Origin of the sequence: Gordonia sp. McavH-238-E (assembly GCF_022348225.1) — a bacterium.
Taxonomy (GTDB): Bacteria; Actinomycetota; Actinomycetes; order Mycobacteriales; family Mycobacteriaceae; genus Gordonia; species Gordonia terrae.
In genome coordinates this window covers 1-115,343 of record NZ_JAKRFE010000003.1, presented here as the reverse complement: position 1 = coordinate 115,343, position 115,343 = coordinate 1, and the positions used below count along the sequence as shown (strand labels likewise).

Sequence of the window (115,343 nt, the reverse complement as noted above, 5' to 3'; positions counted from 1 at the left end):
GTCGCCGATCAGCATCCAGTTGCGGCCGGCGACGCCGGAGACGGCACCGCCCATCGGCAGCAGGGCCGAGGTGATGCGGACGGGCGGCCCGTCGAGGGCCCACTCGTCGGTCACCATCGCGGCGTAATGTTCGAGGATCGGTCGAAGTGCCATGTGCGCCGGGCGTTTCGACGTCGCGAGGGCGCCGACGCCGACGTTGACCTGCCCGCCGCCGGCCGTGCCGAGGGGGAACACCCAGCCGTACCCGGGCAGCAGTCCGCCGTCGGGTCCGCGGAGTTCGAGGTGGGAGCCCATCCAATGTGAATCGGCCCGCGCGGACGGCGCGTACGCGCGGGCGGCCACACCGTAGGCGGTGTCCCGATGCCATTGCCGTCCCAGTGATTTCCCGATCCCGGACCGGACGCCGTCGGCGACGACGAGGTCGGTCACCCGCATGGTGTGGGTGCCCGAGGGGGTCGCGAAGGTGACCGAACCCACCCGGTCACCGTCCATCTCGACGCCAACGGCCTTGACGCCCTGCACCATTCGCGCGCCCGTCGACACCGCGTGTTCGCGGATGGCGTCGTCGAACTCCGTTCGCGCCACCGCGCTCCCGTAGGCCGGGAACCGGCCCGAGGGCCACCGGACCTGTTGGCGTGCACCCCATCCGTTGAGCAGCAGCCCGTCGATGCGCGGACGATCGGCGAGAAGTGTGCCGAGCCCGAGTGCGTCGAGTTCGGCGACGGCGCGTGGGGTGAGTCCGTCGCCACACGTCTTGTCGCGCGGGAACACCGCGGCGTCGGCGAGGACCACGTCCCGGCCGGCGGCGACGGCATGGGCGGCCGCCGCCGATCCGCCCGGTCCGGCGCCGACGACGAGGACGTCGGCGGAATCGGGGAAAGTGGGGGTCGTGTCCGTGCTCACCCGACCAGTATGTCCGGACCCCCGACGGGATAGGCTCGCAGCAGGTGGGGTCTACGCGGCAAGCGCGTGTCCGCCGTCGAGTACTTGCCGGATCAGACGAGATGGGGCCGCGTTTCCGTGAAGTCCACATTCGCCGGGGTTGACCTGGTGTCGGATGAGTTCGCCGACACGGTGCGCTCCTCGCTGCAGCGGGTCGAGGATCTGCTGCTCGCCGAACTCTCGTCGGGTGACGAGGTCATGACCGAGGCGGCGACCCACCTCGCGAAAGCCGGGGGAAAGCGTTTCCGGCCCATGTTCGCGATCCTGGCCGCCCAATTCGGTCCGCGCCCGGAGTCCGACGACGTCATCACCTCGGCGACGGTGGTGGAGATGATCCACCTCGCCACGCTCTACCACGACGACGTGATGGACGAGGCCGCCATGCGGCGCGGTGCGGCGAGTGCCAACGCCCGCTGGACCAACAGCGTGGCCATCCTCTCCGGCGACTTCCTGTTCGCCCGCGCCTCGCGCCTCGTCTCGACGCTGGGTCCCGAAGCGGTGCGCATCATCGCCGAGACCTTTGCCGAACTCGTCACCGGGCAGATGCGCGAGACGGTCGGGGTCAAACCCGGCGCCGATCCCATCGATCACTACCTGCAGGTCGTCTGGGAGAAAACCGGCTCGCTGATCGCCGCCGCCGCCCGTTTCGGCGCGATGGCCTCGGGAGCCACGTCCGACGACATCGAACGGCTCTCGCGCATCGGCGACATCGTCGGCGTCGCCTTCCAGGTGTCCGACGACATCATCGACATCAGCTCGGTGTCGGTGGAGTCGGGCAAGACCCCCGGCACCGATCTGCGCGAAGGCGTGCACACGCTTCCGGTTCTCTACGCCGTCGCCGGAGACGACGCGACGTCGGCCCGGTTGCGCGAACTACTCGTCGCCGCCGATGGCACCGCCCGGCCGCTCACCGAGGACGCCGAGGTCGCCGAGGCGATCGAACTGCTCGGCTCGTCGGCGGGTATGACCGCGGCCCGGGCCAAGCTCCAGGAGTTCGCCGACGACGCGCACGCGATGCTCGCGGAGCTGCCGGAGTCGCCGGCCCACCGCGCGCTGGCGTCGCTGGTGGACTACACGATCGAACGGGTCGGCTGAGAGGGTTTCGACTTCGCTCAACCGGCAGGGAAGTCGCTCAACCGGCGGAGCGACCGTCGCGGGCCATCTCCTGCAGCCTGCGGATGCGTTCCGCGGTCGGCGGGTGGGTGGCGAACATCTTGGCCATCCGGTCGGTGGCACGGAACGGGCTCTCGATCATCATGTGCGACTGCGCGGCGATGTCGGGCTGCGGCGGCAACGGGGCGGCCTGCACGCCCCCCGAGATCTTCGCGAGCGCCGACGCCAGGGCGAGAGGGTCCCCGGTGAGTTCGGCGCCGGACTGATCGGCCTGGAACTCGCGTGATCGGGAGACGGCCAGCTTCACCAGGGTGGCCGCGATCGGTCCCAGGAGTGCGATCAGCAGCATGGCCAGCGGGTTGGGTGCGTTGTCTCGACCGCCGAACGCGCCCATGAACATCGCGAAATTGGCGAGGCCGCTGATGACCGCCGCCATCGCGCCGGCGATGGAGCTGATGAGGATGTCGCGGTTGTACACGTGCGACAGCTCGTGACCCAGCACGGCGCGCAACTCGCGCTCGTCGAGCAGGTGCAGGATGCCGGTGGTGCAGCACACCGCGGCGTTCTTGGGGTTGCGACCCGTCGCGAACGCATTCGGTGACTCGGTGGGGGAGATGTAGAGCGCGGGCATCGGCTGATGTGCCGTCGTCGCCAGCTCACGCACGATGCGGTACATGACCGGCGCCTGCAGTTCGGTGACCGGCTGCGCGTGCATCGCCTTCAGCGACATCTTAGCGCTGTTGAAGTAGACGTAGGCATTCATGCCGACGGCGACGACCACCGAGCCCCAGAGGATCAGAGGGCTCTGGAACAGCGCGCCGATGCCGACGATGATCGCCGACATCAGGCCCAGCAGAGCCGCCGTCTTCAAGCCGTTGAAATGCATCGGGTCCTCGTCTGTCCGGCGCCGCGGGTCTCGGGCTCCTCGGGCCGGTGCGAGACAACCCGCTGCCGGCCGAGGAGTGCTGGCGCCCTCATCCAGTCAAACGACGCAGCACCCGTCTGGGTTTCCGCGGACGGATTCCGTTTCGGGCGCAGGCGCGGATCAGCGGTAGTTGACGAACTGCAGGGCGATGCCGAAGTCCTCGCCCTTGAGCAGCGCGATGACCGCCTGCAGGTCGTCGCGCTTCTTGCTCGACACACGAAGTTCGTCGCCCTGGATCTGCGCCTTGACGCCCTTGGGGCCCTCGTCGCGGATCTTCTTGGAGATCTTCTTGGCGTGGTCGGAGTCGATGCCCTGCACGAGCGAGCCCGTGATCTTGAAGGTCTTGCCCGAGCCGACGACCTCGCCGGCGTCGAACGCCTTGAGGGAGATGTCGCGGCGGATCAGTTTCTCCTTGAACACCTCGAGGCCCGCCTGCGCGCGCTCCTCGGCGTCGGAGGTGATCACGATGTTCTCCTCGCCGGACCACTCGATGCCGGTGTTGGTGCCGCGGAAGTCATACCGCTGGGACAACTCCTTGGCAGCCTGGTTGAGGGCGTTGTCGACCTCCTGGCGGTCGATCTTGCTCACCACGTCGAACGATGAATCAGCCATGTCCGACAGGGTATGTCATGGCCATGGGAGTCCGGTTGACCAGCCGGTTTGCGCGTGGACGTGGTGTTCGTTGTATTCTTCACGGCGTTGTTCGAACGGCTGTCGCGACGGCCTGGGAGAGCGGCACGGCAGGTTGCCCGAGCGGCCAAAGGGAGCGGATTGTAAATCCGTCGCGCAAGCTACATAGGTTCGAATCCTATACCTGCCACAGCGTGGTCCATCTTCGCGAAACTGCACTTCAGACGGTCTCCGACCAGCGATTTGTCTAGCGCAGACGCGAGTGTGTAACCTCGTTAAGGCTCTCGGGCTCAACCGCCCGGGGCACGCCCCCTTAGCTCAGTCGGCAGAGCGTTTCCATGGTAAGGAAAAGGTCGACGGTTCGATTCCGTCAGGGGGCTCGCTGGACGAGAAGTCCGCGGGGCGGTGTAGCTCAGCTGGTTAGAGCGCACGACTCATAATCGTGAGGTCGAGGGATCGAGTCCCTCCACCGCTACACATCGGGTCCGACCGGAACCGAGCGCAAGGGTCGCAAGCCCTGAGGGAACTTCCGAACCCGACCACGTACCACCCGAAAGAAGGCAATCAAGTGGCCTCCTCAACAGATGTTCGCCCCAAGATCACCTTGGCCTGCGAGGTGTGCAAGCACCGTAACTACATCACGAAGAAGAACCGCCGCAACGATCCCGATCGCCTCGAGATCAAGAAGTTCTGCCCGAACTGCGGCAAGCATCAGGCGCACAAGGAATCGCGCTGACGCTGTCGTCGGCCTTTCCGAATTACATCCAGCAGCGGGCTGCCTCTCCACGAGGCGGCCCGTCTTGCTGTGGTGGGCCCGAAGGGAGTAGTGCTCAATGTCACAGGTAAGCGGAGCCGAGATCCGGGATCGTGCGGACGAGGCGTCGAACGGTGGTGCGAAGCCGACTCCCGAGGAGATCGCCGCCCACACCCAGAGCCTCGTCGGGTTCCACTACACCGTCGACGACTACTACGAGATCGGCCGCGAGGAGATCCGTAAGCACGCCATGGCCGTGCAGGATGCGCATCCCACGCACTGGAGCGAGGAAGGCGCCCGGGCCTTTGGCCACGATCGCCTGATCGCCGCACCCACTTACGTGTCCGTGCTCGGCATCATCGCCCAGCGCAAGCTGTTCGAGGACGTGATCACCGGCTACGACATGTGGCAGATCATGCAGACCGATCAGCGCCTGGTCTACCACCAGCCGATGAAGGTCGGGGATCGTCTGATCTGCGACGTCTCTCTCGAATCGTTCCGGCACGTCAGCAGCCCCGAGATGATCGACCTGATGGTCACCAAGAACGTCATCTGGAACCAGTACGACGAGCCGGTCATGACCACCTGGACGTCGTTGGCCGCGCGCCCCGGCATGGATGTCGATCCAGAACTCGAGGCCTCCCTCGACCACGTGATGATCAAGGTCGACGCCATCGGCGAATCCGGCCACACCGTCGAGCCGAAGGCCGGTCGTTATGACCTCGACGACCCGACGCAGTCGCCCGGTGCCTTCGGTGCCGTCGACTTCGACACCCTCACCGTGGGGCAGGAACTGACGCCCAAGCGCTATCTGCTGACGCGCGGCAACCTCGCGAACTATGCGGGCGTCGCCGGCGATCCCAACCCGATCCACTTCTCCGACCACGTCGTGAGCGCGGCCGGGATGGACGACGTGGTCGCCCACGGCATGCAGACGATGGGTCTCGGCGCGAGCTTCGTCTCCGAGTTCATCGGTGACCCGGCTGCCTTCTGCGAATACAACGTCCGCTTCACCAGCCCGGTGTACGTCCCCGCGGACGACAGCGCGGCCGTCGACTTCACCGGCAAGGTGAAGTCCCTCGATCCCGCGACCCGCCGCGGAACCATCGCGATCACCGCCAAGCAAGGCGATCGCCGCATCTTCGGGCGCGCTCAGGCGGTCATTCAATTCAATTGATCGGGCGTGATCGTCGCTGTTAGGGTCGCTACCCATGTACTCCGGCATCGCCTCGTTGAAGCTCTGGACTCGTCGCTGACGGCGACGAGTGCCTTGTGAGTCCCTCCCTGTAGTTCTCGTACGCCGTCCCGGTATCCGACGCCGGGCGGCACTGTCGTGTTGTCCGGCTCCCGACTCGATGAGAGCCCTGTTTCTCATCGGATGCAGACGAGCTGAGAACACATCCATGACTTCTGAACGCAGTTCCCACATGTCCGACCGGCAGCTGCCGACCGGTTCGGCCGCCCATGTCCGAGCCGAGGGCGTCAGCATCGTGCGCGGCGACCGCCGAGTCCTCCACGAGGTCGACGTGACCGTGTCCGTGGGGTCTCGGCTGGCCGTGGTCGGCGACAACGGTCGCGGCAAGACCACGCTGCTCCATGTCCTCGCCGGGACGATCAGTCCGGACGAGGGCACCGTCACCCGCGCCGGCAGCGTCGGGTTGGTCGAACAGGACCTGGCGACCGGCGACCGTCGAACCGTCGGAGACCTGATCTCCGATGCCGTCGGCGAGTCCCGCACGGCTCTGGCCAGATTCGAGGCGGCGACCGACGCGCTGGCCCGCGAGGAACCGGAGGCCGACGAGGCCTACGCTGCTTCGCTCGACCTGGTGACACGCCTCGACGCTTGGGATGCCGAGCGCCGTATCGACATCGCGCTCGCCGGGATGGCGGCCTGTACAGACCGCGAGCGACTCCTGTCGACCCTGTCGGTGGGCCAGCGGTACCGCGTGCGGCTCGCGGTGGTGTTGGGTGCGGCCACCGACCTGCTGCTGCTGGACGAGCCGACCAACCACCTCGACGCGGACTCGTTGACCTTCCTGACCCGCCGCCTGCGCGAACATCCAGGCGGTGTCGCGGTCATCAGTCATGACCGGGCGTTCCTGCGGGACGTCGCGACCGAGTTCCTCGATCTGGACCCCACGCGGGACGGGCGCCCGCGGTTCCATCGTGATGGTTACGACGGGTGGGTCGCGGGTCGAGCCCGGGAACGGGAGCGCTGGGTGCGCGACCATGCCGCGCAGCAGGCTGCCCACCAGGAACTCGTCCGGGCGGCCGGTGTCGCCCGCGGTCGTCTGCAGACCCACTGGACGCCTGGCAAGGGGACCGGCAAGCACCAGCGAGCGTCCCGGGCGGGCGGGGCCGTACAGCTGTTCAACCGCCGCGTCGAAGAACTGGAGCGGCATCGGATCACCGTCCCGGTTCCCCCCACGCCGTTTCGCTGGCCGGCGTCGGGAACGCGTGCCGGGCTTCGGCTCCTGGACGGATGGGATCTCACCGTCGACGGACGTCTCGACACGCCGGTGTCGGTCTCGCTCGTCGGAGGTTCACGCCTGCTTCTCGCCGGGGCGAATGGAACCGGCAAATCGACCCTTCTCGCGGTGCTGGCCGGACTGGTCCCGCCCGGTGGCGGCCGACTCGACGTACCACGAAGTACCCGGGTGGAGATCATGACGCAAGAGATCCCGCAGTGGGCGCCGGGGAGGACAGCCCTCGACATCATCGACGAGCAGCGACGTCGCCTCGACATGCGGGGCGACGATGCTCCGGCGTTGCGGAGCCTCGGGCTGCTCGACGCCGACGCCGTCCGCACGCCGGTGTCGAGGCTGTCACAGGGTCAGCAGCGACGACTTCACCTGGCGTCGTGTCTGATCGCCAGGCCGGACGTCCTGCTCCTCGACGAGCCGACGAATCATCTCTCGGCAGGCCTCGTCGACGAGCTGACCAACGGCCTCGACCAGGCAGACTGCGCGGTCGTGGTGGCCACGCATGACCGGCAGATGCGGCGGGATCTCGACAGCTGGCCGGTCATCGAACTCGTCGGTGGGCCTGTGACCTGAACGACGGTCTGACGGCGCGGGTGTACGGTCGTCGGGGGAGCGGAGGCGAGCTCGTTTTGGGTCCGCCGCCCCGGTGATCTACACTGAAGTGTCTGATTGATTCAGACTTGCGCGCTACCCATAGGGTGGCGCGTTGGTTTTGTCGGCGACGAAACGCCGGCGGGTCGCGAGACCGGATCGAGAAAGACGGCAACGCCGACCACCCCGGTGGGGGCGTCGCAAAGGGGCGTAGCTCAATTGGCAGAGCAGCGGTCTCCAAAACCGCAGGTTGCAGGTTCAAGTCCTGTCGCCCCTGCCCTGGTGAAGGGCACACGCTGACGAGAGGACCGCGAAGTTGAGCAAGCGAGACCGGGCCGCCCGCGCCAAAGACGCCGCAGAGGGTTCTGCGGCCGATTCGGCTGCGGCTGAGCTCGACGGTCGCGACGAGGCCACCGACGCGGGAACGGTCGACGAGACGTCGACCGAGACCGCCAAGGAGCTGCGTCCGTCCGGTAAACGCTCTGCTCGCGGGCGTCGCTCGTCGGCGGGTGCAACCGATGGTGACACCGACTCCGGATCGGGGTCCGTCGCCGTCAAGGAACGCAAGACCAAGAAGAAGGCGTCTGCCGGGGAGAGCCGGAATCCGATCGTCAAGATCTGGCTCTTCCTGACGCAGGTCGTCGCCGAGCTGAAGAAGGTCATCTGGCCTACGCGGCGCGAGATGATCACCTACACGATCGTCGTGCTCGTGTTCGTCATCGTGATGACCGCGTTCATCTCCGGCCTCGACCTCGCCTTCGCCAAGGGCGTCCTCTGGTTGTTCGGCTGACCCACGCGGTGGGCTCGGCCGGCGACGAGGAGTACGACCGCCAGATGAACCATAAGGAGCGTGGGCTGCAGTGAGCACCCCGGAGAACGAACTCGCCTCGACCGATTCCGTCGACGTGGCCGATGCCGACGTCGACGCAGCCGATGTCGACGCGGCCGTGACCGACGCGGTGGACACCGAGGGTGACGCGGTTGCCGACGACGCTGTCGTCGAGGGTGACGAGGCCGCGGCCGAGGACACGGTCTCCGAGGATGCCGCCGACGCCACTGATGCGGACGCCGACGCAGCTCCGGCCGAGGAAGCCCCGGGTGAAGAAGCCGAGGTCGATCCGGTCGAGGAACTGCGCAAGCAACTCCGGCGCGCCCCCGGTGACTGGTACGTGATCCACAGCTACGCCGGCTACGAGAACAAGGTGAAGGCCAACCTCGAGACCCGCGTGCAGAACCTCGACGTCGGCGACTACATCTTCCAGGTCGAGGTGCCGACCGAAGAGGTCACCGAGATCAAGAACGGCCAGCCCAAGAAGGTCAACCGCAAGGTGCTGCCGGGTTACATCCTCGTCCGCATGGAACTCAACGACGAGTCGTGGGGCGCCGTGCGCAACACGCCGGGCGTGACCGGTTTCGTCGGGATGACCAGCAAGCCGTCGCCGCTGTCCCTCAACGAGGTGCTGCAGTTCCTGATGCCGCGCACCGAGGCCAAGAAGCCCGCCGCATCGCGCGGGTCCGCGGCCGACGGTGTCGAGGCCGCAGCGGCAGCCGCGTCGAACGTCATCGAGGTCGACTTCGAGGTCGGCGAGTCGGTCACCGTCATGGACGGCCCGTTCGCCACGCTTCCCGCGTCGATCAGCGAGGTCAACGCCGAGCAGCGCAAGGTCAAGGTTCTCGTGTCGATCTTCGGTCGCGAGACGCCGGTCGAGCTCGGGTTCAACCAGGTCGAGAAGATATGACCGACGCGAAGCGGCGCTCGTATCTTCCCCGACCTCCGAGAGTCACGGTCGAGAAGATCTAGCCCTTCGAGGCTCGCTTCGCTCGCACCTCAGGGAGCGGGAGGGGCACGGCTTCGCTCGCACCTCAGGGAGCGGAGGGGACCCGGACCGGGTCCGGATTGAAAAACACAGACTTTCACGTCTCCAGCGGGCGTGAATTCGCAAGGAAACAAGCAAGGAACAGAAGATGCCTCCCAAGAAGAAGAAGCTCGCCGGGATCATCAAGCTCCAGATCTCGGCAGGCCAGGCCAACCCGGCCCCGCCCGTGGGTCCGGCGCTCGGTCAGCACGGCGTGAACATCATGGAGTTCTGCAAGGCGTACAACGCGGCGACCGAGTCGCAGCGCGGCAACGTCATCCCGGTCGAGATCTTCGTGTACGAAGATCGCTCCTTCGACTTCAAGTTGAAGACCCCGCCGGCTGCGAAGCTCCTCCTGAAGGCCGCCGGCCTGCAGAAGGGCTCGGGCGAGCCCCACACCAACAAGGTCGGCAAGGTGAGCATGGACCAGGTCCGTGAGATCGCCAAGACCAAGGCCGAAGACCTCAATGCCAACGACATCGACCAGGCCGCGAAGATCATCGCCGGCACTGCTCGGTCCATGGGCATCACGGTCGAGGGCTGATCTCCACTCACGTACACCCCGTGGGAGGGCCGGCTCGGCCCGCACCACACACCCCGCCGACTGACGGCGGAGAAGGAACAGAGCAATGAGCAAGAAGAGCAAGGCCTACGCGGCCGCGGCCGAAAAGGTCGACAAGACCAAGCTGTACAGCCCGCTGGAGGCTGTGGAGCTGGCCAAGGACACGTCGTCGAAGAACACCGACGCGACCGTCGAGGTCGCGATCCGGCTGGGCGTCGACCCCCGTAAGGCAGACCAGATGGTTCGAGGCACCGTCAATCTGCCGCACGGTACGGGTAAGACCGCCCGCGTGATCGTGTTCGCCGCAGGCGACAAGGCCGCCGAGGCCACCGCCGCCGGTGCCGACGAGGTCGGCGCCGAGGATCTGATCGAGCGCATCCAGGGCGGTTGGCTGGACTTCGACGCCGCGATCGCCACCCCGGATCAGATGGCCAAGGTCGGCCGCATCGCGCGTGTCCTCGGACCCCGCGGCCTGATGCCGAACCCGAAGACGGGCACCGTGACCACTGACGTCACCAAGGCCGTCAACGACATCAAGGGCGGCAAGATCAACTTCCGCGTCGACAAGGCTGCGAACCTGCACTTCGTCATCGGCAAGGCGTCGTTCGACCCGGCCAAGCTGGCCGAGAACTACGGCGCTGCGTTCGACGAGATCATGCGCGCCAAGCCGTCGGCTGCCAAGGGCCGCTACATCAAGAAGGTCACCGTCTCCACCACGACGGGCCCGGGCATCCCGGTCGACCCGGCGGTCACCCGCAACTTCGCGGAGGCACCGCAGGCCTGATCTGATCAGGCGCACTGAACACCCACGAGGGGCCCGGCATTTCGATGCCGGGCCCCTCGTGTTGTTTCTGCGTGGTTCGCTCGCCGTATCGCGTGCACTCACGCGTGGTCGGCGAGGATGCGTGCGAGGGCTGCTTCGACCGGTGTCAGTGGTGGGGTGGTGGGATGCTTCGGCAGTGTTCGCGGGTGGACGAGTTCGCGGTAGGCGAGTTCGAGACGCCGACCGCTGTCGCCATGACCGACGGCGTCGGGGCGCGACAGGTCGCCGGGCCGGGTGGTCGGTCCGTGGATCTCGTTGCGCACTGCGTTCAGGTGTGTGGTGAACCGCCGGGGTATGTCGGGTCGGCGGTTGATGCGTTCGGGGTTGGGTGGTGCGCCGGGTTCGGCGTTCAACCGCCAGACGCAGCGGCCTTCGTCGGGTCCGGACCGTTCGATGCGGGTGGTGTACTGGCCGGGCTGGTCGCCGACCATGCGGTTGTGGCGGGGGCAGGCGGGTGCGAGGTCGTCGATGTCGGTGAGACCGCCCTTGGCCCAGTCCTTGTGGGCGTGATGGAGTTCGACCTGAGTGGCGGGCTGATCGCAGCCGGGAGCCGAGCACACCTCGCCGTCGGGGCGCGCGAAGGAGACGAGGCGTTGCTCGCGGGTCGCCAGACGTCTGCCTCGCCCGAAGTACAGCGGGACGGCGGTGGCGTCCTTGAATACTGCCAACCACGGCTGAACCTCGCCGGCCATCCCGACCAGGTCAGCGATGGGCAGCAGGGTGCCGGTGGCGGTGGTGGCGAGCCCGGATTCGCGGATCAGGTCGCCCAGATCGGCTTTGATGATCAGATGGGCGGGCAGGCCGCGGTGCGACGTTCCGAGAATCCCGTCGGCGAAGCCAGCGGTGAGTGCGGCGTCGAGGGCGTCGTGATTTGTCTGGGCGGGGGTGCGTTGGTCGCGGTCGGCGGCGGTGGCCAGCGCGTCGGGGTCGGCGGTGCCGGCCGGTCCGGACGGTGAGTTGGGGTCGTCGGGGTTGTTGAGTCCGGGTTTGCCCCAGACGGCGAACATCATCGTGAGCCGGGCGGCGAGTTCGGGGGTGAGGGTGCCGGAGATGGTGGCGGTGCCGTCGGCGCGTTGGCGTCCGATCCACAGGTTGCGGCGCCGTTTCTGGTCGGTGTCGTCGGTGAGGGTGCCGTCGGGGTCGAGGTGAGCGAGGAGCCGCGCGCCGAGTTGGGTGATGTCGGCGGGGGTGTGGTCGGCGGCGATCTCGGCCATCTGACGCTCGGCAGCGACTTTCACATCATGCTCGACGGCGTGGGGGATCTGGTCGAGGACATCGAGGGCGGCCTGCACGTGTGCAGAGCCAACCGCTCCCGCAGCGAACGCCTCAGCGAGGCAGGGGTGTTCGGGCGGTAGGACCTCGCCGCCGAGGCTGGTGCGGGTGGCGGTGGCGTCCATCTGCTTACGACGCCGCACAGGGTTGGAGACCCGCAGCCGGTGGGTCATGAACTGCATGAGCGTGCGGCAGCCGGTCTTGCGGGGGAGGTCGCGAGCCTCGACCTGATCGATCTGCCGGTCACCGGCGACGGTCAGGCGTGCGATGGCACGTTCGGTATCGGCTGCCACGTCAGTCAACTCGGCGTCGGTACATGGCGACAGGTCCACGGACTGCAGTTCGTCGAGGATCGCATGCAACTCGGTGACGAGTTCGACGGCTCGCGGTTTCGGCGTGGCTGATTCGTCAGACATGGCCACCCCCCGAGAACCGTTGCTGCGAATGTATGTATGTTCGAGTGTACACCGACACGGCTACATCGCAACCGCTAAAGCTCTGTTGTGCAACGATATTCGTCGGCCAAGAGTTGTCGGTGCCTCATGGTAGGGGTACGAATCCAGTCAGGTGTTGCGAACTTCGACGGTGGGCGCACTGGATCCCCCAGGGGCGGCGGTGCGACAATCGCCGCCGCCCGCGTGCTCTACGGGCGTTCGGCGACTCACTCCAGCCAGTTGTTGCCCCCGAGGTCCAGCTGCGCGACGTCGAGGCTCGGGGTGATTCCGGATTCCGGTGCGAGGCCGTGGTTCTCGAGGGCATTGCGCATGATCTCGGCGGCGTCGATGTTCAGCGGGCTCGACACCCACATCGCGTACGGCAGGTTCACGAATCGGTTCTCGCGTACCGCCTTGAGATTGCGGCTGGCCGGGTTGGACCGCAGCGCGGCGATCTTCTCCTCGACCGTCTGACCGGGGTAGTCCACGAACACGATGACGTCGGGGTCCGCGGTGGTGAGCCGTTCCCAGCTGACGGCGGTCCAGGTGTCCTCGATGTCCTCGGTTGCGTTGCGGGCGCCCGCGGCGTCGATGATGCCCTGCGGGCCGCCGTAGGACCCGGAGGAGAAGATGGTGTCGGAGACGCTGTCGAAGACGAAGACCGTGGGCTTGTCGGCGGGTTGCGGTGCGGCGCGGAGCTTCTCGAGGCGGTCGGCGACCTCGTCGGCCGCGGCGGCGCCCTGGTCCGGGTTGCCGGTGATGGTGCCGATGTTGCGCAGGTCGGTGTCGAGCGCGACCCACGGGTCCATGGTGCCGCGCTGCGCCTCACCCTCGACCTGCCGGCACGCCTCGGACAGCTGATAGACGTCGATGCCGTGGGACGCGAGGATCTCCGGCGTGATCCCGCGGGACTCGCTCATGCCGTAGTTGTATCCGGCATAGAGCACCTGGGGCTTCGCGGCGACGATGTTCTCGAGCGTGGGACGCTCGGCCGCGACCTCGTTCAGGGTGTCCACCTGAGGTCCGTACTCGAGCCGGAGAACATCTTTGTCGCGGGCGAGCGCACTGACCGCCACCATGTTGTCGCGGGCGCCCGCCGCCAGGGCGATCGCGATCATGCCACCGTCGTTGACGAACAGCCGGTCGAGCGGCTGGGGGAAATCGACGTCGGCTCCACAATTGGCCACCGTCACAGTGTCTTCGGTGGCCGCGGTGCTGTCGGTCGAGCATGCGGCAACCGCGCCCAGGATCAGTGCGGCGACCAGGACGGCGGCGGTCGGGTGGACTCGGGAGGTGCGGGTACTCAAGGGATGTCCTCTCACAGGGTGTCTGTCGTCAGCGCTCGGGGAGCAGAAGTGGGGGAGTTGAGCAGGAGGTGTGGCAGGCCCGTCACCGGGTGGGTGACAACGGTCCCGGACACCTCGAAGACGGCCGCCAGCAGATCCGGTGTCAGCACGTCGACGGGTCGGCCCTGGGCGACCACGCCGCCGTCGGACACCACTGCGACACAATCGAAGTGCCGCAGGACGAGGTCGAGGTCGTGCATCGCTGCCAGCACGGTGGCGTCGAGTTCGTCGAGGATCTCCATCAGCCGCAGGCGCCAGGCCGCGTCCAGATGATTGGTGGGTTCGTCGAGCACCAGGACCGGCGTCTGCTGTGCGAGTGCACGGGCGAGGACGACGCGATGCCGCTCGCCACCGGACAGGTGGGTGCACGAACGGGCGCCCCAGCCGTCGAGGCCGACCTGCGCGAGCACCGCGCCGACCACCGTCGAGTCGTCGGGGCTCCCGGCCGACCAGGCCGAGCGGTAGGGGGTCCGGCCAAGGCCGACCGCCTCGGCGACGGTCAGTTCGGCCGAGGGCTGTTCCTCCTGGCCCACCACCGCTATCGAGCGGGCCCGCTGCCGCGACGGGAGTCGATGCAGGTCCTCGCCACCCACGTCGATGGTGCCGGCGACGGGACGTTCGAGCCCACACAGCGTGCGCAACAGGGTGGTCTTGCCGGAACCGTTGGGGCCGACGATGGCCAGTCGGGTGCCCGCCGGGACGTCGAGATCGACATCGCGCAGGACGACGCGGCCGCCCCGTCGACACGCGAGTGCGTTCGCGCGCAACGCCATCGAGCGGATCGGTGGTGGATTGGTCATGAGCCGCCGCCGAACACATACTGGTGTCGACCCATGAGGAACAGGAAGATCGGCGCGCCGATCAACCCGGTGACGATGCCCAGAGGCATCTCCCGAGGCGCGGCCGCGACCCGCGAGATGACGTCGACCCACACCAGGAACAGTGCGCCGCCGCATACCGCCACCGGCAGCATCGCGCGGTGGGTGGCGCCGACGAGCAGCCGGGCGGCGTGCGGGACGATCAGACCGACGAAGCCGATCCCACCCGCCACCGCGACGAGCACGCCCACCAGGACGCCCTGGATCCCGAAGAGCGCGTTGCGCATCGCGCGTACCGGTACACCCAGCGACGTCGCGGTGTCGGTGCCGGCAGCGTAGGCGTCGAGCCAGGAGTGGATCGCGAGCATCGCCACGATGGTGACCAGCACGACCACCCCGGCGATCTGCACCTTCGCCCAGGTGGCGCCGGCGACGCTGCCGAGCATCCAGAACATCACGTTGTCGGCGGCGTGGGGATCCGCGGCGGTGAACACGAGCAGCGACGACAACGCCATGAACGCCGAGGACAACACGACGCCGGACAGGATGAGTCGCAGCGCGGTCAACCCGCCCTGGGCGCGGGCGACGAGGTACACCGTGACGGTCGCCGCGAGCGCGCCGAGGAGCGCGCCGCCGGAGAGTGCCCACACCCCGAGGCCGGCCAGCACGCCGAGGGTCATGACGGCGGTGGCCCCGACCGCCGCGCCGGCGGACACGCCGAGCAGGTACGGCTCGGCGAGGGGGTTGCGGACCAGGGCCTGCATGAGAGCGCCGGCAGTGCGAGCCCGGCGCCGACGAGCGCGGCCAGGACGGACCGCGGCAGCCGGAGATCCCAGATGATCACCGCGTGCGCGGAATCGGTCTCGGCGCCGGTCAGGCGTCCGGCGACGGTGTGCCAGACGTCGCCGACGGGGATGGTCTCGGCGCCGAACGCGGTGGCCAGGGCGATGCTGAGGAGCGTGAGGACGAGCAGAACTGCGGCTAGCGGCGTCGACGGGAGTCGCCGTACCGGCGGGGCGGTGGCGATCTCGGTCGTGCCGTCGATACGACGGGACACGGACTGTACTGCCTTACGGTCTGGGTATCTGTGCGCGAGATACACGGTGGACTCGAGCGAGAGCGGCCGGTATTCGGACTCGGGTTCGTCCGGAGCCGGCGCCTTCCCGGGTCGCCCCAGTGGCTGTGTGCCGGTTCCGTCCCCCATACCGCTGCGCGCCAGTCCCGGATTCGCACCGGGTTCCCTGACACCCACGTGTGCGGGTGTGACCGTTCTCGCCGCTCACGCTATCAACACCGTCCAGCGGATCGGTGGGCGGTCGGCGTGCGTCCCCGGACAGCGGCCGTGCGAGGACCTACGCTGGATGCCGACGATCGATGAACCCGACGCGGAAACGGTGAACCGATGGACGTACGAGACACGAAGCTGGCCATCATCGGGGCGGGTGCGGTGGGCACCGCGATCGCCTACTCCTCGCTCATCCGGGGTGTTGCACGGACCATCGCGCTCCTCGACATCAACGCCGCGAAGGTGACCGCCGAGGTGCTCGACATGTCCCACGGCCTCGAGTTCGTCCCTCGTGCCGACATCATCGGCTCCGACGACGTGTCGGTGTGCGCGGACGCCGACGTCGTCGTCTTCACCGCCGGTGCGAAGCAGAAGCCGGGTCAGTCCCGTCTCGAATTGGCCGAGGCCACAATCGGTCTGACGCGCGCCATCCTCCCGGGGGTGCTCGAGGTGGCCCCGAATGCGATCTACGTGATGGTCACCAATCCGGTCGACGTCGTCACCTACGCCGCCCAGCAGATCAGCGGATTGTCGCCCAGCCGGATCTTCGGCTCGGGCACCGTGCTCGACTCGTCCCGGCTGCGTTTCCTCATCGCGCAGCATTGCGGTGTCGCGGTGCAGAGCGTGCACTCCTACATCGCCGGCGAGCACGGCGACACCGAGATCCCGCTGTGGAGCTCGGCGACGATCGGTGGGGTGCCGCTGACGTCGTGGACCCCGCTGCCCGGTCGTCCGGCGCTGGATGTGGTTGCACGCGAACGCATCCACCACGAGGTCGTGCATGCCGCCTACACCATCATCGAGGGCAAGGGGGCCACGAACTATGCGATCGGTTTGGCGTCGACGCGCATCGTCGAGGCGATCCTGAACAACGAGCACCGGGTGCTGCCGGTGTCGACGCGGACCGACGGGATCGAAGGGCTCGACGGAGTGTGTCTCTCGCTGCCGACCGTCGTCGACCGCGGCGGCGCCCAGACCCGGCTCGACGTCCCGCTCTCGGATGCGGAGCGAGCCGGTCTGCTCGCGTCGGCGGAGACGCTGCGGGGGATGCAGGCCCGGTTCGGGCTGTAGTCGGGGTCAGGTCGGCACGGTGGTGCGCAGGAACTGCAGCTGGTCGGCGACGACCTTCTCGAAGTCCTCGCCGATGTAGATGTCGAAGTGCCCGACCGGGTATCGGATGACCCGGGCTCCGGGTGCGCGCCGCGCGTAGGCGATCGTCGAGCGTGCCGGTGCCACCGTGTCCCCGTCGCACACGCACAGCAGGGTCGGGCAGTCGAGATCTTTCAATGCCCGGCCGGGTGAATGCAACGGAATGGTCAGTCCGACCCGCGCGGCCACCTCGTTGGGCAGTTCGAGACCGTCGGGAATCAGTGGCAGGTATCCCGACACCGCGTCCGGTGCGGTCATCAGCGCCGCTGATCCCGGTTCGCCGGCCAGGCCGACCATGACCGGCGGCCTGCGCAGTGCGGATCCGGCCAGATCCGCGAGTGCCCGAACGGTCACCTTCGCCCCGGACACCACGCCAAGGGCTGCGGTCGACGCAGGTCCGCTGGTGAATGGGCACTGGGAGATCACCGCTGCCACCCGGCCGTCGCGTTTGCCGGCGACGAGCACGTGTCCGCCGCCGAAGGAGGTGCCCCACAGCACTATTCGTGAGGTGTCGACGCCGGCGAGAGTTCGTGCGAAGGCGATCGCCGCGGCCCAGTCGTCGAGCTGACGGCGAATGGACAGGAGCTGGCGCGGTTCGCCGTCGCTGTCCCCGAAGTGGCGGTAATCGAAGACCAGACAGGAGTATCCGGCTTCGGTGAACCGTTCGGCGAAGGCATCGAGCCGCATCTGCCGGACCCCGCCGAGGCCGTGTGCCATCACGATGACCGGGGCCGGTGTGGCTCCCTCGGGCCGGTACCACCATGCTCGGCACGTCGTGCCGTCCGAATCGAACTCGACGTCGTTCCTGATCATCGTTCCCCCGCTGGTCGATGTGTGGTCTGGGCGGACTTTATCAACACACGTTGTCATGCAACAGAGGCGGCGGCCCCCGCGACCGTGAACCTTGTTCGCTCGGCGTGTCCGTCGGCCGGACCAATCTTCGCGTCGAGCGCGTCTTTCATCGACCGGACCCCGTAATGTCACCTCGTCACGATGAGGTGTCGGGGGACACACAGAAGAAGGTCAAGCACGATGCGTTGCTCGCGAAAGATGGTTCTCGGATTCCTGGCCGCGGCGTCCATGACGGTCGCTCCGCTGATGGTGGCGGCGCCCGCCTCGGCGGCAACCGATTACGCCAACTGCTCAGAACTCAACGCCGACTATCCGCACGGTGTCGGCCAGACGGGCGCCGTCGACTCCACGTCGGGTACGCCGGTCACGAACTTCACCGTCGACGACGACCTGTACGACGCGAACACCGAGAGCGACCGCGACAAGGACGGTATCGCCTGCGAGAAGCGCTGAGCGCGACCAGAGCCTGACGACGTCGCGGTCGGCGTGCGCCTGCCGCCGGACATGCAGGCGTTAGATTCGTGCTCATGGCGGCCCGACTCGACAGGTTTCTGAGCAGCGCACACCCGGACATCGCGATCGCGGCCGCGCTGCTGTTCGTGGCCGGCTTGATCGACGCCATCGCGTTCTTCGTGCTCAAGGGCAGCTTCGTCGCCTTCATGTCGGGCAACTCCACCATCATGGGTGCCTCGGCGGCGGCGGGCCGGTGGTCGACCATCGCTCTCGTCGCCGGACTCGTGGTCGCGTTCTTCAGTGGTGCTGCCGGGGGTGCGGCGATCAGCCGCTGGGGCGGGAGACACGCTCCGGTCTGGATTCTCGGGGCGGTGACCGGCGCGCTTCTCGCCGGCACCGTCGTCGCACTCACCGCGTCGCCGACCGCCGGGATGATCGTCGTCGCGGTGGCCACCGGTGCGATCAACTCGGCGCTGTCGCACACGTCGACCGTGCAGGGCGGACTGACCTATGTCACCGGCACGCTGGTGAAGTCCGCGCAACAACTGGTCGCGTCGCTGGGCACCGACCGGCCGTGGGCGTGGCTCGAGGTGTTCTGGATGTGGCCGGTGTTCGTGCTCGGCGCGGTGTGCGGTGGATTCGCCGAACGACACTGGGGTGTCGCCGGGCTGTGGGTCGGGGTCCTGATCGCCGCCTGCGCCCTGCTCTTGCGCGTCGTCGAGACGTCGTCTCGAGGCAATTCGCGCTCAGAGGGAACCGAACGGGCCGCTGGATAGTCTGAAACACATGCGCGACGACAAGCTGCTCACCCGGATCTCGGCCCTTCTGCGTCAGGCGGAGAACACCGACAACGAGCACGAGGCCGAGACCTTCATGCAGGCCGCCCAGCGGCTCGCGACCGCATCGTCGATCGACCTGGCCGTGGCCCGCGCCCATGATCCCGCGGCGCGCAAGAAGGTCACCCCCATCAGTAGGCAGATCGCCATCGGCGAACCGGGCAAGCGTGGACTGCGCACCTACGTGCAACTCTTCGTGGCCATCACCGCTGCCAACGACGTGACCGTCGATGTGGCGAGCAACTCGACCTTCGTCCTCGCCTACGGCTACGAAGCCGACATCGACGCCTGCGAAGCCCTCTACACGTCGTTGATCGTGCAGATGGTCGCTGCCAGTGATGCCTACCTGCGATCGGGGGCCTACAAGGGCGAGACATTCGCGCGGGTCGTCACCCGGGGGAGCGGGTGGCGTGCCCGGCGGGTGATCGAGGAGAAACCGTTGTCACCGATCACCGCGCGGCTGAACTTCCAGTCGGCGTTCGCCGAACGCATCGGCAAGCGTCTCACCGAGGCCCGCGATGCAGCCCGTGCCGAGGCCATCGCCGCCGAACGCGACTCCGGCGAGTCGACTCGTTCGACGGCGGTCGCCCTGCGCAACAAGGAGATCGAGGTGACCGACTTCTATCGGACGGAATCGAGCGCGCGCGGCACCTGGCGTCCGTCGAGCGCGTCCGCGGGATACTCGGAGGCCGCGCGCCGGGCCGGCGACCACGCGGGACGACGGGCGAAGATCGGTGCCGACCGGGAATTCGGCGGCGCCCGCGGCGCGCTCGAGGGTTAGGGCTCGACGCCGGCGGCGGAGTCCTCCGCGGGCCTCGCGCCGGGCCGGTCGTACCACGCCACCGACGGTTGCGGGACGAACGGTGTCGGGGTGCCCGCCCACCGCCGCACCCATCGGCCGACGCGCCCCTCGTCGGTCGCCGCGGCGTGCACGACGATGGCGGTGACCACCAGGATCAGTGCGAACACGAACAGCCAGCTGATCGCGACGAAGACGATGCCGAGGGTGCCGTAACTGCGGATCGTGCCCGCGGCCAATGTCGGCAGCGCGACGCGGCTACCGGCGAGCAGCACGGTGATGAGGAGGCCGGTGCCGAGTCCGTTGAGGACGAGCAGCTTCATCGGCACCTGCGACGACACCAGGAGCCGGGGGATGAACGTGAACGTGGCCGACCAGATCAACAGGGTCACGGCGGCGACCAGCACGATCCCCAGGACGCCGCGGTCGCCGACATGCACGCCGAAGATCGAGGTGGCCTGCAGTCCGGTGGACAGGCCCTGCACGGTCACCGCCGCGGGGATGAGGAAGACGACGACGACCCACCGCCAGAAACTGCGCCACGGCAGTTTGGCGACGTCCCAGATCGACACATACATTCGGCCGAGGGCACGGGACAGGGAGGTGGCGCCGGCGATGGTCATCAGCGCACCGATGATGCCGAAGGTCGTGGCCGATGTCGGGTCGTCGATCGTGGGTGTGTCGAGGCTGCTGATCGGGATGCCGAGTTCGCTCAACGCGTCGTCGACGACGTCGGTGCCCGGCAGGGTGAGTACGAGGATCACGATCGGAAGGATCGAGGTGAAGGCCTGCGCCGCCAGGGTCATCGACCGGTCGGTGAGGTTTCCCCGCGCGATGTCGATGACGATCCGCAGAGCGAGGGAAGCGCCGGGCAGCCGCATCACGCGCTCGCGAACTGCATCGAGATCGGGACGGCGCATGAACTCTCCCATCGGCTCCGGGGTGAGCTTCGGCCCGCTCGCTTCGCTCCCGGCGCCGGGTCTCTCATCATCGGCGATGCCGTGACTGAACGTGACACCGGGCGCGCCCGATTCTATGAGGCCGAGCACCTCGTGCACCGTCTGTTCGACAACGTGTCGTCGTCGCGGACGGTGCAGCTCGCCGGCACCGAGGTGACTCTCCCCGCCGAGGTTCGGTTCGCCTCGATCGACGCCGTCGACGACTACGTGCGCAGGGTGCTCGAGCTACCCGGGGTGCGGTCGAGTTTCGAGCGTGCAGCTCAACCGGTCTCGGTTCGCGAGCGGCGCGGCCAGCGGTCCGCGCACTACGCCGCCCGGGTTCGCCGATCCGACGGCGTGCCGGTCGGCGCCGAGATCGCCATCCCGTCCGCGACCGAGGGGCGCTGGGCGCTGCGCGAACTGGTGGTGCTCCACGAGCTCGCCCACCACCTGGACGGCACGACCGGTCCGGCGCACGGACGCGGATTCGTGCTGACGCTCATCGAACTCGTCGGGCTCGTACTGGGGCCCGAAGCCGCGTTCGTGTATCGCGTCGTGCTGTCGGACTCCGGAGTCGGCTGACCGGCAGATCCACCGCCGATCGACAGGTCCACCCCCGGGTACGGCGGTGGACCTGTCGACCAGTGATGGATGTGCGCGAGTCCTAACGCGTCGTCGCCTCCCGGTCGGCGGCTCGCTGGAACTCGAGATCGTCGGATGCGCAGGCCAGACAGATCGGCGCGTGACCCGCGGACGGGTCGCGGTCCATCTCGTAGGCGATGTAGCTGTCCTCGCAGCGATGGCACCGGATGCGTGCCTCCCACATGTCGTCGACCTCGTCGCGGGGATCGTGCGGACGCACCATGGTGAACCAGCCCTCGCGGCGGAACGCCAGTGCCACCGCATAGATGAGACCGGCCACGACGAACGCGATGGGTGACGCCCAGACGGCGCCGAAGGTGCCGCCGAACAGGACGAGTGCGATGCCGATCACGGACGCGACCGCCCACGCGCCCACGCCTGCTGGGTTCACCGTCGGGACTCGACCCGGACGGAACTCCAGCGAATCGGCAGGGATCCTGCGCAGACGCATCCAGCCGATGTGCGTCAGCGCGATGGCGACCCACCCCACGATGAGGACACCCTGGTACTGCAGGGAAGTGGTGATCCAGGACAGCACGTTGGTGAGCATCATCAGGTAGACGATCACCGCGACGACACCTACCCAGAAGGTCCTGGGCATCGAGAACTTGACGGTCCGGGCGAAGAAGTTCTGGAAATTGGTGGACGCCAGGTAGAAATTGCCGCTGTTGACCCGAGTCTGGCTGACGACGACCCACAGCAGACCCCAGATCCCCATCATGCCGACGATCCCGAGGATCGCCGACTCCTCCGAGAGAGGTCCGGCGATGGTGATGGTCTGGGCGAGGAACATCCCGACAGCCGCGTTGACCAGGAGCGTGACGACATAGAACGGGGTGCCGAAGGACACCCGGGCATTGAAGCCGGCATCCTGCGGGCGGCCGAATCGGGCGTAGTCCCAGGCCATCATGGTGACGACCCAGACGCCCATGTAGATGACGAAGGCATACCACCAGCCGGGCACCCCGAGATCGGCTGCGGCTTCCGGCTCATAGGTGAGCCAGTCGTTGCTGTAACCGTATTCGGCGATCGCCCAGACCACGGAGCCGACCAGTCCGGTGACGTAGAGCGGCAGCAGGACCCCGTTGAGCCGGTCGAGCCAGGTGGCGACGCCGCGCCACGCCAGGGGCGCCTGGTATGCGACGACCACGAATGCCCAGAACGCGATCGGGAGACCACCGAAGTAGGCGTGCAGGGCCGATGCGACGATCGCACCCTCGGCCACCACGTAGTAAGCGATGGTGATCCCGAACAGGGCTGCGGCGAAAGCGGATCCGGCGCGACCGAACACGACGCGGGAGAACAGCGAGACGCTGGTCCCGGTCTGGTTGGCGAACTTGGCGGCGACGGAGTTGATGGCACCGTAGGCCACCACCGAGAGTCCGATGCCGATGAGGGCGTCGGTGGCGCCCACGGAGAGGGAGACGGTGGCGCCGACGACCACGAAGAACATCGCGCTCATCAGGCCGAACCAGGCCATCGACACCGACGAACGCGACGTTCGCCACGAGTTGGGCACGATGTGCATGGAGTAGTCCTCGGCGGCGGCACGAGCCAGGACCTGGGGATCGTCGGTGTAGGTGACGTCCAGGGGCGGAACCCCGCCCGCCCTGGAGGATGAAATATCGAGAGTCATTGCTTTCCTAGGTGTTCGAGTGGTGGTCAGATGCGAAGCCAGCGGCGGGTGGATGGCGTCGATGCCACCACCCGCCGCTGGGTGTCGTACGAATCGGTCCCCGGAGCGGGGGATGTCAGACGGTTGCCGGCTCCGACACCGTCAGCGTGCCCGGGACGAAATCGACGGCGGGGTCATCGGTCCAGTGGATGACGGTGCGCCGCTGCAACATCTGCCGGAACTGGGACGTCGTGTTGGTGAGCACCGCACCGCTGCCCCAGTCGAGGATCACGCCGTACTGGCGGACGCAGTCCATCTCGTTGATCAGACCGGAGCGATATTCTCCGGAGACCGCCTCCGGGTCACGCTCGATCCATGCATGCCGATTGCTGCGGATGTACTCGCGCGCACCGATGGTGGCTTCGAGATCGACTTCGTAGGCGAAGATCTCGGGATCGACCTCCTTGATGACCACGCCGTAGTCCTTCTCCGCGCGGGCGATCGAGACGTAACCGTCGATGACGTCCTCCAGCACCGCGTCGACGTCACGCTGGAGCGGGTCGCCGAGGCCGCCGCCACCGGCCGATGGGCGGGTGAACTCGTCTCCGGACTTGATGGGGACCGCGGCGAAGATCGAGCCGAGGTATTGCTCGTCGTCGGTGCCCTTGTTGAGCCAGACGCCATGGGGGATCGACGGCAGGCCGCCCCACAGTCCCCAGGTGACCGACCGTTCGCGATCGCAGCAGTAGGACATGACGGTGTTGTCGCTGGCCCACAGCTTTCCGCCCTTCTCGGCGCCGAGTCCGCCCCGGAACTTACCGGGGCCGCCGGAGTCGGGCACCAGGTCGTGGCACGACGTCAGAACCGGGGCCAGCCGTTCCTGTCCCTCGAAAGGCTGTGTGCCGTACTGGACTCCGAAGACGGCTGCGGACGCGTTGTAACCGTCGGCGCCGTTGCGGGCGCCCCAGCCGCCCATCATCCAGTCGTACCACATGAAATTCGGATTGCCTTCTCCGCGTTGATCGCGACCGCCCACCAGGAGGTACTCCAGGTTGAACGTGCAGGCCATCGCGCGCTCGGGCTGGATGTCCGACCAGATCTCGAAGACCGAACTCATGATCTTCTCGAACGGGCCCGAGCAGAAGCCGGCACACGGTGACGGCCAGTCGGCATTGACCACCGACCCGAGCGGCCCGAGGTCCGCCGTCACGACGCGGTAGAACCCGGAATTCAGTGGGATGTCCGGGAATTGCATCTTGGTACCGGCGACGATGCCGGCGAACGACCCGCCGAATCCGGCGTTGAGCATCGACGAGATCGACGCGTGCGACTCGCTGAGGTCGTAGTGGACGGTGTCCCCGGAGATCGTCATCCGTGTCTTGATCGGGATGAGGCCTTCGCCGCGCGCCGGGTCCTGGTCGATGTAGTCCTCGGTGTACCAGACCCCGTCCGGGAGCTCGGCGATCTTGGCGCGGGTGAGATCCTCGACGTAGTCCTGCACCTCGGCCATCGCGGTCTTGATGGTCTCGACGCCGTACTTGTCGCACAGACGCTGGATCTCGCGCTCGGCCACGCGGGTCGCCTCGGCCTGTGCCTGCATGTCGCCGATGATGTCGCGCGGGTTGCGGGTGTTCTTCGCGATGAGATAGGCCACGTCCTCGAGGAACAGGTCCTTGCTCCACAGCCTCGTCGGCGGGATCCGCAGTCCCTCACCCATGTGATCGAGTGCTTTGACGTTGAACGATCCGGGAGTGGCACCGCCGACGTCGGCCCAGTGACCGTTGGCCTGGGCGTAACCGAGGAGTTCACCTTGGTAATAGATGGGCCGGATGATTCGGGTGTCGTTGAAATGGCTTCCGCCCTCGTAGACGTCGTTGATCACGAAGACATCGCCGGGATGGATGTCGCCCTCGAACTGCCGGATGACCGCCTTGGCGGTGTAGTGCAGGGTTCCGACGTGGGCGGCGATGTCGCCGGTGCCCTGCATGACCGTGTTGCCCTCGGTGTCGCAGAGGGCCGAGGAGAAGTCCCGCGAGTAGATGACGAACGAGTAGCAGGTGCGCAGGATCTGTTCGGCCATCTGGTCGACGGTGTTGATGAAGGCGTTCTTCAGCACCTCGAAGGTGACCGGGTCGAGTGTTGTTGCCATGGTGTGGTTTTCCTGTTCTGTCAGAGTCGATGGGAGATCACTCGGCGGCGGTGAGCAGGAGGTTGCCCCACTCGTCGACCCGCGCGGAGGTCCGCGGCGGGACGACGGTCGTCGAATCGAGCTGGTCGACGATGCACGGTCCGGTGAGTACGGCTCCGGGCGGCAGGCCGGCGCGGTCGTACACCGGCGTGGTCAGTCGGGCGAACTCGTCGGGGAACAGCACGTCACGCACCTCGAGGGGCTCCGGTGCGAAGGTCGCCGGATCGATCAGGTCGGCGGGCGTCACATCCATCCGGGGCGTGAGTCCGATGGCGCGCAACGAGATCCGGTAGATCTCGACGCCGGTGTCCTCCGCCGCGAAGTTGTGCTCCTTGAGATGCGTCGAGTGGAAGGTCGCGACGACTTGCTCCAGACTCGTCAGCGGCATCGACACCGGCACCGCGATCGCTCGCCACTGTCCCTCATAGCGCATGTCGAGGTGGTACTCGAAGAGCATGTCGTCGGGATCGACGTGCTCGGCCGTCAGACGCTCCCGTCCCTCCTCCTGCAGTTCGGCGAAGGTGGCGGTGAGGTGGTCGAGGTCGGCGCCCGCGGCGTCGGCGAGATACATCCGGGTGATGTCGTGCTGGATGTCGACCAGCATGCAACCCATCGCCGAGGTGACTCCCGGGTGCGGCGGGATGATGACGGTCGGGATGCCCAGGTCCTTGGCGAGATAGGCGGCGTGCAGGGGTCCGGCTCCGCCGAAACCGACCAGCGCGAAGTCCCGCGGGTCGTGGCCCTTGCGGATGGAGATCAGGCGGATCGCGTCGGCCATGTTGGCGTTGGCGACCTTGATGATCGACTGGGCCGCCGTCTCGACGTCGAGACCCAGTGGTGCCGAGATCTTCTCCAGGGCGGCCCGCGCCATCGACTCGTCGAGCTCCTTCACGCCGCCGGCCAGCTTCTTGCCGACGGTGCCCAGGATCAGGTTGGCATCGGTGTTGGTGGCGAGATCCCCGGACGCGCCGTAGCAGGCCGGCCCGGGGTCGGACCCCGCGGATTGTGGACCGTTGCGCAGCGAACCGGCGTCGTCGAGCCAGGCGATCGAACCGCCTCCCGCGCCGATGGTCAGCACTTCGATGCTGGGGAAGCAGATCGGGTGGCCGAACGCGACGCTCCACATGTTGGTCGTTGCCAGCACGCCGTTGTCGGTGAGCGACACGTCGGTGGAGGTCCCGCCCATGTCGAACCCGATCGAGTTCTCGAACCCGCACGTGCGGGCGATGTGTCGACTCGCGATGGCTCCCGCCGCGATGCCGGAGGCGGCCAGGCGGGCGCCGTATTTCTCGGCCATGGTCGGGGTCATGACCCCGCCGCCCGAATGGAGCAGCAGGACGTCGTTGTCGTATCCGGCTTCGGCGAGCCGGCCCTCGAGCGTCCGGGCGTAGGGGCCGATGATCGGGACCAGGGCGGCGTTGGCGACCGTCGTCGCGAACCGCTCGTACTCGAAGATCTCCGGCAGCACATCGCTCGAGGTGGTGATCGACACACCCGGCAGTTCCTCGGCGAGGATCTCGGCCATCCGGTTCTCGTGGGCGGGGTTGGTGAAGGAGTTGACGAAACAGACTGCCACGGTCTCGATCTCGCGTCGGCGCAGGATGCGGGCGACCTCGCGCGCGGAGCCCTCGTCGAGCGGCTCGAGGACGGTGCCGTCGTAACCGATCCGTTCGGGAACGGTCAGGCGGTGACGACGCGGGACCACCGGCGGGGCGACCTCCTGGTACGGGTCCCAGGACTCACGGTCGCCGCGCCGGATCTCGATCACGTCCCGGAACCCCTCGGTCGTCACCAGCGCGACCTTCGGGAACTTCCTCGTGATGAGCGCGTTGGTCGCGATCGTCGTTCCGTGCGAGAAGAATTCGACATCCTCCCACGCGACGCCGGCCTGCTCCATACCGGCCAGCACGCCCTCGATGGGATTGCTCTGGGTCGGATACTTGGCCGTGACGATCGTGCCGTCGGACTGCTGGATGAAGACGTCGGTGAACGTCCCACCGATGTCGACGGCGGTGCGGACCTTGTCGGTCCGGCTGATGGCTTTCGTCATGGGTACTTCCTCGTGGCTCAGCGGTCTCGGGACGCTCATCACGAAACCCGGCGCGTCGCCGTCGAACAATTGGCTCACCAGCCAGTGGTGCGGCGCGCAGGGCTGGACGGACGCACGCGGCCGACCGGCCGCGAGCACGCGACCTGCACAAACCGTCGTTCTCGGCGCGTAACGCGGATGTGTCCGACATGGACCGGAAACGTGATGTCACACAACGGAAACAACGACGATGGTGCCCGGTCGGGTGGTGAGAACGACTGCGAGCGCCGATAATCGACGAACACCGATGGCGGCGAGGAGGCGATGGGATGGCGACCGTGGGCGACGTCGTCATCGGCGTGGGTCTGCTGTCGGTCACGCCGGGGGCCGCCGGGCGGACGCGACACGTCGAGGTGTCCGGCACCTGCGAGGCCGGTCGGATCGAGCCCGCGGACGTCGGCGCGGGCGACATCGTGCACATGGGGTCGACGGGATGGCCCGCTGCGGGCGCGCCGGAGGTGTTCGCGGCGACCCTGCGGCAGCGCGCAGCGGCCGCCGTGGTGGTGGACACCGACGACGACAACCTTTCCGCCGAGTTCGTGTCGGCCTGCGTGAGTCACGGTGTGCCGATCTACATGCTCCCCAGGACCAAGACGTTCCGCGACGTCGAGGTGGTCGTCACGCCGCATGCCGTCGTCGACGACACCGTCGGCGAATCCGGTCCGGTGGCCTCGATTCTGGCGTCCCTCGGAGCGTTTCACCGCGCGTCGGGCATCAGCGGGGCGGTGCTCCTCGACGGCGCGGTCCTCACCGCATCGTCGGCGACCGTCGATACCGATCTGCTGAGGAAGACCACCGCGTTGACCCCCGCCGTCCTGCATGCGATCGGTGGAACCGCGGCGGCCCTGCACATCACCCTGCCGAGGTCTGGTGCGGCGCTGGTCCTCTCGAACCCGCGCCGCCGACCATTCGAATCGACCCGGGTCCGCAAACTCGCGAACGACATCGACGCCGATGCGCACCTGCTGCGGGTGAACCGGGCGATGCGCAGACCGTTGGAGGGGGGCCTCGTCCGCGAGCTGATCGAGGCGCGGATCCCATCGTCGGCGATGGATTCGTGGGTGGGGTCCTTCGGTTACGGGCCGGGCGATCGCGTCCACTCGGTGGCGGTGGTCATCGGTCCGCACAGCGACACCTCGTCGGCGCGGGTCGTCGACGCCCTGCACGACCTGGGTGCCTGCGCCGGGTTGGCAACCGTTGCAGCAGCACATGACTCGGTGGCCTACGCGCTGATCAAGACCGGCACGGAGAAAGACCCGGTGCCACCGGCGGGACGCGACTTCGACGCACATCTGCAGGTGTTCACCGACGTCTTCGTCGCCCGGCACGCCGAGCTCGCCGTCGGCGGCAGCTCCTACGTCATCCGGAGCAGCGACGACCTGACCAGGGGGCTCATCAACGCGCGACAGATGGCCGAGCGGAACTCCCGCGCCGACGACGAGTCGCCGGCCACGATCGCGCTTCCGGTGCCGCTCGCCGCGACATTGCTGGCCGGTGACCCGGAACGGTCGGCGGAGCTGCGCCGTTCGCTGCTCGATCCCGTCCTCGCCTACGACAGAGAGAAGGACACGAGCTACGTGTCGACCCTCAGCACGTTCTTCGCGCTCGACTGCCACTCCGGCGCGACGGCCAACGAACTGGGCATCCACATCAACACCCTGCGATATCGGCTGTCGCGCATCGAGAAGCTGACCGGACGTGGCTTGCAGTCGATGGTCGATCGCACCGACTACTACCTGGCCCTATGCGTCGGCGAGACGTCCCGCGGACGGGGGGACCGGAGCCGGCGGCCGACTCCCTGACCACCACGGATCGGGCTGGCGTGCGGCGAAGTCGGCGATGACCTCGTACCTGCCACCCGCGGCACGACCGACATAGGACGGATGCGAGCTGTAGTGGTTGGCGCGGAAGAAGAACGGCGCGCCTTCGGGATTCTCCTCGAACCGGATGCCGATCAGGGCGCGGGACAGGGCGTCGACGTCGAGCGACCGGGCCTGCTCGGCGGCCAGCGCGAGCGCGTGCACCGCGTTGAAGGCCCCGACCTGGGCGGCGTGACTCCAGCGCTGGCCCCGCACGTCGGCCAGCTCACGCCGGAACGTGTCGTTCACCGGCGACGACAGCTCGGCGAAGTAGGTCGCGACCATGTAGTGACCGTCGCTGACCGCGGTCGGCATGTGGGCCAGGTCCAGCTCGGTGGTGACGGTCGCCGCGATCGGCATCGTGTCCGCGGTCAATCCGCCGAGGTGGTACTGGGTGTAGAAGGCCGTCGTCGAGTCGGCGCCGACGAGATTGCAGACCACCACGTCGGGTCGCACGCGTCCGATGTCGTCGATGATCGATTCGAACCTGGTCTCTCCGAGGGGTGCATAGCGGTCGCCCACGATCTCGATCCCGAGGCTCCCGGCGAGTCGGCGGATGGCTTCGGCCAGAACCCGCGGATAGATGTAGTCCGAGCCGGCGATGTATACGCGCCGGCCGAGAGTGCCGGCGATCCACGCGAGATAGTCGGCGACGTACTGGTTGGGTGCGGCACCGCAGTAGAAGATGCGCGAGTCGGTCTCTTCGCCCTCGAAGTAGGTGGGATACATCAACAACGAGGCGTTCGCATGGATGGCCGGGGTCAGCGCCAGGCGGGCCGCCGAGGTGTACCCACCGACGATGGCGTCGACGTTCTCGGTGGTGCACAGATGATCCACCCCGCGGGCGGTCGACGACACCTCGGAGTGGTCGTCATAGATCGCGACCTGGACGTCCGAGCCCAGAACGCCACCGCGCGAGTTGATCTGGTGGACCGCGAGCATCGCCCCGTCCAGGATCGACTGCTCCATCTCCGCCTGGGCGCCTGACAGCGAATACAGCATGCCGAGTCTCACGTCGGTCCCCGATCGGCGCGATCCGTGTGCATGGCAGCCACTATGCCAGTTGGGCCGCCCCTCGGCTTGTCCGGCGAATGCCCTCAGCGCAGCCCGTCGCCGGCCAGCAGCGTCAGGTGGCTCGGGTGGTCGGGGTCGAGGACCAGACGCTGATGGCGACGCCCGCGTGCCTTGATGAGATCGGGTACCAGGGTCAGGTAACGCGGCAGGCTCGCGGCGTACACATCGACCCGGAGACGATGGCCCGGCTGGAGGACCGCATCGGTGGGGACGAGGTCGACGTCGATGCGGATCGCTTCGTCGGCGGGTACGGGCAGCTTGCGCTTGCGGGACAGGTAGTGGTGCGCCGAGAGCAGGCTGCCGTCGTCGGCGTACGTCGACTTCGACTGGTCCAGAGCGCGATTCGACGCCGACAACGCACCGTTGGTCAATACGACCGACGTGCCGTCGGGAGCGACATCGTTGACGGTCACCGCCCAGATGGCCTCGTGTGCGGTCGTCGCGACGTTGAGCCGGAGGTTCATGGCGCCGCTGATCGGGGTGGCCTCGCCGACCGGCTCCGTGGTGAACGACAATGCGCCACGCTCCTGGTATCGCGCGTCCCGGGCGAAGTCGGCGCCGAGGGCGAGCGTCGCGCCCGCGGTCACCTGGGTCATGTCGCGGGAGCGGAGACCCCGGCTGTCCGGGCGCACGTGCAGCGACGACACAGACTGTGCGGGAGCGGTGCTCAGTGAACCGTCGTGGACGCAGTGATCCGCGGTCGACGACGGTTCGCCGGTCAGGTAGAGCCGGGTCGGGGCCACCCCGGGACGGGGGAAGCTTTGCCCCGCGGTCCACGCGCCACCCTGCTGCAGCATCGTGACCGGCCCGTAGTGCTCGATCCCGTTGCGGTGTCCCTTGAGCCAGCGGTCGAACCATGCGCGTTCGAGGACGTCGAGGCGTGGCGGCGCGAACTGCCCGCCGTAGCCCGACCCGACGTCGAGGTGATAACCGTCGCCGACGATCATCTGCTTGCGGCCCGGCTCCATCTGCAGGCGTTCGTACACCCCGGTTGCGCTGCGGCCGAACAGATCATGCCAGGCTCCGACGGTGAAGGTCGGCGCCTCGATGCGGTCGACGATCGGGTCGCGGTCGTCGAAGTACGGGTCGTCGAAGATGCGGGGATCGCGTGCGGTGAGGAATCCCCACAGCAGCGAGGGGATCTCGGTGGCCGGGGACTTCACCCGATCGATCGCCCAGCGCACCGCGTCACCGCGCACGAGGTCGCGGATCACGTTGGCGGGGTTGGGAACCCACTTGAGCATGTTGACCGCGGACAGCCACACCGGGATGAAGGCCGACGGCATGCCGCCGGTGATGTAGATGTCGCGCACCAGGTCGTCGCACCCCTCGACGGCGAACACGGCCTTGAGTCCGGCGGGCCGCTTGTCGGCGGCCTGCAGCGAATTGATGGCGGAGTACGACCAGCCCGCCATCCCGACGGTCCCGTCGCACCACTCCTGCCCGGTCACCCAGTCGATGACCTCCACCGAGTCCTGTTGCTCGCGAGGACCGAGGATCTGCCATTTGCCGAGGCTCGCACCGGTACCGCGGACGTCGACGACAACCTGCACATACCCGCTGCGCACCAGGTTGCGGTTGATGCCGAAGACGTCGAAGACGCCGCCCGACAGCGTCTGCGTCAGCGTCGTGAGGCCCTCGAGGGCCGTTCCGGTCCCGTCGATGGAGCGGGAGGCGGTGTGCAACGCCTTCCCGAGCACCGGCGCGTGGAGGGTCTGGTCGATGAAGTCGATGGCCGCGCGGTTGTACGGGTTGATGTTGATGACCGCGGGGTACGGCGTGAGGACCGTCTGACCGAACCGGTTGGCGGGCCGGATGACCGTGGCGCGCAGGACCACCCCGTCACTCATGGTGATGGAGACGTCGCGGTCGATGACGACCCGAGGGTAGAGCTGCTTGCCGTCGACCTGCTCGCGCCAGCGGATGCCGTCGGCGCCTCCGGTGGGATCGCCGAGGGGGAGGGTGCCGAAATGCGGCGCACCGGTGGTGCGGGTGCGCGTCGACGGAACGACACGTGCGCGCGACCGTGTGGGATCCAGCTGGTACGTCATGGTGCATCACCCTGCCTGGGATGAGGTGACGCACCCGCGGGTTGTTGCACGGATCGAGACGGCCGGGTGGACACCGACACCCCGTCGTGTCGGTCGCTTGCTTCCCGGCCCGTCCGCTGGCTGCGGATTACAGTGTGGTCCAGGTCACTTCACGCATTTGCTGAAGGATAACTCAGCGTCGATATCGGATGGCTAACGAGGTGGCGTCTTTTGGTCATGGGCGAGTGTGTTCCTGGTCACATTTGGGTAAACCGAGGTCGATGGCGGCGGCCGCCTCGAGCACCATCCACGCCGACAGCTGGACCGACAGGTCTCGCTCCGGGATCTCCGACGGATTGACCGCACCCTCGACGAACTGGGCTTTTGCCCCGTTGTCGGTCGGGATCACGGCTTGCCGGCGCCAGTCGCTGGAGAACACCGCGTGGCCGGCGACCTCGCGGCGGTTGGCCCATGCGGCGTCGGCGCTGCGGGTGACGATCAGGGCGGCGCGCTCTCGCAGGTCATCCGAACCGTCGACGTCGGGCAGGTCGGTGGCGACGAGTGCCAGGTAGCGGGCCAGCACGCCGTGGAAGAGCCCGCCGTCCCCGCCGCCGCCTCCGTTGATCACCCCGTCGGTGCAGGAGTGGCCTTCGACGGCGCCGAGGAGCCGGGTCAGACGGTCGAGGTGCCGACGATCTCCGGTCGCACGCAACGCCTCCAACTCGGCGCCCATGACGACGCCCTGACAGTAGGTGTAGGTGCCGGTCTCGGGCTTCAGCGAACCGTCGGGAAGCTTCTTGAGTCCGTCGATGACCAGATGGGTGTCGGGATCGATGAGGTAGGCGTCCATCCAGTCGCACATCGCCACCGCGCGCTCGACGTGACCCGTGCGCGCCAGCAGGATCGCGGCCGGACCGTTGGCCGGCGCGTTGAAGAACTGATCGGCCTTGCGCCACGGGATTCCGCCGCCGTCGTCGGGCACCCACGCGTCGAGCATCTGGCCGGCGAGGGTGCGGAGTCCGCCCGCGTGGTCGAGGTGAAGGTGACGGTCGGCGCGTTCGATGGCGAGGCCGAGCCAGGCCATGTCGTCGTAATAGTTGTTGGTCCAGCGGCCGCCGTTGCGGATTCGGATGCCGCGCAGCAGCCGGTTGACGTCGTCGGCGACGTCGGGGTCGAAGGAACGGTCCGCTCCCACTCGGTGGATCGCGGCGTCGACGAGGAGGTCCACGAGGTGCGCGTGCCACCAGTAGTGCCAGGATCCGAACTGCGCCTGCATTCGTCCGATCGGCCATGCCACGGCCGCGGCGCGTGTCCCCGGCAGCCAGAACGCGCGTTGCAGATGCCGGTCGTAGACGGCGCTCGCGGCGGCCGCTGCGCGGCCGTTCGGGTCGTGCCGGTCCGGCGATTTGGATTGTTCGTCCACGTCCGCGTAGCCTAGTCGTCGATGTGATGCACACCCGTGTGTCGTATCGGTTCAACCAGAGACCGTTGGTCGTCGGGATTTCCCGGACGAAGGCGCGACGAGGTCGCCGGCCCACGCAGGATGAACGAGGAATGTCGCCCCACACGAACAGTGTGTGCGTTCACGCCCCGTGCCTGTGTGCCGGGGCGTTTGTCATCTCCGCCCTCGATCGCCTCCCGTTGCCCGTCGCTCTCTTGTTGGACTCGACCAACTCATAGTGACGAGGAGAGGAGGCGAAGTATGGCCAAGTCCGAAAAGGTCGCCGCAGTTGCGGAGATCGCGGAGCAGTTCAAGAGCTCCACGGCGACGGTTGTCACGGAATACCGTGGCCTGTCCGTCACCCAGATCAGCACGCTGCGACGTTCCCTCGGTGAGGGTGCAACCTACTCCGTCGCCAAGAACACCCTGGTGAAGCGTGCCGCTGCTGAGGCGGGCGTGGAAGGGCTCGACGAGCTGTTCACCGGTCCGACCGCCATCGCCTTCATCGAGGGTGAGCCGGTCGTGGCCGCGAAGGCGATCAAGACTTTCGCCAAGGACAACAAGGCGCTGGTCATCAAGGGCGGGTACATGGACGGCCGCGCGCTGTCCATTGCCGAGATCGAGCAGATCGCCGACCTTGAGACCCGTGAGGTCTTGCTGGCCAAGCTCGCCGGTGCCATGAAGGGCAACTTGGCAAAGGCTGCCGGTCTGTTCAATCAGCCGGCTTCGCAGGTGGCGCGCCTGGCCGCGGCCCTGCAGGAGAAGAAGAACGAAGCCGGCGAGACCGAATAGGTCGCCCGCCGCACCACCGCAATCCCCGAACCGTACGGGGATGAACACCAAGCCCCGTACGGGGACATACAGGAAGGACGCCGATCATGGCGAAGCTCACCGCTGACGAGCTCATCGATCAGTTCAAGGAACTGACCCTGCTGGAGCTCAGCGATTTCGTGAAGAAGTTCGAAGAGGTCTTCGAGGTCACCGCGGCTGCTCCCGTCGCCGTCGCCGCTGCCGGTGCGCCGGCTGCCGGTGGCGCCGAGGCTGCTGCCGAGCAGGACGAGTTCGACGTCATCCTCGAGGGTGCCGGCGACAAGAAGATCCAGGTCATCAAGGTCGTCCGCGAGGTCGTTTCGGGCCTGGGCCTGAAGGAAGCCAAGGACCTCGTCGAGAGCGCTCCGAAGGCTCTGCTGGAGAAGGTCGACAAGGAGGCCGCCGAGGCTGCCAAGGCCAAGCTCGAAGAGGCCGGCGCCAAGGTTTCGGTCAAGTAAGACCGACTCACGCGCAAGCGTTCACGAGCCCGGGACAGCATCGCTGTCCCGGGCTCGTTGTTGTCCGAGGGGTCGTAACGCCGAGTTCGGTTCGTTCGAATCAGTAACAGACATCACGTCGACACCCCGCCCGCCGAGCATCGTCCGGCGGGCGTCGGGTCGTCGATCCGATGTTCCGCAGGTGGAGCCCAGGTCTGCGGTGGCCGTCACATCGGGGGCCGTGACCCGACTTCCCTCACCGCGAGCCATCGGATATTGTCATCGTCGCGGCGAGAGTTACCGGGCGGTAGGTTTCCCCGCAGCCAATGCTGAGAACCATGCGGTGGCGTTGTGGGGTGGGTCAAGTCGGTTAGAGTGACCGCAACCACAAATGCCACCGGTTGGTGCGCGGTCACACCGTGGCCGCCTCGGGGGCAGCGATCGTCTGGAGGAATTGTGGGTGTTGAGGTCAGCGTCGAAGGACTCACCAAGTCGTTCGGTTCGCAGAACATTTGGCGTGATGTCTCTCTGACCCTGCCGGAGGGGGAGGTCTCCGCGCTTCTGGGTCCGTCGGGTACCGGTAAGTCGGTGTTCCTGAAGACCTTGATCGGTCTGCTGCATCCCGAGCAGGGGTCGGTGATCATCGATGGCACCGACATCACGCAGTGTTCGGCCAAGGAGCTCTACGAGATCCGCAAGCTGTTCGGTGTGCTGTTCCAGGACGGTGCGTTGTTCGGGTCGATGAGTTTGTTCGACAACATCGCGTTCCCGCTTCGTGAGCACACGAAGAAGAAGGAGAACGAGGTCCGCGACATCGTGATGGAGAAGATCGACCTCGTCGGTCTGACCGGTGCCGAGGACAAACTCCCGGGTGAGATCTCCGGTGGTATGCGCAAGCGTGCCGGTCTGGCGCGTGCGCTGGTGCTGGATCCGCAGATCATTCTGTGTGACGAGCCGGACTCGGGTCTGGATCCGGTGCGTACGGCCTACATCAGCCAGTTGCTGATCGACATCAACGCCCAGATCGATGCGACGATCCTGATCGTGACGCACAACATCAACATCGCGCGGACGATTCCGGACAACATCGGCATGTTGTTCCGCAAGGAGTTGGTGATGTTCGGTCCGCGTGAGCAGTTGCTGACCTCGGAGCAGCCGGTGGTCAAGCAGTTCCTCTCCGGTGACCGGTTCGGTCCGATCGGTATGTCGGAGGAGAAGGACGAGGCGGTGCAGAAGCAGGAAGAGGCGATGCAGGCCGCGGGTATCTCCGGTGGTGGTACCAAGGAGGACTTCACCGAGATCATCCCGCAGGTGCAGCCCAATCCCGGTATGCCCGAGCGCAAGGCGATCGCCCGTCACCGCGAGCGCGTCCATCAGATGCTTCCCGACCTGCCGCAGAACGCCCAGGAGGCGATCCGACGCAGCCAGGAGCAGGAAGACCAGATCCGCGAGGAGAGCCGCGCCCACGCCGACAACATGGCGAACGGCAACGACCCGGGCGCGAACAACCAGGGCGGCAACGAGTGGACCCCCGCGCAGGGAAATGTGGCGGTCGCGGATTCCAAGACCGACGTCATCGACTACGGCGGCAGTGATGCCCCGACCGAGCAGTGGCACACACCCGGTGATGCACTGACCAAGCCCAGCCATCGTGCTGATGGGAACGAAGGGCGGAATCCCTAAGGATGAGCAGTGCCACCACGCGTGGCGTCGATCGAATCGCGCAAGCCGGGACAGGTGCCCTGTCGCAGACCGGCAATATTGTTCAGCTCTTCGTCGATGTTGCACGCCAGACCTTTGTGCGCCCGTTTCAGTGGCGGGAGTTCATCCAGCAGGCGTGGTTCATCGCCAGCGTGACGATCCTGCCGACGGCACTGATCGCGATTCCGTTCGGTGCGATCGTCTCGCTGCAGACGGGTTCGCTCATCAAGCAGCTCGGTGCGGAGTCCTACACCGGTGCGGCGAGCGTTCTCGTCGTCATCCAGCAGGGTTCGCCCCTGGTGACGTCGTTGCTGATCGCCGGTGCGGCCGGGTCGGCCGTCGCCGCCGACCTCGGGTCGCGGACCATCCGCGAGGAGATCGACGCGATGGAGGTGCTCGGCATCAACCCGATCCAGCGCCTCGTCGTACCGCGTGTGCTGGCCATGGTCCTGGTCGCGATGCTGCTCAACGGACTGGTCGCCGTCATCGGCATCGGTGGTGGCTACTTCTTCAACGTCGTCGTCCAGGGCGGAACGCCGGGCGCCTACCTCGCGTCGTTCGGCGCGTTGGCGCAGCTGCCCGACCTCTGGGTGTCGACCCTCAAGGCCGCGATCTTCGGTGTCCTCGCCGGAGTCGTGGCGTCCTACAAGGGCCTCAACCCCAAGGGCGGTCCGAAGGGCGTGGGTGACGCGGTCAACCAGAGCGTCGTCATCACGTTCCTGCTGCTGTTCCTGGCGAACCTGATCATCACTGCGGTCTACCTGCAGGTCGTCCCACCGAAGGGGAGCTAGAAGTGACCGATGGTGGGGGCGGTGTGACAATCGCCAAGAGCCGGCCCGAGTACTACATGTACGAGGCCCGCAAACAACTGGGCAAGCCGCTGAAGGTGCTCGACGGCGCAGGCGAGCAGATGTCGTTCTACGGCCGGACGCTCGCCTGGATGCCGAAGACGATCGTGCATTACACGCGCGAGGTCCTCCGCCTTCTCGCCGAAGTCGCGTTCGGTTCGGGCGGGCTCGCGGTCATCGGCGGCACGATCGGCGTGATGGTGCTGATGTCCGGGTTCACCGGCGTCGTGGTCGGCCTGCAGGGTTATGCAGCACTCGATCAGATCGGCTCGCAGGCCCTGACCGGCTTCCTCTCCGCCTACGTCAACACCCGTGAGGTGGCGCCGCTGGTGGCGGGACTTGCGCTGTCGGCGACCGTCGGCTGTGGCTTCACCGCCCAGCTCGGTGCCATGCGCATCTCGGAGGAGATCGACGCGCTGGAGACGATGGCCGTGCCGTCGATCCCGTTCCTCGTGTCGACCCGCGTGATCGCCGGGTTCATCGCGGTCATCCCGCTCTACGTGCTCGGCCTGCTGTCGGCGTATCTGGCGTCCCGGGTGGTGACGACGGTCTTCAACGGCCAGTCCGGCGGCTCCTACGACCACTACTTCAACCTGTTCCTGCCACCGGCCGACGTCTTGTGGTCGTTCGGCAAGGTGCTGGTCTTCGCGTTCGTGATCATCCTCGTGCACTGCTACTACGGCTACTACGCCTCGGGCGGTCCCGCGGGTGTGGGCGTGGCCGTCGGTCACGCGGTACGAGCGGCTCTGGTGCTCATCGCCGTCCTTGACTTCTTCCTGGGCCTGGCGATCTGGGGCACCACGACAACCGTGCGAGTGGGGGGTTAGCGTGACGCTGCTGCGTAAACGGTTGCTCGGGCTGGTCTTCTTCCTCGTGGTCGCGCTGTTCCTCACCTTGACGATCACGAAGTTCAACAAGACGTTCACCGAGTTCACCGACGTCACGCTGGTGACCGATTCGACCGGCAACGCCCTGCCGGCGAATGCCGACGTCAAGGCCCGCGGCATGACGGTCGGTGAGGTGCGCGAGGTCAAGCCCGGACCCGACGGTCGCGTCGAAGTCGTGTTGGGACTCAATCCCGACCAGGCCTCGACGCTGTCGGACGAGACCACCGCGCGCATCCTGCCGAAGACCCTGTTCGGCGAGCGTTACGTGGCTCTGCAGGTGCCGGAGGACAACTCGGGGCCGACACTGACCAACGGTGCGACGATCCAGACCGATCGCAGCGGCAACGCGCTGGAGATCCAGCAGTTGTTCGACAAGCTGCTCCCGGTCCTCGAGGCGATCCCGCCGCAGGATCTGAACGCCACCCTCACCTCCCTGTCGTCGGCGCTGTCCGGACGCGGCGAGCAACTGGGTACGACGCTGGAAGAGCTCGATCAGATCTTCGGCGAGATCAACGAGAACCTGCCCGAACTGGAGGGCACCCTCGAAGGACTGGCCAGCTTCTCGCAGACGTATTCGCAGGCGCTGCCCGACGTGGTCGACGCGCTCGACTCGCTGCGCACGACGACGAACACCATCGTCGAACGCCAGGACGACCTGCGCACGCTCATCGCCACCCTGGGCGTCGCGTCCGACGACCTGACCGGCTGGCTCCGGGCGAACCGCACGGACCTCATCGACCTCGCCGTCGACTCCGAGGAACTCCTCGTCGGACTGGCCAAGCAGTCGCCGACCTTCGTGTGCACGTTCCGCAACTTCGCGGGCCTGATCCCGGAGTCGCGCAAGATCGTCGGCCAGGGCACCAAGAACCCGGGCGTGCGCGTGAACCTGCAGTTCACCAATCCTCGTGGCCGTTACCTACCGAACCAGGACGAACCCCGCTTCATGGACCTCGATCCGCCCGCCGTGTGTTACGACCCCAAGATGGGCGGCAACCGCCCGTTCCCGCAGTACCCGGGTGGTTCGCTCGCCGACGGCAGCTACCAGCCGCCGTCGCGTAATGCCGGCCCCCGCACCATGCGTGAGCTGCCGCAGCCGCAGTTCAGCGGCGTGCCCGCCGGCTCGGTCTCGGCCGCACCGGCAGGCGCGAAGCCCGTTGCGGTGGAGTCGAACCCGTTCGACGACCCGGACTTCCGCAAGCAGCTGCAGGTCATCTACGGCGCGACGTCGGGCAAGACGCCGGAAGAGGTGCCCACCTGGGTGACCATGATCGGCGGCGGTGCCCTGCAGGGTGCGAAGGTCGACATCAAATGAAGTCGATCGTCGGACCGCTGATCAAGCTGGTCGTCTTCGGCGTGGTCACCGTGGTGACCACGAGTCTGCTCGCCGTGACCATCGCCAACGCGGGCGGTGACGGTGACGCGAAGTTCAACGCCGTCTTCACCGACGCCACCCTGCTCAACCCGGGCGATGACGTCCGTATCGCGGGTGTGCGTGTGGGACAGGTGGAGAGCGTCGAGGTCTATGACCGCAACAAGGCCAAGGTCGCGTTCAACGTCGACCGCGACCGTCTGCCCGACGGCACGCAGCTCTTCATCCGCTACCGCAATCTGACCGGACTGCGGTACCTCGCGCTCGAGCGCGGCGCAGGCGACCCGTCGCAGACGGTCGCGCAGGGCCACACGTTCGGTCTGACACCGGGCGTCAAGGACACCCACCCGCCGGTGAACCTGACCGAACTGTTCAACGGATTCCGGCCGCTGTTCCAGCAGTTGTCCGCCTCCGACGTCAACAAGCTGACCGAGCAGATCATCGCGATCTTCGACGGGCAGGGTGGTTCGATCACCCGTCTGGTCAGCGACACGGCCGACCTCACCAACGCGATCGCCGACAAGGACAAGGTCATCGGTGAGCTGATCACCAACCTCACCAAGGTCCTCGACACGGTCAATCGCAACGACGAGCAGTTCACCAGCCTCCTCGACAACACCGAGAAGCTCGTGACAGGGCTTGCGGCGCAGCGTGGTTCGGTGGGCTCGGCGATCACCTCGGTGTCCAACCTGACCTCGGTCACGGCCAACATCCTCGGTGCGACACGCCCGTCCATCCAGGGCGACATCGCGGGACTGAAGTCGCTCGCCGACCAGATCAACAAGCGCGACGCGGACATCGAGGAGACGTTGACCAACCTGCCGATCAAGCTCCAGAAGATCGGTCGCGCAGCGACATTCGGGTCCTGGTTCCAGTTCTATCTGTGCGGCATCGACGTGGTGGCGGGCAACGGCAAGTCGCCGGTGCTGACGCAACCGCTGGTCCCGCTACCCGACATCAATCATGTGCTCTACACCAGCGCGGCCACGCGCTGCTGGGCCGACGACCGGCCAGGGGGGTGACCACGATGGCAGACAACAACGATCCGAACCCACGCGGCGGTGACCACGACGACACCGAACGCGATGAGGCGCAGGCCCCGGTGCAGCATCCGCACCGGCGTTTCGGTGGCCGGCGCAGCCCGGTCAGCATCGGTGCCATCGGCATCCTGATCCTGCTGATGCTCGGACTCAGCTCGTTCTATCTCGCCGAACTGCCGCTGCTGGGCGCGGGCGCCCGCTACACGGCGAAGTTCACCGAGGCCGCCGGCCTGAAACCGGGCAACGAGGTGCGCGTCGCAGGCGTCAAGGTGGGCGAGGTCGACGACGTGACCCTCGACGGCGATCGCGTCAACGTGACCTTCCGGGTGGAGAACACGTGGATCGGCGACCAGACGCAGGCGACCATCCAGATCAAGACGATCCTCGGTCAGAAGTTCCTGTCGCTGAACCCGCGCGGCAGTGAGCCCGCCGATCCCGACGTCCCGCTGACCGACACGGTGGCCCCCTACGACGTCATCGAGGCGTTTTCCGGGGCGGCCGAGCAGATCGGCGAACTCGACAACGACCAGCTGGCGGAGTCCATGCGCGTCCTGTCGGACACGTTCTCGGGTACGGCGGGGACGACCGGTCCGGCGCTCGAGGGCATCGCGCGTCTGTCGGAGACGATCTCCAGCCGTGATCAGGAGGTCCAGCGGTTGCTCGCCGCGACGAAGGACACCTCGAAGATCCTCGCCGATCGCAATGAGGAGTTCGTGCGCCTCATCGGTGGTGCAGGCCAGCTGCTCGACGAGCTGAACAACCGGCAGCGCAACATCTCGGCGCTGCTGGCCAGCACGACGAGCCTGGGCGACTCGCTCACCGGCATCGTGCGGGACAACGAAGAACAGATCGGACCCGCGCTCGATGCGCTGAAGGGCGTCAATGAGCTGCTACAGCGTCAGAACCAGAATATTCGCGACTCCATCAAGTACATGGCGCCGTTCTACCGGTTGTACGCCAACGTGCTCGGCAACGGTCGCTGGTTCGAGTCGTCCGTGGTGAATCTGCTGCCGCCCGCGCTGCCGCAGCAGAACACGACGCGGCCGCCGAACAAGCAGGTCATGGAGAACAACGCCGGAACGGGGGTCGGCTGATGACCACACCGGATCTGACCCGACACGCGGGTCCAGGCCGCTGGTTCACGCCGCGGCACATCGTGGTGCTCGTGATCGGACTGATCATCGCGCTCATCCTGGCGGGAGCGCTGTGGTGGGTGTTCACCTCGATCGGGACCACCAAGATCACCGCGACGTTCAAGCGTTCGGTCGGCATCTACGAGGGCTCCGACGTCCGCGTTCTCGGCGTGGCGGTCGGCAAGGTCGACTCGGTGACGCCGCAGGGCGAGACCGTGAAGGTGACCATGACGGTCGATCGGGGAGTGGAGCTGCCCGCGGATGTCCGTGCGGTGCAGATCATCCCGTCGGTCGTGGCGGACCGCTACGTGCAGCTGACCCCCGCCTACACGGGCGGGGAGAAGGCGCCGCGCGATCTCACCCTCTCGGTGGACCAGACGATGATCCCGGTGGAGGTCGACCAGATCTACGCGAGCGTCAAGGAGCTGTCCGACGCCCTCGGACCCGACGGCGCCAACAAGACCGACGGCACCGGCCGACAGGGCGCCGTGAGCGAACTGGTCACGACCGGTGCGGAGAATCTCGAGGGCAACGGCGAGAAGCTGGGCCAGGCGATCGAGGGACTGTCCAAGGCGTCGACGACGCTGAGTGATTCGCGCGGCAACCTGTTCGACACCGTCAAGAACCTGAACACCTTCGTCGGCGCACTGCGCGAGAACGACGCCCAGGTGCGGCAGTTCAACACGCAGATGGCCTCGTTCAACCAGTTCCTCGCCGGCGAGCGCGAGCAGCTCGCCGCCGCGCTGAACAAGCTGTCGATCGCGCTCGGCGATGTGGCGACCTTCCTCGCCGACAACCGTGAGCAGATCGGGGAGACGGTGAAGGACCTCCAGCCGACGACCCAGGCCCTGCTCGACCAGAAGAACAACCTCAAAGAAGTCTTGACCGTGCTGCCGATCACGGTGAACAACCTGATCAACGCGTACGACGCCGAGTCGGGCACGTTGTCGATGCGTCTGACGATCCCGGATCTGCAGGATCTGATCGGGGCCCAGTGCCGCCTGCTCGACCTCGGTGCGCTGCTCCCGGGCAACCCGGCTGCCGATCAGTTCAGCAACACGCTCCGGCCGCTGATAAGCCAGTGCGAGGAGATCGGTGACCAGATCCAGCGCGGTGTCCTGGAGCCGCTGTTGCCGGTGCTGCCGTTCGGCATCATGAGCAACAACAAGCTGCAGCGCGCACCGGTGCCGGGCACCGTCCCGGGCAACCCCGATCCCGAGATCGGCAACCCGTCGCCCTCGAGGTCTCCGGCGGCTCCGTCGTCCACCCCGCGCCCCCGGGGAGGTAACTGATGAACCGCAGGACGATGCGTACGGCGGTGGCCGGCGCCGCTCTGTCGCTCACCCTCCTGCTGTCGGGCTGTATGTCCAACGGCATCCAGTCGATCCCACTGCCCGGCGGCGTGAACACCGGCGACAACGCGCGCACCTACAAGATCCAGTTCGACGACGTGCTCGATCTCGTGCCGCAGTCGATGGTCAAGCGCGACGGAATCCCGGTCGGCCGAGTGACCAAGGTCGAGGTGCCCAACGACCAGTGGTTCGCCCAGGTCACCGTCGAGGTACAGAACAACGTCGACCTCTCCGACGAAGCCGAGGCGAGCGTCCAGCAGACCTCGCTGCTCGGTGAGAAGTTCGTGTCGCTGACCGAACCCGACGGCAGTGCCGAAGCGCCGCGCCAGAATCCCGACCAGCCGATCCCGGTGTCGCGGACACGTACCGCAACCGACATCGAGCAGGTCCTCGGGGCTTTGGCCCTGCTGCTCAACGGCGGTGGCCTCAATCAGCTGCAGCCGATCGTCACCGAACTGAACAAGGCGCTCGACGGCCGGACCGACAAGGTCCGTGACCTCATCGGCGAGACCGAGGACCTGATCGCAGGCCTCAACCGTCAGCGCGACGACATCGTCACCGCGATCGACGGACTGGCCGAACTGTCCACCCGGACCGCGGCGCAGACCGCGCAGATCGATCGCATCCTCAAGCAGTTGCCCGCGGGCGTCGAGGTGCTGGAGGAGCAACGGCCGCAGTTCGTCGAACTGCTGACCAAGCTCGATCAGCTCGGTCAGGTCGGCACCGACGTGCTGGGCAAGTCGCGCAAGGCATTGATCAACGACCTGAAGGCGTTGCGGCCGGTGCTGACCCAGCTCGCCGCGGCGGCCCCGGATCTGATCACCGCGGCACCGCTGATGCTGACCCACCCGTTCCCGGACTGGTTGCTGCCGGGTGTGCGTGGTGACTCGACCAACCTGTTCATGACGCTCGACCTCCGCGTCCTCAACCAGCTCGAGGCGCTCGGCGTCGGCCAGGGGACCCCGAAGTACTCGCCGCCCGCACGGGTGAGCGTGCCGGTCGATCGCCGCAACCCGTACTACCGCGGCAACGGCCCGCGCTACGGCTGGCCGACCATCACCCTGCTGCCGCCGGGTCCGAACTGGCGTCCGGGACCGAACACGCCGCCGTCGGGCGGGCGCTACCCGGCGTCCTTCGCCCGGCCCGCGGAGGCTGCCGGCCCGATGCCGACCCCGGCGACACCGGGGCAGGGCATCCTCGACGGCCCGCTGGCCGCGATGGGACTCGCGCCGGCCGCGCCCACCCAGAACCCGTCAGGAGCAGGACGATGATCGGCAAGCTCGTCAAGATCCAGCTGATCGTGTTCGTCGTAGTCGGCCTCGTCGCCCTGGTGTACGTGGGTGCGAAGTACGCGCGCCTGGACAAGCTCGCCGGTGTCGGCATGTACACGGTCACCGCCCAGCTGCCCGACTCCGGCGGCATCTTCACGAACGCGGAGGTCACCTACCAGGGTGTGCCGGTGGGTCGGGTCGGCAAGCTGACGCTGACGCCCGACGGGGTCGACGTCGCACTCGACATCGACTCCGGTGGGCCGGAGATCCCGGCGTCGGCGACCGCGGTCGTCGCGAACCGGTCCGCGATCGGTGAGCAGTTCGTCGACCTGCAGCCGACGTCGTCGGAGGGGCCGTACCTGAAAGACGGCGACACGATCACCAAGTACGCGCTCCCCGAACCGCTCGAGGACGTGGTCGCCTCGGCGATCGACTTCACGGATTCGATCCCGGTCGATGACCTGAACACGGTCATCACCGAACTCGGCCGCGCGTTCAACGGCCAGGGGGAGAACCTCACCCGTCTGGTCGACTCGCTCGGCAAGCTGTCCCGGGCCGGCGTCGACAACCTGAGCGAGACGGTCGCTCTCATCCAGAACTCCGATGTCGTGCTCGACACTCAGGCCGATCAGTCCGACGCGATCCTCACGTGGTCGCGCAACCTGAACCTGGTGACCGCGACCCTGGCCTCCGCCGATCCGGACCTGCGTCGACTGCTGACGACGGGCACGTTGTCGGCGACGCAGATCTCGGAGCTGATCCAGAAGAACGGCAACGACCTCTCCAAGGTCGTGAAGGACCTCGCCGAGGTGGCCCGGACCATCGAGCCGGCGACGTACACGACGTCGACGACGTTCGCGATGCTGTCGGCGCTGTCGGCGGGCAGCCATGCCCCGGCTCCGGGCGATGGTCAGATCCACTTCGGTGTGGTGCTCGAGACCAACAATCCCGCCGCGTGTACGCGCGGATACGAGGGCACCGACGCGGTGCTCGCCGAAGCCCGTCGGAAGAACCCGAACTTCGACGTCCACTACGACGACTTCGCATTCAACACCGACGCGAAGTGCACCGTGCCGTTCGGTAATCCGACCGGCGTCCGAAGCGCCGAGCGTGCCCAGTACGCCAACCCGGCGTACCCGCAGCCGTGGGACAACACCCCCAAGAAGGATCCCGACAAGCTCAACCTGAACCCGCTCGCCCAGCAGCTCGCAGCGTTGCTCGGCGTCCGGCCGCGGTAGACCCCACCACCCGACGCGCGTCGCCGCCGGCGACCGGACCGCACGGTCCGGTTCCCGGCCTTGGCTTGCGCTCAGGAGCGATATATACAGTGTGTTCCCGATGACTGGCACCCCAGAACCGACAGAGAAGAAGCCCAGCGGCATCCGTCCCGCCGTGCGGCGGGCGGCGGGGTTCGCGCCCCGCGCCCTGGCCTCCGCGGCGATCGTGGTCGGCGTGGTGCTCGTCGCCGTGTTCGGTGTGCGTGCCTACAACGTCTACTTCGACGAGTACCCCGCACAGGAGACGCGCGACGCGGCGACGCAGGCGGCCGAACAGGCCGTCCTGAACATCACGACGATCGACCCCGCCGACGTCGACGGCTTCCGCAAGCGCGCCGAGGCCTCGCTGACCGGCAAGGCGAAGGAAGAGGTGCTGGGCGGCAAGGACGGCAGCGTCCTCGACATGCTCGGCACGGCCGGGCCCAACACCGCCAAGCTGAGCGCGCGCCTGCTGCGCAGCGCGCCCAGCGAGGTCGACGCCGACGAGGACAAGGCCAAGGTGCTCGTCTACGTGGTGACGACCCTGCAGCGTCCCGGCCAGGCCGGTATCGACGAGACGCGCGGCTTCGACGTCAGCATGACCAAGGACGGCGACGCCTGGAAGGCCGAGAACGTCCTCGGCCTCGAGGGCATCGCCTACGCCGATGGTGGCGGCGGTGCGCCCGCTCCGGCGGCCCCGGCTCCGGAGGGAGGCAACTGATGGCCAACGATCGCGGTAAGAAGAAGCCCACCCCGAAGCGTCGCCCGACCCCGAAGGTCGCCGGCCGTGCCGTTCCGTCGAAGAACCCCGAGCCCGACGCCCCGGCCGCCCTGCCCCCTGAGGTGCGAGGCGCCGAGCAACCCTCGACCTCTGAGGTGCGGGACGCCCCGGCCCCCTTGCCCCCTGAGGTGCGAGGAGCGCGAGCCGCCGGGCTGAGCGAGCGCAGCGAGTCGAAGTCGACGAGCCACGAAGGGCCTGGTGACGACACAGCCAAGGCCGACACCACGACAACCGACACCGTCGATCTGGAGAAGTCCACCCCGGCTGAGTCGGCCGAGCCCGAGTCGACCGCCAACCGCGAGACCCCCACCAAGCCTGAACTCACCAAGCCCAAGACCAAGCCGGTCGCGCGGGTCTCGACCTTGCGTCGGGGCGACGCGTCGGCAGCGGGTTCCGACACCTCGGGCACGCCGAATCGGCCGATGGGCCGGCGTCCCGGCCGGCGGGACCGGCGGGGGAGCGGTGCCTCGCGCGGTCCGCTCGGCATCCGCACCGGGGTTCTCGCGGCCATCGCGGCCGGCTTGTTCGTCGTCGCCGCGATCCTCGCGTTCCATCCCGGTGCCGAGATCGGGCCCAACAAGGCGTTCGTCGACCAGGAGTCGACGGCGCAGCTGACCTCGCAGGCCCAGGAGCGGATCTGCGCGGTGTTCGGGTACGACCACACCGAGCTCGACAAGTGGCAGCAGCGTGCGCAGGACGCCCTGACCGGGCAGGCCCGCACCGAGTTCGACGAGACGCTCAAGGCGCAGCGGGACCTCATCACGCAGACGAAGACGGGCGCCGAATGCCGCGTCGACGCGATCGGCGTGCGGGACCTCTCCGGGGGCGGCGACGGCGCCACGGCGACCGTCATCGCCAATCTGATCGTGAGCGAGACGCAGAACAGCATGGCCACCAACAGCGGTGCACCACGTGCCCAGTTCGCCATGGTGCGTGAGGGTGATCAGTGGCGGATCCGTGCGGTCGAGCCCTTCTGATCGTCCTGCGCCGCACCCTGATCACCAGGTCGGGAGCCGAGTTCGGCACCGACTTCACGAAATTCGCGCGTAGCGCTTGACGTGGCGGCGATGTCGGGCCAGTCTGTGACCAGCGATCGACGTGCAGGCAGCCACCCGCGCGAACTCGCTTTCCAGACGGCTTGACAAAGTGCGTCTATTTTCTGCTACAGTTGGACGTTGCGCTGGCTGCCTCCTGTCCATCTATCGATCCTTCTTCGGCCACTCCTAGACGTGTGTGCTGCGGTGATCGCCGATCCCAGGGTGTCACCAGCGAACGGCCCATCAAGCCACGTACTGCACATCTAGGTTGTGAATAACGTCGTGTTGGAAGGACGCATCTTGGCAGTCAACCGCCAGTCCACCTCAACAATCCCCGGCGCGCCGCATCGCGCGTCGTTTGCAAAGATCAGCGAGCCGCTGGAGGTTCCGGGCCTCCTCGACCTCCAACTCGATTCGTTCGAATGGCTCGTCGGTTCGCCGGAGTGGCGCGCGAAGGCGATCGCCCGCGGTGACGAGAACCCGACGGGTGGACTCGAGGACATCCTCCACGAGCTGTCCCCGATCGAGGACTTCTCCGGTTCGATGTCCCTGTCGTTCTCCGAGCCGCACTTCGACGAGGTCAAGGCCTCCGTCGAGGAGTGCAAGGACAAGGACATGACCTACGCGGCGCCGCTGTTCGTCACCGCGGAGTTCATCAACAACAACACCGGCGAGATCAAGTCGCAGACCGTCTTCATGGGCGACTTCCCGATCATGACCGAAAAGGGCAGCTTCATCATCAACGGCACCGAGCGTGTCGTCGTGAGCCAGCTGGTCCGCAGCCCGGGCGTGTACTTCGACGCCTCGATCGACAAGACCACCGAGAAGACCCTGCACACCGTCAAGGTGATCCCGGGTCGCGGCGCGTGGCTGGAGTTCGACGTCGACAAGCGCGACACCGTGGGTGTGCGTATCGACCGCAAGCGCCGTCAGCCGGTCACCGTGCTGCTCAAGGCGCTGGGCTTCACCGCCGAGGAGATCACCGAGCGTTTCGGCTTCTCCGAGATCATGATGTCGACGCTGGAGAAGGACAACACCGGCAACCAGGACGAGGCGCTGCTCGAGGTCTACCGCAAGCTGCGCCCGGGTGAGCCGCCGACCAAGGAGTCCGCGGAGAACCTCCTGGAGAACCTGTTCTTCAAGGACAAGCGTTACGACCTCGCGCGCGTGGGCCGGTACAAGGTCAACAAGAAGCTGGGTCTGACCGGCAACCCGATGGTGGGCGAGTCGACCCTGACCCGCGAGGACATCATCGCGACCGTCGAGTACCTGGTGCGTCTGCACGAGGCCGACCCGCACACCACCACCTACATGACCGTCCCCGGTGGCGTCGAGGTGCCCGTCGAGGTCGACGACATCGACCACTTCGGCAACCGTCGCCTGCGTACCGTCGGCGAGCTGATCCAGAACCAGATCCGCGTGGGCCTCTCGCGTATGGAGCGTGTCGTGCGTGAGCGCATGACCACCCAGGACGTCGAGGCGATCACCCCGCAGACCCTGATCAACATCCGTCCCGTCGTGGCGGCGATCAAGGAATTCTTCGGAACCAGCCAGCTGTCGCAGTTCATGGACCAGAACAACCCGCTGTCGGGTCTGACCCACAAGCGTCGTCTGTCGGCGCTGGGCCCGGGTGGTCTGAGCCGTGAGCGCGCCGGCCTCGAGGTGCGCGACGTGCACCCGTCGCACTACGGCCGCATGTGCCCGATCGAGACCCCTGAGGGTCCGAACATCGGTCTGATCGGTTCGCTCTCGGTGTACGCGCGGGTCAACCCGTTCGGCTTCATCGAGACCCCGTACCGCAAGGTCGTCGACGGCAACGTCACCGACGACATCGAGTACATGACCGCCGACGAGGAGGACCGCTTCCTCATCGGTCAGGCGAACACCAACTTCGACGGCAACGGCCGCATCACCGACGAGCGTGTCCTGGTGCGCAAGAAGGGCTCCGAGGTGGAGTTCGTCGGCGCGACCGATGTCGAGTACCTCGACGTCTCGCCGCGTCAGATGGTGTCCGTCGCGACCGCGATGATCCCGTTCCTCGAGCACGACGACGCGAACCGCGCCCTGATGGGTGCGAACATGCAGCGTCAGGCCGTGCCGCTGGTGCGCAACGAGTCGCCGCTGGTCGGCACCGGCATGGAGTTGCGTGCAGCCGTCGACGCCGGTGACGTCATCGTGTCGACGAAGACCGGTGTGGTGGAAGAGGTCTCGGCCGACTACATCACCGTCATGTCCGACGACGGCACCCGCGACACGTACCGGATGCGCAAGTTCGCGCGGTCCAACCACGGCACCTGTGCCAACCAGCGTCCGATCGTGGACGAGGGTCAGCGCGTGGAGTCCGGCCAGGTCCTCGCCGACGGCCCCTGCACCGAGAACGGTGAGATGGCGCTCGGCAAGAACCTGCTCGTGGCGATCATGCCGTGGGAGGGTCACAACTACGAGGACGCGATCATCCTGAGCCAGCGTCTCGTCGAAGAGGACGTGCTCACCTCGATCCACATCGAGGAGCACGAGATCGACGCCCGCGACACCAAGCTCGGTGCCGAGGAGATCACCCGGGACATCCCGAACGTCTCCGACGAGGTGCTCGCCGATCTCGACGAGCGCGGCATCGTGCGTATCGGTGCCGAGGTCCGCGACGGCGACATCCTGGTCGGCAAGGTCACGCCGAAGGGCGAGACCGAGCTGACCCCGGAAGAGCGTCTGCTGCGTGCGATCTTCGGCGAGAAGGCCCGTGAGGTCCGCGACACCTCGCTGAAGGTGCCGCACGGCGAGACCGGCAAGGTCATCGGCGTGCGCGTGTTCAGCCGCGAGGACGACGACGATCTGGCTCCCGGCGTCAACGAGCTGGTCCGCGTGTACGTGGCCCAGAAGCGCAAGATCCAGGACGGCGACAAGCTCGCCGGCCGTCACGGCAACAAGGGCGTCATCGGCAAGATCCTCCCGCAGGAGGACATGCCGTTCCTGCCCGACGGCACTCCCGTCGACATCATCCTGAACACCCACGGTGTCCCGCGTCGTATGAACATCGGCCAGATCCTGGAGACCCACCTCGGGTGGGTCGCCAAGGCCGGCTGGAACATCAACGTGGCCGAGGGTGTGCCGGAGTGGGCGTCGCGTCTGCCCGAGGACATGTACTCGGCCGAGCCCGACACCAACACCGCCACCCCGGTGTTCGACGGCGCGCGCGAGGAGGAGCTGACCGGACTGCTGTCCTCGACGCTGCCGAACCGCGACGGCGAGGTGATGGTCAACGGCGACGGCAAGGCGACGCTGTTCGACGGTCGTTCCGGCGAGCCGTTCCCGTACCCGGTGTCGGTCGGCTACATGTACATCATCAAGCTGCACCACCTGGTCGACGACAAGATCCACGCTCGTTCGACCGGTCCGTACTCGATGATCACCCAGCAGCCGCTCGGTGGTAAGGCGCAGTTCGGTGGTCAGCGCTTCGGTGAGATGGAGTGTTGGGCCATGCAGGCCTACGGCGCCGCGTACACGCTGCAGGAGCTGCTGACCATCAAGTCGGACGACGTGGTGGGCCGCGTCAAGGTCTACGAGGCGATCGTCAAGGGCGAGAACATCCCGGAGCCGGGTATCCCCGAGTCGTTCAAGGTGCTGCTGAAGGAACTTCAGTCGCTGTGCCTGAACGTCGAGGTGCTGAGCTCCGACGGTGCGGCCATCGAGATGCACGACACCGACGACGAGGACCTGGAGCGCGCAGCTGCCAACCTCGGCATCAACCTGTCGCGCAACGAGTCGGCCACCGTCGACGATCTCGCCAACTGACCTGACCCTCACCCGGCCGGGTTCACCCCGGCCACTGACAACAGAGCTCTGGAAAGGTAACAAGTGCTCGACGTCAACTTTTTCGACGAACTGAAGATCGGTCTGGCGACAGCCGACGACATCCACAACTGGTCATACGGTGAGGTCAAGAAGCCGGAGACGATCAACTACCGCACGCTCAAGCCGGAGAAGGACGGCCTGTTCTGCGAGAAGATCTTCGGCCCGACCCGTGACTGGGAGTGCTACTGCGGTAAGTACAAGCGCGTCCGCTTCAAGGGCATCATCTGTGAGCGCTGCGGCGTCGAGGTGACCAAGGCCAAGGTGCGCCGCGAGCGCATGGGCCACATCGAGCTGGCCGCCCCGGTCACGCACATCTGGTACTTCAAGGGTGTGCCGAGCCGGCTGGGCTACCTGCTCGACCTGGCGCCGAAGGATCTCGAGAAGATCATCTACTTCGCCGCCTACGTCATCACCGCGGTCGACGACGAGCTCCGCCACAACGAGCTCTCGACGCTCGAGGCGGAGATGGAGGTCGAGAAGAAGGCCGTCGCCGATCAGCGCGACGCCGACCTGAACGAGCGTCAGCAGAAGCTCGAGCAGGACCTCGCCGAGCTGGAGGCCGAGGGTGCCAAGGCCGACGTGCGCCGCAAGGTGCGCGACGGTGCCGAGCGCGAGATGCGTCGCATGCGCGACGCCGCTCAGCGTGAGCTCGACGGTCTCGAGGAGATCTGGGACAAGTTCGTCAAGCTCAGCCTGGGCGATCTCATCATCGACGAGAAGCTCTACCGTCAGCTCGAAGAGCGCTACGGCGAGTACTTCCAGGGTTCGATGGGCGCCGAGGCGATCAAGAAGCTGCTCGAGACCTTCGACATCGACGCCGAGGCCGAGTCGCTGCGCGAGACCATCCGTAGCGGCAAGGGCCAGAAGAAGCTGCGTGCGCTCAAGCGACTCAAGGTCGTCGCGGCGTTCCAGCAGTCGGGCAACTCGCCGCTGGGCATGGTCCTCGACGCCGTGCCGGTGATCCCGCCGGAGCTGCGTCCGATGGTCCAGCTCGACGGTGGCCGCTTCGCGACCTCCGACCTGAACGACCTGTACCGCCGTGTCATCAACCGCAACAACCGCCTCAAGCGTCTGATCGATCTCGGTGCGCCCGAGATCATCGTGAACAACGAGAAGCGGATGCTGCAGGAGTCGGTCGACGCACTCTTCGACAACGGTCGTCGCGGCCGTCCGGTCACCGGACCGGGCAACCGCCCGCTGAAGTCGCTGAGCGATCTGCTCAAGGGCAAGCAGGGTCGTTTCCGTCAGAACCTGCTCGGCAAGCGCGTGGACTACTCGGGCCGTTCGGTCATCGTCGTCGGTCCGCAGCTCAAGCTGCACCAGTGCGGTCTGCCGAAGCTGATGGCGCTCGAGCTGTTCAAGCCGTTCGTGATGAAGCGTCTGGTCGACCTGAACCAGGCGCAGAACATCAAGTCCGCCAAGCGCATGGTCGAGCGTCAGCGTCCCGCGGTGTGGGACGTCCTCGAAGAGGTCATCGCCGAGCACCCGGTGCTGCTGAACCGTGCACCGACGCTGCACCGCCTCGGCATCCAGGCCTTCGAGCCGCAGCTGGTGGAGGGCAAGGCCATTCAGCTCCACCCGCTGGTGTGTGAGGCCTTCAACGCCGACTTCGACGGTGACCAGATGGCCGTGCACCTCCCGCTGTCGGCGGAGGCGCAGGCCGAGGCGCGCATCCTGATGCTGTCGTCGAACAACATCCTGTCGCCGGCGTCGGGCCGTCCGCTCGCCATGCCGCGTCTGGACATGGTGACCGGCCTGTACTACCTGACCACCCTCAAGGAGGGCGCGGCGGGCGAGTACACCGCGGCGAACGGCGACGACGTCGAGCGTGGCGTCTACTCGACCCCGGCCGAGGCCATCATGGCCGTCGACCGCGGCGTGCTGACCGTGCAGTCGCGCATCAAGGTGCGCCTGACCGATCAGCGTCCGCCGGCCGACATCGAGGCCGAGCAGTTCCCCGACGGCTGGAAGTACGGTTCGCCGTGGGAGCTGGAGACCACGCTGGGTCGGGTGCTCTTCAACGAGCTCCTGCCGATCGAGTACCCGTTCGTCAACGAGCAGATGCCGAAGAAGCGTCAGGCCGTGATCATCAACGATCTCGCCGAGCGTTACCCGATGATCGTGGTCGCCCAGACCGTCGACAAGCTGAAGGACGTCGGCTTCTACTGGGCCACCCGTTCGGGTGTCACCGTCTCGATGGCCGACGTGCTCGTGCCGCCGCAGAAGGCGGAGATCCTCGACAAGTACGAGGAGCGGGCCGACGGTCTGGAGCGCAAGTTCCAGCGTGGTGCCCTCACCCCGGACGAGCGTCGTGACTCCCTCGTCGAGATCTGGAAGCAGGCGACCGAAGAGGTCGGTGCGGCCATGGAGGCGCACTACCCGGACGACAACCCGATCCCGATGATCGTGAAGTCGGGTGCGGCGGGCAACATGACCCAGATCCGCTCGCTGGCGGGCATGAAGGGTCTGGTGACCAACCCGAAGGGTGAGTTCATCCCGCGTCCGATCAAGTCCTCGTTCCGCGAGGGTCTGACCGTCGCCGAGTACTTCATCAACACGCACGGCGCCCGTAAGGGTCTGGCCGACACCGCGCTTCGTACCGCCGACTCGGGCTACCTGACCCGTCGTCTGGTGGACGTCTCGCAGGACGTCATCGTGCGTGAGACCGACTGTGGCACCGAGCGCGGCATCACCACGACGATCGCCGAGAAGCAGGCCGACGGCACGCTCATCCGCGATGCGCACGTCGAGACCTCGACCTACGCCCGCACGCTGGCGCAGGACGCGGTCGACACCGACGGCAACGTCATCGTCGAGCGTGGTCACGATCTGGGCGATCCGGCCATCGAGGCACTGCTGGCCGCGGGCATCACGCAGGTCAAGGTCCGTTCGGTCCTGACCTGTGGGACCGGCACCGGTGTGTGCGCGATGTGCTACGGCCGTTCGATGGCCACCGGCAAGCTCGTCGACATCGGCGAGGCCGTCGGTATCATCGCGGCCCAGTCGATCGGTGAGCCCGGTACCCAGCTGACGATGCGTACGTTCCACCAGGGTGGCGTCGGTGACGACATCACCGGTGGTCTGCCGCGTGTCCAAGAGCTCTTCGAGGCCCGCGTCCCCAAGGGCGTCGCGCCGATCGCGGAGGTCTCGGGCCGGGTGCGCCTCGAGGACGACGACCGCTTCTACAAGATCACCCTCATCCCGGACGACGGTTCGGAAGAGGTTGTCATCGACAAGATCTCGAAGCGTCAGCGTCTGCGCGTGTTCAAGCACGACGACGGTTCCGAGCGGCTCCTCGCCGACGGTGACCACGTCGAGGTCGGCCAGCAGCTCATGGAGGGCTCGGCCAACCCGCACGAGGTGCTCCGCGTCATGGGTCCCCGTCAGGTGCAGATCCACCTGGTCAACGAGGTCCAGGAGGTCTACCGCAGCCAGGGTGTGTCGATCCACGACAAGCACATCGAGACCATCGTGCGTCAGATGCTGCGTCGCGTGACGATCATCGACCACGGTTCGACCGAGTTCCTGCCCGGTTCGCTCGTCGAGCGCGCCGAGTTCGAGGCGGCCAACCGTCAGGTCGTGACCGAGGGCGGCGAGCCCGCCGCCGGACGTCCGGTGCTGATGGGTATCACCAAGGCCTCGCTGGCGACCGAGTCGTGGCTGTCGGCGGCGTCGTTCCAGGAGACCACGCGTGTCCTGACCGACGCGGCGATCAACAGCCGCAGCGACAAGCTGATCGGTCTGAAGGAGAACGTGATCATCGGTAAGTTGATCCCGGCCGGTACCGGTATCAACCGCTACCGCAACATCCAGGTTCAGCCGACCGAAGAGGCACGCGCCGCGGCGTACGCGGTGCCGTCCTACGACGACACCTACTACAGCCCGGACGGCACCTTCGGTGCTCCGGCCGGCGCTGCGGTGCCGCTGGACGACTACGGATTCTCCAACGACTACCGGTAGTCGGGTTTCGTAGCAGAACCGAATACGACGACGGCCCCGCACTCGATGAGTGCGGGGCCGTCGTCGTGCGCGGGGCATCTATCGGGCGTCGGGGCGCTCCGCTTCGAGCCGTAACCCGGTGAGCAACAGTTCGAGCCCGGCACGGAACTGGTCGATGTCCTCGTGGCCGTCGAACTCGTCGACGATGTAGTGCATGAACGGGTATTCCGCGCGGTCGAGCGCACGCCACTGGTCGGCGATCGAACGCAGATAGTCGCCGGCGGCGACCGTTCCGTCGACGACCTCCTGAGGCGGATCCTGACCGAGGTCCGCGGCGACGCCGATGACGTAGCCGAGGATCGCGGACACGGCATGGAAGCAGCGTCGGGGGGACAGGTCGAGACGCATCACCTGTCGGCCGAGGCGCTCGTAGAAGAGCAGGGCGTTCGACTGGACCGTCGTATTGCGCATGAAATACGCAGCGAGCCACGGGCGCTCGGCGATGGCGGCGAACAGGGTCTCCGCCATCGTCCGGATGTTGTCGATCGGATCGGCGTCGGTGCCGATCCCGTCGAGCGCGGTGAGCACTCCCGCCAGCACGTGGTCGGTGGCGCGGTCGAGGAGTTCGTCCTTGTTCGACACGTACCAATAGACGCTTCCCACGCCGCCGCCGAGACGGGCGGCCAGGGCCCGGAACGTGAGGGCGGCCTCGCCGGATTCGTCGAGGAGTTCGACGGCCGCGTCGACGACAGCCTCGAGTGAATGGGCTACGCGACGCCGAGTGCCGCGCCGTTCGGGGGTCATGAGGTCTATCCCATCACACCGCGAGACTCGCACTTGCTGCGGATCGAACAACGTTCTAGTCTCGAACCATGTTCGATAACCGAACAACGTTCGACGAAAGGAGGTGCGGAGATGATTCCGATGCTTCAGTCGTCCCCGGCCCGGTCGTATACATCTCTGCGTGCCGCATGGATTCCCCTCGCCGCCCTGTGTCTGGCCTTCTTCGTGGAGATGGTCGACAACACGCTGCTCACGATCGCTCTGCCGACGATCGGCCGTGATCTCGGTAGTGGTACGACCGCCCTGCAGTGGGTCACCGGCGCCTACTCGCTGACGTTCGGCGGGCTGCTCCTCACCGCGGGTTCGGCTGCCGACCGCCTGGGCCGACGCCGGGTCCTGCTCGTCGGGCTCGCCGCGTTCGGGTTGTTGAGCCTGTTGGCGATCGCCGTGCATTCCGCGGGGGAGCTGATCGCCCTGCGTGCCGCCCTCGGTGTGTGCGCCGCAGCCATGGCGCCGATCACCAACTCCCTGGTGTTCCACCTGTTCGACGCGGACGAACTGCGGATGCGTGCGATGACGCTGATGATCATCGTCGGGATGAGCGGCTTCATCCTGGGGCCGGTACTCGGCGGGACCGCACTCGCCCACGTGAGTTGGGAGTGGCTGCTGGTCGTCAATGCCCCGATCGCGCTCCTCGCATGGATCGGGGTGCGGCTCGGCGTGGCGGCCGACCGCCCCGAGGGTCTGACCGGTGACGCCCTCGACCTGCCGGGCGCGGTCCTGAGCATCACGACGATCGGTCTGGCCTGCTATGCGCTGACCAGCGGAGTCGAGCACGGATGGGCGTCGATCGTCACGGTGGGATGCGCGCTCGGTGCCGTCCTCGCGCTCGTCGCCTTCGTCTGGCACGAACGTCGCACCGCACAGCCGATGCTCGACCTCTCGGTCTTCACGTCCGGCACGGTGCGCGGCGCCGCGATCGCCCAGATCGGGACCTCGATCGCGATGGCCGGTGTCATGTTCGGACTGATCCTGCATTTCCAGTACGCCTACGGGTGGAGCCCGGTGAAGGCCGGACTCGCGAACCTCCCGATGATCGTCACCATGATCGCGGCGACACCGATCTCGGAGGGTCTGGCGAAGAAGTTCGGTCACCGGATCGCGTGTCTCGTCGGCGCAGTGCTGCTCGCCGGCTCCCTGGCCGGCCTGGCCTGGGGCGTCGAGCACGGCTACCTCGCCATCGCGCTGTTCATGGTCACCCTCACGATCGGTCTGCGCACGGTCATGACGATCTGCGCGGTCGCCCTCGTCGACGCGATGCCCGCGAACCGGACCTCGATCGGCGCCGCGCTGAACGACACCGCCCAGGAGGTGGGGACGAGCGTGGGGACGGCTGTGGTGGGCACCCTCATCGCGGTGCTCGTGACTGCGACCCTGCCGGCCGGGGTGTGGAGCAGCGATCTGGTCGCGTCGTTCTTCACCGGGGAGCGGATCACGTATGCGGCTCTTGCGGTGGTCGTCGGTCTGATCGCCGGATGGGGTGCCCTGACGCTGACCGACTCTCGGACGGCGGAAGAGCCCCACTAGAAAGGGACGTCAGCGCACGGCAAGTGTGGTGATGGTGCGGGTGTCCAGCAACAGGTCGTAGTAGCGGCCGCCGGGATAGTAGGTCGCGGTGACTGCGTCGGCCACCATGTCCGACGACCAGCCGGTGGCCAAGGTCCGGAGGACCCGGCCGTTGCGGGGACGCGGGACGGCCAGTTCGGACAGTTCGCCGATCAGATCCGTCGACTCGCCTTCGGCGTCGATGTGGATCCCGGTGACCAGCCGCGAGCCGAGGAACGTCTGCCGCGTCGTCCGTTGGAGGACGGACACACCCTGCCCGAAGTTGTTGGAGACCGACGGCTGCGACGCGATCACTCGGATCGGAAGCCGATCGGCGCCGAGAGATGCTGCGGCGGAGGCGAAGTTGACGCCGAAGAACGAATTCACGGGGTCGAACAGCATGAGCCCGGCGAGCCTGCGGTAGGCGACCGGGTCGGCGCGGCGGAGCGCGTCGGCGGCCACCACGACGAACTCGCCGCCGGCCGAATGTCCCGAGAAGATCATCCGGTAGGGCATCGTGACGTCGGTCCGTCCGGCGGCGGCTCGCGCTCGCACAAGGCTGTTCGCCAGCGGGCTGTCGAGGTCGCGCCCCGACCCGAAGACTCCGCCGATGGTCCGGGCGAAGGCCGCGTTGTCGGCGATGTTGTACGCGACCGCGCACCCGCCGAGGTTGACCGAGTCCAGCGTCGGGCTCACGACCAGGAACCCGTCATCGGCGTACGCGCGGGCCACGCGGTCGAGGTTGGCCGCGGTGCGGGAGAATCCGTGCTGCAGCCAGACGAGCGCCGATGGCTGCCCGGGTGGGAAGTACCAGCGGGCCGAGACCCGGACGGGCTTGCCCGCACATTCGGTGGCGATGTCCGACGACTCGACGACCGGCGCGCCGGTGCCGGGCGCGGCTGGTGCCGCTGGTGGCGTGACGCCGACGAGCACCATCGCCGCAAGCGTTGCGATCAGGAACCAGCGGAACCATCTCCCGGACATCCGGCCAGTCTAGGACCGGCCGGATGTCGGGGACGGTGTTTTAGCCGCTCCCTGAGGTGTGAGGAGCGCTGGTGACCCCCCGGCCGCTCCCTGAGGTGTGAGGAGCGATAGCGACGAGCCTCGAAGGGGCAGAGCTCAGAGCTTGCGCTTCACCAGCTTCCCGGTCGGCGTGCGCGGCAACGTGTCCCGGAAGATCACCTCGCGGGGCAGCTTGAACTTCGCGATCCGCGGGCGCAGATGGTCCAGGAGCGCGTCGGCGAGATCGTCGTCCCCGCTCCGGCCCTCGACGGGTTGCACGACGGCCGTCACCCGCTCGCCGAGGTCGGGGTCGGGCACGCCGATGACCGCGGCGTCGAGCACCGCCGGGTGGGCGAGCAGCGCGTCCTCGATCTCCCGCGGATAGATGTTCACCCCGCCCGAGATGATCAGGAACGAGTCCCGATCGGTGAGGAACAGGTGACCCTCGTCGTCGACATATCCGACGTCGCCGGTCGTCGTCCACGTGGGGTGGTCGGGATGCTGTGCAGCGCGGGTCTTCTCGGGGTCGTTGTGATACTCGAACGGAAGCGTGTCCCGTTCGAAGTAGATCGTGCCGATGGTGCCGGCGGTCACCTCGGCGCCGGTGGCGTCACAGACCCGGATCGTGCCCAGCACCGCCCGCCCCACCGTCCCCGGATGTTCGAGCCACTCCGGTGTGTCGACGATGGTGAGACCGTTGAGTTCGGTGGACGAGTAGTACTCGGAGAGGATCGGCCCCCACCAGTCGATCATTGCCCGCTTGACGTCGACCGGACACGGTGCTGCGGCGTGCACCGCGACCTTCAGGCTCGAGGTGTCGTACCGCGCGCGCACCTCCTCGGGCAGGCGGAGCATGCGGACGAACATCGTCGGCACCCACTGGCTGTAGGTGACGCGATGCTCCTCGATCAGCGCGAGCGCGCGTTCCGCGTCGAACCGCTCCATCACGACGACGGTGCCGCCGAGTGCCTGCACCGATGCACAGGTCCGAAGCGGCGCAGCGTGATACAGCGGCGCGGGCGACAGGTACACCGTGTCGGGTCCGACGCCCCACACCGAGGCGTTCATCGCTGTCATGGTGTCGCCGGGCTCGTCGATCTGCCGGTTCGGCAGCTCGGGCTTGATGCCCTTGGGGCGGCCGGTGGTGCCCGAGGAATAGAGCATGTCCGCGCCCCGCGGTTGATCCACCGGCGGTGTGGTCAGCTGCGCCGACGCGGCGGCGTCGAGGTCGTCGTGACCCTCGATCGGCCCGGAGTAGGCGAACCGCGTCTCGACACCGGGGGTGAGCGGGATGAGCTCGGCACCGAGGTCGTCGAGAGCCGCGTCGACGATCAGTGCCTTGGCGCCGCAGTCGGTCACGATGTAGGCGCTCTCGGCCGCGGTGAGATGCCAGTTCACCATGGTCAGGTAGAGCCCTGAACGCATTGCCGCCCAGTAGATGTCGAAGATCCGGGCGGTGTTGGTGGCGAGCACCGCGAGGTGGTCGCCCGGGCGCAGGCCGCGATCGGCCAGGGCCCGGGCGATCTGGATGGACCGGGTCTCCAGCTGCGTGAACGTGACCGTTTCACCAGAGTGGGCCATGATGACCGCGGGGTCGTGCGGGCGGGTGGAGAGGTGAGCTCCGGGGTACATCAACACTCCTCGTGCATGAGTGGGGTCGGTCGATCTAGTACAGGTAGTCCTCGCCGCTGGCGCGCACCGTGACGTCGGACAGGCTGATGCCCCAGGGCTGATCGATGACGTGCACGACGGCGTCGGCGAGGTCGTCGGGCTTGATCAGCCAGTACTTGATGGAGTCGATGTCGGTGAGTTCGGCGGGTAGGTCATCGTTCATCAGAGCGGTGACGTGCTCGCCGTAGGAGGCGGCGCGTTGGCCGACGAGGCCCATGATCGCGGTGTCGTTGACGATCCAGCTGGCGAGGTTGGTGCCGGTGATTCCGGTGGGCTTCACGGTGGTGACCTTGATCTTGCCCTTGGCCTCGATGCGCAGCGAGTCCGAGATGGTGGTGACCGCGGCCTTCGTCGCGCTGTACACGCCCGAACCCTCGATGCCCGCGTTGCCGTAGATCGACGAGATGTTGACGACCTGGCCGCGCCCCTGGGCGATCATCTGGTCGTAGACGGCCGAGATGCCGTTGACGACGCCCTTGATGTTGATGTCGATGGCGGCGTGCCACTTCTGCCATGCGCGTGCGTGATCGGCGAAGTAGGCCAGCGGCATGACGCCTGCGTTGTTCACGAGCACGTCGATGGCGCCGAACTTCTCGACGGCGGCAGCGGCGGCCGCGGCGACCTGCTCCATGTCGGTGACGTCGGCGACCTGGGCCAGCGCCGAACCACCGGCCGCGCGGATGCCCTCGACGACGGTGTTGACGTTGTCGGCGTTGACGTCGACCCCGACGACATGGGCACCGGCCGCGGCGGTCTTCTCCGCGATGAGCTTGCCGAAGCCGCTACCGGCGCCGGTGATGACGATGACCTTGTCCTTCAGGTATTCGGACATGGGTGTACTCCGTTCAGAGGTGAAAACGATTGCGGGAGAGTAATTCGCGGTGATCAGACGATGTCGACGGCGTCGAGGACGCCGGCGACGTGCTGACGGTCGCCGCTGATGGTGACCGCCGACCGCCAGGCGCTGCGGGTGGTGCCCCAGCGCAGGAAGTCGGTGGCCGAGGACGTGGCGACGTCGGCCGGGAGGTCGGTGGTCTCGCGGACGGTGACGATGGTGCCGGCGGTGTCGCGGTCGAGGACGAACGAGCGGTCCGTCGCGCCGGTGAGGTGCAGACCGACGGGCCGCTCGAGCGTGGGATACAGTGCGGCGCTGTTCATCTGCGGCAGGCCGGCGATCATCCAGTCGATGGCGGGGTCGATGGCCGCGCTCACCGACACCTCGGCGGAATCCAGCGGACCGAACGGTTGCATCAGGTCGCTGGTCAGGTGCACCAGGTGATCGAAGGCGACGGCGTCGCTGAGCTGACGCAGGCGGTAGGTGCCCAGGTCGAGCATGTCCAACGGCTGGTCCCGCAGGTCTTCGCCCTGCAGCGCCGACAGGGTGGCGAGCCCCGCTTCCGACTGTGCGCGGTAGTAGTCGACGGCCTGCGCTGACGTCCAGTCGGCGCGCTCGCGCACCGCGGCGTCGTTGAGCCGCTCGGACTTTCCGCTCGGATTGTCGGGGAAGACCAGGTTGGGGTCGGCGATGAAGTTGAAGAAGAACCCCATGTGGGTGACGACGTCGTGCACGCGCCATCCGTGGCATGCGCTGTCGGCCGCCCAGTCGGCGGGCGTGAGCCGGTCGAGCAGGGCGAGAGTGTCGTTCACCAGCGCCTTGGCGGCAGTGACTCCGGCATCGGACATGGCCGATCGCCTCCTTGAAGAGTGATGTGGAAGAGGTGTTGTGAGAAGAGCTATGTAGGGAAAGGAGTGCTCAGCCCGGCAGGAAGATCGACTTCAGGTTCTGGTAGGCGGCCAACCCCTCGGGGCCGAGTTCGCGGCCGATGCCGCTGGCCTTCACGCCACCGAACGGCGAACCCCAGTCGAGGTTGAAGTAGTTGACGCCGAAGGACCCGGTCTCGACGCGGCGGGCGACGTCGACGCCACGGTCGGGGTCCGACGTCCACACCGTTCCGCCGAGCCCGTACGACGAGTCGTTGGCCAGGCCGATGGCATCGTCGAGGTCGTCGTAGCGCAGGACGGTGAGTACCGGTCCGAAGACCTCCTCGCGGGCGATGGTGGCCGAGTTGTCCACACCGCCGAAGACGGTCGGCTCGACGAAGAACCCGCGGTCCAGATCGGACGGTCGGCTGCCGCCGGTGGTGATGGTGCCGCCCTCCTCGCGAGCGCTGTTGATCATCGCCAGCACGCGGTCGCGGTGCCGACCACTGGCGAGCGGACCCACCGCCACGGACTCGTCCATCGGGTCGCCGACCGGCAGCGACGCGCACATCGCACTGATGGCGTCGAGGTACTCGTCATAGCGGCTGCCGGGCACCAGGATTCGGGTGGACATGTAGCAGGTCTGGCCGGTGTTGAGCAGCGAGGCGGTGGCGAGTCCGCCGACGGTCTGCTCCAGGTCGGCGTCGTCGAGCACCAGGGCGGCGGACTTGCCGCCGAGTTCGAGGGTCACCGGGCGGATGAGTTCGCCACAGACACGACCGATCTCGCGACCGGCCGGGGTCGAGCCGGTGAACGCGACCTTGTCGACGTGCGGGTGCGACACCAGGTGGCGGCCGATCTCGCTGCCGCCGTTGACGATGTTGAGGACGCCGGCGGGCAGTTCGGCCGCGATGGCCGCCTCGGCGAGGACGTAGGCGTCGAGGCTCGTCTCGGGGGAGGGCTTGAGGACCACGGTGCAGCCGGCGGCCAGCGCGGGAGCGATCTTGAACATCGAGAGGATCGCGGGGAAGTTCCACGGCGCGATCGCCCCGACGACGCCGATGGCCTCGCGACGCACGATCGTCGAACCGGGCAACGGCTGGCTGGTACGTGTCTCCTCCACCGGGGTCGACTCGACGAGGTCGGCGTAGTAGCGCAGCAGCTGGACCGGCGCGGCGCCCTCGGCGAACCGGGCCAGCGCGATGGGCATGCCGTTCTCGGAGGTCACCGCGGAAGCGCGGTCCTCGGCGCGCTTGTCGAGCTCGTCGGCGAACCGGCGCAGATGGGCGGCGCGGTCGGCGGGGGACAGGTCGCGCCAGCCCGATGACCGGAAGGCGGTCCGGGCGGCTGCCACGGCGGCGTCGACGTCGGCGGTGGTCGCCTCGGGGACCGAGCCGAACTCCTCCTCGGTGAGGGGCGAGATGACCGGGATCGTCGCCGAGCCGGACGGTGCGCGCCAGCCGCCGTCGATGTAGAAACTCGTGCGAACCGATTCGATGGTGGTCATCTCGTACTCCCTTGCTGTGTCAGCCGTCGAGCGTCCGGCCGTGTGTGTCCATGATCACTCCTCGAACTGGCTGATTTCTTGACATCTGATGACGACTATTTGACAGTTGAGACCATGGCCGACCTGATCTGCGCGTCGTCGCTCAGTCAGTTGCCCGAACTGATCGAGGAGTTCGACGGCGACGCCCGCTCGATGCTGGCGCGCGTCGGCATCGACCCGGCTGTGGTCGGTGCCTACGACCGGTTCGTCCCGTTCACCGCGCTGTCCACGATCATCGGCCTGTGCGCCGCCGAGTTCGGCGTGCCCGACTTCGGGCTTCGTCTGGCCGCCCGGCAGGATCCCGACATCCTCGGGCCGGTGGCGATCGCGGCCCGCAACGCCGAGACCATCGGCGACTCCTTCCGGCAGGTCACCGAGTTCGCGCACGTGTACAGCCCGGCCATCACCGCGCAGTTGCACTACGGCGAACGCGAGGTCGCCTACGAGTTCGACACGGTGCTCAAGCGGGTGCCCTACCGCCCGCACGTCGTGGAGCTCGCGATGGGCGTCACCCGCTCGACGTTCCAGATGACTCTTGGGCACGATTTCCGGGCGAACCGGATCACGCTCGCGCACCCCGCCATGTCGGAGCCGCGGGTGTACGCCGAGTACTTCGGCTGTCCGGTGGAGTTCGAGGCGCGGGCCAATCTGGTGGTGTTTCCGCGCGGGGTGATGCAGCAGACGCTGCGCCGGGTCGACGCCCTCGCCTATGACGTGGCGATCCGGTTCATGACGGGCCACGACCGGGAGACGGCCTTCGTCGACGCGGTGTCGCAGCTCATCGTGCGGGCGCTGCCCGCCGGCGCCGCGACGCTCGACGCGGTGTCGAAACTGCTGATGATGCATCCGCGTGCAGTGCAGCGAGGCCTGGCGGACGACGGCGCGACCTTCGAGCAACTCGTCGACGACGCCCGCCGCGATCTCGCCGTCTCGCTGCTCGCGAATCGTGGTGTGCCGCTGTCGGCGGTGGCACGTCAGATCGGGTACTCCGAGCAGAGCACGCTGACCCGGAGCTGCAAACGCTGGTTCGGGATCCCGCCGCTGGCGAAGCGACGTGAGCTGAGCGCAGCCGGTCTCGGCGAGGCCGGGCGTCAGGTGTCCGGGTTCGCCGCGTCATCGGGGTCCATGAGATCGCTCGGGTCCTCGATGCGCACGTCGTAGTCGTCCCCGAGTCGCCGGGCGACCTCGTCGATCAGCCGGCGGGCGGCGTCGTCCATCACCCGGACGTGGGTCAGGTCGAGAACCACCGACTCGGTGTCGAAGCCCTCGCAGGCGCGGCTGGCGACGATCTCCGCCCCCGCGAAGCGCACATCGCCCTGTAGTTCGACGACGGTCGCGCCGTCGCGTTCGGTCACCGATCGCAGCGCGGGCCGACCGGTGGGGGCCACGTGCATCATGTGCAGTTCCATGTCGCGGGACAGACGCTCGAAGACCGCGACGCCGCGCACGCTGTTGCCCTGCTCGTCGAGCCGCGGCGACCACACCGCGAGCCCGACCTGACCGGGCAGCACGCCCAGGATCGCGCCGCTGACACCGCTTTTCGCGGGGATCCCGACGGTCGCCATCCAGCTGCCGCTGCCGTCGTACATGCCGCAGGTGGCCATGACCGACAGGACGTGTCGGGTGATCCAGACTTCGATCAGGCGCTCGTCGTCGCCCGTCGACAGCCCGCCGTTGGCGAGTACGGACCCCATCACCGCGAGATCGCGGCAGGAGACCCGAATGGAGCACTGGGCGGCGTAACCGTCGACGACCTCATCGGGTTCGCAATCGAGTTTGCCTGCCGACCGCAGCAGATAGGCCAGGGCCGTGTTGTGGTCGTCGGAGGCGAGTTCGGCACGGTGGACGTCCTTGTCGACCGTGACGCGGCGGCCGGCGAGGGTGCTGACGAGATCGATGACGCGGTCGGTCCGGTCGGTCGCGTCGGTGCCGTCGATCAGCCCGTGGACGGCGACCGCGCCCGCGTTGATGAGGGCATTCCGTGGCCGCCCGGTCTCCGCCTCGAGTGAGATCTCGTTGAACGCATCGCCCGACGGTTCGGTGTCGACGCGTTCGAGCACCGTGTCGAGCCCTCGGTCCCGAAGTGCGAGCGCGTAGGCCGGGACCTTGGAGATGGACTGCAGGGAGAACTCGTGGTCGGCGTCCCCGGCGGTGTACACGGTGCCGTCGATCGTGGCAAGCGCGATCCCGAACGACGACGGATCTGCATGTTCGAGTTCGCGATTGCCCGCCGCCACCTCACCGCCGTCGTCGTCGCGGCATTCGTGCAGGACACGTTCGAGGTAGTCCTCGATGGGGGAGCGCATATCCCACGGTAGCCACTCCGGGGCGGCGGGCTCAGTTCTGGCGGTACGGCATGTACTGCACAGACCAGGAATTGCCGTCCGGATCGTCGAAGTACACGAAGTGACCCCAGGCCTGCTCGTCGACCTCGCCGGGGTCGACGCCCGCCGCGAGCAGTTGTTCGCGAGCCTCGTTGATGTCGGTGACGACGATCTGCAGTCCCTTCACCGACCCGGGCTCGGCGTCGGTGAGCCCCTTGCCGAACGCGATGGAGCATGCCGAGCCGGGCGGGGTGATCTGGACGAAGCGGATCTCGTCGGAGACGACGTGGTCGTGGTCGACGTTGAAGCCGATCTTCGAATAGAAGTCCTTCGCGCGGTCGACGTCGCTGACGGGCAGGATGACGAGCTCGAGTGTCCAGTTCACGGTTCCTCCTGGGGTTGTGGTGTGACACCAGCCTCTCAGGAGATGCGGACAGTTACGGTCCTTATTCGACGATGTTCACCCGCCGCACCCTGAGGAGGCCCGGAGCCTGCGGAGGGCCGTCTCGCCCGCTCCCTGAGGAGGCCCGGAGCTTGCGGAGGGCCGTCTCGCCCGCTCCCTGAGGAGGCCCGGAGCTTGCGGAGGGCCGTCTCGCCCGCTCCCTGAGGAGGCCCGGAGCTTGCGGAGGGCCGTCACGAAGGGTCCGTGCGTCTTGTGTCTGCGCGTCGTCGGATCCGGTGCCGGTCAGGGCGAGTCACCGCGCGGATCTCCTCGAGGACCTCCTCCCAGCCGTACAGCACGTCGTCGTAGGTGAGGCGCATCGTCATCCACCGGTTGAGCATCGTCATCCGGTCCCGCCGACGGTCGTTGCGGAATGCGGCTCGGTCAGAGTGGTACGACTCGCCGTCACACTCGATGAGCAACGACCCGGTCCGCAGATCCGCGTGTTCGCGATCGCTGATCGACGCTTGCACCTGCACGTCGAATCCCGCGGCGATGAGCCGGAGCCGGACGAGCGATTCGGTTCCGGATTGCGAACGTGCGTCGCACCGATCGAACATCGCCGAGACAGCACGGGTTACACGACCCATCTCGGCCTGGATGTCCGGGATGGTCCAGTCGGTGGTGTTGAGGACCGAGTCGACCACCGCAATCCACTCCTCGGCCGAAAGGCACCGTGCGGCGCAACCGACCGCCACGGCGATCGGGTCGACGGCCGTTGTCACGGGGAGCGGGCGGCCGAAGCCCTGGCACCACCGGAACGGGCCGCTGGGCTTCGTGGTGGACTTCGCGTGTTTGCTCAGACGAACGTGGGTCTCGTTGTGGCCCGGCGGTATCCAAAGATCAGGCAGGCCGCGCCGCTGATGGAACCGCAGCGCGCTGATGCAGGACAGCGCGCCGCCGGCCGTCACCGCGGACACGACGTGGGGGTCGGCGCCGGACGTCCGCACCCAGCCGTACCGTAGCGACGTCAGTGTCTCGGCCTTGCGCGCCTGCGCAATGGCATCGGGTGCCCAGCCCATCACGGTCAGTTCTCTCAGCGAGTACACGCCACAATCCGAAGTCACATCTGCTTTGACGCACGGAACCGGTCGGTGGTTTCGTCAGATCGGGCCGGGTGTGGAAAGTGTCGTCCCCGGGAGTGGCGTGGGAGGGCAATGTGCCCTTCGAGGTCGCTCATGGGGATGAGACTTCGGCTCACAAGGCCGAGAATCGGACGGTTGGAGCGGATCTGGGTGGCTCCGGGGGGGTCAGGCGGTAGTCGTGTCGGCTTTGGGCGTGGCCAGGCGCGACGGCGGTCATGCCTGTGTGGACGCGGGCGGACCGGTTCCTCGGCCTCATCGGGCCGGGTGTGGAAAGTGTCGTCCCCGGGAGTGGCGTGGGAGGGCAATGTGCCCTTCGAGGTCGCTCATGGGGATGAGACTTTGACTCACCCCGCCGAGAAGCGGACGGCGGCGCGGACCTGGGCGGCGATCGCGCGCCCGGCGCCGAGGGGCCAGCGGTGCATGACGTAGTCGGCGGCGGCATCGACGGTGAGCTGGCGGGTGGAGTTGCCTGCGCGAACCCAGAACTCGGGCGGGTTGTTCTTGCCGGCCCGCAGATAGACCGGCCGCGGCGACGGCGAACACGTCACGCGGCACACCGGGACCGTTCCCGACTCCCCGGGCCGGCCGACCGATTCGACGGTGATCCCGACGGCCGCCGCCGTGTTCTGCCCGAGCGTGGTGGTCAGGAGATCGCGCAGCCAGAGCTCGAAGCGGTCGGCGTCGGGCACCTTCAACGTCGCGAAGTCGGGGTCGAGCCCGAGGGGTGTGCCGTCGTCGGCGACACCGATGAGCAGGGTCCCGCCGTCGGAGTTGAGGAATGCCGAGACCGTCTTGACGATCACCTGCTCCATCCGCGGGTCCTTCTCGCCGCTCCGCAGGTTCACCCGGGCGGTGGACTTGAACTCGAGCCGATCGGACTCGCCGTCGGAGAGCAGTTGGGCGACCGTGGCATTGGATTGCCGCTGCAACCGTGCGGCGAGTAGACCATAAGCTCCCACCGCGACGACCGAGCTGATCAGTCCCAGCACGACCGTTGTCACGCTCCACACCCGGAGATGTTTGTCGACGAGGCCGGCGATGTAGAGACCGAGCGCGGTGCCGAGGATCGACAGGACCATCGCCGTGGTCGCGTCGAGACGAGCGCGCCTACGCAGCAACCAACGCGCGACGACGCCGAACATCCACGAGACCACCAGCACCAGGACCAGCGCGGTGGCGGTCGCCCAGACCGGTACCGCGAATTCGATTCCACCGATCGTTCCCACACCGTTTTATAGCCCGAAGCCGCGTGTACCGCGGCTTCGGGCTATGGATCGGGGGGGTGGGGTCAGACGGCGTCGCCGCCGTCGATGCTGCCGAAGTCGCCGACCTCGACGTTGCCCTCGTCGTCGACGGCGGTGTCGAAGGTGCCGTCACCGTCGGTGTCGGCGACGGCGATGTCGGTGAGACCGTCGGCGTCGGTGTCGGCTTCGATGACGTCGATCTCGCCGTCGGCGTCGGTGTCGTAGGCGATGGAGTCGGCCTGGCCGTCGCCGTCGGTGTCGAGGATGGCGTCGGTGGTGCCGTCACCGTCGACATCGGTGAGTGCGGCGTCGACGGCTCCGTCGCCGTCGGTGTCGATGAGAACGGCGTCGGCGGGGATCTCGGTGCTCATGGTGGGGGTCCTTTCGGGAGTGGGTGCCGGGGGCGGTGTGTGCGGTTCTGGTTACTTGGAGTCGAGCGTGCCGGGGTTTGTTCCCGTCCGTTCCGAAGTCGCGGTGAGGTCATTCACCTGGGCGACGACCAGACCGCAACCCGACTATCGAAGGTCCGCAAGCAATTCGGACAAGATGGACCGCGCACGCGAAATTCGACTGCGTACTGTCTGCAGACCGATGCCCTGCGCCTCGGCGATCTCCGAGTAGCTCAACTCGCCGTAGACGCGCAGCACGAAGGTCGCCCGGTAGGCGTCCGGGACCTGCGACAACGCGTCGGCGATGCGGTCGGACACGACGACCTGCGCCGCGACGTCCAGATGGCTCATCGGGTCGTGATCGGCGATGTCGTCGGCGTCCGTGCGCTTGCGGATGCGGGCGAGCGCGGCGTTGGACCCGATCCGGTACAGCCAGGTCGACAGTTGTGCATCACCCCGGAAGTTGCCGATCGCGCGCCATGCGGCGACGAGCGCGTCCTGCATCGCGTCCTCGGCGTCGTGCTGGTTGCCGGTGATGCGTAAGCAGATGGCCCACAATCGGTCTCGGTGCTGTTCGACGAGTGTGGTGAAGGCCGCCTGGTCACCGGCGCGGGCAAGCTCGAGCAGGTCTGCGCCGGAGGAGGATTCGTCGATCAACGACTGCACCCGCTCATCGTAGGACCGCCTCCCGGGCACGGCAGCGCATCGCGGTTTTCGATGCGGGCGATCTCAGAAGTCGTCATCGAGCGCTCCGTCGTCGAAGGAGTCGTCCGCAGAATGCTCGGAACCGCTGAAGACATCGTCGTCCTCGTCGAGGCCGGATGCCAGTTGATCCCCGGTCACGTCGTCCGCCGGCGGGTCTTCGAAGCCGCCGACGTCGGGGTCGGATTCGGAGTCGCCGTCGGAGTCCAGCGGATCCGGCCCGGGCGCCGCGGTCAGGTCGGTGGTGAGTTCGTATGACGGATCGAACGCGGTCTCGACGGCGGCGTCCCACGCGGCCTCGGGCACGCTCAGCTCGTCGGGCGGGTCGCCGGCACGTAGCCACGCCTCGAAGTCGTTCTCATCCAGATTGTCGGTCATGCTCTTCCGCCTCTGCTGGTGTGTCGGTCATCCGATATCGGTACCGATGGATTCGTCGACGCGCGGCGCCCGACACGGATACTGTCATCCGGTCGAGGGGTCGGCACGCCGACTCCGAGGGACATTCTCGGCATGTCCCTAGGAGTGTCGCCGAGCCCGGAATGTTCCCATCGGTCGGCGAAAGTCTCGGGAGGTCGGATTCCGTGGAGCAGCGCATGACCGTGCGTGGCCGCGTGGAGCAGTTGCTCGACGAGGTCGGCCCGCTGTCGCCGGACACCGCGGGCCTGTCCGCCTTGCGCGCCCAACTGGCCGAGCCGTTGACCGTTGCGCTCGTCGGACGCGTCAGTTCGGGCAAGTCGACGCTGCTCAACGCCCTCGTGGGCGACCGCGTCGCCCCGACCGACCGCGCCGAGTGCACCCGCGTCGCCGCGCTGTACACCGAGGGCAACCCGCAGCGGGTCGAGGTGATCGGCCTCGACGGTACGGTCACCGAACTCCCCGGCCCCATGCGCGGCGACCTCGGCCGGCCACCCGAGGAGATCGACCACGCGATCGTCCACACCCCGTCCCGGTTGCTGCGTGAGCGCTTCCGGGTTGTCGACACCCCCGGCCTCTCCGGATTCACCGACACCGCCGAGATCGCCACCCGTCGGGTGTTCGGCCGACAGGGGAGGCTGGCCCGACCGGACGTCATCCTCTTCCTGCTCGACGACGCCGCGGGCCCGAAAGCCGACGAGGTCGCGTTTCTCGCCGAGGCCGGTGCGTCGGCGCAGAACACGATCCTGGTGATCTCGCAGGCCGACCTCATCGCCGCCGACAATCCGATGCTCAGGGCCCAGGAGATCGCGCGCCGGGTGTGGCGACGGTTCCCGGCGATCGCGGGCGCGGTGGTCGCGGTGTCCGGACTGATGGCCGAGGCCGGGGTCTGCGGGGTCACCGAACGTGAGACCGCGCAGATCTCGCGGCGCGGGCAGCTCGAGTCGTGGGAGTTGCTGACCATCCTCGACGGCGGGATGCCCGCTCCGCCGGGCATCGACGTCGATGAACTGGGCCGGCTCGAGCAGCTCGTGGGGACCTATGCGATGGATGCCGGGGGTGAGATCGCACAGCAGGGTGCGCGAGCGTACTGCGAATGGCTGCACCGGGTTTCGGGCATCGACGAGTTGCGGCTGGCGATCGGACGTCGATTCCTCGCCGTCGGCGACATCCTCAAGGCCCGCACCGTCCTGGCGGCGCTGCGCGAGACCGCCTACCGCAGCCCGCGCCGCGACGTCTTCCTGGAGGCCATCGACGAGGCCGAGACGTCGCCGGCCCTGCACCGGTTGCGCGAGGTGTCCGCACTCGAGGCCCTCGCGCGGTGGCAACCCGACAGCGACCTGGTCGGCGAGCTCAATGTCGTGGTCGCGAGTCGTGATGTGCGGGTGCTGTTGTCGCTGCCGCCGACCGCCGGACCACCGCAGATCGCCGACGCCGCGCGAGCGCGGGCCACCGACTGCCGGTCGAGGCGCGCGTTCGCTGCGACGTCGGCGGAACGCGAGGCGCTGCTGGTACTCGAGCAGACCTATCAACTCGTCCGGCGCGGACTCTGGGTCAACTGACCGATGGTGAACGAGGAGCAGGCTGTGACCACCAGCGAACCCGGGCCGGCCAAGGGATTGGTGAAGGCGCCGGCGAAGACCACGACGCCGACGCCGGAGGCGGTCTTGCGCACCGCGATCGACGCGTTGCGCAAGCACGGTGAGGACGCGATCGCCGACCGGGCGCTGCGGGTCCGCGACCGGCCGGCGCCGCAGGGCACCGTGGTGGTCATCGGTGAGGTCAGCCGGGGCAAGAGCTCGCTGGTCAACACCCTCCTCGGGGTCGGCGACCTCGCGCCGGTCGACACCGAGATCACCACCTCGGTCTATGTCCGGTTCACGCCCGCCACCGACGACCTCCCCGCCGGGACCGCGCTCGTGGAGTTCCCCGGTGCCGCCCACCGGATCCCGGCCGCCGAGCTCGCCGAGTGGGTGACCGTCGGCGGACGCCACGCGGCGGGCGTCCCCGCGGAACGTCTCGCGCCCGGCACACCGATCGATTCGGTTCTCGTGCCACCGGTCTCGGCACGCGTGGGTGTCGACGCCGTGGTGCTGCCCGGGGTCACCGTCGTCGACACACCCGGTGTCGGGTCGCTGGTCCCCGAACACGTCGAGGCTGCCGTCAGCGCGGCTCGCGGAGCGTCGGTTCTGGTCATGGTGTGCGACGCGACCGCACCGCTGAGCGCACCCGAACTCGACTTCCTGCGCAGCGTCAGCGAAGAGGTCGCATCCGTGGTGCTGGTGGTCACCAAGACCGACCTCGTCATGCGCCAGTGGCGGACGATCGTGGCCGAGAACCGAAAGCTGATCGGCGCCAACGCCCCCCGCTTCGCCCACATCCCGATCATCGGCGTCTCCAACCGCATCGCCGCCCAGGCCGCGGCGATCACCGACCCCGACCGTCGCGAACGGGCCCTCGCGGCCTCCGGCGTCCCCGAACTCGTCGACGCCCTGACACCGCTGGTCCGCGACGGGGCCACGTCCCCGGTGCGCAACGCGCTGCAGCTGACCTTCGCCGGCCTCGACGACGTCCGCACGCGTCTCGTCCTGGAGATGAAGGCCGCGACCGCGACCCCCGCCGAGCGCGCTGAGATCGAAGCCGAGCGCGACCGACTCCAACGTCTCAAGGATCGCCGTCGGGAGTGGCGGGCGCGCCTCACACAGGACATCACCGCGGCTTCGCTGCGGACCGACGACCTCATGCGCGATCGCTTCGACACGCTGCTCGGCCAGTGGTCCACGCGGATCGACAAGCTGCGCTTCTACGAACCGCACCGGGCGGGTCAGGAGCTGATCGCGCAGATGACCGTCGATCTCGAGGCCGCCGCTCGTGAGGTGAGCGCCTCGTTCGTCGCCGGCATCGAGCGGATCGCCGACGCGCTGTTCGCCGACGCCGCCATCTCCGAGGAGCTCGTCGGGCAGATCGCCGGCGGTGCCGGCGAACTCAAGCTCCGTGAGCAGGAGAAGATCTCGCCCTGGAAGAACATGGTCGACCCGATCCTGCTGTCGATCGTCGCCGCGGGCGGCCCGCTGGCGATCATCCCGGTGGTCAATGTCGTCGCGGTACCGGTGTGGGCGGGGGTGGTGGTGGGGTTCCGCGCGTCGAAGGTGGGTAAGGAGAACCACCGCAAGTGGTTGACGAAAGCGGTCAACGACATGAAGGCCGACGTCCGGTCCCAGCTGCAGTCGATCAAGGCGCAGGCGAGCGGTGATCTGCAGATCGCCTACGACGAACTGCTCGAGCGGCTCCTGGCCGAGTCGACGAAGATCCTGGGCGACGCCGCGGCGGAGTCCAAGAGATCGGCGGCCGAGCGCGAGAAGACGGCCGCGGATCTGCGTAATCAGATCGTCGCCGTGGACAACGTGCGCAAGGCGATCGCCCGCGTTCTTCGAGCGCCCACCGGATGAATGCCGGTGTCGTGTGCAACGATTTGCACCTGAGGAGGTGACCACGTGGCGCAGGAGAGCAGGCGGCGACTGTGTATCGATTTCGGCACCAGCAACACTGCGGCTGCGTACCGGGTCGGGCTGGGCGAGCCGGTCATCGTGCCGCTCGGACAGGGCGGACCCGCGATGCCGTCGGCGGTGTTCGCGGGGGACGGGTCCGTCGTCGTCGGTCACGAGGCGGTGTTGCGGCGGCTGCAGGCCCCCGACGCCTTCGAGGACACCCCGAAGTCGCGTATCGACGATGGTGAGATCGAGCTCGGTGACCGCTTCTGGCCGGTCGAGGATCTGATCGGCGCCGTCCTGCGACATGTGCATCAGATCGCGTTGCGCCACAGCGGACTGCCTGCCTTCGACTCGATCGTCCTGACCCATCCCGACCGCTGGAGCGAGCGGCGCAAGAACGTCCTCCGACGCGCGGCCGGCCGGGCCGGGATCCCTGCCGAGACGCTGCGAATAGCCTCCGAATCACTCGCTGCCGCTTGGTATCACGTCTACCGCGGGTACGACGTCAGCGGTGCCGAACGGATGTGCGTCTTCGACTTCGGCGCCGGCACGTGCGACGTGGCGCTCCTCGTCCGCGACGGTGTCGACGGGTTCACCGTCACCGGCTCGGGTGGCGACAACCATCTCGGCGGCCGTGACCTCGACGCCCGGATGATCCGCTGGGTGCACGACGAGGCCGCCGAACTCGATCCCGACCTCCCGGGCCGACTCCGCGCCCCGGCGGCCGCGATCGCCCTGGCCGATCGGGTGCGGACGGCGAAGGAAGCACTGTCCGACACCGCGCAGGCCGTCATCGAACTCCCCGGCACCCGGCACACGTTGCTGCTGACCCGGCGCGAGTTCGAGTCGATGATCGGGCCGTTCGTGGAACGGGCCGTCGAGCTGACCCGGGATGCGATCGCCCGCGCCGACGCCGCCGGCACGGGGCCGGGCGGACCCGTCATCGTCTACGTCACGGGCGGGACCAGCAGCATTCCGATGCTGCAGTCCGCGTTGTCGGCGGTGGGTCGCGTCGCCCGGATCGGCGACCCCAAGGTCGTCGTCGCGCAGGGCGGGCTCCTCCGGTCGACCAATGTCGTCCCGGGCGTCGACACACAGAAGGTCGGCGCGGAGGTGTCGGCTCGCCGTATCGCCTTCCCGCAGCTGCCGGCCGGCTCGGTGATCGCGGGTGTCTCCGTGCGTGACGGGCAGGTCGTGCGCGCAGGCGAGCCGCTGGCGACCGCGGACTCCCCGGCCGGCCGGGTGACGATCGACGCGCCGGTCGCGGGCACTCTGCACGGTCTCGACCTCCGGCCGGGCGTGGCCGTTCAGCCGGGGGCGGTCTTCGCGGCCGTCGGGCCGGCCGGTCTGCGGCCCGACCAGTGGCCGCGGTTGCACCGCACACCGGCCGGGACCTCGCCGGTGCGGGGCCACTCCGGTCCCGTGCCGTCGGCTCCGCACCGCGTCGTCCCGCAACCCGTTCCCGCGCAACCCGTTCCTGCGCAACCCGTGCTCGCGCAACCCGTTCCAGAGCAACCGGAGAAGGTGAACGGGTTCGGTCTGGCCGGATTGATCGTGGGCATCCTGGGCTTCCCGCTGTGTCTGGGCACGATCGTCGGGCTCGTACTCACGGTCGTGGGGATCACGCGGGCCGGCGGACGACGCGATGCCCTCACGACGACGGCGCTGGTCGTCAACGTCCTCGGTGCCGTCGCCTGGGTGGCGTTCGTCATCTGGGCGGTCGTCAGCGGCTGAGGCGGGGTTCATTCGGCCCGCTCGCTCCGCTCCCGGCGCCGTCGCGGTTCAGGGGTGGCTGTCGATGTCGAACTGCCGCCACTCGGCATCCCAGCGTCGTGACCGGTGCTGATCGGCGACCATCCGGACGAGCACGGTCGAGCCCCACCAGCCGAGCACGACGAGCATCCCCACCGCGGCCCCGGCGATCAGGCCCTCCATCACGGCGTCCGTGGTGGTGACGGGTGGGTCCACCACCGAGCCGGAGTCGTCGAGCCAGACGACCCGGACCCGACCGACCGAGTCGAGCGGCTCGGCGGCGACGGCGGCAGTGAGCCGGTGACCGTTCGGGTCCTGCCACGCCACGGTGGTGAGGTCGGCGTCCGCCCCGCCGCCGCTCTGGGCGCTGCCCTGGCCGGGCGTACGAATGATCGTCGCGCTCACCGAATGTCGGGGTTCTTGATGTTCCGCGGCAGCCTTGTGCGCCGCATAGGTATCGCCCCCGATGGTCAGGGCGATCATCATTCCCGCGACGGCGGCCAGCCACAGCATCACCAGCGTTGCGGTCTCCAGACGGTCACCGCGGCGGACCAGACCGTTCGACGATGCGTGCATGACACGCCAGCTGTGGAGTTCGCGGGCGAGGAATCGCAGCATGTGCACCCTCCTGTGCCGTTCGCCCCTTACATGGTCGCGGGCGGGCGAGCGCCGGGACAGGGCCTTTGGTCCCTATGCGCGCGGCGATACCCGTGTTTCAGTCATTCGACTCACAAACTACCCCGACTCCGCGTATTCTCACGGTGCGTCAGGGTGGCCGGCATCGCGCGGGGGGTGCCGGGGCGTAGGGGGTCGACTCGAGGGGCATCACATCGTGGCCCTCGTCGGTGTTCACGAAGTCACTGTTCGTGATCGTCACTGTTCATGGTCTATGTGGAGGGGTTCAGTTGACCAGCGCATTGTCTGTGCGTGCATCTAGACGTGGTGCACGCACGTTTCTCACGTCGTCGGCGATCGTCGAGGCGATCGGTATCGAGGAGTCGATCGTCCTGTCCGGGTACGCGGTGCTCGCCGAGAACCCCGCGGAGTTCGGGGTGACCGCCGATCTCCTGGGGGAGGTCGCCGCCGCCATACGACGCCACCGGGCGATCGTGACGCGGCTTCGGCTGATGCACGACGAAGCCGTTGACGCCGAGCGGGTTTCGTCTCCGCGCGATGAGGCGCTCGCTGTCCTTGGGCTCGCCGGACCCGACGCCGACGCGGATTCCGCCGTCGGCATCGTGGAAGGTCCCGCTGACCGGCGGCCGCCTCTGGTAGCGGTGGCTCTTCTGGTCTCTGCGGCCCACGCGTTGACCGACCCGACGAACTGCGGGACCGCTTCTCCGGCACTCAATCTCATGCCGCCGCCGCTGCATCGGGACCGAGCCCTGCTGGAGAAGGTGCTGACCAACGCCGTGTCGACGTCCGATGCTGCCGTGCGGGCGGAACTCGCCGATCACATCGCCGCCGCGAGTGCGGTCTTCGCCGAGGCCGGTCACGGATCCGACCGGCGGCTCTCCGTGCTGCGCTACAACCCGCACTCGTTGCGCACGTCGTGCCGTGCGGCGGGCCTCGGTGAGGTCGAGGTCTGTATCGCCGACTGACCGGTGACCTGACAACCGGCGGTTACCCTGGGCGTCGTGACCACTTCGGTTCCACAGCGCTATCGGTGGCTGCTGCACGTCGATCTCGACCAGTTCCAGGTGGCGGTCGAGAGGTTGCGGGCTCCCGAACTCGTCGGGGTGCCGGTGATCGTCGGCGGCAACGGCGATCCGACCGAGGCCCGCAAGGTGGTCACCTGCGCGTCGTATGAGGCGCGTGACGTGGGTGTGCGTGCGGGTATGCCGTTGCGGGCAGCACACCGCAAGATGCCCGACGCGGTGTATCTGCCGCTCGACATGAGTGCCTACGATGCCGCGTCCGCCGACGTCATGGACGTCCTGCGCGCCACCGGCCACCCCGTCGAGGTCTGGGGCTGGGACGAGGCCTACCTCGGGGTCGACGCCCGCGGCGCGGAGGTCGATCCGTTCGACGACGAGGCCATCGTCGACCTCGCCGAACGGATCCGGTCGGAGATCCTGGACCGGTGCGGACTCACGAGTTGCGTCGGGATCAGTGACAACAAGCAGCGGGCGAAGATGGCCACCGGGTTCGCCAAACGGCCGCCGGGCGCCGGGGCGAACGGCGCCGACGCCCCGCGGGTGTTCCTGCTCGACGATCGCAACTGGCTGGATTTGATGGGGGACAGGCCGACTCGCGATCTGTGGAGCGTCGGGCCGAAGACGGCGTCGAAGCTGACCGCCGCCGGCGTCACCACGGTGACCGAGCTGATCGCCACCCCTCGCGACGATCTGATCGCCATGTTCGGTCCGCACCAGGGCAATTGGCTGTACGTGCTGTGCCGCGGCGGCGGTGACTCGGCGATCACCGCCGAACCCTGGCTGGCCCGTTCGCATTCCAAGTCCCGGACGTTCGCGACCGACCTGAGCGACGCGACCGAGATGCGGGCTGCTGCCGGCGAACTGCTTCGTGAGTTGCTCGATCAGGTCGTCGGCGAGGAGCGACTGCCGTTCCGGGTCGCGGTCACCGTCCGCACCACGACCTTCTACACCCGCACCAAGTCCCGGAAGCTCCCCGCCCCGAGCCTCGACTTCGCAGAACTCGAGTCGGTGGTCGCCGACCTGCTCGCCAGATTCGACATCGACCGCCCGGTTCGACTCTTGGGCGTCCGCCTCGACCTCGTCACCGACGACGACCCCGCTGCTCCCTGATCCGAGAGAGTGGCTTCGACACGGCTCCTCGCTGCGCTCGGTGCCGGCTCAACCAGCGGGACATCGACCCCGTGACCCCCCTGCTGGTCGAGCGACCCCCCTGCTGGTCGAGCAGCGTCGACCCCCCTGCTGGTCGAGCAGCGTCGACCCCCCTGCTGGTCGAGCAGCGTCGACCGAGCGAAGCGAGGACGCCGCGCCCGTCGAGGCCACTTGGCGACCGGCCCCGCGATCCCAGCCAGTGACTTCGACCAAACCCGCGCTACCCCGACGCCACGATCAGGGGCACGAGTTGTTCGGCAGCGGTCCAGGCGCCGTGATGGCCGAGCATCATCGACTCCATCGTCTCGCGTGTGCTGCGGGTGAGGGTGGTGGCGCCGCGGGCCACCGCGACGACGTCACCGATGCGTTGTGCGACCGCATCACTCACCACCGGGCCGAACCATTCTTCGTCGATGGTCTGCTCTCGGGACACCACGTGCGCGGCGTCGCCCAGGTACGACGCCCAGCCGGCCAGGACGTCGTCGGCCGAACCCGGCGTCGCGTAGACGTGGCGGACGCGTGCTTCGCCGGCCACGGCGTCGACGCCGTCGAGCAGCGCGGGCGCGGTGTCGATGTCGATCGCCCGGTCGGCGGTGATCATCCCGTGGTCGCCGGTGACGAGAAGGGTTGTCCCATCGTCCAGTTCGGCGGCGAGGTCGGCGACAAGGCGCTCCACGACGCGCAACTTCTCCAGCCACTCCGGTGATCCCGGCCCGTGGATGTGGCCGGCCATGTCGAGTTCGCTGTAGTAGGCGTACACGAAGCGTCGGTGGCGGCTTCGTCGGCGCAGGGTGGTCAGCACGGCCTCGCGGATGCCGTCGGGAGTCACGGCGGGCAGGAACTGGCCCGCGGCGCGGAACGCGGCCATCGTCAGGCCGGTTCCGCGGAACTCGCCGGGCATCACATAGGTCACTCGGACGCCGTCGGCGGCAATATCTTCCAGACTGCCGCGCTCGGTTCGGACGAGGGCCGGGGGATAGGTCATCAGCGCGGACGGACCCGACGCGTTGTCGAGAGTCCACCGGAGCGAGTTGAGCACGCGCCGGGACCCGCGGGTGCGGCATTCGTCGCCCGGGCGGAAGCTGTACCCGATGATCCCGTGCACGCCGCACGATGTCCCGCCGGTGAGGCTCAGGATGCTGGTGGCGGTGGTGGCCGGGAACCCTGCCCGCAGCGTCGTCGAGGTGAGCTCGCGCAGTGTGGGTGCGTGGTCGGCGTACTCGTCCAGCAGCGTCGCACCGAGTCCGTCGATCAGCAGCACCACGACCGAATCACCCGGCGGCACAGTCGGACCCGCGCCCGCAGCGGTGACCCCGAGCGCAACCGACGCCGCCGGGAGGACGTCGGCGAGCGTGTGAGGAAAGGTGTGCCAGTCGGCCGGTGCCAGTTCGGCAGGAGCCACATCTGCGTCCGTCACCGGGTCCCCGAGCCGGCCGGACCGAACACATAGTGTCCGGAACGCAAGAAGCGCACGTCGCGGCGAGCGTCTCCGTCGACGAGCAGCGGCGACAGGGCATCCCGCAGCGCGATCCGCCACCGGGCGGCGTCGAGTGGAGCGGTGACTCGCATCGACTCGACGTCCCGCGGAACTTCGACGACGACGCCGGCGTCGGGGGAGACGCGATCGTGGTGCGCGACGGGTCGGGACGGCTGGTCGGCATCGATGATCGACACCGCGCCCTCGGCGAGCACGTCGTCCACCGACACCGGGGACGCGGACGGGGCCGCGGCGTGCAGATTCCAGGACATGAGCACCCGGTCGGAGTCGGCATCGCCGCCCAGTTCGTCGCCGAGTTCGCCGTAGAAGTCCTCGTAGTAATGCACCGGAGTCGCACCCAGTTTGGCGAGGTTGAAGTAGGCGTTGCGCGCGACGAGCGGATCGAAGGTCCAGGTGATCGTCGACAGTCCGCGCTCCAGTGCCCAGCGGCGCTGGTGCATCTTCAGCGCGTAACCGACCTGGTGGCCACGGCCGCGTCGGGTGACCCCGGTGATGTGGCTGTGCAGGGTCTCGCCGACGGGCGCACCGAAGAACGCGACGCTGCCACCGGCGAGGTGGTCGCCGATGAACGCGCCGGCGACGTAGTTGCCGGCGTGGGTGAGCGCCCGCAGCATGTCGGTCCCCACGGGCCGGTTCGTCGGGTCGGGCCGCCACACGTCGTCGAAGATCCGCAGAAGGTCTTCGAGCTCGTCGGGGGACGAGAGTTCACGAACCTCCACACCGAGGCTTGCATCCGACATGGGAACGATTCTGTCACCGCCCGGCGACACCGTGGTCGGAGATGGCCCAGTCCACCGATCTAGGATGAGCCCCATGCCCCACACCGTCCGACCGCCCGACGCGTTCTCGCGCGCCGCCGCGGCCGGTGTGGTTCCCGCGGTCGCGGTCGCCGCGCACGGTGCGGCGAGCGGAGCGATCCCGAGTTCGTCGGGCATCCTGCTGAGCGCTGCGATCGGTGCGATCGCGGCGATGCTGCTCGCACCGCGCCGAGGACGACTGGTGACCGCTGCGGCGTCGACCACGCTGGTGCTCTCCGTCGCGCAGGCGGCCAGTCACTGGGCTCTCGCGCTCGACGCGGGACATGCCGCCCACGGCACCTCGACGCTGCCGATGCTGCTCACCCACCTGGTGGCGATCCCGCTCAGTGCGGTCCTGATCGTCGTTGGCGCGCATCTGCTGTCGTCGATCGGCACGGTGATCCGATCCCTGATGCCGCCGGTCGCCCTCGCGGCGCGTCCGACTGCACCGGTCTTCTGGACGCAACCGTGTGTTCTGTCCGCACCTGCGCTGTGCGGCACCGGTGTTCGCGGACCGCCCGGCACGTTCTGACGCGCCTGACCCCCGATCGCCCAGATCTGGGGTCGATGCGTGCGTCCACGCGCCCGATCCAGACAAACATCGAAAGACGCTCCTGATGAAATCCAGTTCTCCGCGGGCCACGATCGCCCGCCGCCTCATCGCGCCCGCAACCGCCGCTGCCGTCGTCGGTCTCGCCTCCTTCACGGGTGCGGGTGCCGCGTCGGCCCACGTCACCGCCAACGCCCCGACGGTCACCCAGGGCGGGTACGGCGTCGTCACCTTCGTCGTCCCCAACGAGTCCGACGCCGCGGCGACGACCGCGCTGCGGGTGACGCTCCCCGGCCTGACCTCGGCCCGTCCCGAGGTGATGCCCGGCTGGAAGTCCGTCGTCACCAAGAAGGACGACAAGGTCACCGAGATCACCTGGACCGCCGACCCGGGTTCGCCCGGCGTGCCGGTGGGCCAGTTCGGTCAGTTCCGCTTCTCCGGCGGTCCGTTCCCCGAGCAGGAGACCGTCGAACTGCCGGCGTTGCAGACCTATGCCGACGGTGAGACGGCCGACTGGAACCAGCCGACGCCCGCCGACGGCTCCGAGCCGGAGAAACCCGCCCCGACCCTGACGCTGGCGCCCGACACCGGCGAGGGCCATCACGGCGGCTCGCACTCCGCCCCGGCGACCGACAGCTCGCAGGCATCGGACTCGTCCGAGTCGTCGGCATCGTCTGAGGACTCCGCCGCCCGGTGGCTCGGCGGCATCGGCCTGGTGGTCGGCACTCTCGGCGCGGTCATCGGCGTCGCGGCGCTGACAGCCCTGCGACGAAACGGCCGTGGCGGCGGCGATGCCTGACCGTCGCGCGCCGGTTCGACGCGTCGTCCTGGTCCTCGCGACGCTGCTGTGTCTCGGGCTCGTCGGATCGTGGGCGGCAGCCCCGGCGTCGGCGCACTCGCGGCTGGTCTCCTCCGACCCCGCCGAGGGGGCGACACTTCAGACCGGTCCGCAGGCGGTGACGCTGACCTTCAACGAGCCGATCCAGTCGTCGTATGCGGTGCTCAACGTCGTCGGGCCCGACGACCACTACTGGCAGAACGGCGACCCGACGGTCGATGGCCCCAACCTGCGTGTCGGGGTGCGCGAACTCGGCCCGGCCGGTGAGTACGTCGTCAACTACCGGGTGACCTCGGCCGATGGGCACGTCATCAGCGGACAGCGCACCTTCGAGCTCGCGGTCGCCGGCAACGGCGAGCCGGGCCCGGCGATCGAGGCCGTCGACGCGTCGTCGGACGAGGGAATCCCCGTGTGGTGGTTCATCGCCGGTGCCGCGGTCGTGTTGATCGTCGGACTCGGCGTCGTGTTCTGGGTGAGCCGGCGACCGTCGACACGGAGCTGACATCAGATGACCGTCCGCAACGGGTTCATCCTGGTGGTGACCCTCGCCGGCGGTCTGATGGTGAGCTTCGTGCTCGCCCGTCCCGACGGTCCGGACCTGGTCGCCGTGCCCACGACCCTCGCACTGGGTGTGTCAGTGGTATTGCTCGGACTGGGCGCCCTGCCGACGGTCGACGCCGAGCCCTCGACCAGAGTGATCGGCCTGCTGGCCGGGGTCTGGGTTCTGGCAACGCTGGTCGGCGCCTGGCTCCGGACAGCCGAGCGGGCTGGCATCGAGGTGCTCGACGTCAAGGCAGGCGACTTCGGTGACGTCCTGTTCTCGGGCGCGCCAGAGATGGTGGCGCTGGTCGCCGGGCTGCTGGTTCTGGTGTGGGTGGTCCTGGATCTGCTGACCGGGGTCGAGATCCCCGTCCTCGTGGTCGGCGCGCTCGCGGCGATCGGGGTGCTCGCCACCTCGATCGCCGGGCACGCCGGCAACGACTCGTGGGGTCCGTTCCTCATCGGTGCACACGCGCTGGCCGCGGCCTGGTGGTGCGGTCTGCTCGCGGCGATGCTGATCTCGGTGCGCGGCCGGTCCGGTTGGGCGCGCAGCCTGCCGGTCTTCTCCGGCCGCGCACCGTGGGCGGTCGGAGTGCTCACGGTGACCGGCCTGATCTCCGGACTGGTCGAGATCGACGGCCCGGCCAACCTCGCGAGCAGCGGCTACGGCCGCATCCTGCTCGCGAAGGCCGTGGTGCTCGTGATTCTCGTGGCCCTCGCCGCGTGGCACCGGCGACGCTGGCTACCGGCCGTGCAGCGGCACCGCAGCACAGAGACGGCTTCCGTCCGTGCCGCGGTCGTCGAACTGGCGATCATGGCCGTGGCGCTGGGTCTCGCCGCCGGGCTGTCGGCCACGGCGCCGATCCCCGCCTGACCATTCCGCTGGTTGCGCAGGTGACTTTTTCTGCTGGTTGAGCAGGTGACTTTTTCTGCTGGTTGAGCCGGCTCCGAGCGTAGCGAGGCGCCGTGTCGAAGCCACTGGGCGACCACAGGGGAGTGGTCTCGACGGGCGCGGCGTCCGCGCTTCGCGCGGTCGGCGCTGCTCGACCAGCAGGGGGTTGCGCAGGTGACTTTTTCTGCTGGTTGAGCCGGCTCCGAGCGCAGCGAGGCGCCGTGTCGAAGCCACTGGGCGACCACTGGAGTGGTCTCGACGGGCGCGCCGTCCTCGCTTCGCGCGGTCGGCGCTGCTCGACCAGCAGGGGGGGGGTTGAGCAGGTGACCTTTTTCTCTCGTCGAAGCCACTGGTTCGCGCACGACGTCGGTCGCCCCTACTCGACCAGGGGAAAACTCACTCGCCCAGCGGCGGCCGCGACTGGTCCCACAGTGCGAGGAGTTCGTCGATGATGTCGGTCGCCATGTGCAAAGTGCTGAGGTGACTTTCGCCGGGCATCTCGAACAGCTTCGCGTCGGGCAGCAGCGACACCATGTGTTCCCCATGGGCGTACGGGATGATGTGGTCGTCGTCGCCGTGCCACCAGCGCACCGGCACGGTGACGTCGCCGACGCGGAAGCCCCAGTCCCGTGCGAACACCACGACGTCGGCGAACGGTGCGGCCATCCGGCGGCTGCCGCCGTGGAGCAGGTCGTCGAGGAACATGGCCCGGAACTCCGGGCGTGCCAACAGTTCTCGATCCGCCTGCGGGGACAGCCGACCGTAGATGGTGATCGCGGGTTCGGCGATCGGCCGGGCGAAACCGAGAGCGACGCTGAGTACCTGGCCGATCGGGGCACCGGCGACGCTGACGAGTGGCGCCAGCAGTGTGCCGAGTCGCATGGCGCCGCCCTCGATCCGGTCGGGCCCGACCGTCGGCGCGACGCCGCCGAGGATCCCGGCCGCCGTCACCCGGTCGGGCATGGCGTGCGCGACCCCGAGTGCGTAGGGTCCGCCGCCGGAGAGTCCGATGATCGCGAAGTCGTCGATGCCCAGGGCCTCGAGGACCTCGGCGAGGTCGGGCGCGAAGTCGGCGACGTTGTCGTATCGATGGGGGGTCGACGACCCCACGCCCGGCCGATCCAGGCCGATGAGCCGGACCTTGCGTTCCAATGCATACGCGCGCGCCTCGACGGGGATCTGACGCCGCGCACCGGGTGTCCCGTGCAGCCAGACGATGGCCCGTCCGGTGGCCGATCCGTACTCGGCGAATCCGATCCGACGACCGCCGTCCGCAACGGCGATCGACCCCTCGATTTTCGGACGGGCGATGTCGATCATGTGATCAGCATCTCACGTACCGTTGAGTGCGTGATCCCCGAGTTCGTGCACGGCACCGCGCGCGCCATCCGACACGTGTTCACCCCTTACCCGGCCCGGGACATCCCCGAAGGCCGGATGGTCGAGCTCCCCGGGCGCGGACGCGCCTTCGTCACCGACTCGGGCCCGCGCGACGCTCCGGCGGTCTTCCTCCTGCACTCGGTGCTGACCACCGGGTTGCTCTGCTGGTATCCGACGATCCCGGCGATCAACGACCGCTACCGCGTCATCACCCTGGACGCGCGCTGGCACGGTCGCGGGATCGAATCCGAGACGTTCGACTTGCGTGACTGCGCCGACGACGTCGTCGCGCTCGCCGATGTCTTGGGCATCGACCGGTTCACGGTCGCCGGGTTCTCGATGGGCGGGGGCATCGCTCAGCTGGTGTGGCGGCGACACCCCGAGCGGGTGGCCGGCCTCGTGCTGTGTTCGACCGGCCCGTACTTCAGTACCCACGATCCCCGGCATCGCGCATCGTCGGAACGCATGGGACGCATCCTGCGCCCGGTGTACCGGGTCCTGCCGCGGGTATCCGACAAGAGCCTCGACAAGGCAGCCCACACCACCGTCTGGGCGCTCCGGCAGTTCTTCTCGACGCCGCTTGCGCATCTCGGCGATTTCGGAAACGGGCTGGGGGAGTTCGATTCCCGAGGTTGGCTGCACGAGGTCGACGTCCCGACGGCCGTGGTCGTCTCCACCCGCGACCGGGTCGTCGAGCCCGAACGTCAGCAGTTGCTGGTCGATGGCATCCCCGGCGCACGGCGGTTCGAGGTCGACGGCGGGCACGCGTGCTGTGTGCTCGGGGCCCGGTTCTTCATCCCGCCGTTCACCGAGGCGGTAGACGCGGTGTCCGAGGCATCGAACACTGCAGTCACAGAGGCTCCGGTCGGCTGACGACCCAGGGGCGAAGTCGGCCGTCGATCAGGCCGAGAGTTTCGCTCAGGAATCGGCGCGAAGAGCTGCGCTGAGTCGGCCGACGGCAAAGACTCGGGGGTCTGTTCCGGCTCGGTGAGCCCAGTGAGTCATGGAGCGATTGTGCCCCGGCGCGTTGGTCGACCGTGGACATCACGCGGTGAACGATCCCACCACCATTGCCTTTCATCAACTTTTGGTTGTTAGTGACCGTCCTCAAATCGAGCTCGTTAACGATCGTCAAGCGACCGTTGCTGATCGACAGGAGGCAATTGTGAATAGTTGTGCCGGAATAGTTTTCGTAATCACACTAGGACGACCGACCCAGTATCTATCTCCCGATGTCCGCTGCAAATGTGTGACATAAGTCAAGTGATTCGGTGCGCGGTAATGGACCTGGGCGAGATCCGATCGCGCTCGCGATGACAGATCAAATGTACTGCTGCAAAGTATGATCCAATCCTCAAGACGTTTCTGCAGCTGGCCGATCGTGGGCCGCGGATCGTTCCCTTGATCAGACGAACACTGGAGCGACGTGCTCCAACAACTTTCTTTTTAGCGTTACTCTGCTTGTAGTTCGCGATTCGGACGCCAGGGGGGCCACGGGGGTGGCGGCGAGTCGCGGCTGGCGCCGACGCTCGATGCTCAGGCGCTGTCCTGGGGAGGGCTCATGACTGTTCTTGATTCTGTCGCGCCTGCGTCACCGCCGTATGCGGACGCCGACACCGGCACGGCTCCGCCGACCGCGCACGACACCGGCCGGCGTCCATGGCGGGAGACCCTGACCGCACCTCGCGAGATGTCGATGGGCGTTCGCTACGCGTCGACGATGGGTGCGGGCATGCTGGCGTTCGCCCCGGCGATCGCCGCCGAGTTCGATGCGCTGCGCCAGGGGTCGCCGACGGCGTATCTGCTGTTCGTGCCGCTGTGGTGTCTGATGATCGCGTTCGGGCTCGATGTGTCGTCGCGCGGCCGCGAGATCGGGGACGGCGAGTTCGACCGGATCCTGGTCGTCGTCGTGGGCGGCGCGCTCGGCCTCACCGCGGCGCTCGTCATCCCCCGGGTGCCTGCTGTGGCGGCGTTCTGGCACGCCGATCTGATCCCGTTGCTCATCTGGGTGTTCGCGGCGTCGATCGTGGTCTTCGGCATCCGGCGGGTTGTTCGCGATTACCTCGTCTGGCTGTTCCTGCTGACGTGCTTCCCGCCGAACTACCTGCTCTTGGGGCAGCTTCTCGGCGGTTCGACCGTCGCGTTCGGCCTGTTGTCCGTGGCGGTTGCCCTCGTCGTGACGTTCATGTCCCTGCGTCGTCATCCGCGCGTCGCCATTGTGACCGCCGTGGTGTCGGGGGTTGTCGGAGCCATGTGTGTGCTGGTTGTCCAGCACACACCGATCCTGGCCTACACGGTTCCCACAGCGGTGGTCACCGCGACCGCGATCGCCGTGCGATTCCGTTTCGGCAGAGCCGGTTCGGCGCACGCCGGGTTGCCCAAGCAGTCCGTCGCCACGCTCGCGTCGGCCTGGTTGGTGGCATTGGCGATCCTCGCGATGATGCCGCTCGCGCCAGATTCGCCGAAGCCCGTGGCGTCACCGCCGATCGGTGCGGAGTGGCTCGAACAGATGCGGACGCTCGGCATCGGCATCACCGAACCAGAGGTGTTCGACTGGGGTCCGCGGGTCATGGGTTCCGGTGGCGACGTGCGCCGGTACCGGGTCACGACGGGGCAGACCGGCCCCGCGGACAGGCCGCTGTCCACCGCGTATCTGGACGTCTACTCCACCACCGATCTGGGGCGCTTCTCCAGTTACCGTCGTGGGCTGTGGTACGAGACGGTGCCTCCGGCGACGATCGACGCGACGCCGGCCTCGTCGGGTGGGCGACACACCCAGATCGGCAGTATCGCCAACACTCTCGAGTCGGTACGCACCTCGGATGAGGCCCTGTGGACCGGTCGGTTCTGGGGGTGGCGAGTTCCCACGCCGGCCGGCGAGCGCTACTACGCCCTCTACCTCATGGCGAACCGTGACCAGGCGAGTGGGTCGGAGGTCGCGGAACCGCGGCCACCGAGCTACACCACCACCGTCGTCGAACCCCTCAGCTGGCTCGTGCGCGGTGGCACCGATGCCCGAGATCAGGTCGTCGGCAACCCCGACCTGGACCTCGCGCTGACCGACCTCGCCTGGTCGATGATCGACGCAGTCGAACGACCGTCGCGGTGAGCGCGTCCGGGCGTACCGGTTCGACTGCTGCCCATGTGACGGCGCTGTCGGCGCGCCATCCGCTGAGTCGTGGGCAGCGCCTCGGCCTGGTGGTCGTTGCGGTGGCGATCGCGGTCGCGTTCGCGCTGACGTGGCGGGTGTCGCTCGCGGTCGTTCTCAGTGTCTGCGCGGTGTACTTCCTGGCGTCGAGCATCGACAAGTTCGTGCTCATCACCCGCGGAATGTCCGGTCGGGGCGTCCTACGGGTGTCTGACGAGGACGCCCGGGTGATCCCCGACGACGATCTGCCGGTCTACACGGTCCTGCTGCCGGTGTACGGCGAGCCCGAGATCGTCACGAACCTGGTCGCCGGAGTCGGCAGGATCGACTATCCCGCAGACAAACTCGACATCCTTCTGGTCCTGGAGAGCGACGATCACGAGACGCGCGCCGCGGTCGAAGATGCCGATCTCGACGGGATCACCACGGTCCTGGTGCCGCCGAGCGAACCGCGGACCAAACCCAAGGCGTGCAACGTCGCCATGAGTCTGCCGTCGGAGCGCAGCGACATCGTCACGATCTACGACGCCGAGGACATTCCGGACCCGCTCCAATTGCGTAAGGCGGCTGCGGTGTTCGCCGCCTCCCAGCCGGACGTCGCCTCGGTGCAGGCGCGTCTCGGCTATTACAACGAGCGTGAGAACCTGCTGACCCGTTGGTTCGCGATCGAATACGACCAGTGGTTCTCCTACATGCTGCCGGCGCTGAGTGCGTCGAAGTGCGTCATCCCGCTCGGCGGGACGTCGAATCACATCCGCACCCACGTGCTGCGTGAGGTCGGCGGGTGGGACGCCTACAACGTCACCGAGGACGCCGATCTCGGAATCCGTCTAGCGCGCTACGGGTATCGAACCGTGGTCCTGGATTCGCTGACCGGTGAAGAGGCCAATGCCGACGTGGTGAACTGGGTCCGCCAGCGGTCGCGCTGGTACAAGGGCTATCTGCAGACGTTCCTGGTCCACACCCGCCGGCCACTCGACATGGTGCGGGAGATCGGACTCGTTCCCGCGCTGCGCATCTCGAATTTGACCGCGGGAATGCCGATCGCCAACACCCTCAACCTGTTGTTCTGGGCGCTGCTGCTGGTGTGGTTCGCGGGCAAGCCCGACTTCATGCACTCGTTGTTCCCAGGGCCCATCTACTACCTGTGCCTGCTCATGTTCACCGTCGGCAACCTGGCCACCATCATGCTGGGCGTCGTCTCCGCGCGCACCCAGGGCAAGCCGTTCCTGCTCGGCGCAGCTCTCCTCGTCCCCGGCTACTGGTTCCTGCAGTCCATGGCGGCGATCAAGAGTATGGCCCAACTCATCTACAAACCCTCCTACTGGGAAAAGACCGTGCACGGGCTCTCTGCCATGCCCGGTGTGCCCGCACCGCCGAAAGGTCCTGAAGATGCCTAGCAAGACCCGTGTCCTCCGCCGCATCTTGTGCGCCGTCGTGACGGCCCTGATCGTCGGAGGGGTTGCGGTGGCACCTGCCGTCGCCGCCCCGGGGGACGGCCCCACGACGCTCGACTGGCGACAACTCGGGATGGGCAACTCGGTGTCGTTCGACAGCGCCGACGTCCCGGTCGGTGTGAGCATCCCGGTGCCCGAGGGGATGTCACCGACCAGGCTGTCGGGAGTGGTGGCGTCGGCGACCAATGTGTCCGATGCCTTCATCCAGGTCTCCCGCTCCGATGGCACGATCGTCGGCACCGTCGTCGTCCCGCGATTCGGTCCGCGGCAGCTGAGCACACCGTTCTCGGTCCCGCTCTCTGCGGTGCCCGTCGGTGACAACGGCCGTGCGGATCTGCGTCTGACACTGCGCAACGGCGACGACGACTCCGTGTGTGGACCCATCCCGGACGTGTCTCTGACCGGCCTGAACGTCGCCTATGCCGGTGTTGCGTCGTCGCCCCGCACCATTCAGGAGTTCTTCGGCACCGTGGTCGGTGACGTCACGATCGTCACGCCCCAGGACCCGAGTGCAGCGGTCGCGCAGGCCACTCTGGGTACGGTTGCCGCGATCACGGATCACTATCGTCCGCAACGGGTGTCGATCGATGTCGTCGAGTCGGCCGGGACGCGCGTGCCGACCCCGGGCGGCCCCCTGGAGCGAACCGTCGTCATCGGCGAGGAGGATGGTCCGGGAGGTGTTCGTCTGGAACGTGCCGGACAACCGTCGGCTGCTCTGGTGATCGGCGGCAACGCCGACTCGCTGCCGGACCAGGTGGCGTTGTTCCGCGACGGGCTCACCGATCTGGCTCAGACCGGTTCGGCCGCCGTCGAATCGGTGTCTGAGCGTCCGGTACAGGGGTCGGATTCGGTGACCTTCGGCGAGTTCTCGGATCGATTGTCCACCGAGGTGCTCGGAATCACCACGCTGGTACCGGGTTTCGACCCGACGATGCTCTCGCTCGGACGTCCGGGTCTGGTGAACGTGCACCTGCTCGCGCGCTACACCCCGGTCCGAGAGGACGAGCGGGCGAACGTGCTGGCGGTCAGTGGCGGGGAGATCCTGCACACGAGCGCCCTGAACGCGTCGGGAAGCCTCGACACCGAATTCACCATTCCGGCTGCCCAGGTCGCGGCCAACGAACCGCTGGAGTTCCGGATCTCCTACGAACCGGGACCAGGTGCGTGCTCGCCGCGGAGTGTGCCGCTGAGCTTCCAGATCGACCCGTCGTCGACGGCGTCGTCGAGCACGACACCGGTTCGGATGGGCGGGTTCTCGTCGGTCCCGCTCGGCTGGCAACCGACTGTTCAGGTCGCGCTGGACGACACGAACCCCGCCCAGCTCGACGCAGCTGCCGAGCTGATCGCGTCGGTGCAGCGGAGTTCGGTGACCCCGTTGGCACCGGTGCTCGTCCCGCTCGAGCAGGCGATCGCCAGCAACACCGGCGCGCTCGTGGTGGCGTCGGCAGCGAACGCGCGTCCGCTGAATCCGCCGATCAACTCCGAGGATTCGTCCACCCTCGTCGATCTGCCGGCGCAGGTCCGGCTGGCGATCCCCGAGGGGCTGGGGACCATCCAGGCGTTCGCGCAGAACTCACGAACGGTCGTACTCGTGAGCACATCGGGCTCGTGGGATCTCGTCGAGCCGCTGTTCACCTACCTCGATGAGCAGCAGGGCGATCTGGCGAATCTTCGAGGGGACGTGGTGGTCGCCGGGCGAGCGGGTCAGGCCGAGCTGATGACGATCCGGGCCGACGGCCCGCGGGCACAGGTCGATCAGGTCGGCACCAGCTGGCTGATGTGGCTGGGGATCAGCATCGCGGTGGTGGCAGTCGCGGTCCTCGTCGCGGTCGGGATCACCGTCTATCGCAAGCGATCCGACGATCCGTCCGACGACGCCGGCTTCGACACCCCGTGACAGTCGAGGTCCGTGAGCGTGCCGCGGAGACGACGACCGGTCCGGGGGCTGTCGCCTCGGGCCGTCGTCGGCTCACCCGGGTTCAGTGGTGGGGGATCTCCCTGTTCACCGGGCTGGCGTTCGCGTACCTCGCGGTCGGCGTCTATCTGTACCTGATCGTCGGGTACATCAACCCGGATGCGAGCAGTCGCGTCGGCAACGCCGGTTTCACGATCTGGAGCCGCGACCCACACCTGGGTGCGATCGGCTTCGTGTGGAATCCGCTGCCCAGTCTGGTCGAGATCCCACTGGTCGAACTGTCGGCGCACTGGCCTCTGAACCTGTGGCCGGAGTTGCGTCGCGTCGGGTTCGCCGGTGCGGTCATGAGTGCGTTGTTCATGGCCGGTGCGGGATGGCAGGTTCGACGCATCGCACTCGATTACGGCGTGGGCCGAGTTCTCCGGTGGGTGGCGGTTGCGACGTTCGCACTCAACCCGATGATCGTCCTGTATGCGGGAATGGGGATGAGTGAGGCCCCGTTCCTGTTCTTCTTGCTGTGGACCTGTCGTCGAATCCTGCTGTGGGTGAATCGGTTCCGCGTCGTCGATCTCGTCGTCGCCGGGGTTGCGCTGGGGTTGGCCTACCTGACCCGATACGAGGCGTTGCCGGTGGCCGCGGGTGTGGCGCTCGGCGTGTTCGTGATGTCGACTCGGCGGCACCGCCCGGCAGGGGTGAGGGGGCGCACTGCATGGCGGGCCGGCGCACCGTTCGGTCTGCACGATGCGACGATCGTGGCGTTGCCGACGGTGTTCGCGTTCGTCCTGTGGGCGGGGCTCGGATGGCTGCTCGACGGCAATGCGTTCTCCCAGTTCTCCTCCCAGTACGGCAACGCTGCTCAGGTGGAGGCGGCGGGGATCATCTCCGCCGAGGATGTCGGCGCCGGTCCGCTGGCCGAGGTCATCGCAGGCAATCTGCTGGGCATGCAACCGCTGCTGTTCGCGGTCCTGCCGATCGTCGGCTGGATCGCCGTTCGTCGGCACCGCGTCGACGCCGCCGTGGTGGGGGTGGTCTTCGGTTCGGTCCTGCTGTTCCAGATGTCTGCGGTGATCCTGGGGTCGACCTTCGGCTGGTTCCGCTTCTACGTGGCGGCAACACCCCTGGTGGTCATCGCCATCCTCGTCGCCCGCGGCCCCGGCTCCTCGAACCCTATGCTCCCTGAGGTGCGAGGAGCGCAAGCGACGAGCCTCGAAGGGTCCTCCCTCGCCAACCCACGCTCCTTGAGCAGCGACCGGAGCTTGCGGAGGTCGCGTGTCGAAAGGACTTCGCTCACCGCACTCATGGCGCTCGTCCTCGTGACATCGCTGCCGGTAACCGCGACGTCGATGCTGACCCCGTCGCTCGGCAAAGAGGAGTACGGCCTGCGGTCGGCATTCTGGCCGGACCGATACCCGTCGTCGGAGTTCTGGTTCTACTGGTTCGGCGACGTGTCACGCAACGTCGCGGGCTGGTTCGACGATCAAGCCCTGCCGCCGGGTTCAGTGCTCGTCGACACATTCGGTATCTCCCGGATCTGGCTGTTCTCCGACCGACCCGAGCAGTACGTGGTCCGCAGCGATTACGACTTCTTCGCCAAGCTCAACGAACCGCGAGCGCAGGGCGTCCAATACATCCTGACCCCGCGGCCCACCGGCCTCGGCCGGCTCGACGCCATCAACGTGCGCTACCCGACGCTCTGGGACGACGGTGCCGAGATCGCCACCCTGGAGATGACGGTCACCAGTCCCAGCGGGACACCGCAGTTCCGTATCTATCGGATCAAAGGGTCGAGGTGAGCGGCGACCGTTGGTGTGTACTGACGATTCGCGACCTGTGCCCTAGACCCGCTCGGGTTTCCACTGGTGGGCGGAACATCGCCTGCGGTCTGTGACCGTCGCCGTCGCGCCCCGGCCTTGCAGAATCCGCTACGTCCCACATTGGCAGTAATCAACCTGTGCGCCTGAGTGCTCTGGCTCGGGCGCAGGTAACCAAGGCGATGGCAAACCCCAGCACCGACAGAACGTCTGCCTCGGTGAATCCATGCTCACTGGTGACGGAGACGAGTACGCGGCCCTCCAGGGGTTGGTTGAATAGCAGCCAACCCACGGAGGCCCCGACCAGTACCGCTGCTACCGGGTAACCCGGACGAGCGATACACCACGCTGCAGAAACGAATAGCAAGTTCAAGGCAGAGCAGGCATGAAGCAGTGAGGCAGCAAGAAGAGGTGCCAACTCTGCGGCCATGAGACTGGCAGGCGGCAAGAGAGATTGTCCTTCCGTAAATCGTTCGTCGACGCACTACGCGAACTTCCGACCGCCCGGCTAGATCGTTGAGCAAGCGGACCTGGGCTCTGCCGAGCTTTTGCGTACTGAGGCTTGGTCCCCTACGAACTGTAGTTCGTTGACATCTGCAAGCTAGAACGAGTGAGTGGCCGTACGGCCAGTTCCCGTATCAGACGATTTGCATGTAGTTACAGTGAATTTTGCGACAGCAAGATTAGGTATGCTTCATCCAACATTTATTGCAAGCTAAGAAGTCCCACCCCCGTAACCGTCCGAGTCATTTCCGGTCAGATTGGGTGGGGACCGCGGGCCTCGTCAAATCGAGGTGAAGTCGCGAAATTTGGGACATGATTCGAACCACCGCTCATTCGTCCGCACGGTCGGCGAACCTCGGCGGCCTGCATCGATGAAACGAACAGCCTGCCAACTGACGGTGCCAAGAGGCGAATATCGTTGAGATCGCACCCTGTCAGTTGCCCTTCCAGTTGTGCGTGCCGCGACGGTGCAATAGCCTTCGGGTAATCGATCGCATCGAGTCGTTGTGATTGATTCTTGATCGCTCCGCCAGGTCGGGGACGGGGCGACGTTCGAGGGAGGGCGACACGTCGCTGTGTCCAGGCCATGCATTTCGCCGGTCAGACCGGATGGAATTGGGGCGTCGTAGAAAATACGGTGGACGCAGTGACAGGAGAAGGATGAAGAAGGCGCTCATCACGGGCATCACCGGGCAGGACGGGTCGTATCTTGCAGAACTGCTCCTCTCGAAAGGTTATGAAGTACACGGACTAATCCGTCGTTCGTCGACTTTCAATACCGCGCGAATTGACCATTTGTACGTCGATCCCCATGACCCGGGTGCGAGGTTATTCCTCCACTACGGCGATCTGAGCGACGGAGCAAGACTGGTCACGTTGGTGTCCTCGATCGATCCTGATGAGGTCTACAACCTTGCCGCGCAGTCTCACGTGCGGGTGAGCTTTGACGAACCCGAGCACACCGGAGATACAACAGGGATCGGGTCGATCCGTTTGCTTGAGGCCGTGCGACTCGCGGGGATTGACTGTCGGTTTTACCAGGCATCGAGCTCGGAGATGTTCGGTGCTTCGCCGCCGCCTCAGAACGAAGAAACGCTGTTCTACCCTCGCTCGCCATATGGAGCGGCCAAGGTCTACTCGTACTGGGTGACACGCAACTATCGCGAGGCTTACGGAATTTTCGCGGTCAATGGAATTCTGTTCAATCACGAGTCCCCTCGTCGAGGCGAGACGTTCGTAACTCGCAAGATCACCCGTGCTGCCGCTCGGATCAAAGCAGGGATTGAACAGCACCTGTACATGGGGAACCTCGATGCGATTCGCGACTGGGGTTACGCCCCCGAATACGTTGAAGGCATGTGGAGGATGCTGCAGGTGGACTCGCCGGACGACTACGTTCTGGCGACGGGCGGCAACCACAGCGTCCGCGACTTCCTAGTCACCGCGTTCGAGCACGCAGGGCTGAACTGGGAGGATCATGTCAAGTTCGACGAACGGTACTTGCGCCCCACTGAGGTAGATGCACTGGTAGGCGATGCAGGGAAAGCTGAACGCCTCTTAGGTTGGAAGCCGGCCGTGATGGCCCCGGATCTGGCGCGAATTATGGTCGACGCAGACATCGCAGCACTAGAGTGCGAAGGCAAGCCGTGGATCGACACTCCTGCGTTGCAATCGTGGGCGTCATGATGACGGGTGCACCGGAGCTGCGACACGTTCCAGCTGTCAACCGTGATGACGTCACTTATGTCGCAGGTCACCGTGGGTTGGTGGGATCCGCGATCTGGCGGCGCCTCCAGCACGATGGCTTCACAAACCTGGTCGGTAAGTCGAGCGCCGAGCTTGACCTTACGTCTCGCGAGGACGTCTTCCAGTTCTTCGATGCTGTGAAGCCAAAGGTGGTCATCTTGGCTGCGGCGAAGGTCGGCGGAATTCTGGCGAACAGTAGCTACCCCGTCGACTTCCTGTCGGAGAATCTTCGAATCCAGACCAATGTGCTGGATGCGGCGCTGAGTGTAAGGGTACCGAGGGTCTTGTTCCTCGGGTCTTCATGCATCTATCCCAAGTTCGCCGAACAACCGATACGTGAGGACTCTCTGCTAACTGGGCCGCTCGAGCCTACAAACGATGCGTACGCAATCGCTAAGATCGCTGGAATTCTCAATGTGCAAGCGGTTCGGCGCCAGTATGAGCTTCCGTGGATTTCTGCAATGCCTACCAATCTCTACGGACCGGGGGACAACTTCTCGCCAACAGGATCCCACGTTCTTCCGGCCTTGATCCGCCGCTATGAGGCGGCTTACCAGAGCCGAGATAGCTGCGTGGTCAACTGGGGTAGTGGGGAACCACGTCGTGAACTGATGCATGTCGACGACATGGCTTCGGCGTGCCTCCATTTGCTCGAGAATTTCGATGGACCTCAGCAGGTTAACGTCGGTACGGGAATTGACCACACAATCTCTGAAATCGCGCAAATGGTCAGTCGCGCTGTTGGTTTCACCGGCGAGACTCGTTGGGATGCGGACAAGCCTGACGGCACCCCGCGCAAGGTACTCGACACCTCGACGCTTAATGATTCGGGATGGAAACCCTCTATCGATCTGGTCGATGGTATTGCGGATACCGTCGCGTGGTATCGCACTAATGCGAGCTCGGTGAGGTTGAGCGGCTAACACGCGATTAGAGTCAATCTCGGCTGGGAGGTTGAGTATGGGCCGCGGCCACGAGGCCTTTGTGTGCCGGACTGTCGAAATTGAACGAGCATCCCATTTTTGCCGAGGCGAGTCCCGGAAACCTAGGCTCAATTGAGCGAAACGAGAGCGGTATGTTCACTAATCGTGTAGGAGGCGGAGGCGCCATCTGCCTACGGATCACAAGCATTCGATTAGCGAATTGCGAACCGTGAGCTCGAGTTGTAGCTGCGGCCGCCGTGGAATAGGCTCGGAACGAAACCTTTATTCAGAATTCGGAACAATTTGCCTAATAGTGAACGCCAAGCGAAAAATAAGCGGCAGGAGGCAATGAATGGCTAACACCCGGGCATACGAGTCACTCCCGACCAGTAGTAGCGGTCGACGCCTTCGCTTCGTTCGCACCGCGGATCAATCCCGTTCCTGGATTCAGGGACACTTGCGCAGGGTCGCTTGGACAGACGCCGCAGTAGTTACACTCGCGGTCTTGATAGCGCAGTTGGTGCGGTTCGGCACAGACGACGCGTTGGTGTCGGCGGGCGCCGCCAATGCGCCCGCCGCGCTCGTGTCGGCCTCATTGATCGCGGGATGGTTGATCGCATTGCGCGCTTGCCAAACGCTAGACAAGCGTATCGTCCGGTCAGGGTCGCAGGAGTACAGCAGAGTGGTGACCGCGTGCTTCTCGTTGTTTGGGTTGTTGGCAATGGTCGACCTCCTGTTTCGCCTGAACATCGCTCGTGGCTTTATTGCACTCGCGCTCCCAGTTGGGACTGTGGGGCTGGTTCTCTCGAGGTGGGTATGGCGTCAGATCCTGACGCATCAACGAGGTCAGTCCAAGAACATCGAGTACGTACTCGTTGTGGGTAGCTCCAAGTCCGCCATCCCGCTGATTGAGCGCCTGGGGCATCAGCCAGGACTGGGGTTTAGGGTCTCGGGGATCTGTATGCCGGCGACCGAGGGTGCGCGCCGGATCGTCAGCGTCCGGGGCGAGGAGATTCCTGTGTTTGGAACCTTCGATGACGTCTCCAAGGCAGTGGAGGAGTCAGGAGCGACGACGGTCGCAGTGACGTCGGCTGAAGCTCTGGGTCATGCGGCGATGCAGGCATTGTCATGGGATCTCGAGGGTCTCGATGTAGACATGGTCGTATCTCCGGGTGTCATCGACGTCGCAGGGCCGAGAATGATGGTGCGTCCCGTAGCGGGCTTGCCGCTGCTGCATATCGACAAGCCACGCTACGAAGGAGCCAACAGATTTCGTAAGGCTGCGGTCGACAGAATTGGATCGGCTCTGATTCTTCTTGCCATTGCCCCGCTGCTTCTCGTCGTTGCGATCGCGATCAGGGTCGATTCTCCCGGTCCAGTGTTCTACAAGGCTACCAGGGTAGGTATCAACAACAGCCCCTTCACAATGTGGAAGTTCCGATCCATGGTCCCCGACGCCGAAGTCCTGAAGCTCGAACTCCGCGAAATGAATGAAGGGGCTGGGGTCCTTTTCAAAATGAGGAACGACCCCCGAATAACGAGGGTCGGTGCTTTCATTCGTCGATACAGCCTGGATGAGCTTCCACAGTTGTTCAATGTGGCGAGCGGAACGATGAGTTTGGTTGGGCCACGTCCTCCCCTGCCGGAGGAAGTTGAGCAGTACGACGGTCGCGTTGCGCGACGCATGCTCGTTAAGCCGGGAATGACAGGACTCTGGCAGGTCTCGGGTCGTTCAGACTTGTCGTGGGAAGAGTCGGTGCGGCTAGATCTGTCCTATGTCGAAAATTGGTCCATTATGCAAGACGCCCTGATCCTTTGGAAGACTGTGCGTGCTGTATTTGCCAAGGATGGAGCTTACTAATGTTAGGCGAGGTTGCATGAAGCTAGTAGTTCTTGGTCTAGGGTATCTCGGCGCCACACACGCCGCGTGTATGGCTGAATTGGGTCACGAAGTTCTCGGCATTGAAGTGATTCCTGAGAAGCGCGATCAATTGGCGTCCGGCGAGGTGCCGTTCTATGAGCCGGGGCTTCCCGACTTGTTGAAGCGTCACATCGAATCTGGACGATTGCGCGTGTCGGGTTCCTACAGCGAAGCTGCGGACTTCGCGGACCTGTTCTTTATCGCTGTGGGCACACCGCAGAAGAGGGGAGAGTACAGCGCGGACCTCAGCTACGTGAACGCGGCGGTAGACGAGCTGGTGCCGTTGCTCACCAGGGATTCCGTCATTATCGGTAAGTCGACCGTCCCAGTTGGCACTGCCAAGAGATTGTCCGAGCGTGCGGACGAACTCGCCAAAGACATCGATGTAGAAGTTGCTTGGAACCCAGAGTTTCTCCGAGAAGGATTCGCGATCGCGGACACTCTTGACCCCGATAGGATTGTCATCGGCGCATTCGGCGGAGGGCGTGCGGAGGATCTCTGTAGGGAAGTCTACGAGTCCATCCTCGAACGAGGAACGCCTTGCATCGTGACTGACCCGCCAACCGCCGAGCTGGTCAAGACGTCCGCAAACGCCTTCTTGGCGACGAAGATTTCGTTCATCAACGCGATCGCAGAGGTTTGCGATGCAGCGGATGCCGACGTGGCGGCGATTGCGGATGCAATTGGGTATGACGCCCGAATTGGGCGCAAGTTTCTGAACGCTGGACTCGGTTTCGGCGGAGGCTGCCTTCCCAAAGATATCAGGGCCTTTATGGCGCGCGCGGGAGAGCTCGGAGCTGCCGAAGCGCTCAGCTTCTTGCGCGAGGTTGATAATGTCAACATGCGTCGTCGAACGCGCATGGTCGAACTCGCCAAAGTTGTCTGCGGCGGATCGCTGCTTGGATCAAGAATCGCCATTTTAGGCTCGGCCTTCAAGCCGGAGTCAGACGATGTGCGGGACTCGCCCGCGCTGAATGTGGCGGGTCAGATTCAACTGCAGGGCGCGTCGGTGACGGTCTACGACCCTAAAGCTATCGACAATTCAAAGAAGCTCTTTCCGACTCTGAACTATGAGCATACGGCTCTCGAAGCCTGTACGGGTGCAGATGCCGTTCTGATCCTCACTGAATGGCGTGAGTTCATTGAGCTCGATCCAGAAATTGTCGGTAGTGTCGTTAGTAGACGCAACATCATCGATGGACGGATGTGTCTGGACGCCCAACGATGGAGAGAGTCTGGCTGGGCGTACCGAGCGTGACTCCGCCTACGAGTGTCAACCAGCTAGACAGTGAACGGGATGATCCAATGAGCCGCGGGCAGAGAAGACGTCGGTCAATAGGCTGGCCGTCTGGGAATGAATCCGTCGATCTTCGAGGATCACGCAATGTCTCGGATGGGCGCAATGGTGGTGCAACCCGCCGGGACGTTCTATATCTGGCTGTAGTGCCGTGGTATCGAGCTGAGTGCATTGACGTCCTGCTTTCAAGCTCTGATCGAGATGCTGTCATCTACGCCGCGGACTACGGGTTAGATAGAACAGTGCGTACTGGGATTGATGGAAGTTTGTACCACCGGGTATGGCGACGGTCGTTACTGAGGGGCCGAATTCTCGTGACAGGGGTGCCCTGGGCGGCGTTTTCAGCGGATGCCTGCATCATCGACCTGAACCCGCGAAGTCTGAGCGCTTGGTTTGTCCTGGTGGCCCGCCGGCTACTCGGGCGGAGAGTTGTGGTCTGGGGTCACTTGTATCCCCGTGCGGGGGAACAGTCCAGGACGGCCATGCTGAGGCGTTCTATGCGGAAGTTGGCGAACGGGGCGGTGCTCTACGACTATGCAAGCCAAGACAAGGCGCGGACTGATATTCCGGGTCAACCTGTCTGGACGGCGCCGAATGCGCTCTACAAGTCGGCCGCGATTGTCCCAACCGATACTGGCGTCAACCGTCGAGATCTCATATACGTGGGACGATTAGTAGACGAGAAAAAGGTTGACCAACTGGTACCTGCTTTCGAGGAGTCCAAGTTGTGGAGTGAGGGTTATAGGCTTCGAATAATCGGTGACGGTTCAGCCGCGGAGTTGATCGACAAACAGATCGAAATGCTGCCTACCGAAGTGTCTAGCGCAATATCGCGAGGCGGAGTTATTACTGACACCGCGGAACTTGAAAGAGAGTATTCCGCGGCTATCTGTTCCCTCTCTCCTGGGTACGTTGGGCTTTCTGCGACTCAGAGTCTAGGCTTCGGAGTTCCCATGATCTATTCGGTAGATGAGCCTCACGCACCTGAGATCGAGCTTGCCGCGACAGGAGCTATGTACGGGTACACGGAATCGACTAGCAGTGGACTGGCGGCGGCGATGGTGGATGCCGTTCAGAAACTCGAGTCGGCGTCCACGTGCGTATTCACAGACATTTCGAGCGTGATTGCACGCCACTATTCCGCCGAAACGATGGCCGAAGGATTGATCGCGGCCCTTGACGGCGGCGGTTCGGAATTGCGCGGAGCCGCGCTATCGACAGTAGAGGTTTTCGGATGAGTAACCGCTCTCGCCTGCCGGGCCCAGTGAGGGTGCGCCTACGTAGTTTGATGAACTCGATGGCGGTCGACTCGAGCAATGTTGAACTAGGGGATGGGTTCTCCGCAGGGCGAGGCGCAATAGTCTCGGCACCGCACGGCCTGAAAATCGGCAGGTCGGTAAGTATCGGTCCTCGATCTGTCGTCCAAGTTGATGGCCGTATCGGTGACTGGGTCATGATCGGGATGAACGTGCATATCGTCGGACGTCGTGACCACGCTTTGGACGAGGTTGGAGTACCCATGCTCGCCTCCACATGGGTGGGAGACCGAGAAGGCAGCGAAGAGGACGCGGTCACCATCGGTGACGACGTCTGGATCGGGGCTTCGGCGGTTGTTCTGAGTGGTCTGACAATCGGGGCCGGTAGCGTTGTTGCGGCTGGCAGCGTCGTGGTCGGCGACGTACCACCGTTCTCGATCGTTGCTGGAGTCCCCGCGCGTGTCGTGGGGACGCGGTTCTCGAGCGACGCCGAACGGGCGGAGCACCTCCGTGTCCTGGGTACCTACGAGTACTCACCTTCGGGGGTGGGGACTCGTGGAACGATCGGGTAGGAAACCAGGCCTGGACGCACTGGTAGTCTCTCTCAACTTCGACCCTGAACCCACGGGCATCGCCCCCTATGCTGCCGGCCTGGCGAAGGCGCTACGTGCGCGGGGAAAGAAGGTGGGCGTTCTAACTACGTATCCACATTATCCACAGTGGAAGGTGTACGACGGGTACACAGGACTCCGAACTACAGAGTCAGTCGAAGGCGTCTACGTGCAGCGCCTGAGGACCTATGTTCCACGCGTGCCCTCCCTCGCAAGACGCTTGTCCATGGAGGCCCTGTTTGCCCTGCGTGTCGGCCTGTCGTCCGATGTCAGACAGTCGACGTCCATCATCGTCACAAGTCCGTCGCTTCTATCTGCGGCCGTACTCGTTCTCCAGTCCAGGGCCTTGAGACGCTCGAACGTCACTGTCTGGCTCCAGGACATCTACACACTAGGCGTAAGAGAAACGGGCCATACCCGATCAGCTCGAATGCAGAACGCAGTCAAGCTTCTCGAAAGCTGGGTCGTCAGGCACGCACGTAGGACCGTCGTCATCCACGATTCGTTTGAGGACTTTGTTCGAGACGAGCTCGATGCAGATATGTCCAGAGTCGAAATTATTCGGAACTGGACCCATATCGACTCAGGCATTGGGGGCGACATAGGAGAATTCCGACAAAAGATGGGTTGGGCGGCGTCGGAAGTCATCGTTCTACACGCGGGCAACATGGGAAAGAAGCAGGCGCTTCATAATGTTATCGAGGCGGCGCGTGTTTCTGCGTCATCGGATGGCCCTCCGCTCCGGTTCATTCTGATGGGCGACGGGGCGGAACGTCGTGATCTAGAATCTCTCGCGGTCGGTATTCCTAATGTCAGCATCATTGATCCGGTCTCAGTCGATCAGTTTCCCCTCGCGCTTGCGTCGGCGGATATGCTTCTAGTGAACGAGGGACCTGACGTTCGCGGCATGGCAGTTCCCAGCAAACTAACGTCCTACTTTTCGTCAGGCCGCCCAGTGTTGGCAGCCACGCACGGGGCGACTCCCACTAGCAAAGAGCTCCAACTGTCCGGCGCAGGGATTCGCGTATCGCCGGCAAATCCATCCGCGCTGGTTGAGGGCGCACGACGTCTCGGTGAGGACGCCGACCTACGTGATGAGCTCGGACGAAGGGGCCGCCGCTATTTCGAGGACTATCTCGTGGAAGCAACTGCCATAGACAGTTTCGAGGGCCTGATCAAGGCGGACGGTCCGGCGCGCGTCGCGGAGGAGCGGTCGTGACTCATCCCGACCTGTCCCTGCGGGACTTCACAGGCGACGGTTACGAACGCGGGCGAAGCATTCTCGTGCAGATCGCTTGGTTGGCCGTGAGGAGTCCGTTGTCGTGGTGGTGTGTGCCCGCAGCTGTGCGAGTCAAGGTATTACGACTCTTTGGAAGTGTTATCGGAGAAGGAGTCTTGATCAGGCACGGCGTGCGGATCCACTGGCCCTGGAAGCTGTCTGTTGGCGACAATTGTTGGATTGGCGAATCCTGCTGGATCTTGAACCTTGAGCCAATTCGGCTTGGGTCGAATGTATGCATCTCGCAGGGTGCACTTCTGTGCAGCGGCAGTCACCAACGAATGTCGCCGACTTTCGAGTTCGACAATGCGCCTATAGAGATACGCGACCGCGCTTGGGTCGGCGCTCGCGCAGTGATTCTACGAGGGGTCGTCCTAAATGAGCGGTCAGTCGTCGGTGCGAATGCTGTTGTACACAAAGATGTTGAGGCAGGCGCGGTCGTGATCGCTTCCTCGCGCCAAGTTGATGTTACGGGCGATGAGTGACATGACTCAATCGCTGGCCTGGTTCAACTTAATCGTCGGAACTGCCGCTATTCTCTGGGAGACCCGTTTGCGGGTAGGGGCGCTACTTTCGCCTTTCAGTGTCGCAATGTTCATGCTGGTCAGCATCTTCGCTATTCGCCCGTTGCTCATCGTGGACGATCCTGATCACCTTTTCTATGGCTTTCAAGTCTCTGACGGCTTTAGTGCGTCTGCCCTTGTTGGGACCATCGCGATCTTAGCCCTCGGTTGTGGGTACGCGATTGCGAACTTGGCAGAGGACCGGCATGCATCGGGTAGGTCGCGTCCCGCTCGACAAGCGGCTCCGAGCACCTCTGCTTTCGCCAACGAAGTGGGTGGCGCCAGCTCAACCCGTCTTGGATTGTTGGCTGCGGCCGGCCTGTGTTTGTGGGCTCTCGCGATGACGGCCGCCGGAGGGGCCAGCTTCCTTTCCGCGATGGTAGGTGGTCGATCAGCTGAGGTGTCGGAATCTCTGGTGAACCTGCCAATCGTCTTCTACTGCTTGCCTGCTGGCGTCGTCTTTGCCGCGGCCTTCTGGCGAGTTTGTCGAGAACGTGAGTTCGGAGCTCTTCGTGGGCGCGACGCTCTCGTGTACTGGGTGACGGTGGCGGCGGGAGTGGTGCCCCCAGCTTTCTTGGGTAACCGACGCTTTATTCTCCCCTGCGTGATCGCCGCCCTTTTGGCGGCTGTACTGGGTGGCCGTCGCTGGAGCGAGAGGGTAGGGCTTATTCGTTTCGCAGTCGGCTTGGTCGGGTTCCTAGCAATCGCAACTCTGCCCTTCGTCCGTAGCGCGGGATCTCGCGATCCCGACAGCAATCTTCTCGGGGCGATGATGACGTACGTGTCCGACCAGGGGGTTACTGGAGTTGCGTCAAACTACTTCCGGTCGTACGACACGGAGATGTTCGACTACATAGCGTTGGTATCCCCGGACCTCGGAGGCGACGTGCCGTATGGGTACGGCCGCGGCACACTGGTGGATCTCGTTACCAGCGTGGTGCCAGCGCGGTTGCTGTCGACCCCTTCGTGGTCGGATCAGATCCTCGACACTTTGTTCGATGCGACCTGTGGGACGGGTATATGCCCGGTGCCGAGCATCGCGGGGACGGCCTACTTCGACTTCGGTTTTCTAGGAGTTGCCGCGATCGCGCTCGCACTGGGAGTATTTTGCTACCTCTTCAAGTCGCGGTTTCGAGGTCTATCGGGCGTCAGTCTTCTTGTCGTGCTTGTGCTCGGGTCCTTCACGATAACTTTCGTCCGCGGCAACTTCCCCGCGCAAGCGTGGATCGCGGCGAATGTGATTGTGATTGCTGCACTGGCCAGCTGGGTTCTCACAATCGGCCGGGTTGGGCCGCAAAGCATCATTCCGGGTTCGAGTCGTACCCCGACGACCCGGCAAGGGCGAACGGTAGCTTCACGGCGTACCCAAACTAGAGCCTCGGTGATGGCGCGGGGGGAGTCGTGAGTCGAACGATGTCGACCTCAGTTCAATCAAGACCCAACTCGCGGTCCGGTGGCATCGTCGGGCAGGCTGGAATACTTGCCTTGGGGCGCCTCGGGGCCGCGGGGCTACAGGCGGTCAGTTTCGTCATTTTGGCGCGAGAAGCAGGTCCGGACGTATTTGGTCTATTCGCGGCTGTCTACGGAGTCGCCCTGGTCTTCCAGTCTGTTGCGACGCTCGGCCTCGGACAGTTCGTGGTGTCGAGGCGGGCCACGGCAAGCCAGGAGGGTTCGCCAGGGCTGGGTGGCGCGGACCAAGATGATGTACTACTGGCGCTAAAGATGAACTGGGCCGCTACAGCGGTATCTTCGGGCGTTGTCGGGTGCGTTCTGGTGTTCGCAGTGACGAGGGACGGCGAGCACCAGCTGCTCTTAGTCACGTCAATTCTGTTGCTCTGGGCCATTGTCGACAACTACGCGGAGTGCTGGTTGAGCGTGTCTCTGGCAGACGGACGTGTTTGGCAGAATTCCGTGCTGTACGTGCTGAGAAGAGCACTCGCGGTGCTGGTGCTTGTGGTCGGGGTCCTCACAGGTGGGAATCCGGCTACTCTAACGGCGGCTGGGTTGCTGTTCGGGTCTCTATGCGCTGCCATACTGGCGCGGCGGTTAAATATGCAAAGTTTGTCGTCCAGCTTCGGCTTTGCCTGGAGCGCGCGTGTAATGCGGTTAAGCGTGGGGTACTGGATGAATAGCGTGTTGCTGCAACTGCGAAATCTGGACGTGGCGGTCTATGGCCTCGCTGGCGCTTCGCCCCAAGCAGTTGGAGCCTACGCGGCGGCTAGTCGTCTGACCTCGCCGCTACGAATCCTCCCTACGTCTTTCGCGACGGTACTAATGCCACATGCGGCTCGGTCGGGTGTGACCCACACGCGTAATCTCGCGCGTGCGGTGGTGTTCATCTCACTCATTAGTTCAGCTTTGTTCGGCATCGTGATTGTTCTAACTCCGTGGGTGACGGAGCATGTCTTGGGTAGCGAATACAAGAGCGCTACACTTCCCATACAGATAGTCTGCGTGAGCCTAATTTTCGCTGCTATAGCATCCCAGCTGAATGCGGTTCTACTCGGATGGCGTAGGTCCGGGTTGGCGGCCCTTGTTGCCTCAGTGTCCACGGCAGTGTGTTTCGGTGGTCTACTTATCGCTTCGGCAGGAGGCGGTGGAGCGGTCGCTGGCGCTACGGCGCTGGCGATATCTTACGTAGTTCAACTTATCTTACTGCTTTTAGTTACAACCACCGTAGCGCGTCGCGGAAAGAGATTTTGATGAAACCGCAGATTTTTATTAGCGTTTCGGCGGCAGCAGGGAATATTGGAGACGTCTTTATCAGGCGGCAAGCAATCTCCCTCTGTGGGCAAGCTTCAGCGGAGCTTTCTATATATACCGGTGGGATGCCGGCCGACTACATTGCTAGTTTGAATATTCCGACAACTGCACGAGTGACCGATAGTTCCCTGAGATTCCTGTCGCAACTACTTGCCGCACTCGTCCTGACGCGGTCCACATTCGTGATCTCTCCTGGGCCCGCGTTCCTCGGCAGAACGGCGTTGTCTAGAGTGAAACATGCGCTACTATGCGTCATCTTCGGTGTAGCGAAGATACGTGGATGGACAACGCTAGTGCTAGGCAGGTCCATCGTTGGAGGGAGTCGTGTAGACCAGAAGATCGAGCGTTTGATCTGTCGGTTGTCGTCGCTCTATATCGCCCGCGACACCTCCACGTTGCATCGGATTGGAGGCCCGGCCGAACTATTTCCTGACTTAGCATTTAATCAGAGTCCCAGGATTGCGGGCGGGGGGGCGCGTAATCGTCTAATTGTTTCCGTTCGCCATGACCGTGCAATCCCTGAATGGTTCTACGACGTGGTAAGTTCACTTTCTCAGTCCGAGGACCTCGAAATAACTGTTGTCACCCAGGTTCGGGAGGATAACGATCTCAACGCCTGCATTGCTGAACGACTGGTCGCGAAACACGTGTCCTGGCCCCCAGGGGTTACGGCCGCCCAGCAAGAGCGTCGACTATTCGCGACCTACGACGAAGCTGCCATTTGCGTCAGCGATCGATTGCATGTGATCGCTCTGTCGATGCTGAGTGGTGCAGCACCTCTTGTCTACAAATCCAGGGAAGATAGCAAAATCATAGACGCGTTAGGACCGTTCTTCACGCTCCCCGAATTGACCGAGGTGGGCGGAGGTTCTGGGTACTTGTGTTCTCGCGAGCAGGGCGAGCGGCGAGCTGCTGCGGTCGAGGAAGCGCATGATCGTGTGCGGACTCTGTCGGCCCGGATCGCGGAATTGGTCATGCGCTCATGAGGCTACCGACGACTGGCTCATGTCGATACACAGTGCTCCGCGTGCCAATGGCGCTGGTCCCGGGTTTCGTGGTGATTGCCGTCGCCGCTCTCATTTCGGGGTGCAGCACGCCAGCGCCAAGTTCGTCTGCACGAAGTTGTGCCCAACCCGCCTCTGTCGTATTGGCTTCAGTTAAGGCGTTGCTGTCGAGCTCGGCCCCGCTGAACATTGGAGTGCTGGGGGACTCGACCGGAAACTCCTCTACCGAATGGGTCGCACTCTGGGCGCGCTCGCTCGCGACCAAGCGCGACGTCTCTCTCCGACTGTGGGATCCCGTTGCGAACCAGTATCGAGCCGAGGCGGCGCGCTTTGGTAAACGCGGTCCATCGGCAACCGTGTGGAACGGGTCGATCCCCGGGGCGCGTTCGGCGGACTTGATTCGACAGCTTGACCGTCTCCAGCCCGAGGCGCCGAACTTCGTGCTGGTGTCCATCGGACACAACGAAACCCGCGGGCAGGCTAGAGAAGGTTTCGGTTCATTGGTCGATGCGGTGTCGGCGACCTGGCAGGGGCGGGTCCCGGTGGTCTCGGTGCTGCAGAACGCGGCGACCGCACCAAGAGCCGATCGAAGCGCAGCGAATATAGCCGACATTCGGGCTGAAAGCGAGGCTCGGTGCATCCCCTCAATCGACGTTTTCACGGCTTTCAGCGAATCACCGGACTTGTCAGTTCTTATTTCGAAAGATCGGTATGGGGTGCATCCGAACGAACGTGGGTCCTTATTGTGGGCGGACGTAGTCTCTCGAGCTCTTGGGCCGCTGGGTGACCTCGCGCCTGAGACCCCCCGGCCCTACAATGAGCGAGAAGAAGTAACCCAGGCTCCAGCGGGTGAATAACTGACTCTCGTGGTTGTCGAAAGTGTCACCCTGACTTTTGTGATGTGCAGATCGGAGCGTAAATGAGTTACAAGTTTGATCGTCGGCCGTCAGTCTATCCGGCATGGTTGAAAACTCTTCGTAAAGGTTGGTTCTTCGTTGCGATAGGTGCGCTTGTCGGCGCAGCCGTTGCGTACGGATTGAGCCTTCTGGTGACACCCCAGTACCAGGCGTCCGCGGCGCTTTACGTTTCTTCTAGCGTGGACGAAAACAGTTCGTCATCGGCCTATCAAGGGTCGTTGGCCTCCGAGCAGCGCGTTGCCTCATACACCAAGCTCGCAGAGTCCTACGTCGTGCTCCAACAGGCTATCCAGGCTGAGAACATCAATCTCGATGTACGGGCTGCCAGGGAGGCAGTGACAGCATCCGCGACGCCGGACACGGTCCTGATGAGTGTGCGAGCGCGCAACGCGAACCCCGAAACGGCCGAGAGGCTAGCAAACGGGGTTGCCGAGGCTCTTGCAGGCTACGTGGCGCAACTGGAGACACCCCCCGGCGGCAGCGTGCCAGTGGTCAGACTGTCCGTGATCAGTCCCGCGACCGCTACGGATTCACCCGTTACGCCCCAGACGTCCCGATTTGTCCTTGCCGGCATTGCGCTCGGTACCCTACTCGGTCTCCTCGCGCTCTTCGTACGTGCACGCTTCTCTGATCGTATTCGCGAATCTGAAGACATCCGCGAAGGCGTCGGCTTGCCAGTCCTGGCCGACATCTCGGCGGACCCGAACCTGCGAGAGACCCCCGTCCTGGATTTCTCGTCAGGTTGGTCGCAATCGGCGGAGAGCTTCCGAAAGTTGCGCACGAATGTCTCGTTTGCGGATGTTGACAACCCGTCGCGGGTCATTTTGGTGACGAGTCCTGTCGCCGGTGAGGGAAAGACCACTACGGCTCTCAATCTCGGTGCCGTTATGGCCGAGGCCGGAAAGAAGGTCCTGGTGGTTGATGCGGATCTGCGACGCCCGCAGATCGGGCAGAGGACGATGATCAATGGTGACGTGGGCATGACCGACTGGCTGCGAGGCGACGCGGAACTTGCAGACGTGATCGTCGGTTCGGCCGTGGAGAATCTCTCGCTGTTGGCGTCCGGGCAATGTCCCCCCAACCCATCTGAGCTACTTGACTCTAGGAAGCTCGGCGACGGACTGCAGCAATTGTCGAAATCGTTTGATTATGTGATCATCGATTCTCCTCCAGTCTTGCCCGTTACAGACTCGGTGGTCCTGGCCAAGAACGCCTCTGCAGTAGTCGTGGTAGTCCGCGCGGGTGAGAGTCGAGTCCGCAACCTCGCCGCCGCATTGTCGGAACTGTCGATGGCAGATACTGAGGTCATCGGAGTTGTTTTGACTAACTCGAAGGCTCATGACAAATCGTCGTATTACTACTACTCAGGCACGCATGCTCCGGCGCAGCCTGCGAAGTCGGTGCGGCAGTCCGTGTGACTCAGGTAGGTCAGCACTCGGTTACGGAGAGTGTTGACAGTCCAGCGGAGCTGGCGGTTAGCTGTCGGCCAAAGCTGCGCGGACAGCGCATTTCTGCACAGGGATTCAGTGTGCGTCTCGGTCCCGTGAAGGGTCGAAGTTTGTTTGTTCATGCTTGACGCAGTCCGCCACAGCGCGTCCTGTATCAGACCCGTGCCGTACCCAGTCGGGCCCGCACTCGAGTCCTGCAGCTGATAGTCCGTCCACGCAGGACGTGCGGGTACAGCGGACCCTGCGATCTGCGGCGGCACAGCGGACCTCCGGCCCCGCAAACGGCGAACAACGCCCCGCGGCCGGCGATGAGCATCAGGGTGCCGGCCGGGAGGGCGATCGTGATGAACGCCCGGGCGATACCGAGTGCGAACGCGAGGTCCGATGACCGCCCATGCGCTGAACCAGGCACTCAGGACCCGGTCATACGCAACGGGTCCACTACCGACAACGCGACTTCTAGCGTGGACCGTTCGGTTAGAGCGCCCGGGCGATCAGATTTGCGATGGCTTTGCTTCCCAACGGCGTCGGGTGGCGGGGTTGGGTCTGGGATTGCGAGGCGTTCCCTTCGAACCAGCGCGCTGCGCCCGCGCATGCGTCATGTCCGACCGCGGCGGCGGCCACGTCGACGAAGGTCATCGATCGTGTGACGGCGGCTGTCCGCAGGATCGCGTCGAATCGCTTGAAAAACGCGTAGAGGTACGCGGCGTCGGCGTTGCTGATGTTCGCCTGGCCGGGGCAACCGGTTCGGCCGTAGTAGCCGCCGTGTCCGACGAGAACGACGCGAGCGAGGGGTGCACGGGCGGCGATGGCGCTCAGAGTTGCGCCGATCTTCGGTGCGACTGCGGTGAGGGCCGAGGTCATCCGGTCGGCCATGGCTCGATCCTGTCGACACCGAGCGTCCTGGCCGAACCTGGGCGTGAAGCAGGAGGAGACAATCGACCACCAGCGGAGATCGTTGCCGCCGATCGAGAGAGTCACCAGTCGCGTGGACCACGACAGGGCGTTGATCTGGACGGGCCGGGCGCCAAACGATGTCGTCTGTCGGCTGGTCGTGACGTCTGCTGTCGTGGCGTTCACGCAGGCAACCGAGGTGAAGCTCATCCGGAGCTGGGAGGCGAGGTGGTTCGGGTAGGCGTCGCGCGTACGGCCGCACCCGTCCGGGTGCTGCGCCGAGGTCAGTGTCGGCGCCGCGGCGCGTGAGTCCCCGAGGGCGACGTAAGCGGGTGCCGCCGGCGCGGCGAGAACCGACGGTACCGACACACAGCTGATCGCGATGGCGAGGATGGCGACGAGTGCGAGGCGGATTCGGGTCACGGCGGGAGTATCCCAGCTGAACCGGCGGGCGTTACATGAGGCCTGCCTCGGACGGAAACAATCAACAGGGCCGTTGCCGCCCGTTCACGCGAACCCTTTAGCATGACGGGGTTCGATTTCGATGCGAGCAGTGGCTGACCAGCGGGGTGTTCCGGTCCGGGATCGCTTGTGTGACAGGAGTGTTGGCGATGCCGGCATGGTGGAACGTGCGGGGCTGGATGCTGCGCGCGGCGGCCGCTGCAGTTGCGGCGACGGTGATGACGATCGGCGCGGTCGGAGGCCCGGCAGAGGTGTGGGCCGAGCCGCCGAACCTCGGCCCCGCGCCCTCCGCGGTGCCCGAAGCCATCGACGCCACGGTGCCGCCGCCGGCGGTGAAGGAGCTCGAGCGCATACCTGCACGCTCGGTGACCCCCGGCGCCTCCCATGAGCTACAGGAACTTCGCGAGGCGGTCATGCCCTCGCCGAGTGGTGACCGGTTCTTCGATCAGTGGCCGGCGGATCTCACGCGCAGGGCGAGTGGAGAAGTCATCTCCACTCGCGATGTCATGCGCACAGCGCAGTTGTTGATGACGGTTCCGTTGCGGTCGGCCCGCCAGGTCAAGTTCCGCAGCGTCGACGCCGGTGGTCAGCCGATTTTCGGTACCGCGACCCTGTTGGTCCCGGCCAAGGCGTGGCAGGGACCTCGTTCGCGTCCGGTGCTGATTCACAATTCGCCGATCGTGGCGCTCGGTACGAAATGTACGCCCGGTTACACGCTGGCTCACGGCTATCACGCCGACACCAACACCACCGACCTCGTCCCGCCGTTCGCGCAATTGGCACTCGACCGCGGCTACGCGGTGATCGTGCCCGACCACACCGGCCCCCGGATGGCCTACGCCGAACCGTATGTCGCGGCACACGTGATCATGGACTCGGTACGTGCGGCGAGCCGGCTCGACCCCGACAACTTCGGCCGCGGCCCGATCGCCCTGCACGGATACTCCGGCGGTGCGATCGCGACCAATGCAGCAGCGAAGCTGGCCGATTCCTACGCTCCGGAGCAGGCCGAGAGGATCGTCGGCGCGGCATACGGGGGTGTGCCGGCCGACTACCGTTCGCTGGCCGGCGCCATGAACGCCAATCTCGGTTCCGGGGTGTTCCACGCCGCCATGCTCGGCGTCGCACGCGAGCGTCCCGAAGTCCTCGCGATGGCGAACAACGCGGCACGCTGGTTGGCCACGTCTCCGATGCGGGACCTGTGTACCAGCGGGATGGGTGCTCTGGGGGTGTCGCACATACCCACCCAGGTGTTGTCGGCAGATCCCGATCCCTACCATTCACCCGTCGCCGAGCGACTGTTCGAGATCACCTCGATGACGGACGACAAGGCGACGATGCCGTTGCGGATCTATCACGGGACCTACGAATGGTGGATACCGGCGAGCCAGGCGCGTGCTCTGTTTGCCGAGCAGTGCGCGCTGGGGGCATCAGCGTCGTACCGCGAGTACCCGGCCGAACACATGACCGGGATCTTCGCCGGCTTGCCCGACACGTTGACGTGGCTCGACGCCCGCCTGCGCGGGGTACCCGCGCGGAGTGAGTGCCGCTGACAGGATCAGGGCTTCGACGTCGTCGCCGGCCGACCAGCGGTGGGGTGGCTTCGACTCGGCGCCTCGCTTCGCTCGGGGCCGGCTCAACCAGCGGTAAGGCCCGGGGCCGGCTCAACCAGCGGTGGGGCCCGGGGCCGGCTCTGCCGGCGTGTCGCTCGGGACCGGCTCAACCGGCGGTGGGGTCAGAGCGCTGCAACGACCAGATCCGCGATGGCGCGGCTTCCCAGCGGGGTGGGATGGCGGACCTGAGTCGCTGACCGCGAGATGTTCCCTTCGAACCATCGGGCGGCACCCGCGCATGCGTCGTGTCCGACGGCGGGGCCGGCGACGTCGACGAAGGTGATCGACTGAGCGTGGGCGGACTTCTCGAGTACTGCGTTGAAGCGCTCGAAGAACCGCAGGACGAACGCGGCGTCTGCGGCGCTGATGTTGGCTTGGTCGGGGCAACCGGTTTGCCCGTAGTAGCCGCCGTGACCGACGAGTACGACCCGCGCGTGGGGAGCGCGTCGTCGGATCTGCGTCAGCGTGGCGTCGATCTTGGGCGCGAGCCGCGACAGGCCGGAATCGATTCGCCTTGCCACCGAGGCGTTGCCGCGGCAGCGTGCGTCGTGGCCGAACCTTGTTGTGAAGCAGGACGACACCAGCGACCACCACTGCAGGTCGATGCCGCCGATCGACAGGGTGACCAGCCGCGTCGACCGGGACAGCGCGCGTGTCTGGGCGGGATGCGGGCCGTAGAGCGTCGGTTGCGGTGTCGTCATGACATTCGCGGTGGTGGCGTTGACGCAGGCGACAGACCGCAAGGTGAGCCCGAGTCGCGCGGCCACGTGTACAGGGTAGCCGTCATGAGTGCGCCCGCATCCGTCCGGGCGCATGCTGGATCCGTTCGTTGGCGCGGCAGCGCGCGAGTCGCCCAGGGCGACATACTCGGGACCGCCGCCGGGGGATGCCGTCGCCGGCACTGCCAGCACGGTGCTGAGTACACAGATGAGGGCGGCGAGAGTCGTGATGCGGACTCGGGTCATCACAGGGCAGAGGATGGCCAGAGAATCCAGCCGGGCGGTTGCCGTCACCAGCGGATCGTAGGTAGCCCATGCCCTCGTCGGCGCGTATGCCGACAGAGTTCGTCCGATCGGGTGACACTGACATCTGCTGTGCCGCAGGGTGCTTCGTGGTGCGCGTCGATGTGGGTGCCCCCACCAGGGCTCGAACCTGGGACCTGCGGATTAAAAGTCCGTAGCTCTACCAACTGAGCTATAGGGGCAGGACCCCGGCGAGCCGGGGCGTCGATGAGTTTACAACGTGTGCACGCGGCGAGAACGTGGCCCTCCATGTGCGTGTCGTCGAACTCCTCGAGATGGCCCGTTTGTGGGCCTGACCAGTCGATTTGTAGTTTGCGCGAGACGTGTCATAAGCTATCCAAGCTCCCAACGGAGAACACGACCGGCCCCCTTCGTCTAGCGGCCTAGGACGCCGCCCTTTCAAGGCGGTAGCGCGGGTTCGAATCCCGTAGGGGGTACGCCTGTCCGGTACTCGGCGACGAGGACCGGTCAGATAATTGAACAAGGCCCTGTGGCGCAGTTGGTTAGCGCGCCGCCCTGTCACGGCGGAGGTCGCGGGTTCGAGTCCCGTCAGGGTCGCCAAAGGTTTCGGTTCATCGCAACCGGCACCTTCCGGCCAGGTAGCTCAGTTGGTACGAGCGTCCGCCTGAAAAGCGGAAGGTCGTCGGTTCGATCCCGACTCTGGCCACCACAACAATCCCCAGCAGTTCACACTGCTGGGGATTCTTGCGTTCGGACCCCCTTCGTTCTAAGCGCCCAGAACGCAACCGCGACATGCGGTCTCAGAACGCCGCCGACGATTTCGGATGGTTCTCCACGCCAACATCAGTCCGTCGCAGACGCGTTGCGGTGCACATGGGTTCGCTGACGGTGTCGTGGTTGCTCTGGAATGTTCTGGTCGCCAGGTGGTTTCGACTCGGCGCCTCGCTTCGCTCGGTGCCGGCTCAACCAGCGGGTGGGGGTACCTGGTCAACCAGCGGGAGAGGGCGCCTGGTAACCAGCGGGTGGGGGCGCCTGGTAACCAGCGGGTGGGGGTGCCTGGTCAACCAGCGGGAGAGGGCGCCTGGTAACCAGCGGGTGGGGGCGCCTGGTAACCAGCGGGTGGGGGTGCCTGGTCAACCAGCGGGAGGGGGTGCGGGGAGTGGTCGGCAGATGGTTTCGACTCGGCGCCTCGCTTCGCTCGGTGCCGGCTCATAGCTCCTATGTCAAGCGGCGGCGGGTGTGGGGTTGTCGGCTGTGCGGGTGCGGGCGTGGTGGTCGGTGGTGAGGTTGTTGTAGACGACGCGGGCGAGTCGGCGTTTGAGGCAGCGCATCGCCTCGCGAGGAGTCTTGCCGTCTGCCTTCTTCTTCTCGTAGTAGGCGTGGCCGAGGGTGTGGGGCATGCGTGCCTGGGTCAGCGCGATGCGGTGGATCGCGGCGTTGAGTTGGCGGTTGCCCGACCGCGTGAGTCGGTGGCGTCCGGGTTGGCCGACCACACCGGCACCGGGGCGATGCCGGCGTGGCGGGCGAACTGGGCCTCCCCGGGGAAGCGGGTGATGTCGGCGGATTCGCCGAGGAGTTTCGCGGCGCTGAGCGCGCCACAACCGGGCATCGCCAGCAGGGTGGGCACCGCGTCGGAAACCGTTTTGGTGATCTCTCGTTCGACCTCTTTGATCTCCACGGTCAGGTCGTAGATGGCCGCGACTTCCTTGCCAGCCAGGCGGGCATCGACACTACTACCTTGGGTCTTCAACCAGGTCTGCAGCGCTTTCTGATGCTTCTTCGCCGTCAACCCACCTTTCTTGATGTGGTACTCGGGGTCGAGTTGATGCACCCGCCACAACACCCGGTTGATCTTCGAGGTTCGTT

General features: G+C 66.3%; 94 protein-coding genes, 8 tRNA genes, 1 pseudogene and 1 riboswitch (1 of these 104 running past the window's edge). Of the genes and pseudogenes, 66 read left to right on the top strand and 37 right to left on the bottom strand.

The genetic code is table 11. From position 1 onward, the window contains the following. A protein-coding gene (locus tag MHN80_RS04865; RefSeq protein ID WP_239399920.1) for a geranylgeranyl reductase family protein crosses the window boundary here: on the bottom strand, positions 1–903 show its 5' portion. 357 nt of this gene lie to the left of the window's left edge; only the first 903 of its 1,260 coding nucleotides appear in the window; it begins with the start codon at positions 901–903; the stop codon falls past the left edge of the window. Between the two features lie 117 nt (positions 904–1,020). On the opposite strand from MHN80_RS04865, the gene MHN80_RS04860 reads away from it, so the two are divergent. Continuing rightward, a complete protein-coding gene (locus tag MHN80_RS04860; RefSeq protein ID WP_239399918.1) occupies positions 1,021–2,037 on the top strand; it encodes a polyprenyl synthetase family protein in 1,017 nt (338 codons plus the stop codon). A gap of 37 nt (positions 2,038–2,074) precedes the next feature. On the opposite strand, the gene htpX is transcribed toward MHN80_RS04860, so the two are convergent. Then, a complete protein-coding gene (gene htpX, locus MHN80_RS04855) occupies positions 2,075–2,941 on the bottom strand; it encodes a zinc metalloprotease HtpX (RefSeq protein ID WP_239399916.1) in 867 nt (288 codons plus the stop codon). Between the two features lie 159 nt (positions 2,942–3,100). Continuing rightward, complete coding sequence (locus MHN80_RS04850; RefSeq protein ID WP_004021740.1) at positions 3,101–3,592, bottom strand: YajQ family cyclic di-GMP-binding protein; 492 nt, start codon at positions 3,590–3,592, stop codon at positions 3,101–3,103. 127 nt (positions 3,593–3,719) lie between these two features. On the opposite strand from MHN80_RS04850, the gene MHN80_RS04845 reads away from it, so the two are divergent. The 11 genes from MHN80_RS04845 to rplA all read left to right on the top strand — a co-directional run bounded on the left by MHN80_RS04845 (position 3,720) and on the right by rplA (position 10,640). Then, positions 3,720–3,800 (top strand) — tRNA-Tyr (locus tag MHN80_RS04845). A 117-nt stretch (positions 3,801–3,917) separates the two neighbouring features. Continuing rightward, a tRNA-Thr gene (locus MHN80_RS04840) sits at positions 3,918–3,990 on the top strand. 21 nt (positions 3,991–4,011) lie between these two features. Beyond that, positions 4,012–4,085, top strand: a tRNA-Met gene (locus MHN80_RS04835). 93 nt (positions 4,086–4,178) lie between these two features. Beyond that, positions 4,179–4,346, top strand: coding sequence for a 50S ribosomal protein L33 (gene rpmG, locus MHN80_RS04830; RefSeq protein WP_003929651.1), 168 nt, complete (start codon positions 4,179–4,181; stop codon positions 4,344–4,346). 97 nt (positions 4,347–4,443) lie between these two features. Then, positions 4,444–5,541 (top strand): fused (3R)-hydroxyacyl-ACP dehydratase subunits HadA/HadB, encoded by a 1,098-nt coding sequence (locus tag MHN80_RS04825; protein ID WP_239399914.1) that lies wholly within the window; start codon positions 4,444–4,446, stop codon positions 5,539–5,541. Between the two features lie 226 nt (positions 5,542–5,767). Further along, positions 5,768–7,420 (top strand): ABC-F family ATP-binding cassette domain-containing protein, encoded by a 1,653-nt coding sequence (locus tag MHN80_RS04820; protein WP_239399912.1) that lies wholly within the window; start codon positions 5,768–5,770, stop codon positions 7,418–7,420. 222 nt (positions 7,421–7,642) lie between these two features. Further along, a tRNA-Trp gene (locus MHN80_RS04815) sits at positions 7,643–7,715 on the top strand. 39 nt (positions 7,716–7,754) lie between these two features. Continuing rightward, entirely contained in the window at positions 7,755–8,228 is a 474-nt protein-coding gene (secE, locus tag MHN80_RS04810; protein WP_004021738.1) for a preprotein translocase subunit SecE, read from the top strand. 70 nt (positions 8,229–8,298) lie between these two features. Further along, positions 8,299–9,177: a transcription termination/antitermination protein NusG gene (nusG, locus tag MHN80_RS04805; protein ID WP_239399910.1), complete on the top strand. Its 879-nt coding sequence runs from the start codon at positions 8,299–8,301 to the stop codon at positions 9,175–9,177. A 226-nt stretch (positions 9,178–9,403) separates the two neighbouring features. Next, the gene (gene rplK / locus MHN80_RS04800; RefSeq protein WP_004021736.1) at positions 9,404–9,838 is read left to right on the top strand and encodes a 50S ribosomal protein L11; all 435 of its coding nucleotides are present in this window, start codon (positions 9,404–9,406) and stop codon (positions 9,836–9,838) included. 85 nt (positions 9,839–9,923) lie between these two features. Then, complete coding sequence (gene rplA / locus MHN80_RS04795; protein WP_004021735.1) at positions 9,924–10,640, top strand: 50S ribosomal protein L1; 717 nt, start codon at positions 9,924–9,926, stop codon at positions 10,638–10,640. A gap of 98 nt (positions 10,641–10,738) precedes the next feature. Here rplA and MHN80_RS04790 read toward each other — a convergent pair whose 3' ends face one another. The 4 genes and pseudogenes from MHN80_RS04790 to MHN80_RS04775 form a co-directional block, all read right to left on the bottom strand. Continuing rightward, entirely contained in the window at positions 10,739–12,367 is a 1,629-nt protein-coding gene (locus MHN80_RS04790; protein WP_239399908.1) for an HNH endonuclease signature motif containing protein, read from the bottom strand. 245 nt (positions 12,368–12,612) lie between these two features. Continuing rightward, positions 12,613–13,692 carry an ABC transporter substrate-binding protein gene (locus MHN80_RS04785; RefSeq protein ID WP_239399906.1) on the bottom strand — a complete coding sequence of 360 codons (1,080 nt, stop codon included), beginning with the start codon at positions 13,690–13,692 and terminating at the stop codon, positions 12,613–12,615. Positions 13,693–13,703: 11 nt separating this feature from the next. Beyond that, on the bottom strand, positions 13,704–14,531 hold the full coding sequence (locus MHN80_RS04780) for an ABC transporter ATP-binding protein (RefSeq protein ID WP_239399904.1): 828 nt from the start codon (positions 14,529–14,531) through the stop codon (positions 13,704–13,706). Continuing rightward, positions 14,528–15,576: pseudogene (locus MHN80_RS04775) on the bottom strand (FecCD family ABC transporter permease). Before MHN80_RS04775 ends, MHN80_RS04780 begins: the two are co-directional and overlap by 4 nt. Before the next feature lie 76 nt (positions 15,577–15,652). Next, positions 15,653–15,835, bottom strand: a riboswitch (cobalamin riboswitch). A 116-nt stretch (positions 15,836–15,951) separates the two neighbouring features. On the opposite strand from MHN80_RS04775, the gene MHN80_RS04770 reads away from it, so the two are divergent. Beyond that, positions 15,952–16,905, top strand: a complete 954-nt coding sequence (locus MHN80_RS04770; protein ID WP_101820155.1) for an L-lactate dehydrogenase — start codon at positions 15,952–15,954, stop codon at positions 16,903–16,905. A gap of 6 nt (positions 16,906–16,911) precedes the next feature. On the opposite strand, the gene MHN80_RS04765 is transcribed toward MHN80_RS04770, so the two are convergent. Further along, a complete protein-coding gene (locus MHN80_RS04765) occupies positions 16,912–17,796 on the bottom strand; it encodes an alpha/beta hydrolase (RefSeq protein WP_239399902.1) in 885 nt (294 codons plus the stop codon). A 219-nt stretch (positions 17,797–18,015) separates the two neighbouring features. Here MHN80_RS04765 and MHN80_RS04760 point away from each other — a divergent pair, with 219 nt between their 5' ends. The 3 genes from MHN80_RS04760 to MHN80_RS04750 all read left to right on the top strand — a co-directional run bounded on the left by MHN80_RS04760 (position 18,016) and on the right by MHN80_RS04750 (position 19,905). Then, the gene (locus tag MHN80_RS04760; protein ID WP_004021728.1) at positions 18,016–18,288 is read left to right on the top strand and encodes an excalibur calcium-binding domain-containing protein; all 273 of its coding nucleotides are present in this window, start codon (positions 18,016–18,018) and stop codon (positions 18,286–18,288) included. A 74-nt stretch (positions 18,289–18,362) separates the two neighbouring features. Next, positions 18,363–19,064, top strand: a complete 702-nt coding sequence (locus tag MHN80_RS04755) for a YoaK family protein (RefSeq protein WP_239399900.1) — start codon at positions 18,363–18,365, stop codon at positions 19,062–19,064. Between the two features lie 10 nt (positions 19,065–19,074). After that, complete coding sequence (locus MHN80_RS04750; RefSeq protein ID WP_239399898.1) at positions 19,075–19,905, top strand: DUF2786 domain-containing protein; 831 nt, start codon at positions 19,075–19,077, stop codon at positions 19,903–19,905. Here the strand turns inward: MHN80_RS04750 and MHN80_RS04745 are convergent. Beyond that, complete coding sequence (locus tag MHN80_RS04745) at positions 19,902–20,843, bottom strand: YhjD/YihY/BrkB family envelope integrity protein (RefSeq protein ID WP_239399896.1); 942 nt, start codon at positions 20,841–20,843, stop codon at positions 19,902–19,904. The two genes, MHN80_RS04750 and MHN80_RS04745, sit on opposite strands and share 4 nt — an antisense overlap. A gap of 81 nt (positions 20,844–20,924) precedes the next feature. Here MHN80_RS04745 and MHN80_RS04740 point away from each other — a divergent pair, with 81 nt between their 5' ends. Then, positions 20,925–21,443, top strand: a complete 519-nt coding sequence (locus MHN80_RS04740; protein WP_033206375.1) for a TIGR04338 family metallohydrolase — start codon at positions 20,925–20,927, stop codon at positions 21,441–21,443. A gap of 82 nt (positions 21,444–21,525) precedes the next feature. Here the strand turns inward: MHN80_RS04740 and MHN80_RS04735 are convergent, their stop codons facing one another. The 3 genes from MHN80_RS04735 to MHN80_RS04725 all read right to left on the bottom strand — a co-directional run bounded on the left by MHN80_RS04735 (position 21,526) and on the right by MHN80_RS04725 (position 27,356). Continuing rightward, positions 21,526–23,139, bottom strand: coding sequence for a cytosine permease (locus MHN80_RS04735; protein WP_239399894.1), 1,614 nt, complete (start codon positions 23,137–23,139; stop codon positions 21,526–21,528). 115 nt (positions 23,140–23,254) lie between these two features. Next, a complete protein-coding gene (locus MHN80_RS04730) occupies positions 23,255–25,267 on the bottom strand; it encodes a hydantoinase B/oxoprolinase family protein (RefSeq protein ID WP_239399892.1) in 2,013 nt (670 codons plus the stop codon). 37 nt (positions 25,268–25,304) lie between these two features. Continuing rightward, entirely contained in the window at positions 25,305–27,356 is a 2,052-nt protein-coding gene (locus tag MHN80_RS04725) for a hydantoinase/oxoprolinase family protein (protein ID WP_239399890.1), read from the bottom strand. A gap of 308 nt (positions 27,357–27,664) precedes the next feature. Between MHN80_RS04725 and MHN80_RS04720 the strand changes: the two genes are divergently transcribed. After that, positions 27,665–29,197, top strand: coding sequence for a CdaR family transcriptional regulator (locus MHN80_RS04720; RefSeq protein ID WP_239399888.1), 1,533 nt, complete (start codon positions 27,665–27,667; stop codon positions 29,195–29,197). Here the strand turns inward: MHN80_RS04720 and MHN80_RS04715 are convergent. The 3 genes from MHN80_RS04715 to MHN80_RS04705 all read right to left on the bottom strand — a co-directional run bounded on the left by MHN80_RS04715 (position 29,138) and on the right by MHN80_RS04705 (position 33,781). Continuing rightward, the gene (locus MHN80_RS04715) at positions 29,138–30,256 is read right to left on the bottom strand and encodes a transporter substrate-binding protein (protein ID WP_239399886.1); all 1,119 of its coding nucleotides are present in this window, start codon (positions 30,254–30,256) and stop codon (positions 29,138–29,140) included. The genes MHN80_RS04720 and MHN80_RS04715 overlap by 60 nt on opposite strands. Positions 30,257–30,351: 95 nt before the next feature. Next, complete coding sequence (locus tag MHN80_RS04710; RefSeq protein ID WP_239399884.1) at positions 30,352–32,379, bottom strand: CocE/NonD family hydrolase; 2,028 nt, start codon at positions 32,377–32,379, stop codon at positions 30,352–30,354. A 214-nt stretch (positions 32,380–32,593) separates the two neighbouring features. Next, complete coding sequence (locus MHN80_RS04705) at positions 32,594–33,781, bottom strand: glycoside hydrolase family 76 protein (RefSeq protein ID WP_239399882.1); 1,188 nt, start codon at positions 33,779–33,781, stop codon at positions 32,594–32,596. 279 nt (positions 33,782–34,060) lie between these two features. Between MHN80_RS04705 and rplJ the strand changes: the two genes are divergently transcribed. The 15 genes from rplJ (at position 34,061) to MHN80_RS04630 (ending at position 55,530) form a co-directional block, all read left to right on the top strand. Next, positions 34,061–34,591, top strand: a complete 531-nt coding sequence (gene rplJ / locus MHN80_RS04700; protein ID WP_004019499.1) for a 50S ribosomal protein L10 — start codon at positions 34,061–34,063, stop codon at positions 34,589–34,591. An 86-nt stretch (positions 34,592–34,677) separates the two neighbouring features. After that, complete coding sequence (rplL, locus tag MHN80_RS04695; RefSeq protein ID WP_004019500.1) at positions 34,678–35,067, top strand: 50S ribosomal protein L7/L12; 390 nt, start codon at positions 34,678–34,680, stop codon at positions 35,065–35,067. 435 nt (positions 35,068–35,502) lie between these two features. Further along, positions 35,503–36,729, top strand: a complete 1,227-nt coding sequence (locus MHN80_RS04690) for an ABC transporter ATP-binding protein (RefSeq protein ID WP_064569568.1) — start codon at positions 35,503–35,505, stop codon at positions 36,727–36,729. A gap of 2 nt (positions 36,730–36,731) precedes the next feature. Beyond that, a complete protein-coding gene (locus tag MHN80_RS04685; RefSeq protein WP_004023366.1) occupies positions 36,732–37,538 on the top strand; it encodes an ABC transporter permease in 807 nt (268 codons plus the stop codon). 2 nt (positions 37,539–37,540) lie between these two features. After that, complete coding sequence (locus tag MHN80_RS04680) at positions 37,541–38,422, top strand: ABC transporter permease (protein ID WP_004023367.1); 882 nt, start codon at positions 37,541–37,543, stop codon at positions 38,420–38,422. 1 nt (position 38,423) lies between these two features. Then, a complete protein-coding gene (locus tag MHN80_RS04675; protein ID WP_239399880.1) occupies positions 38,424–39,794 on the top strand; it encodes an MCE family protein in 1,371 nt (456 codons plus the stop codon). Then, entirely contained in the window at positions 39,791–40,873 is a 1,083-nt protein-coding gene (locus tag MHN80_RS04670; protein WP_004023369.1) for an MCE family protein, read from the top strand. Before MHN80_RS04675 ends, MHN80_RS04670 begins: the two co-directional genes overlap by 4 nt. A 5-nt stretch (positions 40,874–40,878) precedes the next feature. Then, positions 40,879–41,985 carry an MCE family protein gene (locus MHN80_RS04665; RefSeq protein ID WP_239399878.1) on the top strand — a complete coding sequence of 369 codons (1,107 nt, stop codon included), beginning with the start codon at positions 40,879–40,881 and terminating at the stop codon, positions 41,983–41,985. After that, positions 41,985–43,316: an MCE family protein gene (locus MHN80_RS04660; protein ID WP_004023371.1), complete on the top strand. Its 1,332-nt coding sequence runs from the start codon at positions 41,985–41,987 to the stop codon at positions 43,314–43,316. Before MHN80_RS04665 ends, MHN80_RS04660 begins: the two co-directional genes overlap by 1 nt. After that, positions 43,316–44,647 (top strand): MCE family protein, encoded by a 1,332-nt coding sequence (locus MHN80_RS04655; RefSeq protein ID WP_239399876.1) that lies wholly within the window; start codon positions 43,316–43,318, stop codon positions 44,645–44,647. Before MHN80_RS04660 ends, MHN80_RS04655 begins: the two co-directional genes overlap by 1 nt. After that, positions 44,644–45,885 (top strand): MCE family protein, encoded by a 1,242-nt coding sequence (locus MHN80_RS04650; RefSeq protein ID WP_004023373.1) that lies wholly within the window; start codon positions 44,644–44,646, stop codon positions 45,883–45,885. The genes MHN80_RS04655 and MHN80_RS04650 overlap by 4 nt, the downstream gene beginning before the upstream one ends. A 100-nt stretch (positions 45,886–45,985) precedes the next feature. Further along, positions 45,986–46,624 (top strand): hypothetical protein, encoded by a 639-nt coding sequence (locus MHN80_RS04645; protein WP_239399874.1) that lies wholly within the window; start codon positions 45,986–45,988, stop codon positions 46,622–46,624. Further along, complete coding sequence (locus tag MHN80_RS04640; protein ID WP_239399872.1) at positions 46,624–47,661, top strand: hypothetical protein; 1,038 nt, start codon at positions 46,624–46,626, stop codon at positions 47,659–47,661. The genes MHN80_RS04645 and MHN80_RS04640 overlap by 1 nt, the downstream gene beginning before the upstream one ends. Positions 47,662–48,021: 360 nt before the next feature. Further along, positions 48,022–51,510, top strand: a complete 3,489-nt coding sequence (locus MHN80_RS04635) for a DNA-directed RNA polymerase subunit beta (protein WP_004023376.1) — start codon at positions 48,022–48,024, stop codon at positions 51,508–51,510. A gap of 63 nt (positions 51,511–51,573) precedes the next feature. Further along, positions 51,574–55,530 (top strand): DNA-directed RNA polymerase subunit beta', encoded by a 3,957-nt coding sequence (locus MHN80_RS04630; protein WP_004023377.1) that lies wholly within the window; start codon positions 51,574–51,576, stop codon positions 55,528–55,530. Positions 55,531–55,608: 78 nt separating this feature from the next. Here MHN80_RS04630 and MHN80_RS04625 read toward each other — a convergent pair whose 3' ends face one another. Continuing rightward, positions 55,609–56,313: a TetR/AcrR family transcriptional regulator gene (locus MHN80_RS04625; RefSeq protein WP_239399870.1), complete on the bottom strand. Its 705-nt coding sequence runs from the start codon at positions 56,311–56,313 to the stop codon at positions 55,609–55,611. A 111-nt stretch (positions 56,314–56,424) separates the two neighbouring features. On the opposite strand from MHN80_RS04625, the gene MHN80_RS04620 reads away from it, so the two are divergent. Next, positions 56,425–57,879 (top strand): MFS transporter, encoded by a 1,455-nt coding sequence (locus MHN80_RS04620; protein ID WP_239399868.1) that lies wholly within the window; start codon positions 56,425–56,427, stop codon positions 57,877–57,879. A 9-nt stretch (positions 57,880–57,888) separates the two neighbouring features. On the opposite strand, the gene MHN80_RS04615 is transcribed toward MHN80_RS04620, so the two are convergent. The 5 genes from MHN80_RS04615 to MHN80_RS04595 all read right to left on the bottom strand — a co-directional run bounded on the left by MHN80_RS04615 (position 57,889) and on the right by MHN80_RS04595 (position 63,778). After that, complete coding sequence (locus MHN80_RS04615) at positions 57,889–58,881, bottom strand: alpha/beta hydrolase (RefSeq protein ID WP_239399866.1); 993 nt, start codon at positions 58,879–58,881, stop codon at positions 57,889–57,891. Between the two features lie 135 nt (positions 58,882–59,016). After that, on the bottom strand, positions 59,017–60,531 hold the full coding sequence (locus MHN80_RS04610; RefSeq protein WP_239399864.1) for an acyl-CoA synthetase: 1,515 nt from the start codon (positions 60,529–60,531) through the stop codon (positions 59,017–59,019). A 34-nt stretch (positions 60,532–60,565) separates the two neighbouring features. Then, positions 60,566–61,402, bottom strand: coding sequence for an SDR family oxidoreductase (locus MHN80_RS04605; RefSeq protein ID WP_239399863.1), 837 nt, complete (start codon positions 61,400–61,402; stop codon positions 60,566–60,568). A gap of 53 nt (positions 61,403–61,455) precedes the next feature. After that, positions 61,456–62,253, bottom strand: coding sequence for a maleylpyruvate isomerase N-terminal domain-containing protein (locus MHN80_RS04600; protein ID WP_239399862.1), 798 nt, complete (start codon positions 62,251–62,253; stop codon positions 61,456–61,458). A gap of 70 nt (positions 62,254–62,323) precedes the next feature. Then, positions 62,324–63,778 (bottom strand): aldehyde dehydrogenase, encoded by a 1,455-nt coding sequence (locus tag MHN80_RS04595; protein ID WP_239399861.1) that lies wholly within the window; start codon positions 63,776–63,778, stop codon positions 62,324–62,326. Between the two features lie 114 nt (positions 63,779–63,892). Here MHN80_RS04595 and MHN80_RS04590 point away from each other — a divergent pair, with 114 nt between their 5' ends. Further along, complete coding sequence (locus MHN80_RS04590) at positions 63,893–64,978, top strand: AraC family transcriptional regulator (protein WP_239399859.1); 1,086 nt, start codon at positions 63,893–63,895, stop codon at positions 64,976–64,978. Here MHN80_RS04590 and glsA read toward each other — a convergent pair. The 7 genes from glsA to MHN80_RS04555 all read right to left on the bottom strand — a co-directional run bounded on the left by glsA (position 64,909) and on the right by MHN80_RS04555 (position 70,381). Continuing rightward, positions 64,909–66,123, bottom strand: a complete 1,215-nt coding sequence (gene glsA, locus MHN80_RS04585; protein ID WP_239399857.1) for a glutaminase A — start codon at positions 66,121–66,123, stop codon at positions 64,909–64,911. The two genes, MHN80_RS04590 and glsA, sit on opposite strands and share 70 nt — an antisense overlap. Before the next feature lie 31 nt (positions 66,124–66,154). After that, entirely contained in the window at positions 66,155–66,526 is a 372-nt protein-coding gene (locus tag MHN80_RS04580; protein ID WP_064569555.1) for a VOC family protein, read from the bottom strand. Between the two features lie 248 nt (positions 66,527–66,774). Further along, on the bottom strand, positions 66,775–67,605 hold the full coding sequence (locus MHN80_RS04575) for a hypothetical protein (protein WP_275447426.1): 831 nt from the start codon (positions 67,603–67,605) through the stop codon (positions 66,775–66,777). A 407-nt stretch (positions 67,606–68,012) separates the two neighbouring features. Continuing rightward, positions 68,013–68,894 (bottom strand): helix-turn-helix domain-containing protein, encoded by an 882-nt coding sequence (locus MHN80_RS04570; RefSeq protein ID WP_239399853.1) that lies wholly within the window; start codon positions 68,892–68,894, stop codon positions 68,013–68,015. Positions 68,895–68,956: 62 nt separating this feature from the next. Further along, positions 68,957–69,283, bottom strand: coding sequence for a hypothetical protein (locus MHN80_RS04565; protein WP_004021206.1), 327 nt, complete (start codon positions 69,281–69,283; stop codon positions 68,957–68,959). Between the two features lie 144 nt (positions 69,284–69,427). Then, complete coding sequence (locus MHN80_RS04560; RefSeq protein WP_239399851.1) at positions 69,428–69,967, bottom strand: RNA polymerase sigma factor; 540 nt, start codon at positions 69,965–69,967, stop codon at positions 69,428–69,430. A 63-nt stretch (positions 69,968–70,030) separates the two neighbouring features. Continuing rightward, positions 70,031–70,381 carry a hypothetical protein gene (locus tag MHN80_RS04555; protein ID WP_239399849.1) on the bottom strand — a complete coding sequence of 117 codons (351 nt, stop codon included), beginning with the start codon at positions 70,379–70,381 and terminating at the stop codon, positions 70,031–70,033. Positions 70,382–70,596: 215 nt separating this feature from the next. Between MHN80_RS04555 and MHN80_RS04550 the strand changes: the two genes are divergently transcribed. From MHN80_RS04550 to MHN80_RS04540, 3 genes are read left to right on the top strand one after another with little or no spacing between them, the layout of a single operon-like run. After that, positions 70,597–71,979: a dynamin family protein gene (locus tag MHN80_RS04550; RefSeq protein ID WP_239399847.1), complete on the top strand. Its 1,383-nt coding sequence runs from the start codon at positions 70,597–70,599 to the stop codon at positions 71,977–71,979. A gap of 3 nt (positions 71,980–71,982) precedes the next feature. After that, complete coding sequence (locus MHN80_RS04545; protein ID WP_239399845.1) at positions 71,983–73,866, top strand: dynamin family protein; 1,884 nt, start codon at positions 71,983–71,985, stop codon at positions 73,864–73,866. Positions 73,867–73,911: 45 nt separating this feature from the next. Beyond that, positions 73,912–75,642 carry an Hsp70 family protein gene (locus MHN80_RS04540; protein ID WP_239399843.1) on the top strand — a complete coding sequence of 577 codons (1,731 nt, stop codon included), beginning with the start codon at positions 73,912–73,914 and terminating at the stop codon, positions 75,640–75,642. Positions 75,643–75,690: 48 nt separating this feature from the next. Here the strand turns inward: MHN80_RS04540 and MHN80_RS04535 are convergent, their stop codons facing one another. Then, entirely contained in the window at positions 75,691–76,278 is a 588-nt protein-coding gene (locus MHN80_RS04535) for a hypothetical protein (RefSeq protein WP_239399841.1), read from the bottom strand. A 287-nt stretch (positions 76,279–76,565) separates the two neighbouring features. Between MHN80_RS04535 and MHN80_RS04530 the strand changes: the two genes are divergently transcribed. After that, a complete protein-coding gene (locus MHN80_RS04530; RefSeq protein ID WP_239399839.1) occupies positions 76,566–77,261 on the top strand; it encodes a hypothetical protein in 696 nt (231 codons plus the stop codon). A 36-nt stretch (positions 77,262–77,297) separates the two neighbouring features. Further along, positions 77,298–78,428, top strand: a complete 1,131-nt coding sequence (locus MHN80_RS04525) for a DNA polymerase IV (protein ID WP_239399837.1) — start codon at positions 77,298–77,300, stop codon at positions 78,426–78,428. A 259-nt stretch (positions 78,429–78,687) separates the two neighbouring features. Here the strand turns inward: MHN80_RS04525 and MHN80_RS04520 are convergent, their stop codons facing one another. Next, positions 78,688–79,884, bottom strand: coding sequence for an alkaline phosphatase family protein (locus tag MHN80_RS04520; RefSeq protein ID WP_239399835.1), 1,197 nt, complete (start codon positions 79,882–79,884; stop codon positions 78,688–78,690). Then, positions 79,881–80,705: a GNAT family N-acetyltransferase gene (locus tag MHN80_RS04515; protein ID WP_239399833.1), complete on the bottom strand. Its 825-nt coding sequence runs from the start codon at positions 80,703–80,705 to the stop codon at positions 79,881–79,883. The genes MHN80_RS04520 and MHN80_RS04515 overlap by 4 nt, the downstream gene beginning before the upstream one ends. 73 nt (positions 80,706–80,778) lie before the next feature. Here MHN80_RS04515 and MHN80_RS04510 point away from each other — a divergent pair, with 73 nt between their 5' ends. From MHN80_RS04510 to MHN80_RS04495, 4 genes are all read left to right on the top strand, one after another. Further along, a complete protein-coding gene (locus tag MHN80_RS04510; RefSeq protein WP_239399831.1) occupies positions 80,779–81,294 on the top strand; it encodes a YtxH domain-containing protein in 516 nt (171 codons plus the stop codon). Between the two features lie 85 nt (positions 81,295–81,379). Further along, positions 81,380–82,111: a YcnI family protein gene (locus tag MHN80_RS04505; RefSeq protein ID WP_239399829.1), complete on the top strand. Its 732-nt coding sequence runs from the start codon at positions 81,380–81,382 to the stop codon at positions 82,109–82,111. Further along, positions 82,104–82,652: a copper resistance CopC family protein gene (locus tag MHN80_RS04500; RefSeq protein ID WP_239399827.1), complete on the top strand. Its 549-nt coding sequence runs from the start codon at positions 82,104–82,106 to the stop codon at positions 82,650–82,652. Before MHN80_RS04505 ends, MHN80_RS04500 begins: the two co-directional genes overlap by 8 nt. A gap of 6 nt (positions 82,653–82,658) precedes the next feature. Beyond that, positions 82,659–83,564 (top strand): copper resistance D family protein, encoded by a 906-nt coding sequence (locus MHN80_RS04495; RefSeq protein ID WP_239399825.1) that lies wholly within the window; start codon positions 82,659–82,661, stop codon positions 83,562–83,564. A 414-nt stretch (positions 83,565–83,978) separates the two neighbouring features. Here the strand turns inward: MHN80_RS04495 and MHN80_RS04490 are convergent, their stop codons facing one another. Next, positions 83,979–84,902 carry an alpha/beta fold hydrolase gene (locus MHN80_RS04490; RefSeq protein ID WP_004023404.1) on the bottom strand — a complete coding sequence of 308 codons (924 nt, stop codon included), beginning with the start codon at positions 84,900–84,902 and terminating at the stop codon, positions 83,979–83,981. A gap of 30 nt (positions 84,903–84,932) precedes the next feature. On the opposite strand from MHN80_RS04490, the gene MHN80_RS04485 reads away from it, so the two are divergent. From MHN80_RS04485 to MHN80_RS04405, 18 genes are all read left to right on the top strand, one after another. Beyond that, a complete protein-coding gene (locus MHN80_RS04485) occupies positions 84,933–85,835 on the top strand; it encodes an alpha/beta fold hydrolase (protein ID WP_004023405.1) in 903 nt (300 codons plus the stop codon). A 688-nt stretch (positions 85,836–86,523) separates the two neighbouring features. Beyond that, positions 86,524–88,071: a hypothetical protein gene (locus MHN80_RS04480; protein WP_239399823.1), complete on the top strand. Its 1,548-nt coding sequence runs from the start codon at positions 86,524–86,526 to the stop codon at positions 88,069–88,071. Next, a complete protein-coding gene (locus MHN80_RS04475; protein WP_239399821.1) occupies positions 88,068–89,510 on the top strand; it encodes a glycosyltransferase family 2 protein in 1,443 nt (480 codons plus the stop codon). Before MHN80_RS04480 ends, MHN80_RS04475 begins: the two co-directional genes overlap by 4 nt. After that, the gene (locus MHN80_RS04470) at positions 89,503–91,464 is read left to right on the top strand and encodes a hypothetical protein (RefSeq protein ID WP_239399819.1); all 1,962 of its coding nucleotides are present in this window, start codon (positions 89,503–89,505) and stop codon (positions 91,462–91,464) included. The genes MHN80_RS04475 and MHN80_RS04470 overlap by 8 nt, the downstream gene beginning before the upstream one ends. Further along, complete coding sequence (locus tag MHN80_RS04465; RefSeq protein ID WP_239399817.1) at positions 91,461–93,275, top strand: glycosyltransferase family 39 protein; 1,815 nt, start codon at positions 91,461–91,463, stop codon at positions 93,273–93,275. The genes MHN80_RS04470 and MHN80_RS04465 overlap by 4 nt, the downstream gene beginning before the upstream one ends. 1,182 nt (positions 93,276–94,457) lie before the next feature. Next, the gene (gene gmd / locus MHN80_RS04455) at positions 94,458–95,483 is read left to right on the top strand and encodes a GDP-mannose 4,6-dehydratase (protein WP_064571902.1); all 1,026 of its coding nucleotides are present in this window, start codon (positions 94,458–94,460) and stop codon (positions 95,481–95,483) included. Beyond that, positions 95,480–96,466, top strand: a complete 987-nt coding sequence (locus MHN80_RS04450; protein ID WP_374206308.1) for a GDP-L-fucose synthase family protein — start codon at positions 95,480–95,482, stop codon at positions 96,464–96,466. Before gmd ends, MHN80_RS04450 begins: the two co-directional genes overlap by 4 nt. A gap of 352 nt (positions 96,467–96,818) precedes the next feature. Then, positions 96,819–98,327 carry a sugar transferase gene (locus tag MHN80_RS04445; RefSeq protein ID WP_239399815.1) on the top strand — a complete coding sequence of 503 codons (1,509 nt, stop codon included), beginning with the start codon at positions 96,819–96,821 and terminating at the stop codon, positions 98,325–98,327. A 16-nt stretch (positions 98,328–98,343) separates the two neighbouring features. Next, positions 98,344–99,645, top strand: coding sequence for a UDP-glucose/GDP-mannose dehydrogenase family protein (locus MHN80_RS04440; RefSeq protein WP_239399813.1), 1,302 nt, complete (start codon positions 98,344–98,346; stop codon positions 99,643–99,645). Between the two features lie 560 nt (positions 99,646–100,205). After that, a complete protein-coding gene (locus tag MHN80_RS04435) occupies positions 100,206–100,922 on the top strand; it encodes a glycosyltransferase (protein ID WP_239399811.1) in 717 nt (238 codons plus the stop codon). A gap of 215 nt (positions 100,923–101,137) precedes the next feature. Beyond that, a complete protein-coding gene (locus MHN80_RS04430) occupies positions 101,138–101,512 on the top strand; it encodes a DapH/DapD/GlmU-related protein (RefSeq protein ID WP_064571898.1) in 375 nt (124 codons plus the stop codon). Next, positions 101,496–102,770 (top strand): glycosyltransferase family 4 protein, encoded by a 1,275-nt coding sequence (locus MHN80_RS04425; RefSeq protein WP_239399809.1) that lies wholly within the window; start codon positions 101,496–101,498, stop codon positions 102,768–102,770. Before MHN80_RS04430 ends, MHN80_RS04425 begins: the two co-directional genes overlap by 17 nt. After that, on the top strand, positions 102,767–103,315 hold the full coding sequence (locus MHN80_RS04420; RefSeq protein WP_082932157.1) for a DapH/DapD/GlmU-related protein: 549 nt from the start codon (positions 102,767–102,769) through the stop codon (positions 103,313–103,315). The genes MHN80_RS04425 and MHN80_RS04420 overlap by 4 nt, the downstream gene beginning before the upstream one ends. Next, a complete protein-coding gene (locus tag MHN80_RS04415; protein ID WP_239399807.1) occupies positions 103,308–104,798 on the top strand; it encodes an O-antigen polymerase in 1,491 nt (496 codons plus the stop codon). The genes MHN80_RS04420 and MHN80_RS04415 overlap by 8 nt, the downstream gene beginning before the upstream one ends. A gap of 8 nt (positions 104,799–104,806) precedes the next feature. Beyond that, on the top strand, positions 104,807–106,096 hold the full coding sequence (locus MHN80_RS25865) for a lipopolysaccharide biosynthesis protein (RefSeq protein WP_374206306.1): 1,290 nt from the start codon (positions 104,807–104,809) through the stop codon (positions 106,094–106,096). Continuing rightward, positions 106,096–107,142, top strand: a complete 1,047-nt coding sequence (locus MHN80_RS04410; protein ID WP_239399805.1) for a polysaccharide pyruvyl transferase family protein — start codon at positions 106,096–106,098, stop codon at positions 107,140–107,142. The genes MHN80_RS25865 and MHN80_RS04410 overlap by 1 nt, the downstream gene beginning before the upstream one ends. Next, positions 107,139–108,017, top strand: a complete 879-nt coding sequence (locus tag MHN80_RS25860; RefSeq protein WP_374206305.1) for an SGNH/GDSL hydrolase family protein — start codon at positions 107,139–107,141, stop codon at positions 108,015–108,017. Before MHN80_RS04410 ends, MHN80_RS25860 begins: the two co-directional genes overlap by 4 nt. 62 nt (positions 108,018–108,079) lie before the next feature. Then, positions 108,080–109,495 carry a polysaccharide biosynthesis tyrosine autokinase gene (locus MHN80_RS04405; protein WP_239399803.1) on the top strand — a complete coding sequence of 472 codons (1,416 nt, stop codon included), beginning with the start codon at positions 108,080–108,082 and terminating at the stop codon, positions 109,493–109,495. A 507-nt stretch (positions 109,496–110,002) separates the two neighbouring features. Here MHN80_RS04405 and MHN80_RS04400 read toward each other — a convergent pair. Beyond that, positions 110,003–110,842: an SGNH/GDSL hydrolase family protein gene (locus MHN80_RS04400; protein ID WP_004021356.1), complete on the bottom strand. Its 840-nt coding sequence runs from the start codon at positions 110,840–110,842 to the stop codon at positions 110,003–110,005. 188 nt (positions 110,843–111,030) lie between these two features. On the opposite strand from MHN80_RS04400, the gene MHN80_RS04395 reads away from it, so the two are divergent. After that, on the top strand, positions 111,031–112,434 hold the full coding sequence (locus MHN80_RS04395; protein ID WP_239399801.1) for a lipase family protein: 1,404 nt from the start codon (positions 111,031–111,033) through the stop codon (positions 112,432–112,434). A gap of 182 nt (positions 112,435–112,616) precedes the next feature. On the opposite strand, the gene MHN80_RS04390 is transcribed toward MHN80_RS04395, so the two are convergent. Together MHN80_RS04390 and MHN80_RS04385 are read right to left on the bottom strand one after the other, a co-directional pair. After that, positions 112,617–113,507, bottom strand: a complete 891-nt coding sequence (locus MHN80_RS04390; RefSeq protein WP_239399799.1) for an SGNH/GDSL hydrolase family protein — start codon at positions 113,505–113,507, stop codon at positions 112,617–112,619. Positions 113,508–113,625: 118 nt separating this feature from the next. Continuing rightward, a tRNA-Lys gene (locus MHN80_RS04385) sits at positions 113,626–113,698 on the bottom strand. 182 nt (positions 113,699–113,880) lie between these two features. Between MHN80_RS04385 and MHN80_RS04380 the strand changes: the two genes are divergently transcribed. From MHN80_RS04380 to MHN80_RS04370, 3 genes are all read left to right on the top strand, one after another. Then, positions 113,881–113,953: transfer RNA gene (locus MHN80_RS04380), tRNA-Glu, on the top strand. Positions 113,954–114,000: 47 nt separating this feature from the next. Beyond that, positions 114,001–114,077, top strand: a tRNA-Asp gene (locus MHN80_RS04375). Between the two features lie 32 nt (positions 114,078–114,109). Beyond that, positions 114,110–114,186, top strand: a tRNA-Phe gene (locus MHN80_RS04370). 514 nt (positions 114,187–114,700) lie between these two features. Here the strand turns inward: MHN80_RS04370 and MHN80_RS04365 are convergent. Both MHN80_RS04365 and MHN80_RS04360 read right to left on the bottom strand, forming a co-directional pair. Beyond that, positions 114,701–114,877 carry a hypothetical protein gene (locus MHN80_RS04365; RefSeq protein WP_239399797.1) on the bottom strand — a complete coding sequence of 59 codons (177 nt, stop codon included), beginning with the start codon at positions 114,875–114,877 and terminating at the stop codon, positions 114,701–114,703. An 11-nt stretch (positions 114,878–114,888) separates the two neighbouring features. After that, positions 114,889–115,343: transposase (locus tag MHN80_RS04360; protein ID WP_239399795.1), on the bottom strand; the 455-nt coding region annotated here is incomplete at its 5' end.

Coding starts and splice junctions, on each gene's coding strand:
- htpX (WP_239399916.1), bottom strand. CDS start 2,941: ATGCATTTCAACGGCTTGAAGACGGCGGCTCTGCTGGGCCTGATGTCG.
- MHN80_RS04850 (WP_004021740.1), bottom strand. CDS start 3,592: ATGGCTGATTCATCGTTCGACGTGGTGAGCAAGATCGACCGCCAGGAG.
- MHN80_RS04825 (WP_239399914.1), top strand. CDS start 4,444: ATGTCACAGGTAAGCGGAGCCGAGATCCGGGATCGTGCGGACGAGGCG.
- MHN80_RS04820 (WP_239399912.1), top strand. CDS start 5,768: ATGACTTCTGAACGCAGTTCCCACATGTCCGACCGGCAGCTGCCGACC.
- rplK (WP_004021736.1), top strand. CDS start 9,404: ATGCCTCCCAAGAAGAAGAAGCTCGCCGGGATCATCAAGCTCCAGATC.
- rplA (WP_004021735.1), top strand. CDS start 9,924: ATGAGCAAGAAGAGCAAGGCCTACGCGGCCGCGGCCGAAAAGGTCGAC.
- MHN80_RS04790 (WP_239399908.1), bottom strand. CDS start 12,367: ATGTCTGACGAATCAGCCACGCCGAAACCGCGAGCCGTCGAACTCGTC.
- MHN80_RS04780 (WP_239399904.1), bottom strand. CDS start 14,531: ATGACCAATCCACCACCGATCCGCTCGATGGCGTTGCGCGCGAACGCA.
- MHN80_RS04770 (WP_101820155.1), top strand. CDS start 15,952: ATGGACGTACGAGACACGAAGCTGGCCATCATCGGGGCGGGTGCGGTG.
- MHN80_RS04765 (WP_239399902.1), bottom strand. CDS start 17,796: ATGATCAGGAACGACGTCGAGTTCGATTCGGACGGCACGACGTGCCGA.
- MHN80_RS04760 (WP_004021728.1), top strand. CDS start 18,016: ATGCGTTGCTCGCGAAAGATGGTTCTCGGATTCCTGGCCGCGGCGTCC.
- MHN80_RS04755 (WP_239399900.1), top strand. CDS start 18,363: ATGGCGGCCCGACTCGACAGGTTTCTGAGCAGCGCACACCCGGACATC.
- MHN80_RS04750 (WP_239399898.1), top strand. CDS start 19,075: ATGCGCGACGACAAGCTGCTCACCCGGATCTCGGCCCTTCTGCGTCAG.
- MHN80_RS04745 (WP_239399896.1), bottom strand. CDS start 20,843: ATGCGCCGTCCCGATCTCGATGCAGTTCGCGAGCGCGTGATGCGGCTG.
- MHN80_RS04735 (WP_239399894.1), bottom strand. CDS start 23,139: ATGACTCTCGATATTTCATCCTCCAGGGCGGGCGGGGTTCCGCCCCTG.
- MHN80_RS04730 (WP_239399892.1), bottom strand. CDS start 25,267: ATGGCAACAACACTCGACCCGGTCACCTTCGAGGTGCTGAAGAACGCC.
- MHN80_RS04725 (WP_239399890.1), bottom strand. CDS start 27,356: ATGACGAAAGCCATCAGCCGGACCGACAAGGTCCGCACCGCCGTCGAC.
- MHN80_RS04720 (WP_239399888.1), top strand. CDS start 27,665: ATGGCGACCGTGGGCGACGTCGTCATCGGCGTGGGTCTGCTGTCGGTC.
- MHN80_RS04715 (WP_239399886.1), bottom strand. CDS start 30,256: ATGCTGTATTCGCTGTCAGGCGCCCAGGCGGAGATGGAGCAGTCGATC.
- MHN80_RS04710 (WP_239399884.1), bottom strand. CDS start 32,379: ATGACGTACCAGCTGGATCCCACACGGTCGCGCGCACGTGTCGTTCCG.
- rplJ (WP_004019499.1), top strand. CDS start 34,061: ATGGCCAAGTCCGAAAAGGTCGCCGCAGTTGCGGAGATCGCGGAGCAG.
- rplL (WP_004019500.1), top strand. CDS start 34,678: ATGGCGAAGCTCACCGCTGACGAGCTCATCGATCAGTTCAAGGAACTG.
- MHN80_RS04685 (WP_004023366.1), top strand. CDS start 36,732: ATGAGCAGTGCCACCACGCGTGGCGTCGATCGAATCGCGCAAGCCGGG.
- MHN80_RS04670 (WP_004023369.1), top strand. CDS start 39,791: ATGAAGTCGATCGTCGGACCGCTGATCAAGCTGGTCGTCTTCGGCGTG.
- MHN80_RS04665 (WP_239399878.1), top strand. CDS start 40,879: ATGGCAGACAACAACGATCCGAACCCACGCGGCGGTGACCACGACGAC.
- MHN80_RS04660 (WP_004023371.1), top strand. CDS start 41,985: ATGACCACACCGGATCTGACCCGACACGCGGGTCCAGGCCGCTGGTTC.
- MHN80_RS04655 (WP_239399876.1), top strand. CDS start 43,316: ATGAACCGCAGGACGATGCGTACGGCGGTGGCCGGCGCCGCTCTGTCG.
- MHN80_RS04650 (WP_004023373.1), top strand. CDS start 44,644: ATGATCGGCAAGCTCGTCAAGATCCAGCTGATCGTGTTCGTCGTAGTC.
- MHN80_RS04645 (WP_239399874.1), top strand. CDS start 45,986: ATGACTGGCACCCCAGAACCGACAGAGAAGAAGCCCAGCGGCATCCGT.
- MHN80_RS04640 (WP_239399872.1), top strand. CDS start 46,624: ATGGCCAACGATCGCGGTAAGAAGAAGCCCACCCCGAAGCGTCGCCCG.
- MHN80_RS04625 (WP_239399870.1), bottom strand. CDS start 56,313: ATGACCCCCGAACGGCGCGGCACTCGGCGTCGCGTAGCCCATTCACTC.
- MHN80_RS04620 (WP_239399868.1), top strand. CDS start 56,425: ATGATTCCGATGCTTCAGTCGTCCCCGGCCCGGTCGTATACATCTCTG.
- MHN80_RS04615 (WP_239399866.1), bottom strand. CDS start 58,881: ATGTCCGGGAGATGGTTCCGCTGGTTCCTGATCGCAACGCTTGCGGCG.
- MHN80_RS04610 (WP_239399864.1), bottom strand. CDS start 60,531: ATGTACCCCGGAGCTCACCTCTCCACCCGCCCGCACGACCCCGCGGTC.
- MHN80_RS04605 (WP_239399863.1), bottom strand. CDS start 61,402: ATGTCCGAATACCTGAAGGACAAGGTCATCGTCATCACCGGCGCCGGT.
- MHN80_RS04600 (WP_239399862.1), bottom strand. CDS start 62,253: ATGTCCGATGCCGGAGTCACTGCCGCCAAGGCGCTGGTGAACGACACT.
- MHN80_RS04595 (WP_239399861.1), bottom strand. CDS start 63,778: ATGACCACCATCGAATCGGTTCGCACGAGTTTCTACATCGACGGCGGC.
- MHN80_RS04590 (WP_239399859.1), top strand. CDS start 63,893: ATGGCCGACCTGATCTGCGCGTCGTCGCTCAGTCAGTTGCCCGAACTG.
- glsA (WP_239399857.1), bottom strand. CDS start 66,123: ATGCGCTCCCCCATCGAGGACTACCTCGAACGTGTCCTGCACGAATGC.
- MHN80_RS04575 (WP_275447426.1), bottom strand. CDS start 67,605: ATGGGCTGGGCACCCGATGCCATTGCGCAGGCGCGCAAGGCCGAGACA.
- MHN80_RS04565 (WP_004021206.1), bottom strand. CDS start 69,283: ATGAGCACCGAGATCCCCGCCGACGCCGTTCTCATCGACACCGACGGC.
- MHN80_RS04555 (WP_239399849.1), bottom strand. CDS start 70,381: ATGACCGACAATCTGGATGAGAACGACTTCGAGGCGTGGCTACGTGCC.
- MHN80_RS04550 (WP_239399847.1), top strand. CDS start 70,597: ATGACCGTGCGTGGCCGCGTGGAGCAGTTGCTCGACGAGGTCGGCCCG.
- MHN80_RS04545 (WP_239399845.1), top strand. CDS start 71,983: ATGGTGAACGAGGAGCAGGCTGTGACCACCAGCGAACCCGGGCCGGCC.
- MHN80_RS04535 (WP_239399841.1), bottom strand. CDS start 76,278: ATGCTGCGATTCCTCGCCCGCGAACTCCACAGCTGGCGTGTCATGCAC.
- MHN80_RS04515 (WP_239399833.1), bottom strand. CDS start 80,705: ATGTCGGATGCAAGCCTCGGTGTGGAGGTTCGTGAACTCTCGTCCCCC.
- MHN80_RS04510 (WP_239399831.1), top strand. CDS start 80,779: ATGCCCCACACCGTCCGACCGCCCGACGCGTTCTCGCGCGCCGCCGCG.
- MHN80_RS04505 (WP_239399829.1), top strand. CDS start 81,380: ATGAAATCCAGTTCTCCGCGGGCCACGATCGCCCGCCGCCTCATCGCG.
- MHN80_RS04500 (WP_239399827.1), top strand. CDS start 82,104: ATGCCTGACCGTCGCGCGCCGGTTCGACGCGTCGTCCTGGTCCTCGCG.
- MHN80_RS04495 (WP_239399825.1), top strand. CDS start 82,659: ATGACCGTCCGCAACGGGTTCATCCTGGTGGTGACCCTCGCCGGCGGT.
- MHN80_RS04490 (WP_004023404.1), bottom strand. CDS start 84,902: ATGATCGACATCGCCCGTCCGAAAATCGAGGGGTCGATCGCCGTTGCG.
- MHN80_RS04480 (WP_239399823.1), top strand. CDS start 86,524: ATGACTGTTCTTGATTCTGTCGCGCCTGCGTCACCGCCGTATGCGGAC.
- MHN80_RS04470 (WP_239399819.1), top strand. CDS start 89,503: ATGCCTAGCAAGACCCGTGTCCTCCGCCGCATCTTGTGCGCCGTCGTG.
- gmd (WP_064571902.1), top strand. CDS start 94,458: ATGAAGAAGGCGCTCATCACGGGCATCACCGGGCAGGACGGGTCGTAT.
- MHN80_RS04450 (WP_374206308.1), top strand. CDS start 95,480: ATGATGACGGGTGCACCGGAGCTGCGACACGTTCCAGCTGTCAACCGT.
- MHN80_RS04445 (WP_239399815.1), top strand. CDS start 96,819: ATGGCTAACACCCGGGCATACGAGTCACTCCCGACCAGTAGTAGCGGT.
- MHN80_RS04440 (WP_239399813.1), top strand. CDS start 98,344: ATGAAGCTAGTAGTTCTTGGTCTAGGGTATCTCGGCGCCACACACGCC.
- MHN80_RS04430 (WP_064571898.1), top strand. CDS start 101,138: ATGATCGGGATGAACGTGCATATCGTCGGACGTCGTGACCACGCTTTG.
- MHN80_RS04415 (WP_239399807.1), top strand. CDS start 103,308: ATGAGTGACATGACTCAATCGCTGGCCTGGTTCAACTTAATCGTCGGA.
- MHN80_RS25865 (WP_374206306.1), top strand. CDS start 104,807: ATGTCGACCTCAGTTCAATCAAGACCCAACTCGCGGTCCGGTGGCATC.
- MHN80_RS04410 (WP_239399805.1), top strand. CDS start 106,096: ATGAAACCGCAGATTTTTATTAGCGTTTCGGCGGCAGCAGGGAATATT.
- MHN80_RS25860 (WP_374206305.1), top strand. CDS start 107,139: ATGAGGCTACCGACGACTGGCTCATGTCGATACACAGTGCTCCGCGTG.
- MHN80_RS04405 (WP_239399803.1), top strand. CDS start 108,080: ATGAGTTACAAGTTTGATCGTCGGCCGTCAGTCTATCCGGCATGGTTG.
- MHN80_RS04395 (WP_239399801.1), top strand. CDS start 111,031: ATGCCGGCATGGTGGAACGTGCGGGGCTGGATGCTGCGCGCGGCGGCC.
- MHN80_RS04365 (WP_239399797.1), bottom strand. CDS start 114,877: ATGCCCCACACCCTCGGCCACGCCTACTACGAGAAGAAGAAGGCAGAC.